General features: G+C 68.5%; 110 protein-coding genes (2 of these 110 running past the window's edge). 28 read left to right on the forward strand and 82 right to left on the reverse strand.

Features of this window, described 5'->3' with window-relative positions; genetic code table 11:
• A protein-coding gene (locus tag ACT535_RS04960; RefSeq protein ID WP_476363541.1) for an aldo/keto reductase crosses the window boundary here: on the forward strand, positions 1-837 show its 3' portion. Its footprint begins 174 nt before the window's first position; the window shows 837 of its 1011 coding nt (coding positions 175-1011); its start codon lies off the left edge, out of view; its stop codon occupies positions 835-837.
• On the opposite strand, the gene ACT535_RS04965 is transcribed toward ACT535_RS04960, so the two are convergent.
• Complete coding sequence (locus ACT535_RS04965; protein WP_476363542.1) at positions 834-2003, reverse strand: MFS transporter; 1170 nt, start codon at positions 2001-2003, stop codon at positions 834-836. The two genes, ACT535_RS04960 and ACT535_RS04965, sit on opposite strands and share 4 nt — an antisense overlap.
• Positions 2004-2343: 340 nt before the next feature.
• Between ACT535_RS04965 and ACT535_RS04970 the strand changes: the two genes are divergently transcribed.
• On the forward strand, positions 2344-3915 hold the full coding sequence (locus tag ACT535_RS04970) for a DEAD/DEAH box helicase (protein ID WP_476363543.1): 1572 nt from the start codon (positions 2344-2346) through the stop codon (positions 3913-3915).
• Between the two features lie 63 nt (positions 3916-3978).
• Here ACT535_RS04970 and ACT535_RS04975 read toward each other — a convergent pair whose 3' ends face one another.
• The 13 genes from ACT535_RS04975 to ACT535_RS05035 all read right to left on the reverse strand — a co-directional run bounded on the left by ACT535_RS04975 (position 3979) and on the right by ACT535_RS05035 (position 15290).
• The gene (locus tag ACT535_RS04975) at positions 3979-4407 is read right to left on the reverse strand and encodes a TfoX/Sxy family protein (protein ID WP_168458229.1); all 429 of its coding nucleotides are present in this window, start codon (positions 4405-4407) and stop codon (positions 3979-3981) included.
• Between the two features lie 25 nt (positions 4408-4432).
• Entirely contained in the window at positions 4433-5206 is a 774-nt protein-coding gene (locus ACT535_RS04980; protein WP_476363544.1) for an ATP12 family chaperone protein, read from the reverse strand.
• 11 nt (positions 5207-5217) lie between these two features.
• Entirely contained in the window at positions 5218-5937 is a 720-nt protein-coding gene (locus tag ACT535_RS04985; protein WP_476363545.1) for an HAD-IA family hydrolase, read from the reverse strand.
• Positions 5934-6593 (reverse strand): hypothetical protein, encoded by a 660-nt coding sequence (locus ACT535_RS04990; protein WP_476363546.1) that lies wholly within the window; start codon positions 6591-6593, stop codon positions 5934-5936. The genes ACT535_RS04985 and ACT535_RS04990 overlap by 4 nt, the downstream gene beginning before the upstream one ends.
• 248 nt (positions 6594-6841) lie before the next feature.
• Complete coding sequence (locus ACT535_RS04995; RefSeq protein ID WP_476363995.1) at positions 6842-8656, reverse strand: TRAP transporter large permease; 1815 nt, start codon at positions 8654-8656, stop codon at positions 6842-6844.
• A 148-nt stretch (positions 8657-8804) separates the two neighbouring features.
• Positions 8805-9431 (reverse strand): TRAP transporter small permease subunit, encoded by a 627-nt coding sequence (locus tag ACT535_RS05000; RefSeq protein ID WP_168458232.1) that lies wholly within the window; start codon positions 9429-9431, stop codon positions 8805-8807.
• A gap of 166 nt (positions 9432-9597) precedes the next feature.
• Entirely contained in the window at positions 9598-10296 is a 699-nt protein-coding gene (locus tag ACT535_RS05005) for a hypothetical protein (protein WP_476363547.1), read from the reverse strand.
• Complete coding sequence (locus ACT535_RS05010; RefSeq protein ID WP_476363548.1) at positions 10293-11384, reverse strand: RluA family pseudouridine synthase; 1092 nt, start codon at positions 11382-11384, stop codon at positions 10293-10295. Before ACT535_RS05010 ends, ACT535_RS05005 begins: the two co-directional genes overlap by 4 nt.
• 131 nt (positions 11385-11515) lie before the next feature.
• Positions 11516-11905, reverse strand: a complete 390-nt coding sequence (gene crcB / locus ACT535_RS05015; protein ID WP_168458236.1) for a fluoride efflux transporter CrcB — start codon at positions 11903-11905, stop codon at positions 11516-11518.
• Positions 11906-11926: 21 nt separating this feature from the next.
• Positions 11927-12205 (reverse strand): type II toxin-antitoxin system RelE/ParE family toxin, encoded by a 279-nt coding sequence (locus ACT535_RS05020; RefSeq protein ID WP_476363549.1) that lies wholly within the window; start codon positions 12203-12205, stop codon positions 11927-11929.
• Positions 12205-12432 carry a hypothetical protein gene (locus ACT535_RS05025; RefSeq protein ID WP_394008356.1) on the reverse strand — a complete coding sequence of 76 codons (228 nt, stop codon included), beginning with the start codon at positions 12430-12432 and terminating at the stop codon, positions 12205-12207. Before ACT535_RS05025 ends, ACT535_RS05020 begins: the two co-directional genes overlap by 1 nt.
• Before the next feature lie 70 nt (positions 12433-12502).
• Positions 12503-13813, reverse strand: a complete 1311-nt coding sequence (locus tag ACT535_RS05030; RefSeq protein WP_476363550.1) for a replication-associated recombination protein A — start codon at positions 13811-13813, stop codon at positions 12503-12505.
• A 19-nt stretch (positions 13814-13832) separates the two neighbouring features.
• Positions 13833-15290, reverse strand: a complete 1458-nt coding sequence (locus ACT535_RS05035) for a DegQ family serine endoprotease (protein WP_476363551.1) — start codon at positions 15288-15290, stop codon at positions 13833-13835.
• 254 nt (positions 15291-15544) lie between these two features.
• Between ACT535_RS05035 and ACT535_RS05040 the strand changes: the two genes are divergently transcribed.
• Positions 15545-17152, forward strand: a complete 1608-nt coding sequence (locus ACT535_RS05040) for a phospholipase effector Tle1 domain-containing protein (RefSeq protein WP_476363552.1) — start codon at positions 15545-15547, stop codon at positions 17150-17152.
• A gap of 132 nt (positions 17153-17284) precedes the next feature.
• Here the strand turns inward: ACT535_RS05040 and rplQ are convergent, their stop codons facing one another.
• From rplQ to fumC, 39 genes are all read right to left on the reverse strand, one after another.
• Entirely contained in the window at positions 17285-17701 is a 417-nt protein-coding gene (gene rplQ / locus ACT535_RS05045; RefSeq protein ID WP_024278465.1) for a 50S ribosomal protein L17, read from the reverse strand.
• A 103-nt stretch (positions 17702-17804) separates the two neighbouring features.
• Entirely contained in the window at positions 17805-18821 is a 1017-nt protein-coding gene (locus ACT535_RS05050; RefSeq protein ID WP_024278464.1) for a DNA-directed RNA polymerase subunit alpha, read from the reverse strand.
• A 142-nt stretch (positions 18822-18963) separates the two neighbouring features.
• On the reverse strand, positions 18964-19353 hold the full coding sequence (rpsK, locus tag ACT535_RS05055) for a 30S ribosomal protein S11 (RefSeq protein WP_024278463.1): 390 nt from the start codon (positions 19351-19353) through the stop codon (positions 18964-18966).
• 122 nt (positions 19354-19475) lie between these two features.
• Positions 19476-19844, reverse strand: coding sequence for a 30S ribosomal protein S13 (gene rpsM / locus ACT535_RS05060; RefSeq protein ID WP_024278462.1), 369 nt, complete (start codon positions 19842-19844; stop codon positions 19476-19478).
• Positions 19845-20044: 200 nt separating this feature from the next.
• A complete protein-coding gene (locus ACT535_RS05065) occupies positions 20045-20350 on the reverse strand; it encodes a hypothetical protein (protein WP_476363553.1) in 306 nt (101 codons plus the stop codon).
• A gap of 115 nt (positions 20351-20465) precedes the next feature.
• Complete coding sequence (locus ACT535_RS05070; RefSeq protein ID WP_476363554.1) at positions 20466-21053, reverse strand: adenylate kinase; 588 nt, start codon at positions 21051-21053, stop codon at positions 20466-20468.
• Between the two features lies 1 nt (position 21054).
• Positions 21055-22389: a preprotein translocase subunit SecY gene (gene secY / locus ACT535_RS05075; RefSeq protein ID WP_476363555.1), complete on the reverse strand. Its 1335-nt coding sequence runs from the start codon at positions 22387-22389 to the stop codon at positions 21055-21057.
• A gap of 503 nt (positions 22390-22892) precedes the next feature.
• Positions 22893-23369, reverse strand: a complete 477-nt coding sequence (gene rplO, locus ACT535_RS05080) for a 50S ribosomal protein L15 (protein ID WP_476363556.1) — start codon at positions 23367-23369, stop codon at positions 22893-22895.
• Between the two features lie 10 nt (positions 23370-23379).
• On the reverse strand, positions 23380-23562 hold the full coding sequence (rpmD, locus tag ACT535_RS05085; protein ID WP_024278458.1) for a 50S ribosomal protein L30: 183 nt from the start codon (positions 23560-23562) through the stop codon (positions 23380-23382).
• A gap of 30 nt (positions 23563-23592) precedes the next feature.
• Positions 23593-24150, reverse strand: coding sequence for a 30S ribosomal protein S5 (gene rpsE, locus ACT535_RS05090; protein WP_024278457.1), 558 nt, complete (start codon positions 24148-24150; stop codon positions 23593-23595).
• Positions 24151-24167: 17 nt separating this feature from the next.
• On the reverse strand, positions 24168-24530 hold the full coding sequence (gene rplR / locus ACT535_RS05095; RefSeq protein WP_168458245.1) for a 50S ribosomal protein L18: 363 nt from the start codon (positions 24528-24530) through the stop codon (positions 24168-24170).
• Positions 24531-24542: 12 nt separating this feature from the next.
• Positions 24543-25076 carry a 50S ribosomal protein L6 gene (rplF, locus tag ACT535_RS05100; RefSeq protein WP_168458246.1) on the reverse strand — a complete coding sequence of 178 codons (534 nt, stop codon included), beginning with the start codon at positions 25074-25076 and terminating at the stop codon, positions 24543-24545.
• Between the two features lie 14 nt (positions 25077-25090).
• Positions 25091-25489, reverse strand: coding sequence for a 30S ribosomal protein S8 (gene rpsH, locus ACT535_RS05105; protein WP_168458247.1), 399 nt, complete (start codon positions 25487-25489; stop codon positions 25091-25093).
• Between the two features lie 10 nt (positions 25490-25499).
• Positions 25500-25805 carry a 30S ribosomal protein S14 gene (gene rpsN, locus ACT535_RS05110; RefSeq protein ID WP_024278453.1) on the reverse strand — a complete coding sequence of 102 codons (306 nt, stop codon included), beginning with the start codon at positions 25803-25805 and terminating at the stop codon, positions 25500-25502.
• A 145-nt stretch (positions 25806-25950) separates the two neighbouring features.
• Entirely contained in the window at positions 25951-26508 is a 558-nt protein-coding gene (gene rplE, locus ACT535_RS05115) for a 50S ribosomal protein L5 (protein ID WP_168458248.1), read from the reverse strand.
• Complete coding sequence (gene rplX / locus ACT535_RS05120) at positions 26501-26818, reverse strand: 50S ribosomal protein L24 (RefSeq protein ID WP_168458249.1); 318 nt, start codon at positions 26816-26818, stop codon at positions 26501-26503. The genes rplE and rplX overlap by 8 nt, the downstream gene beginning before the upstream one ends.
• Entirely contained in the window at positions 26818-27186 is a 369-nt protein-coding gene (rplN, locus tag ACT535_RS05125) for a 50S ribosomal protein L14 (protein ID WP_024278450.1), read from the reverse strand. The genes rplX and rplN overlap by 1 nt, the downstream gene beginning before the upstream one ends.
• Positions 27187-27377: 191 nt before the next feature.
• Entirely contained in the window at positions 27378-27626 is a 249-nt protein-coding gene (gene rpsQ / locus ACT535_RS05130; protein ID WP_024278449.1) for a 30S ribosomal protein S17, read from the reverse strand.
• Positions 27627-27633: 7 nt separating this feature from the next.
• Complete coding sequence (rpmC, locus tag ACT535_RS05135; protein ID WP_024278448.1) at positions 27634-27846, reverse strand: 50S ribosomal protein L29; 213 nt, start codon at positions 27844-27846, stop codon at positions 27634-27636.
• Positions 27847-27856: 10 nt separating this feature from the next.
• Entirely contained in the window at positions 27857-28270 is a 414-nt protein-coding gene (gene rplP, locus ACT535_RS05140; protein WP_024278447.1) for a 50S ribosomal protein L16, read from the reverse strand.
• Positions 28271-28299: 29 nt separating this feature from the next.
• Positions 28300-29061 (reverse strand): 30S ribosomal protein S3, encoded by a 762-nt coding sequence (gene rpsC / locus ACT535_RS05145; RefSeq protein WP_168458250.1) that lies wholly within the window; start codon positions 29059-29061, stop codon positions 28300-28302.
• Positions 29061-29441: a 50S ribosomal protein L22 gene (rplV, locus tag ACT535_RS05150; protein ID WP_038193664.1), complete on the reverse strand. Its 381-nt coding sequence runs from the start codon at positions 29439-29441 to the stop codon at positions 29061-29063. Before rplV ends, rpsC begins: the two co-directional genes overlap by 1 nt.
• Positions 29442-29447: 6 nt before the next feature.
• Entirely contained in the window at positions 29448-29726 is a 279-nt protein-coding gene (gene rpsS / locus ACT535_RS05155) for a 30S ribosomal protein S19 (RefSeq protein ID WP_168458251.1), read from the reverse strand.
• An 11-nt stretch (positions 29727-29737) separates the two neighbouring features.
• Positions 29738-30571: a 50S ribosomal protein L2 gene (gene rplB / locus ACT535_RS05160; protein ID WP_168458252.1), complete on the reverse strand. Its 834-nt coding sequence runs from the start codon at positions 30569-30571 to the stop codon at positions 29738-29740.
• 25 nt (positions 30572-30596) lie between these two features.
• Complete coding sequence (locus ACT535_RS05165) at positions 30597-30902, reverse strand: 50S ribosomal protein L23 (RefSeq protein ID WP_168458253.1); 306 nt, start codon at positions 30900-30902, stop codon at positions 30597-30599.
• Positions 30899-31519: a 50S ribosomal protein L4 gene (gene rplD / locus ACT535_RS05170; protein ID WP_168458254.1), complete on the reverse strand. Its 621-nt coding sequence runs from the start codon at positions 31517-31519 to the stop codon at positions 30899-30901. Before rplD ends, ACT535_RS05165 begins: the two co-directional genes overlap by 4 nt.
• Positions 31519-32247: a 50S ribosomal protein L3 gene (rplC, locus tag ACT535_RS05175; RefSeq protein WP_168458255.1), complete on the reverse strand. Its 729-nt coding sequence runs from the start codon at positions 32245-32247 to the stop codon at positions 31519-31521. Before rplC ends, rplD begins: the two co-directional genes overlap by 1 nt.
• 22 nt (positions 32248-32269) lie before the next feature.
• Positions 32270-32578, reverse strand: coding sequence for a 30S ribosomal protein S10 (rpsJ, locus tag ACT535_RS05180; RefSeq protein WP_012113701.1), 309 nt, complete (start codon positions 32576-32578; stop codon positions 32270-32272).
• Between the two features lie 65 nt (positions 32579-32643).
• Complete coding sequence (tuf, locus tag ACT535_RS05185; protein ID WP_229645841.1) at positions 32644-33834, reverse strand: elongation factor Tu; 1191 nt, start codon at positions 33832-33834, stop codon at positions 32644-32646.
• Positions 33835-33900: 66 nt separating this feature from the next.
• Positions 33901-35976: an elongation factor G gene (gene fusA, locus ACT535_RS05190; RefSeq protein ID WP_168460384.1), complete on the reverse strand. Its 2076-nt coding sequence runs from the start codon at positions 35974-35976 to the stop codon at positions 33901-33903.
• A gap of 18 nt (positions 35977-35994) precedes the next feature.
• Entirely contained in the window at positions 35995-36465 is a 471-nt protein-coding gene (gene rpsG, locus ACT535_RS05195) for a 30S ribosomal protein S7 (RefSeq protein ID WP_024278437.1), read from the reverse strand.
• Between the two features lie 17 nt (positions 36466-36482).
• Entirely contained in the window at positions 36483-36854 is a 372-nt protein-coding gene (gene rpsL, locus ACT535_RS05200) for a 30S ribosomal protein S12 (protein ID WP_012113697.1), read from the reverse strand.
• 538 nt (positions 36855-37392) lie between these two features.
• Positions 37393-38376 carry a malate dehydrogenase gene (locus ACT535_RS05205; protein ID WP_024278436.1) on the reverse strand — a complete coding sequence of 328 codons (984 nt, stop codon included), beginning with the start codon at positions 38374-38376 and terminating at the stop codon, positions 37393-37395.
• A gap of 149 nt (positions 38377-38525) precedes the next feature.
• On the reverse strand, positions 38526-38909 hold the full coding sequence (locus ACT535_RS05210; RefSeq protein ID WP_476363557.1) for a hypothetical protein: 384 nt from the start codon (positions 38907-38909) through the stop codon (positions 38526-38528).
• Between the two features lie 92 nt (positions 38910-39001).
• The gene (locus ACT535_RS05215; RefSeq protein WP_476363558.1) at positions 39002-39664 is read right to left on the reverse strand and encodes a TPM domain-containing protein; all 663 of its coding nucleotides are present in this window, start codon (positions 39662-39664) and stop codon (positions 39002-39004) included.
• A 66-nt stretch (positions 39665-39730) separates the two neighbouring features.
• Positions 39731-40585 (reverse strand): TPM domain-containing protein, encoded by an 855-nt coding sequence (locus ACT535_RS05220; protein WP_476363559.1) that lies wholly within the window; start codon positions 40583-40585, stop codon positions 39731-39733.
• 16 nt (positions 40586-40601) lie between these two features.
• Positions 40602-41213: a LemA family protein gene (locus ACT535_RS05225; RefSeq protein ID WP_476363560.1), complete on the reverse strand. Its 612-nt coding sequence runs from the start codon at positions 41211-41213 to the stop codon at positions 40602-40604.
• A gap of 92 nt (positions 41214-41305) precedes the next feature.
• The gene (locus ACT535_RS05230; protein WP_476363561.1) at positions 41306-41905 is read right to left on the reverse strand and encodes a ParB-like protein; all 600 of its coding nucleotides are present in this window, start codon (positions 41903-41905) and stop codon (positions 41306-41308) included.
• A 111-nt stretch (positions 41906-42016) separates the two neighbouring features.
• Complete coding sequence (gene fumC, locus ACT535_RS05235; RefSeq protein ID WP_476363562.1) at positions 42017-43405, reverse strand: class II fumarate hydratase; 1389 nt, start codon at positions 43403-43405, stop codon at positions 42017-42019.
• A gap of 266 nt (positions 43406-43671) precedes the next feature.
• On the opposite strand from fumC, the gene ACT535_RS05240 reads away from it, so the two are divergent.
• The 6 genes from ACT535_RS05240 (at position 43672) to ACT535_RS05265 (ending at position 48379) form a co-directional block, all read left to right on the forward strand.
• The gene (locus ACT535_RS05240; protein WP_476326342.1) at positions 43672-43866 is read left to right on the forward strand and encodes a DUF4169 family protein; all 195 of its coding nucleotides are present in this window, start codon (positions 43672-43674) and stop codon (positions 43864-43866) included.
• Positions 43847-44125 (forward strand): ribbon-helix-helix domain-containing protein, encoded by a 279-nt coding sequence (locus tag ACT535_RS05245; protein WP_476322862.1) that lies wholly within the window; start codon positions 43847-43849, stop codon positions 44123-44125. The genes ACT535_RS05240 and ACT535_RS05245 overlap by 20 nt, the downstream gene beginning before the upstream one ends.
• A 290-nt stretch (positions 44126-44415) precedes the next feature.
• Entirely contained in the window at positions 44416-45549 is a 1134-nt protein-coding gene (hflK, locus tag ACT535_RS05250) for an FtsH protease activity modulator HflK (RefSeq protein WP_168460420.1), read from the forward strand.
• Entirely contained in the window at positions 45546-46460 is a 915-nt protein-coding gene (gene hflC, locus ACT535_RS05255) for a protease modulator HflC (protein WP_476363563.1), read from the forward strand. The genes hflK and hflC overlap by 4 nt, the downstream gene beginning before the upstream one ends.
• Before the next feature lie 17 nt (positions 46461-46477).
• Positions 46478-46666 carry a DUF2065 domain-containing protein gene (locus ACT535_RS05260; protein WP_168460424.1) on the forward strand — a complete coding sequence of 63 codons (189 nt, stop codon included), beginning with the start codon at positions 46478-46480 and terminating at the stop codon, positions 46664-46666.
• 222 nt (positions 46667-46888) lie between these two features.
• A complete protein-coding gene (locus tag ACT535_RS05265; RefSeq protein WP_476363564.1) occupies positions 46889-48379 on the forward strand; it encodes a DegQ family serine endoprotease in 1491 nt (496 codons plus the stop codon).
• Between the two features lie 190 nt (positions 48380-48569).
• Here ACT535_RS05265 and ACT535_RS05270 read toward each other — a convergent pair whose 3' ends face one another.
• The 3 genes from ACT535_RS05270 to ACT535_RS05280 all read right to left on the reverse strand — a co-directional run bounded on the left by ACT535_RS05270 (position 48570) and on the right by ACT535_RS05280 (position 53326).
• The gene (locus ACT535_RS05270; RefSeq protein WP_476363565.1) at positions 48570-49934 is read right to left on the reverse strand and encodes a glutamate--tRNA ligase; all 1365 of its coding nucleotides are present in this window, start codon (positions 49932-49934) and stop codon (positions 48570-48572) included.
• A gap of 101 nt (positions 49935-50035) precedes the next feature.
• Positions 50036-51787 (reverse strand): SH3 domain-containing protein, encoded by a 1752-nt coding sequence (locus ACT535_RS05275; RefSeq protein ID WP_476363566.1) that lies wholly within the window; start codon positions 51785-51787, stop codon positions 50036-50038.
• Between the two features lie 114 nt (positions 51788-51901).
• The gene (locus ACT535_RS05280) at positions 51902-53326 is read right to left on the reverse strand and encodes a helix-turn-helix domain-containing protein (RefSeq protein WP_476322876.1); all 1425 of its coding nucleotides are present in this window, start codon (positions 53324-53326) and stop codon (positions 51902-51904) included.
• A gap of 260 nt (positions 53327-53586) precedes the next feature.
• Here ACT535_RS05280 and ACT535_RS05285 point away from each other — a divergent pair, with 260 nt between their 5' ends.
• From ACT535_RS05285 to ACT535_RS05310, 6 genes are all read left to right on the forward strand, one after another.
• Positions 53587-55119: an acyl-CoA carboxylase subunit beta gene (locus ACT535_RS05285; protein WP_476363567.1), complete on the forward strand. Its 1533-nt coding sequence runs from the start codon at positions 53587-53589 to the stop codon at positions 55117-55119.
• A 210-nt stretch (positions 55120-55329) separates the two neighbouring features.
• The gene (locus tag ACT535_RS05290; RefSeq protein WP_476363568.1) at positions 55330-57357 is read left to right on the forward strand and encodes an acetyl-CoA carboxylase biotin carboxylase subunit; all 2028 of its coding nucleotides are present in this window, start codon (positions 55330-55332) and stop codon (positions 57355-57357) included.
• A gap of 311 nt (positions 57358-57668) precedes the next feature.
• Complete coding sequence (locus ACT535_RS05295) at positions 57669-58898, forward strand: class I SAM-dependent methyltransferase (protein WP_476363569.1); 1230 nt, start codon at positions 57669-57671, stop codon at positions 58896-58898.
• 240 nt (positions 58899-59138) lie between these two features.
• Positions 59139-60977, forward strand: coding sequence for a methylmalonyl-CoA mutase subunit beta (locus ACT535_RS05300; protein ID WP_476363570.1), 1839 nt, complete (start codon positions 59139-59141; stop codon positions 60975-60977).
• Positions 60978-61216: 239 nt separating this feature from the next.
• The gene (gene scpA / locus ACT535_RS05305) at positions 61217-63373 is read left to right on the forward strand and encodes a methylmalonyl-CoA mutase (RefSeq protein WP_476363571.1); all 2157 of its coding nucleotides are present in this window, start codon (positions 61217-61219) and stop codon (positions 63371-63373) included.
• A complete protein-coding gene (locus tag ACT535_RS05310; RefSeq protein WP_476363572.1) occupies positions 63370-64260 on the forward strand; it encodes an MBL fold metallo-hydrolase in 891 nt (296 codons plus the stop codon). Before scpA ends, ACT535_RS05310 begins: the two co-directional genes overlap by 4 nt.
• A 7-nt stretch (positions 64261-64267) precedes the next feature.
• On the opposite strand, the gene dxs is transcribed toward ACT535_RS05310, so the two are convergent.
• The 3 genes from dxs to ACT535_RS05325 all read right to left on the reverse strand — a co-directional run bounded on the left by dxs (position 64268) and on the right by ACT535_RS05325 (position 68390).
• Positions 64268-66199, reverse strand: a complete 1932-nt coding sequence (dxs, locus tag ACT535_RS05315) for a 1-deoxy-D-xylulose-5-phosphate synthase (RefSeq protein ID WP_476363573.1) — start codon at positions 66197-66199, stop codon at positions 64268-64270.
• 120 nt (positions 66200-66319) lie between these two features.
• Positions 66320-67237 (reverse strand): glycosyltransferase family 2 protein, encoded by a 918-nt coding sequence (locus ACT535_RS05320; protein WP_476363574.1) that lies wholly within the window; start codon positions 67235-67237, stop codon positions 66320-66322.
• Positions 67238-67244: 7 nt separating this feature from the next.
• The gene (locus tag ACT535_RS05325; RefSeq protein ID WP_476363575.1) at positions 67245-68390 is read right to left on the reverse strand and encodes a glycosyltransferase family 9 protein; all 1146 of its coding nucleotides are present in this window, start codon (positions 68388-68390) and stop codon (positions 67245-67247) included.
• 335 nt (positions 68391-68725) lie between these two features.
• Here ACT535_RS05325 and ACT535_RS05330 point away from each other — a divergent pair, with 335 nt between their 5' ends.
• Together ACT535_RS05330 and ACT535_RS05335 are read left to right on the forward strand one after the other, a co-directional pair.
• Positions 68726-70102, forward strand: coding sequence for a hypothetical protein (locus ACT535_RS05330; RefSeq protein WP_476363576.1), 1377 nt, complete (start codon positions 68726-68728; stop codon positions 70100-70102).
• The gene (locus ACT535_RS05335; RefSeq protein ID WP_476363577.1) at positions 70099-70689 is read left to right on the forward strand and encodes a protein-S-isoprenylcysteine O-methyltransferase; all 591 of its coding nucleotides are present in this window, start codon (positions 70099-70101) and stop codon (positions 70687-70689) included. The genes ACT535_RS05330 and ACT535_RS05335 overlap by 4 nt, the downstream gene beginning before the upstream one ends.
• 96 nt (positions 70690-70785) lie before the next feature.
• Here the strand turns inward: ACT535_RS05335 and ACT535_RS05340 are convergent, their stop codons facing one another.
• On the reverse strand, positions 70786-71061 hold the full coding sequence (locus ACT535_RS05340; RefSeq protein ID WP_029559001.1) for an exodeoxyribonuclease VII small subunit: 276 nt from the start codon (positions 71059-71061) through the stop codon (positions 70786-70788).
• A gap of 63 nt (positions 71062-71124) precedes the next feature.
• A complete protein-coding gene (locus ACT535_RS05345) occupies positions 71125-71514 on the reverse strand; it encodes a hypothetical protein (protein ID WP_210254646.1) in 390 nt (129 codons plus the stop codon).
• Positions 71515-71669: 155 nt separating this feature from the next.
• Between ACT535_RS05345 and ACT535_RS05350 the strand changes: the two genes are divergently transcribed.
• Together ACT535_RS05350 and hisG are read left to right on the forward strand one after the other, a co-directional pair.
• Positions 71670-72833, forward strand: coding sequence for an ATP phosphoribosyltransferase regulatory subunit (locus ACT535_RS05350; RefSeq protein ID WP_168460453.1), 1164 nt, complete (start codon positions 71670-71672; stop codon positions 72831-72833).
• Positions 72830-73807 carry an ATP phosphoribosyltransferase gene (gene hisG / locus ACT535_RS05355; protein WP_476363578.1) on the forward strand — a complete coding sequence of 326 codons (978 nt, stop codon included), beginning with the start codon at positions 72830-72832 and terminating at the stop codon, positions 73805-73807. Before ACT535_RS05350 ends, hisG begins: the two co-directional genes overlap by 4 nt.
• Before the next feature lie 46 nt (positions 73808-73853).
• Here the strand turns inward: hisG and ACT535_RS05360 are convergent, their stop codons facing one another.
• Complete coding sequence (locus tag ACT535_RS05360; protein WP_168460457.1) at positions 73854-74126, reverse strand: hypothetical protein; 273 nt, start codon at positions 74124-74126, stop codon at positions 73854-73856.
• A 207-nt stretch (positions 74127-74333) separates the two neighbouring features.
• Between ACT535_RS05360 and ACT535_RS05365 the strand changes: the two genes are divergently transcribed.
• The 4 genes from ACT535_RS05365 to ACT535_RS05380 all read left to right on the forward strand — a co-directional run bounded on the left by ACT535_RS05365 (position 74334) and on the right by ACT535_RS05380 (position 82837).
• Complete coding sequence (locus ACT535_RS05365) at positions 74334-75155, forward strand: sulfite exporter TauE/SafE family protein (protein WP_476363579.1); 822 nt, start codon at positions 74334-74336, stop codon at positions 75153-75155.
• A 192-nt stretch (positions 75156-75347) separates the two neighbouring features.
• Positions 75348-76208: a TSUP family transporter gene (locus ACT535_RS05370; protein WP_476363996.1), complete on the forward strand. Its 861-nt coding sequence runs from the start codon at positions 75348-75350 to the stop codon at positions 76206-76208.
• 42 nt (positions 76209-76250) lie between these two features.
• Complete coding sequence (pepN, locus tag ACT535_RS05375) at positions 76251-78881, forward strand: aminopeptidase N (RefSeq protein ID WP_476363580.1); 2631 nt, start codon at positions 76251-76253, stop codon at positions 78879-78881.
• Between the two features lie 188 nt (positions 78882-79069).
• The gene (locus ACT535_RS05380; RefSeq protein ID WP_476363581.1) at positions 79070-82837 is read left to right on the forward strand and encodes a PIG-L family deacetylase; all 3768 of its coding nucleotides are present in this window, start codon (positions 79070-79072) and stop codon (positions 82835-82837) included.
• A 42-nt stretch (positions 82838-82879) separates the two neighbouring features.
• Here ACT535_RS05380 and ACT535_RS05385 read toward each other — a convergent pair whose 3' ends face one another.
• From ACT535_RS05385 to ACT535_RS05420, 8 genes are all read right to left on the reverse strand, one after another.
• On the reverse strand, positions 82880-85843 hold the full coding sequence (locus ACT535_RS05385; RefSeq protein ID WP_476363582.1) for a bifunctional [glutamine synthetase] adenylyltransferase/[glutamine synthetase]-adenylyl-L-tyrosine phosphorylase: 2964 nt from the start codon (positions 85841-85843) through the stop codon (positions 82880-82882).
• Positions 85844-85999: 156 nt separating this feature from the next.
• Entirely contained in the window at positions 86000-87358 is a 1359-nt protein-coding gene (locus tag ACT535_RS05390; RefSeq protein WP_476363583.1) for an ATP-binding protein, read from the reverse strand.
• A 98-nt stretch (positions 87359-87456) separates the two neighbouring features.
• Positions 87457-88173 (reverse strand): winged helix-turn-helix domain-containing protein, encoded by a 717-nt coding sequence (locus ACT535_RS05395; RefSeq protein WP_476322930.1) that lies wholly within the window; start codon positions 88171-88173, stop codon positions 87457-87459.
• Between the two features lie 237 nt (positions 88174-88410).
• Entirely contained in the window at positions 88411-89994 is a 1584-nt protein-coding gene (locus tag ACT535_RS05400) for a Do family serine endopeptidase (protein ID WP_476363584.1), read from the reverse strand.
• 138 nt (positions 89995-90132) lie between these two features.
• Positions 90133-90798: a HupE/UreJ family protein gene (locus tag ACT535_RS05405; RefSeq protein ID WP_476363585.1), complete on the reverse strand. Its 666-nt coding sequence runs from the start codon at positions 90796-90798 to the stop codon at positions 90133-90135.
• A complete protein-coding gene (locus ACT535_RS05410) occupies positions 90795-91406 on the reverse strand; it encodes a HupE/UreJ family protein (RefSeq protein ID WP_168460487.1) in 612 nt (203 codons plus the stop codon). Before ACT535_RS05410 ends, ACT535_RS05405 begins: the two co-directional genes overlap by 4 nt.
• A gap of 36 nt (positions 91407-91442) precedes the next feature.
• Positions 91443-92432, reverse strand: a complete 990-nt coding sequence (locus ACT535_RS05415) for a HupE/UreJ family protein (protein ID WP_476363586.1) — start codon at positions 92430-92432, stop codon at positions 91443-91445.
• Between the two features lie 11 nt (positions 92433-92443).
• A complete protein-coding gene (locus tag ACT535_RS05420; protein ID WP_168460491.1) occupies positions 92444-93232 on the reverse strand; it encodes a peptidyl-prolyl cis-trans isomerase in 789 nt (262 codons plus the stop codon).
• A 339-nt stretch (positions 93233-93571) separates the two neighbouring features.
• Here ACT535_RS05420 and ACT535_RS05425 point away from each other — a divergent pair, with 339 nt between their 5' ends.
• The gene (locus ACT535_RS05425) at positions 93572-95506 is read left to right on the forward strand and encodes a hypothetical protein (protein WP_476363587.1); all 1935 of its coding nucleotides are present in this window, start codon (positions 93572-93574) and stop codon (positions 95504-95506) included.
• Between the two features lie 123 nt (positions 95507-95629).
• Positions 95630-98272 (forward strand): fused MFS/spermidine synthase, encoded by a 2643-nt coding sequence (locus ACT535_RS05430; protein ID WP_476363588.1) that lies wholly within the window; start codon positions 95630-95632, stop codon positions 98270-98272.
• On the opposite strand, the gene ACT535_RS05435 is transcribed toward ACT535_RS05430, so the two are convergent.
• The 12 genes from ACT535_RS05435 to ACT535_RS05490 form a co-directional block, all read right to left on the reverse strand.
• Positions 98169-98651: a copper resistance CopC family protein gene (locus tag ACT535_RS05435; RefSeq protein WP_476363589.1), complete on the reverse strand. Its 483-nt coding sequence runs from the start codon at positions 98649-98651 to the stop codon at positions 98169-98171. The two genes, ACT535_RS05430 and ACT535_RS05435, sit on opposite strands and share 104 nt — an antisense overlap.
• 26 nt (positions 98652-98677) lie before the next feature.
• A complete protein-coding gene (locus ACT535_RS05440) occupies positions 98678-99298 on the reverse strand; it encodes a TIGR02466 family protein (protein WP_476363590.1) in 621 nt (206 codons plus the stop codon).
• Positions 99299-99411: 113 nt separating this feature from the next.
• The gene (locus ACT535_RS05445) at positions 99412-100098 is read right to left on the reverse strand and encodes a hypothetical protein (RefSeq protein WP_476363591.1); all 687 of its coding nucleotides are present in this window, start codon (positions 100096-100098) and stop codon (positions 99412-99414) included.
• Positions 100095-100706, reverse strand: coding sequence for a type II secretion system protein GspM (gene gspM / locus ACT535_RS05450; RefSeq protein WP_476363592.1), 612 nt, complete (start codon positions 100704-100706; stop codon positions 100095-100097). The genes ACT535_RS05445 and gspM overlap by 4 nt, the downstream gene beginning before the upstream one ends.
• Positions 100703-101782 carry a PilN domain-containing protein gene (locus tag ACT535_RS05455; protein WP_476363593.1) on the reverse strand — a complete coding sequence of 360 codons (1080 nt, stop codon included), beginning with the start codon at positions 101780-101782 and terminating at the stop codon, positions 100703-100705. Before ACT535_RS05455 ends, gspM begins: the two co-directional genes overlap by 4 nt.
• Positions 101779-102744 (reverse strand): type II secretion system minor pseudopilin, encoded by a 966-nt coding sequence (locus tag ACT535_RS05460; protein ID WP_476363594.1) that lies wholly within the window; start codon positions 102742-102744, stop codon positions 101779-101781. The genes ACT535_RS05455 and ACT535_RS05460 overlap by 4 nt, the downstream gene beginning before the upstream one ends.
• Positions 102741-103466 carry a PulJ/GspJ family protein gene (locus ACT535_RS05465; protein ID WP_476363595.1) on the reverse strand — a complete coding sequence of 242 codons (726 nt, stop codon included), beginning with the start codon at positions 103464-103466 and terminating at the stop codon, positions 102741-102743. Before ACT535_RS05465 ends, ACT535_RS05460 begins: the two co-directional genes overlap by 4 nt.
• Positions 103463-103864 carry a prepilin-type N-terminal cleavage/methylation domain-containing protein gene (locus ACT535_RS05470; protein ID WP_476363596.1) on the reverse strand — a complete coding sequence of 134 codons (402 nt, stop codon included), beginning with the start codon at positions 103862-103864 and terminating at the stop codon, positions 103463-103465. The genes ACT535_RS05465 and ACT535_RS05470 overlap by 4 nt, the downstream gene beginning before the upstream one ends.
• Positions 103851-104324, reverse strand: a complete 474-nt coding sequence (locus tag ACT535_RS05475) for a prepilin-type N-terminal cleavage/methylation domain-containing protein (protein WP_476363597.1) — start codon at positions 104322-104324, stop codon at positions 103851-103853. The genes ACT535_RS05470 and ACT535_RS05475 overlap by 14 nt, the downstream gene beginning before the upstream one ends.
• An 18-nt stretch (positions 104325-104342) precedes the next feature.
• Positions 104343-104792, reverse strand: a complete 450-nt coding sequence (gene gspG, locus ACT535_RS05480; RefSeq protein WP_476363598.1) for a type II secretion system major pseudopilin GspG — start codon at positions 104790-104792, stop codon at positions 104343-104345.
• A 27-nt stretch (positions 104793-104819) separates the two neighbouring features.
• The gene (locus ACT535_RS05485; RefSeq protein ID WP_476363599.1) at positions 104820-106028 is read right to left on the reverse strand and encodes a type II secretion system F family protein; all 1209 of its coding nucleotides are present in this window, start codon (positions 106026-106028) and stop codon (positions 104820-104822) included.
• A 4-nt stretch (positions 106029-106032) separates the two neighbouring features.
• A complete protein-coding gene (locus ACT535_RS05490) occupies positions 106033-107706 on the reverse strand; it encodes a GspE/PulE family protein (protein ID WP_476363600.1) in 1674 nt (557 codons plus the stop codon).
• Positions 107707-108278: 572 nt separating this feature from the next.
• On the opposite strand from ACT535_RS05490, the gene gspD reads away from it, so the two are divergent.
• The 3 genes in view from gspD to ACT535_RS05505 are tightly spaced (at most 39 nt apart) and all read left to right on the forward strand, a layout consistent with a single transcriptional unit that may run on beyond the window.
• Positions 108279-110456, forward strand: coding sequence for a type II secretion system secretin GspD (gene gspD / locus ACT535_RS05495; RefSeq protein WP_168461182.1), 2178 nt, complete (start codon positions 108279-108281; stop codon positions 110454-110456).
• 8 nt (positions 110457-110464) lie between these two features.
• Positions 110465-111085 carry a prepilin peptidase gene (locus ACT535_RS05500; RefSeq protein ID WP_476363601.1) on the forward strand — a complete coding sequence of 207 codons (621 nt, stop codon included), beginning with the start codon at positions 110465-110467 and terminating at the stop codon, positions 111083-111085.
• Positions 111086-111124: 39 nt separating this feature from the next.
• Positions 111125-111586 carry the 5' portion of a tetratricopeptide repeat protein gene (locus ACT535_RS05505; RefSeq protein ID WP_476363602.1) on the forward strand. 99 nt of this gene lie beyond the right edge of the window, so the window shows 462 of its 561 coding nt (coding positions 1-462); its start codon is at positions 111125-111127; its stop codon lies off the right edge, out of view.

Raw genomic sequence — 111586 nt, forward strand, 5'->3', positions numbered from 1 at the left:
GATTTCTACGGCATGGGCCACAACGAGATGCTGATCGCCGAAGCGCTGAAGGGCCGCCCCCGCGAGAATGTGGTGCTGAGCGTGAAGTTCGGCGCGCTGCGCGATCCCGCCGGCAACTGGCTCGGCTATGACGCGCGCCCGCAGGCGGTGAAGACCGCGCTCTCCTACACGCTGAAGCGCCTCGGGGTGGATTACATCGACATCTACCGCCCGGCCCGCCTCGATCCGAACGTGCCCATCGAGGAGACGGTGGGGGCCATCGCCGACTTGGTGAAGGCCGGCTATGTGCGCCATGTGGGCCTCTCCGAGGTGGGCGCCGATACCATCCGGCGGGCGGCGGCGGTGCATCCCGTCAGCGATCTCCAGATCGAATATTCGCTGATTTCCCGCGGCATCGAGGACGGCATCCTTCAGACCTGCCGGGATCTCGGCATCGGCATCACCGCCTATGGCGTGCTCTCGCGCGGGCTCATCAGCGGGCACTGGCAGGCGGGCGCGGCCGGCAAGGATTTCCGCGCCCACAGCCCGCGCTTCCAGGGCGAGAACGTCGCCGAAAACCTGAAGCTGGTGGACGCGCTGCGGCAGGTTGCCGAGGCCCGCGGCGCCTCGGTGGCGCAGGTGGCCATCGCCTGGGTGGCGGCACAGGGCGCGGACATCCTGCCCCTCGTCGGCGCCCGCCGCCGCGACCGGCTCGCCGAGGCGCTGGGGTCGCTGAATGTCACGCTCGATGCCGATGCGCTCAACGCCATCGAGGCCGCCGTCCCCAAGGGCGCGGCGAAGGGCGAGCGCTATGCGGCCGCGCAGATGGCCATGCTCGACAGTGAGCGCGCCCGCTAAAGCGCCTCGGGGGGCGAGACATGGCCCCGTCGCGGCTGGAGCAGCCCGGCGGGGCCCGCGAGCACCAGCATGCCGATGCCGGCGGCGATGAACATGGCGACCACGCCAGCCAAGCCCGCCGCCTGCGTCAGCGCCAGGGCGCCCACCGCCTGGCCGATGAAGAAGGAAGACGCGAACAGCGCCAGCGCCGACCCGCGCGCCTCGGGGGCCAGCTCCGTGGCGAGGATCTGCAGCACGTTGTGAATCATATAGAAGGCGAAGCCGGCCGCGCCGAAGATCGCGGCCATCAGCAGCAGCCCATGGGCGCGGGTGGCGAGGATGAGCAGCACGCCCACCCCCACGGCGCCCCAGCGCACCATGCCGCCGAGGCCGAGATAGCGCACCAATAGCGGCACGGCGAAGGTATAGAACGCGCCGCCCACGGCGAAGGCGCCGAGCGCGATGCCGGCCTCCTTGGCGTCGCCGATGCCCTGGTGGACCATCAGCGGCGCCACCAGCGGGAACACGCCGAAGCTCAGCGCCCCTTCGATGGCCACCACCGCGTAGACCTTGATGGACAGCGGATTGCGCAGCACCAGCCCATAGCGGGCGATGGAGGCGGCGAACGACAGCGGCCGGCGCTCGCCCTCCTCCCTGAGGCCGAAGGTGGTGGCGAGCGCGGCCAGCGCCGCGACGCCGAAGGCACACCAGAACACCTCGCGCCACCCGGCCATCTCGGCGATGAAACCGGCCAGCGCCGAGCCGGAAAGCTGGCCCAGCACCAGGGCGAGCAGCACGCGGCTGAGCGCCACCGGCCGCCGCTCGAAGGGCACCCGGTCGCCCACCGTCGCCAGCACCACGGGAATGATGCCGCCGGCGAAGGCGCCGCAGAAGACGCGGGAGGCGAGCAGCATCTCATGGCTGGTGGAGGTGGCCGAGACCGCGAGGCCGATGGAGAGCATGGCGAGGTTCACGCGGATGAGCCGCACCTTGCCCACCGCATCGCCGATGGGGCCGAACACCAGCTGCATCAGCGCATAGGGAAAGGTGAAGGCGCTGGCGAGCATGGCCACCTGCTGCAACGTCACCTGAAGCTCGCTCGCCAGGATGTTCAGCATGGGATCGACGACGCGCATGGAGAACGCGCTCGCGAACGCCGCAAGGCCGAGGACGAGAAGGAAGGGCATGGGATCCGGAGACGGCGACAGGGACGCCATCCGTGCGGCGTCGGCCGGAACGGGTCAACCCGACGAGGCCGCATGGGTGCAGCGCACACTCATTCGCAGGGCGCATGGCGGCTGCCCGCAAAGCGAGCATTTGTGCGCCACCGCCCGCGAAATGGCGCTTTTCACCGGTCGAATCGGGGAGACCGGCCGGAAAACATTGACACGGCGCATCATTTTCTTATGTTGCTATGCGTCGTCCGAGATATGTCGAATCCAAGCGCGCCGACCGACGACCACTCGTCTGACCCCGTACGGCACGGGACGTTCGATCAGCGGCGCGCCGCCGCATCCAAAAGATGCAATGTCATTTTCCGAACTCGGCCTGAGCGACAAGGTCCTCGCGGCGGTCGCCGACACCGGCTATACGACCCCGACCCCGATCCAGTCCCAGGCCATCCCCCATGTTCTCGCGCGCCGGGATGTTCTCGGCCTCGCGCAGACAGGTACCGGCAAGACCGCCGCCTTCACGCTCCCCATGCTGACGCTGCTGGAGCAGGGCCGCGCCCGTGCCCGCATGCCGCGCACTCTCATCCTGGAGCCCACCCGCGAGCTCGCGGCCCAGGTGGAAGAGAACTTCACGCGCTACGGCAAGTACAGCAAGCTCAACGTCGCCCTGCTCATTGGCGGCGTTTCCTTCGGTGACCAGGACTCCAAGCTGCTGCGCGGCGTGGACGTGCTGATCGCCACCCCCGGCCGCCTGCTCGACCATGTGGAGCGCGGCCGCCTGCTCCTCTCCGGCATAGAAGTTCTCGTCATCGACGAGGCCGACCGCATGCTGGACATGGGCTTCATCCCGGACATCGAGCGCATCTGCAAGCTCGTGCCCTTCACCCGCCAGACGCTGTTCTTCTCGGCCACCATGCCGCCGGAGATCCAGCGCCTCGTCTCGCAGTTCCTCTCCAACCCGGTGCGGGTGGAAGTCTCCAAGCCCGCGTCCACCGCCACCACGGTGACGCAGGAACTGGTCGCCTCCGGCCGCGAGGACTACGAGAAGCGCGAGGTTCTGCGCGAACTGATCCGTGGCTGCGAAAACCTGCAGAACGGCATCATCTTCTGCAATCGCAAGCGCGACGTGGCGGTGCTCCACCGCTCGCTGCAGAAGCACGGCTTCAATGCCGTGGCCCTGCACGGCGACATGGACCAGCACGCCCGCATCAAGGCTCTGGACGAGTTCCGCAACGGCGAGGCGACCCTGCTCGTCGCGTCCGACGTGGCGGCCCGTGGCCTCGACATCCCGGCGGTGAGCCACGTCTTCAACTATGACGTGCCGCACCACTCCGAGGATTACGTCCACCGCATCGGCCGCACCGGCCGCGCCGGGCGCTCCGGCACGGCCTACACCATGGTCACGCACCTCGATGCCAAGTCCCTCTCGGCCATCGAGAAGCTGATCGGCAACCCGATCCCCTGGCATGGCGCGCCCCTGGGCGACGCCCCGCCGGCCTCCGAGCGCCGTGGGCGCGAGGATGGCCGTCTGCGCGGCAAGCGCCGCATGGACAAGGAGCCCCGCGAGGGTCGTGGCGACCGCGAAGGTCGCGGCGAGCGTGAGCCGCGCCGCGAGCGCGAGCCCCGGGCCGAAGGCGCGGAGCGTGCCGAGCGGCCCGAGCGTACCGAACGTCAGCCGCGGGCTGAAAGGACAGAGCGTCCCGAGCGGCAGGACCGCCCCGAGCGTCAGGAGCGGGAACGCGCCGCGCGGCCGGAACGGTCCGCCGAGCGTGGCGACCGCCCCGAGCGCAACCGCCGTCCCCTTCGCGAGGATGGCGCCGATCAGCGTCCCCAGCGCCGCGAGCGGGCGCCTGCCAACGAGCCGGCGGACATGTCCCACCTTCCCGCCTTCCTCCTGCGCCCGGTGCGCGTGAAGGCAGGTGCGTGACGGTGCGCGCCGACCTTCGGGCCGGCGCTTCTTCTTGAGTTTCCAGATGGATCGGCGCGCCGCTCAGCCTTGAGCCGGCGCGCTTTTCTTTTTGGCGGGGGGCTTCTTCCCGGACGCCCGGCCTGCCGGTTTCGCCTTGTCCGTGGACGCCCGGCCTGTCGGCCGGGCCTTGGCCTCGCTGGCCGCATGGGCCACGAAGAGGGCGCGGCGGGCGAGGGCGGCGAGATCGTCGGCATCGTCCAGCGCCGCCTCTGGCACGGACCAGTAACCGCCCATGGTGCGCACGACACCCTTGGCCTCATAGCTGAAGGGGACCGAGCCCCGCCCCTTCAGATCCCCGGCGAGCGCCGCATCGGCCTTGAGGTAGAAGGTGTCCCCGGCCCAGAGGGCGAACATCAGCCCGTCCGCATAGAGCCCGGCCCCGCCGAACATGCGCTTCACCACCACCGGACCGAAGGCGGCGAACAGGTCGGCAATCGCGTCCTCGTCCATCAGGCCAGCCCCGGTCAGCGAGAGATCACTCCGCCAGCGCCTGCGCCTGCGCGGCCGCGTCCATCTCGGTGCGGCGGGCGGCACGGCGCTGGCTGGCGAGTTCGTCCTCGCCCCACTGCTCGCGGTTGAAATCCTCGTCCACATGCGCCGCCGTCCAGGCGGCGTCGGCGGAGAGCGCGCCTTCCGCCACCGCCAGCGCCAGCAGCGCCGAGCCGGTGAGCGTCGTCATGGAATGCACCGCCGCGAGGCGCAGCGGATCGGTCGGCACCAGCGCCCGCACCTTCGCCAGCGCCTCCTCGGGCTGCGCCACATGGGTGATGCCCTCGGCGAGATAGAAGCGCGCGCCGTGGGCCTCCCGCATCCAGTCCAGCACGGCGTCCCAGTGCTTTGCCTGCCGGTCCACCAGCTTCTGCGGGCCATCGGCGCGGTAGAACAGCATGTCGGTGCCGGCGTAGTTCACCACCTCGTCCGCCACCGCCTGCGCCTCCGGCGCCACCCGGTCGAGGGCGACGTTGACGAGGCGCGTCAGCGGCATGGTGAAGGGGTCGATCTCGGTCTGCTGCGCCGCCCATTCGGCCGCCATGGCCTCGGCGAGGGCGCGGGTCGGCGCCTTGAGCAGGCCACGGGCGGGCGTACGCACCGGCCGCCCGTCGAGCAGGATGGTGTAGCCGCCCTCCCCCTCACCCACGCTCACATCGGTGTAGAAGCGCTTGGGCAGGGGCGCTTTCTGGGCCGCGCGGGCACGGGCGACGGGATCGCCCGGGTCGCCGTTCTCCACATCTTCCAGGAACTCGCGCATCTCGACTGTCCTCAGATCACGACGCGGCGGCGGGCCAGAAGCTCGGCGATGGCGTCGGGCACCTCGCGGAAATGCCGGACGATGCGGTCGGCGCCCGCCCGCTCCAGTTCCGGCGTCCCATGATAACCCCAGGCGACGCCGAGCGCCGAGGCCCCGGCCTGCAGGGCCATGGAGATGTCATAGGTGGTATCGCCGATCACCACAGTGTCCTCCGGCCGCGCGCCGATCTCCCCCATGGCCTGGAACACCATGGCCGGATGCGGCTTGGAGGGCGCCGTGTCGGCGGTCTGGATGGTGGAGAACCAGCCTTCCATGCCGTGGACGGCGAGGATGCGGTCCACCCCGCGCCGCGACTTGCCGGTGACGATACCGAGCACGACATCGTCCCGGCGATTGAGCTCTTCCAGCACCTCGCGGGCACCGTCGAACATGGGCTCGGGCGCCTCGGCATTGAGTAGGCGGTTGAAGGCGACCCGGTAGGCATCCACCATCGCCTGGATCGGGTAGGACGCATCCCCCTGCGACAGAACCGAGAAGGCCTGCGGCAGCGAGAGGCCCACCACCGAGAGCAGCGTCTCGCGGTCCGGCACCGGAACGCCGTGGGCGGCGTGGACGTCGTTCATGGCGGACACGATCAGGTGCTGGCTGTCCACCAGCGTGCCGTCGCAATCGAACAGCACCAGCTTGAGGCCGGCGGAGGGGGGAGCTTCGGTGTCGCCTGCTGCGCTCATTTCTGCGTCATCTGCTGGGTGGCGATATCATAGATCCATGTGGTGCCGGAGGGATCGACGAACAACACCTGCCGGAAGCCGCGCTGCTCGCACTGCTTAGGGAAGGGCCCGGCGACGATCAGCTCGGCGGCCGTCTTGGCGGGAAAGTTGAACTTGATGGTGAGGAGCGTCGCGTCGTCGCCGCCGGCCGTCACGGTGAGGTCGAGGCCGTTCTGGGCGAAGCTGTCCTGCTTGCTCTTGGCGAAGGCCCGGCGCGCGGCGGCATCTGCCGCAGGGGCAGGAGCGGGGCTGTTCACTGTGGGCAGCGGCAGCGCGGCATCCTGAGCGGGCGCGGCGGGCGCGGCCGCCGGCGGCTCCGGCTGGGGCGGGGCGGCGGCCTGCGCCGGAGGCTGGGCGGGCGCCGGCGAGGCCGGTGCGGCGGGCGGCGGGGCCGTCGCCTGAACCTGCGGCTGCGCGTCCGGCGCCTCGCCGGGCTCGCCCGACATCACCCACCAGACGAGGCCGCCCGAAACCAGCGCCACCACCGTGCCGCCGACGCCCACGAGGAAGGGCATCAGGAGGCTCGTGTGGAGCTTGCGGCCGCAGAAGGGGCAATGGGCCTCCTCGGGATAGACCTGCGCCCCGCAGCCGGGACAGAAGTCGGGCCTCGGGTTCATCGCATTCACCTCCGCACGCTCGGCCGCGCCCGTTTGGGTCACCCGGACTGCGCCACGCTGGCGGTCGCCCCGGCCGGTCCAGCATCTCGATTTGTCGATGGACCCCGGCGTCCGCGGCGCGCCGCGAATCGCAGGGCCTTCCCCGTCACCACGAATGCACGACGGGGCGAAGGAACAGAAGCCCTCCACCCCGTCATGTCCATTCCGAATGCGCCCTTAGCAGGGCAAGGCCAGCCCGCCGGGGGCCGCTATTTCCCGAAGCCGAGATCCAGCGGCGGCGGCGGCGCGGCATCGAGGCCGGGCGAAAGGTTCTCGAACTGCTGCTGGATCTGCTTCTGATCGAGCTGCACGCCGCCGCTCTTGTAGTGGGTCACCATGCCCGGGAAGGCGAGGATGAGCGCCACCATGACGAGCTGGATGCACACGAACGGCACCGCGCCCCAGTAGATCTGCCCGGTGGTCACGGGCTGCATCATCTTGCCCGTCACCCGGTCTACATACGGCACCTTCGCCGCCACCGAGCGCAGGAAGAACAGGGCGAAGCCGAACGGCGGGTGCATGAACGAGGTCTGCATGTTCACCGCCAGCATCACGCCGAACCAGATGAGGTCGATGCCCATCTTGTCCGCCGCCGGCCCGAGCAGCGGGATGATGATGAAGGCCAGCTCGAAGTAGTCGAGGAAGAAGGCCAGCACGAAGACCAGCGCATTCACCGCGATGAGGAAGCCGGTCTGCCCGCCGGGCAGCGACACCAGCAGCTCCTCCACCCACTTGTGCCCGTCCACCCCGTAAAAGGTGAGCGAGAACACGCGGGCGCCGAGCAGGATGAACAGCACGAAGGCGGAAAGCTTGGCAGTGGAATAGGTCGCCTGCCGCATCAAGTCGAACTTCAGCCGGCCGCGGGCGAACGCGAGGATCACCGCGCCGAGCGAGCCCATGGCGCCGCCTTCGGTCGGCGTCGCGACGCCGATGAAGATGGTGCCGAGCACGAGGAAGATGAGCGCCAGCGGCGGCACCATCACGAACACCACCTGCTCGGCGAGCTTGGACAAAAGCCCCAGCCGGAACACACGGTTGATGACGGCCACCACGAAGGCGATGCCCACGGTGGCCGACATGGTGAGCACCACGTAATCGGCGCCGAACTTCACATGGCTGCGCTCCATCAGCACGATGCCGCCGGCTATGGACAAAGCGAGCGCGATGAAGAGCGAGGGCGTCAGCAGCTTCGCCGTCCCCGACATGACGAAGAACAGCAGCACGAACGCCACGAGGCCCCACACCGCCATGTTGGCGACGCCGGGAAGCGCGCCCGCCGTCAGGCCCGGCAGGGAGCCGGTGGCGATGAGGTACGCAAAGCCCGCTGCCGCCACCGCGCCGAGGATGCGCGAAGGCATCGTCTTCTGGTCCGGATCGCGCAGGGTCTGCGCCTCCAGCGGCAGGCCGGGCGCGGCGTTCGGGAAGATCGAGGAGACGATGAAGATGTAGAGCGCGTAGAGGCCGGCGAGCAGCAGGCCGGGCACGAACGCGCCCTCATACATGTCGCCCACCGAGCGGTTGAGCTGGTCGGCCATGACGATGAGCACGAGGGACGGCGGGATGATCTGCGCGAGCGTACCCGACGCCGCGATGACGCCGGAGGCGACACGCCGGTCGTAGCCGTAGCGCAGCATGATAGGCAGCGAGATGAGGCCCATGGAGATCACCGAGGCCGCCACCACGCCGGTGGTGGCCGCCAGCAGCGCGCCCACGAAGATCACCGCATAGGCAAGGCCGCCGCGGATGGAGCCGAACACCTGCCCGATGGTGTCGAGCAGGTCCTCGGCCATGCCGGAACGTTCGAGGATGAGGCCCATGAAGGTGAAGAAGGGCACCGCGAGGAGCACTTCGTTGTTCATGGTGCCGTAGACGCGCTCGGGCAGCGCCTGGAGGAACTTGGGCTCGAACAGGCCCAGCTCGATGCCGATGAGGCCGAAGATCAGGCCGTTGGCCGCCAGCGAGAAGGCCACCGGGTAGCCGAGCAGCAGGAACAGCACCAGCGCGCCGAACATGATCGGCGCCATGTTGTGGATGAACCAGCCGCGGAAGCCCGGCTCTGCCGCCAGCGCCACGTCGGGCAGCGTGATGAGCAGAGCGGCGAGGAACGCGACGGCGAGCGCAGCGAGGGGGCGGCGCTTCAGGAGCGTGCGGACGAAGGACATGAACGCGCTCCTACTTCTTGGCTGCGGCAGCGGCGCCGGGCGCCCCTTCGGGGAGTTCCGCATCGGCGAGCAGGCGCTCCGCCTCGGCGGCGAGCGCCGCATGGCTGCCACCCGCGCCTTCGTGGGGGTCCTCCATCTTTCCGGTGAAGATGGCGATGCGCTTGATGAGTTCGGAGATGCCCTGCAGCGTCAGGAAGAAGAAGCCCAACGGCACCAGCAGCTTCGCCGGCCACTGGGGCAGGCCGCCGGCATTCAGCGACTGCTCGTTGATCTCATAGGAGGCCAGGAAGAAGGGCCAGGAGGTCCACAGCAGGAGGATGGAGAAGGGCAGCAGGAAGAAGACGTGGCCGAAGATGTCGATGCCGTCGCGCCAGCGCTTGGGCAGCCGGGAATTCACGATGTCGATGCGGATATGCTCGTTGTCGATGAGCGTCCACGAGGCGCACAGCAGGAACACCGCGGCGAACAGCACCCACTGCAGCTCCAGCCACGAATTGGAGCTCATGTCGAACAGCTTGCGGATGATCGCGTTGAGCGCCGACACAAGGATGGAGACCAGGATCAGCCAAGCGGCGGCCTTGCCGATGCGGGTGTTGACGGCATCGATCCCTCGGGAGAGGGCGAGAAGGGCTGTCATTGAGATCAATTCCCTCGGGCGCGGCCGGAGATGGCTCCGGACTGCTTCTTCTTTGGCCTTCAGGCCTTGGCGCGCACCATAGGGGAAGACGCCGTGACTTCAAGCCGGAGGCGGTTACCGGACTGCCGAATGCGGCAGGGGTCAGACCAAAGTCGAAGACGAAGCTTCAGCGCGGCGCGGGCGCATCCGGCCAGGGCGGCGGACCGGGGAGACTCTGCCCTGACGTGAAGCGGGCGGCGGCGCGGTCCCATTCCAGCATCCGGCCGGTTCCGGCGACGGGGCTGGGCGCCAGGCACCACACCGCAAGGTCGGTGCCCTGCCGCGGCAGGAGGGTGATGGCCCGTCCCAGGCCCTCGAACGCCGCGGTGGTCTCGTCCACCTCCTGCGGCGCGGTGCGGCAGAGGCTTTCGTCCTGCGGCGGCATCACCGTGTCCGTGACCAGATTCCACCGCCCGGACGCATGGGAATAGAAGCGCACCCGCCCGCCGAACGGCACGCCACCGCGCACCGCGCGTTCGCTGAGGCCGAGGAGCGGGAAGCCCTCCCGATCTAACCACACGGCGGCTTCCGTCACGAATTGCGCCGCCCCGTCCCCATCGCCCCGGTCGTCGATGCGCAGGTAGCCGTGCGGGACATCGAGGGTGAGCGTCACCCGCGCCCGCGGCCCGTAGAGGCGGCCGCCGGAAGCGGTGGCGCCAGCGCCCTCCCCGCGGATCTCATAGTCGGGAAAGCCGTTCGCCTGCGCGATCTGGAGGTCGCGGAAGAGATGGAGCACGTCGTCCCGCCTGGCCCCGGCTCCGCCCGCGGTCGCCGAAGCAACGGCCAGTGCCGCCGCAGCGAGCCACCACAGGGCGGCGCGCCTCATGCCTCCGGCGCTTCCAGGATGGGATCGTACTGGGAGGCGTCGAAGCCGAGCACGGCGAAGGTCTGCGCCATATGCGGCGGCAGCGGCGCGGACACGTCGATCACCCCCTGCCCGCGCGGATGCGGGATGACGAGCCGCCGCGCCAGCAGGTGCAGGCGATTCTGCAGGCCGCCGGGCAATTCCCAGTTCTCGACGTTGAAATACTTCGGATCGCCGAGGATGGGGTGGTGGATGTGGGCGAGGTGGGCGCGCAGCTGATGGGTGCGGCCCGTGACCGGCTTCAGCGACAGCCAGCTCATCTTCTGCGCGGCCTGATCCACCACGGCGTAATAGGTGATGGCGTGGCTCGCCTCGTCCTCGCCATGGCGGGCGACGCGCATCTTCTCCTCGTCCTCGTCGCGGGCGAGATAGGTGGAGATGCGCCCCTGCCGAGGCTTCGGCACGCCCGGCACCACCGCCCAATAGACCTTGCGCGCCTCGCGCGAGCGGAAGCTCTTGGCCAGCACCGAGGCGGCGAGCCGCGACTTGGCGATGAGCAGGCAGCCGGAGGTGTCCTTGTCGATGCGGTGGACGAGGCGCGGCTTCTGCCCGTCCCGGTCCTTCAGCGCCTCCAGGAGCCCGTCCACATGTCGGTAGGTGCCGGAGCCGCCCTGCACCGCGAGGCCGAAGGGCTTGTTCAGCACCATCACGTCCTTGTCCTCGAACAGGGTGATGGATTTGATGAAGGCCCGGTCCTCCTCCAGCTTGCGCACGGCGGGGTCCTTTGCCGCGCGGGGCTTTGCGGGCGGAGTGGCGCCGGGCTCGGAGGTCGCGCGGGTGCCCTCCTTGCCGGCCTCGCCGTTGCGCGCGCCCTTTGCCGGCGCGGCCGCTGCCTCGGGTTCGTCGGTGCCGAGCGGGGGAATGCGCACGCTCTGGCCGGGTTCGACGCGGGAAGAGGTCTTCACCCGGCCGCCGTCCACCCGCACCTGCCCCGTGCGCACCAGCTTCTGCAGGTGCCCGAACGAGAGGTCGGGATAATGCACCTTGAACCAGCGGTCGAGGCGCATGCCCGCCTCGTCCTCGGCCACGGTTCTGGTCACGACAGCCATCTTCGCCCTAGTCCTCGCGCAAACCCTTTATGCCGCAGCAATAGAGCTTTCACCGCGCCATGGCCACCGTCTCGCCGAAAGTCCTGCGCGCGCCTCAGCCCGCGCGGCGCCTGAGCGTGGCAACGCCAAAATCACGTCAGGCTGCGCACCAGCATGATGCCGGCCCACACGCCGCCGAAGCCCAGCAGCACCGAGCCGAAGGCATAGGCCAGCGCCATCCCCAGCTCGCCGCGCTCGGCGAGATAGAGGAAATCCAGCGAGAAGGTGGAGAAGGTGGTGTAGCCGCCGAGCACCCCGGTGGTGAGGAACAGCCGCACCGGCTGCGTCCACCCCTCGCCGTCCTTGAAGGCGAGATAGCCCGCCATCAGCCCCATGATGAGGCTGCCGGAAATGTTGATGAGGAAGGTGGCGAAGGGAAAACCCGTGCCCAGCAGCCGCGGCACGGCCAGATTCACGAAATGCCGGATGGTGCCGCCGAGACCGGCGCCGAGGAAGACGATGAGGGCGGGAGGCAGGGTCATTGGGCAGGTTCCGGAACGGGATCAGGAGCGCAAGCGCCTCGCGGCGTGGAGAACGGCAAGGATGGTGATGCCATCTCCATCCACACGATAGATGACAAGATGGGGCGTATCGGCGATGGCGCGTTGCCGCGTGCCCGGCACGACGCCCACCGGAGCGGATAGCGGGTGGTCCACGAGATTAAGGATCGCGCACTCGATGCGAGCGATAAGGCGGCCCGCAGCCGCAGGGCTGTCGGCGGCAACATGGCGCTCAATCTGCCTGAGATGCCCGAGGGCCCGGGCACGGAAGGTGACCTTCATCACCGATAGCGGGCAAAAAAAGCTTCGACTTCCTCGGGAGAAGCGTTCGGCTCCCCATCCTCCAGCGCCCGGCGGACCTCTTCCTCCTGCTCGGGGGTGAGGACGTAGAGGTCGCCGTCCGCTGCGCCCGCCTCGATCACGTGGAGAAATTCGCGGGCGAGCGCGTCCTGCTCCGCTTCGGGCAGGGCTTCGAGCTTCTCGATGAGTTCGCGCATCAGCCGGGTCATGGTGATCTTCGTCGGTGCCAGCCTGTTGCCAATCATACACGATGGCCCAAGCCCTCGCCATTTGGGCCCGCTATTTCCCGCCCCGCTCGGCCCGCAGGCGCGCCCAATAATCCAGGCGCTTCCTGATCTCGCGCTCGAAGCCGCGCTCCACCGGGTGGTAGAAGCTCTGGCGGCCCAGCGCCTCGGGGAAATAGTTCTGGCCGGAGAAGGCGTCCGGCTCGTCATGGTCGTAGCGATAGCCGGTGCCGTAGCCCTCGGCCTTCATGAGCTTCGTCGGCGCGTTGAGGATGACCTTGGGCGGCACCAGCGAGCCGCCCTCCTTGGCGACGCGCATGGCGGCCTTGAAGGCGGTGTAGACGGCATTCGATTTCGGGGCGGTGGCCACATAGACCACCGCCTGCGCCAATGCCAGCTCCCCCTCCGGGGAGCCGAGGAAGTCGTAGGCCTCCTTCGCCGCATTGGCGACGACGAGGGCCTGCGGGTCGGCATTGCCGATGTCTTCGATGGCCATGCGCACGATGCGCCGGGCGAGGAACAGCGGGCTCTCCCCCGCATCCAGCATGCGCGCGAGATAATAGAGCGCCGCGTCGGGATCGGAGCCGCGCACCGCCTTGTGCAACGCGGAGATGAGATTGTAGTGGCCGTCCTCGCTCTTGTCGTAGATGGGCGCGCGGCGCTGCACCACCTCGCTCAGGCCGGCCACGTCGAACACCTCGCCCGGCCGCGCGGCGCGCCACACCTCTTCCGCCAGCGTCAGGGAGGCGCGGCCGTCGCCATCGGCCATGTTCACCAGCGCGACGCGCGCCTCCTCGGAAAGGGGGAGTTCGCGACCCTCCACCTCTTCGGCGCGGGCAAGCAGCTTGGCGACGGCTTCGGCATCGAGCGAGCGGAACACCAGCACGCGGGCGCGGGAGAGAAGGGCCGCGTTCAGCTCGAAGGAGGGATTTTCCGTGGTGGCGCCCACCAGCGTCACCGTGCCGTCCTCCATGACGGGCAGGAAGCTATCCTGCTGCGCGCGGTTGAAGCGGTGAATCTCGTCCACGAACAGGAGCGTCGCGGTGCCCGAGAGGCGGCGGCCACGGGCCTGCTCGAACACCTTCTTCAGGTCGGCGACGCCGGAGAAGATGGCCGAGATCTGCTCGAAATGCAGGTCGGTCGCCGAGGCCAGCAGGCGCGCCACGGTGGTCTTGCCGGTGCCGGGCGGCCCCCACAGGATGAGCGAGCCGAGGGAGCGCGTCTCCAGCATGCGCGAGAGCACGCCGTCCGGCCCCACCAGATGGTCCTGCCCCACCACCTCCGAGAGGCGCGACGGGCGCAGCCGGTCGGCGAGGGGGCGCGCTACCCCCTCCCCCAGTCCCGCCGCTGCGAACAGATCGCCCATGTGCTTTGTGTTCCGCGCCTCAGCCGCGCAGGACCGCGGTGATGCTGCGGCCGCCGCGCATCACCGTCACCCGCCAGCCGCGCTGGGGCACGGCGGAGAGCTGGCCGAGATCGCCGGTGCGGCCGACCTTTTCGTTGTTCACCTCGACGATCACGTCGCCCGGGCGGAAACCTGCCGCCGCGGCGGGCGAATTCTCCTCCACGTCATAGACCACGACGCCGGTGGCGTTGGTGTCCACCTTCAGCTCCTCGGCGACGGCCGGGGACAGGTTGACGATGGTCGCCCCGGCGAATGGCGAACGACCGCGCAGAAGCAACTCCTCCCGCGGCACCGTCTCGGGCGCGACTTCCAGCACCACCACCAGCGTCTGCTCCTTGCCGGAGCGATTCACCAGCAGCGCGGCCTTGCCGCCGATGGGGCGGGTGGCGAGCCGGTAGTTGAGGGATTCGGGATCGTCGATCCCCTGCCCCTCCACCGACACCACGAGATCGCCCGTCTTGAGCCCGGCCTTGGCGGCGGGGCTGCCGGCGGTGACGCCCTGCACCAGCACGCCGGTGGGGCGCGGCAGGCCGAGGCTCTCGGCGATGTCCGGCGTCACGCGTTGCAGACGGGCGCCCAGCCACGGCCGGCGCACGGACTTCGACCCGCTCTTCGCCTGCTCCACCACCACCCGGCCCATATTGGCGGGAATGGCGAAGCCGATGCCGTGGGAGCCGCCGGAGCGCGAGTAGATGGCGGAATTGATCCCCACCACGCGCCCGGCCATGTCCACCAGCGGCCCGCCCGAGTTGCCGGGATTGATGGCCGCATCGGTCTGGATGAAGAACTGGTAGTCGGAAACGCCCACCTGGGTGCGCGCCAGCGCCGAGACGATGCCCTGCGTCACCGTCTGCCCGACGCCGAAGGGATCACCGATGGCGAGCACGAGATCGCCCACGGCGAGCCCGTCCGAATCGCCCAGCTCCAGGAAGGGGAAGCGCTCCTTCGCCTCGCTCTTGATGCGCAGCACGGCGAGGTCGGTGCGCTGGTCGCGCAGCAGCACCTCGGCCTCGTATTCGCGGCGGTCGTTGAGGGCGATGCGGATTTCGTCCGCGCCCTCGATGACATGGTAGTTGGTGAGCACCAGCCCCGAGGGATCGACGATCACCCCCGAGCCGAGCGAGCGCTGCACCCGCTCCGGCGCGCGCAGGCCCGGACCGTCGCCGGGACCACCCGGACCGCCAGGGCCCGGCATGCCGAAGAAGCGGCGGAAGAAGGGATCATCGAAGATCGGATTCACGCGCTGCTGCGCCGTCTTCAGCGCATAGACGTTCACCACCGCAGGCGCCGTCTTTGCCACCACCGGCGCGAAGGTGAGAGTCACTTCCGCTTGGGACGCCGGAACACGCGGCTGCTGCGCCGCCGGCTGGGCGAAGGCGGGCCCAGATGCTCCGAGCAGGGCGAGACCCGCGAGCGCCGCCGCCACGCATTGGCGCATCAATGTCCCGGTCCTGGAGAGGGAAGAAGCGATCATCCGTTTAATACCATCGATTGCAGCCGGTACCCGTCACGGGACGCAGGCGGGGCACCCCACTAGATAGTCACGGTCTCTATTAGGGCCAGCCTCGCATAACGGCAAAGGCGAGTGGCCGCGCGACCGGGGAGAGTATGGCAACTTGAAGTTGAAGAGACTTCATCCCTCTGTAAACTGAACCGGCGCAGTAGGCGCAGGATCACGCCAGGGGGCAGGCGATGGGCCGCAACATCATCATTTTCTCCGACGGGACCGGCCAGGCCGGGGGCATCCATTTCGACGAGCGCCGATCCAACATCTACAAGATGTACCGGGCCATGCGCTGTGGGCCCGATTCGACCATCGACCCCCAATCGCAGGCTGCATTCTACGACCCTGGCCTCGGCTCGCCGCTGGACGGAAGCGCACTTTACCGTGGTCCCGTGCGCTGGATTTACGACCTTGTGAGCCAAGCGACGGGCTTCGGCATCACCGCCAATATCGTCGACTGCTACGCCGCACTGATCCGCCTCTGGCGGCCGGGCGATCGGATCTTCCTGTTCGGCTTCAGCCGTGGCGCCTATACGATACGCTGCCTTGCCGGCGTGCTCCGCTACTGTGGCGTCCCGACCCATATGCCCGACGGCAGCCCCGTGCCCCTCGACAAGGCGTCCACCCAGGCTCTCGCAAATTATGCGGTGAAGCACGTCTACCAATTCACGACTTCGCGGCTGCCAAAACAGGCGAGTGTGCGGCAAAACTTCCTTCTGGAGACGCGAAAGCGCATCGCACGGCGGTTCCGAGCCGAGCACGGTTCCGAATGGAGCGATGATCCGGACCGACCTAACGCCGCGCCATATTTCATTGGCGCCTTTGATACGGTCGCTTCGCTCTTCGATTGGCGCAAGTTCGTACCCGCGCTCTTCGGTTTCATTGTGGCCTTTGCAATTTTTGCCAGCCTATCTGCCTGGTCTGCCCTCAATATTTGGGGCATCCGGCCCACAACGACCGTTATCGCCGAATTTTCCATTATTTTAATTCTTGCACTATACGTTTTAATAAAATCACACCTCAAATTTGATTTCAATATACCCGGCTACACATGCTCTCAACATTTCCGGACGATCCATTTCACTGAATTGCTTCAGCGTTTCTATGATACGAACCTGTACAAGCACATACCATACGCAAAGCATGCGCTGTCGATTGACGAGAACCGCGAGGCATTCGGAAGGGTGAAATGGGATCCGGATAACGATTCGGCCTTCACCGGCCGGGACAGCGCCGGAAACATCTATTTCGAGCAGGTGTGGTTCAGCGGTGTCCATTCCGACATCGGCGGCAGCTACGCCGAGGACGAATCGCGCCTCTCCGACATCGCGCTCAAATGGATGGTGGATTGCGCCACCGCCATTCCGGACGGATTGCAGCACGACCCGGGCATCCTGCGCGCCTACCCCGACCCCGCGGGCTTTCAGCACGACGCGCGCAAGGACGGCATCGAATGGATCACACGCAACTTCGGCGTGACGTACCCCCTGGGATATCGCGACCCACCGAAAGAAGCCGTGCTGCACCCTACTGTCTATGACCGCTTCGATGCCGCCGAGGTTCCGATCTATGACCGTCTCGGGCCCTACAGGCCGGCGGCCTTGCAAAAGCACGTGGACGTCGCCCACCTCTATCTCGAAACCAAATCCGCCGATCCGCAAAAAGCCGCCCGCACCAAAGTCTGGGGGGCGCCACAGGTGGCTCCTCGGCCGACGCCCCGGAAAATCTATCCGCAACGCCCGAAGGCGCGGAGGGTCAGGCGCGCTCCACAGGGTCAGTGCCGCAAGGGCTTCTGACATCGGGCTTCTGACATCGGGCCTCGCCCGTGCCAGCAAGGCCGGAGGGATCGACAGGTGATGCGCCGACAGAACGAAAAAGGGGCGGTCCGAAGACCGCCCCTTTTTCACATGCTCAATTGAGCCTGACGCTCACGCGGCTTCGGCAGCCGCGGCGGTGCGGGCGTGGTCGGCGGCGCCCTTGGCGTCCACGTCACGATCCACGAACTCGATCACCGCGACGGCGGTGTTGTCGCCATAGCGGAAGCCGGCCTTGACGATGCGGGTGTAGCCACCCGGACGGGCCGCATAGCGGGGCGCCAGCACGTCGAACAGCTTCTTGACCACGGCCTGGTCCTTCAGCTCGGCGATCGCCTGGCGGCGGGCGTGCAGGTCGCCGCGACGGGCGAGGGTCACGAGCTTCTCCACCACCGGGCGAAGATCCTTCGCCTTGGGCAGGGTGGTCACGATCTGCTCGTGGGTGATGAGGGCGCCCGCGAGATTGGAGAACATCGCCTTGCGGTGCTCCCAGGTGCGGTTGAACTTGCGATGAACCTTGCCGTGACGCATGACGGCGAACTCCTGAAGATGGCGACGGGCGAGCCGGTCGAAGGGTTGCGCGGCTCGGGCCGCTCAAAAGGGATCAGGGCAGCGTACCGCCCCGGATTGCGGATCAGTAGTGCTCCTCGAAGCGCTTGGCCAGCTCTTCGATGTTCTCGGGCGGCCAGCCGGGCACTTCCATGCCGAGATGCAGGCCGAGGGAGGCGAGCACCTCCTTGATCTCGTTGAGCGACTTGCGGCCGAAATTCGGCGTGCGGAGCATCTCCGTCTCGCTCTTCTGGATCAGGTCGCCGATGTAGACGATGTTGTCGTTCTTCAGGCAGTTCGCCGAACGGACGGAGAGCTCGAGCTCGTCCACCTTCTTCAGCAGGGCCGGAGAGAACGGCAGCGTCTGGATCGCGGTCGCCTCGCTCTCGCGCTTGGGCTCCTCGAAGTTGACGAAGATCTCCAGCTGGTCCTGCAGGATGCGCGCGGCATAGGCCAGCGCGTCCTCGGCCGTGATCGAGCCGTTGGTCTCGATCTGGAGCGTCAGCTTGTCATAGTCGAGGATCTGGCCCTCACGGGTGTTCTCGACCTTGTAGGAGACCTTGCGCACCGGCGAGTAGAGGCTGTCGATCGGGATCAGGCCGATCGGAGCATCCTCGGGACGGTTGCGGTCAGCGGCGACATAGCCCTTGCCGGTGTCGACCGTGAACTCGATGCGCAGCTCCGCGCCCTCGTCGAGGGTGCAGATCGGCAGATGCGGGTTCAGGATCTGCACGTCGCCGACGGTCTGGATGTCGCCGGCCACCAGCACGCCGGGGCCGGTCTTCTTGGCCACCATGCGCTTCGGGCCGTCGCCCTGCATCTTGATGGCCACATCCTTCACGTTGAGGATGATGTCCGTCACATCCTCACGCACGCCGGGGATCGACGAGAACTCGTGCAGCACGCCGTCGATGTGGATCGAGGTCACCGCCGCGCCCTGGAGCGACGACAGGAGGATGCGGCGCAGGGCGTTGCCGAGGGTCATGCCGAAGCCGCGCTCCAGCGGCTCGGCGACGACGGTCGCGAGGCGCTTGGGATCGTGGCCGGGATTGACCTGCAGCTTCTCGGGCTTGATCAGCTCTTGCCAGTTCTTCTGAATCACTTGCTTCACCTTGCTTTCTCGCCGGGCCACGGCATCTGCCGGGGTGGTGAGCCTCAACCGGAGGCCTGGCCCGTCCCGCTCGGGGGAGGAGAAACCGGGCTTGATCCCCACGGGCCGGGCCCGCGGAGGAACGAAGTGCGGATCAGACGCGGCGGCGCTTGCGCGGACGGCAGCCGTTGTGCGGGATCGGCGTCACGTCGCGGATGGAGGTGACGAGGAAGCCCGCCGCCTGCAGCGCGCGAAGAGCGGACTCACGGCCCGAACCCGGACCGCAGACTTCCACTTCCAGGGTGCGCATGCCGTGCTCGGCCGCCTTGCGGGCCGCGTCCTCGGCCGCGACCTGCGCGGCGTACGGGGTGGACTTGCGCGACCCCTTGAAGCCCATGGCACCGGCCGAGGACCAGGAGATGGTGTTGCCCTGGGCGTCGGTGATGGTGATCATGGTGTTGTTGAACGAGGCGTTCACATGCGCCACGCCGGAGGCGATGTTCTTGCGCTCGCGGCGCTTCACGCGTGTTGCTTCTTTAGCCATCTGTCTCTCAGATCCTTCAGGCGCGCCCGTAGCTCCAGGCGCTCGGGATGGCCCTTGACGGGCCGGTCAACGGGGAAAGGCCGGCTTGGCCGGCCTCCCCAATTCTCAAGCCTTGCGGCCGATCACTTCTTCTTGCCGGCGATCGGCTTCGCCGGACCCTTGCGGGTGCGGGCGTTGGTGTGGGTGCGCTGGCCGCGCACGGGCAGGCCACGGCGATGGCGCAGGCCGCGGTAGCAGCCGAGGTCCATCAGGCGCTTGATGTTCATCGCCACTTCGCGGCGCAGGTCGCCTTCCACGATGTAGTCGCGGTCGATGGTCTCGCGGATCTGCAGCACTTCCTGGTCGGTCAGCTGGTTCACGCGACGCTCGGCGGGAATGCCCACCTTCTCGACGATCTCTTCAGCCTTCTTGGGGCCGATGCCGTGGATGTACTGGAGCGCGATGACGACGCGCTTGTTGGTCGGGATGTTGACGCCTGCAATACGAGCCACTGCGCTCTCCATGTGCGCCGGAGCCCGAGGGCCGCCGGCCGGTGTTGTCCCCGCGTCCGGTGGAGGCCGGCCCATGCGGGATCTTGACGAAATCTGCCCCGGATACGACAAAGCGACCGCCCTGCCCAACCCTTTCGGGTGGACCGAACGGCACCTGTTCCGAAGCGAGGGAGTGCCCATAGCGGAGATTCTGCGAGGGGTCAAGGGCATGAGCCCCTGCCTTCCGGCCAGCCCAGGGCCACGATCCGCTCCGCCGCTCCTTGCGGATTGCCGGAACCGGAGGGAAGGCCGATTTCGCTCACGGCGATATGCTCGAGCAGCGCCTGGATATCCCCGACGCCGGCACCGTCCGCCAGCGCCCGGACCACCCGGCCGGCATAGCCTTCGTATTCGTCTCGCGCCTGGGCAGCCTCCCGCACACCGATCGGATCCCAAACATCGATCAGAACTTGGCGGACGGCGCTGATCGCTGCTTTGACGTCACCCGTGCCGAAGTCTCGCTGCATCGGAGAAGCTTTCCCGGATGTCCGGCCGCGCCCGCAAGGTTCGAATCGAAAAGGCCCTTCCGCCATCCGGCGAAAGGGCCTTGATCTCTTATCGGAAGGCCGAAGCCCCCTGCCCTCACGCCGCCTTGGCGAGCACACCGTCGATGGCGGCGGTGACCTGATCGATGGGCGCCATGCCGTCGATCTGCTTCAGCTGGCCGCGGGCCTTGTAATAGGGCGCCACGACAGCTGTGTCGCGGTTGTAGGCCTCGAGGCGGGTCTTGAAGACCACCGGATCATCGTCCTTGCGCACCGGCTCGCCCTTGGCGGCGGCCTCGGCGGCGCGGTTGAGGATGCGGTTGACCAGCTTTTCCTGGTCCACCACCAGCTCGATCACCGCGTCGAGCTTGAGGCCCTTCTCGGTGAGCAGCCGGTCCAGCGCTTCGGCCTGCGCCACCGTGCGCGGGAAGCCGTCGAGGATGAACCCGTTCTTCGCGTCCGGCTCGCCGATGCGCTCGGCGATGATGCCGATGACGATCTCGTCCGAGACCAGCCCGCCGGCATCCATCACCGCCTTCGCCTTCAGCCCCACCGGCGTGCCCGCGGCAACCGCCGCACGCAGCATGTCTCCGGTGGAAAGCTGGACGATGCCGTGACGGGCCACCAGCCGCTGTGCCTGAGTTCCCTTGCCTGCCCCGGGCGGGCCCAACAGCACCAGCCTCATATTACTTCCTCCTCCCCCCGCGCAGCTTGGCCTTCTTGACCAGTCCTTCGTACTGGTGGGCCAACAGATGTCCCTGGATCTGGGACACGGTGTCCATGGTCACGCTGACCACGATCAGAAGCGACGTTCCTCCGAAATAGAACGGAAGAGAGGCGTAGGAAATCAGCAGTTCGGGGAAGAGGCAAACCGCCGCAATGTAGGCGGCGCCCACGACGGTGATGCGGGTCAGCACATAGTCGATGTACTCGGCCGTCCGCTCGCCGGGGCGGATGCCCGGAATGAAGCCGCCGTGCTTCTTCAGATTGTCCGCCGTCTCCACCGGATTGAACACGATGGCGGTGTAGAAGAAGCAGAAGAACACGATCAGCGCCACATACAGCACCATGTAGAGCGGGCGCCCGTGGCCGATGTGGGTGGTGATGGTCTGCAGCCACTCCGGCCCCGAGCCCTGCATGAAGCTGGCGATGGTGGTGGGGATGAGCAGCAGCGAGGAGGCGAAGATCGGCGGGATGACGCCCGACGTGTTCAGCTTCAGCGGCAGGTGCGAGGACTGGCCCTCATAGATGCGGTTGCCCACCTGGCGCTTGGGATACTGGATCAGCAGCCGGCGCTGGGCGCGCTCCATGAACACGATGAAGGCGATGACCACCACGGCCATCAGGATCATGCCGAGAATCACCACCGTGGAGATGGCGCCCTCACGGCCGAGTTCCAGGGTGCGCACGAAGGCGCCCGGCAACTCGGCGACGATGCCGGCGAAGATGATGAGCGAGGTACCGTTGCCGATGCCGCGCGAGGTGATCTGCTCACCCAGCCACATCAGGAACATGGTGCCGCCGGTCAGGGTGATGACCGTGGAGATGCGGAAGAACCAGCCGGGCTCCGCCACCACGCTGCCCGAGCCCTCGAGGCCGACGGCAATGCCGTAGGCCTGAAACAGGGCCAGCACCACGGTGAGGTAGCGGGTGTACTGGTTGAGCTGCTTGCGGCCCGCCTCGCCTTCCTTCTTCAGCGCCTCCAGCGTCGGCGAGACGCTGGTGAGGAGCTGGATGATGATGGAGGCGGAGATGTACGGCATGATGTTCAGGGCGAAGATGGCCATGCGCTGCACGGCGCCGCCCGAGAACATGTTGAAGAGGCCGATGATTCCCTGCTGGGCGTTCTTGAAGACGTCCGCCAGCGCGTCCGGATTGATGCCGGGCATGGGGATGTAGGTGCCGAGCCGGTAGACGAGAAGCGCGCCGAGGGTGAACCAGATGCGCTTCTTCAGCTCCTCGGCCTTGCCGAGGGCACCGAAATTGAGGTTCGCCGCGAGTTGTTCCGCCGCCGAGACCATGCCTTGCTCCGATGGACGCCACCCTGGTGGGCGGCCCTTATATGAGGGCGCAACGCTCGGGTGCCAAGGCAAAGGGACCAAGGCTCTCCGCCGACGGTCCCGCTACCGGCTCCCTTGCCGAAGCGATGGACCCTGGCGGGAGTGCCATGGGGCCGGTGCCCGGGCGCGTCCCGGACCATGAGTCCCGGACGGAGCGTTGGGGCAAACTGGGCCGGCGCGACGGATGGCCGCAGGCCGGCAGGAGAGCCGATAAACGGCCGATGGTGCGCCGCTGGCGGCACGCGGGGCCGAACCCGACTCGGGTGATGGACCCATGGGACCGTCACACCCGTCACACCTACGGCGGCACCTGAGCGTCACCTAAACGGGGCCAGCGACACGCGCTGCCCGAAACACGAAGACCCGGCCACCGGCCGGGCATCCGCAAGAGGTTGGTCCGAACATGGGTTCGGCGCGGCGGCCAGAAAGCCCCGCGCCGTCCCCTGTTCCGGATCAGCCTCGGCTCACTCGGCCTCGACGGCCGGCGCGAGCACGGTCACCGAGCCACCGGCCTTCTCCACGGCGGCGACGGCGGACTTGGTGGCGTAGGCCACTTCCAGCGTCACCTTGGCGGAGAGCTCACCGGTGCCGAGCACGCGCACGCCATCCTTCGCCCGGCGCAGCACGCCAGCGGTGACGAGGGCGGCCTCGGTCACGGGCTGGCCCGCGTCGAGACGGCCGGCATCGACCGCAGCCTGGATCTTGGCGAGGGAGACCTCGTTGTAGTCCAGGCGGAAGATGTTGTGGAAGCCGCGCTTCGGCAGGCGACGATGCAGCGGCATCTGGCCGCCCTCGAAGCCCTTGATGGCGACGCCGGTCCGGGCCTTCTGACCCTTCACGCCGCGGCCAGCGGTCTTGCCCTTGCCGGAGCCGATGCCCCGACCGACGCGCATCCGCTTCTTGCGGGCGCCGGGATTGTCCCTGATTTCGTCGAGCTTCATGTCCCGCTCCTCACTCGACCACACGGACGAGGTGGGCGACCTTGGCGATCATGCCGCGGACGGCCGGGGTATCCTTGAGAGTGGAGCGGCGGTGCCGCTTGTTCAGCCCGAGGCCGACGAGGGTGGCCTCCTGGTCGAACGGGCGGCGGATCGGCGAGCCGATCTGCTCCACGGTGATGGTCTTGTCGCTCATGGCGCAATCCTATCCTTCGGTCTGCGCCGCTCAGTCGGTCGCTTCCGCGTCTTCGACGCGGCGGCGGGACTGGAGCTGGGAGACCTTGATGCCGCGACGCGCAGCGACGGAGCGCGGCGAGTCCTGGTTCTTCAGGGCGTCGAAGGTGGCGCGCACCATGTTGTAGGGGTTGGAAGACCCGAAGGACTTCGCCACCACATCGTGCATGCCGAGGGTCTCGAACACCGCGCGCATCGGGCCGCCGGCGATGATGCCGGTACCGGCCGGGGCGGCGCGGAGCACCACCTTGCCGGCGCCGTGGTGACCATGCACGTCGTGGTGCAGGGTCCGGCCTTCGCGCAGCGGCACGCGGATGAGTGCGCGCTTGGCGCTCTCGGTAGCCTTGCGGATGGCCTCCGGCACCTCGCGGGCCTTGCCGTGGCCGAAGCCGACGCGGCCCTTCTGGTCACCGACCACCACCAGGGCAGCGAAGCCGAAGCGACGGCCGCCCTTCACAACCTTGGCGACGCGGTTGATGTGGACCAGCTTGTCCACGAACGTATTGTCGCGGTCCTCGCGCTCGTGGCGCTGTTCCCGTTCACGGGCCATGTTCGCTCGTCCTTGCGTCAGAACTGAAGGCCGCCTTCGCGGGCGCCCTCAGCGAGCGCCTTGACGCGCCCATGATAGATGTATGCGCCACGGTCGAAGACGACCGCAGTCACGCCCTTCGCCACCGCCCGCTCGGCAACGAGCTTGCCGATGGTCTTGGCGGCCTCGGTGTCCGCACCGGTCTTCAGCGACCCGCGCAGATCCTTCTCGAGGCTCGATGCTGCGGCGAGAGTCTCGCCCTTCGCATCGTCGATGATCTGCGCATAGATGTGCTGCGAGGTCCGGTGCACCGACAGGCGGGGACGCCCGCTCGCAGCAACGCGGATCGCACGGCGCACCTTGGCCTTGCGGCGCGCCTGCGCCTCCAAATCCTTAGCCATGGTTCGCCTCCGTCACTTCTTCTTGCCTTCCTTGCGGAAGATGAATTCGCCGGCATACTTGACGCCCTTGCCCTTGTAGGGTTCGGGGCCACGGAACTCGCGGATCTCCGCCGCCACCTGGCCGACCTTCTGCCGGTCGATGCCCGAGATCACCACTTCGGTGGGCTTGGGGGTGACGATCTGGATGCCCTCGGGGATCGCGTAGATCACGTCGTGGCTGTAGCCGAGCGAGAGGTTCAGGTTCTTGCCCTGCACCGCCGCCTTGTAGCCGACGCCGGTGATCTCGAGCTTCTTCTCGAAGCCCTTGGTCACGCCTTCGACCAGGTTGGAAACCAGCGTGCGGGACATGCCCCACATGGCCTTGTGCCGGGAGGTCTCGCCGTTCATGGCGAGCTTGATCTCCGAGCCTTCGACCTTGGCGGCAATCTCTTCCACCAGGGTCACTTCGAGGGCGCCCTTGGGCCCCTTCACCTTCACCGTCTGTCCGTCCAGGCTGGCGGTGACACCAGCCGGAATGGCGACGGGCAACTTGCCGATCTTCGACATCTTGTCCTCCGTCGTCAGAACACGGTGAAGAGCACTTCGCCGCCGACGTTCTTGTCGCGGGCTTCGTGGTCGGCCATCACGCCCTGGGGCGTGGAGACGACCGCGATGCCGAGACCGTTGGCGACGCGGGGAAGGTTCTTGACGGCCGCATAGACGCGGCGGCCGGGCTTCGACACGCGGGCGATCTCGCGGATCACCGGCGTTCCGTCGAAATACTTGAGCTCGATCTCGAACTCGGTCCGGCCGTTGCCGTGATCGGTCGAGGTGTAGCCGCGGATATAGCCCTCGTCGCGGAGCACATCGAGCACCGAGGCGCGCAGACGCGAGCCGGGGGTCGAGGTCTTGTCCTTGCGGCGCATCTGGGCGTTGCGGATGCGGGTGATCAGATCGCCGATGGGATCAGTTACAGCCATCGTTCCCTCCTCACCAGCTCGACTTCACGAGGCCGGGCACCATGCCCTGGTTGCCCAGCTCGCGCAGCGCGATACGGCTCATCTTGAGCTTGCGGTAGAAGGCACGCGGACGGCCAGTCACCTCGCAGCGGTTGCGGATCCGGATCTTCGCGCCGTTGCGCGGCATTTCCGCCAGCTTGAGGGTCGCCTGGAAGCGCTCCTCGATCGGCAGGGTCTTGTCATTCACGATCGCCTTCAGACGCGCGCGCTTCGCCGCCTGGCCAGTGGCCAGCTTGCGGCGGCGCTCGTTCGTCTCGATCGCGCTCTTCTTCGCCATCTTAAGCTCCTGTTCTCCGCGTCTGAGCAGCTCGTCCTGAGCCCCTCACGGCCGGAAAATCATGTCTTCACTCGTCTCGTCGTCCGGGTCCGGCGAGAGGCCGGAACCGAAGAGGCGCTTCGAGCGAAGCGCCCCTCATACCCGTTCACTGGCGGAAGGGGAAGTTGAAGGCCTTCAGAAGCGCGCGGGCTTCCTCGTCGGTCTTCGCCGTGGTGCACACGATGATGTCCATGCCCCAGATCTGCTCGACGCGGTCGTAGTTGATCTCGGGGAACACGATGTGCTCCTTCACGCCCATGGCATAGTTGCCACGGCCGTCGAAGCTCTTCGGGTTCAGGCCGCGGAAGTCGCGGACGCGGGGCAGAGCCACGGTCACGAGGCGGTCCATGAACTCGTACATGCGGGTCTTCCGAAGGGTGACCTTCGCGCCGACCGGCTGGTTCTCGCGCAGCTTGAAGTTCGAGATCGCCTTGCGGGCCCGGGTGATGACCGGCTTCTGGCCGGCGATCTGGGCGAGGTCCGCAGCGGCGGTCGTCACCTTCTTGGTGTCGGCGGTGGCTTCGCCCACGCCCATGTTGATGACGATCTTCTCGATGACCGGCACTTCCATGGGGTTCTTGTAGCCGAACTGCTCGATCATCTTCGGCCGCACCACCTCATCATAGAAGGTGCGCAGCCGCGCGTTGTAGGTCGCCTCAGCCATCGATCCTCTCCCCGGAACGCTTGGCCACGCGGACCTTGCGTCCGTCCTCCAGCACATCGAAGCCGACGCGGGTCGGCTTGCCGTCCTTGGGATCGGCAATGGCGACGTTCGACAGGTGGATGGGAGCCTCCTTGGAGATGATCCCGCCTTCCTGGTTCGCCGACTGGCGCTGGTGACGCTTCACGATATTCACGCCGCGCACGAGAGCCTTCTCGTCCTTCGGCATCACCTGGATGACCTCGCCGGTGCGGCCCTTGTCGCGGCCGGCGAGGACGACGACCTTGTCGCCCTTCTTGATCTTCGCGGCCATCACAGCACCTCCGGCGCCAGCGAGATGATCTTCATGTGGTTCTTGGAGCGCAGCTCGCGCGGAACCGGTCCGAAGATGCGGGTGCCCACCGGCTCCTTGTTGTTGTTGATCAGCACGGCCGCGTTCTTGTCGAAGCGGATGACCGAGCCATCGACGCGACGGATGTCCTTGGCGGTGCGAACCACCACGGCCTTCATCACGTCGCCCTTCTTCACGCGGCCGCGCGGAATCGCCTCCTTGACGGACACCACGATGATGTCGCCGACGTGGGCATACTTCCGCTTCGAGCCGCCAAGTACCTTGATGCACATGACGCGACGGGCGCCGGAATTGTCCGCCACGTCGAGATTGGTCTGCATCTGGATCATGACGCACCTGTTCTCGTCATCCAGCGCCGCCGGCGCACCGGCATTGCCTCAACCCTTGTTCGCCGTGCCCGCTCATCGGAACACGGTGTTGCCGCGGTGCGGTCTCCACTCGATCCCCCCGAAGGACGATCGACGGACCCGGCACCGGAGCCCTCCCGGCCGGACGATCCATCCGGACGGGAAACTCTCTATCAGACCTCGGCGCGCTTTTCGCCCTGGATCACGATCCAGTTCTTCAGCTTCGAGATCGGACGGTGCTCCTCGATCCAAACCGTATCGCCCACGTGCCAGTTATTGGCCTCGTCGTGGGCATGATACTTCTTGGACCGGCGCACGGTCTTCTTGAGCAGCGGGTGGGTGAAGCGACGCTCCACCCGGACCACCACGGTCTTGTCGGTCTTGTCGCTCACCACGACGCCCTGGAGCACGCGCTTCGGCATCGCTTCCTCACTTCGCCTTCTGCACCGGCGAACCGGTGCGCTTGTCGGTCTGCACGGTCTTGATCCGCGCGATGTCGCGGCGGATCTGCTTGGACCGGGCGGTATTCTCCAGCTGACCCGTCGCCTTCTGGAAGCGCAGGTTGAACTGTTCCTTCTTCAGCTTCAGCAGCTCATCGGCGAGCTGATCGGGGCTGAGGGCCCGAACGTCCTCGGCTTTCATGAGCCTCTCCTCACTCGGCGATGCGCTGGATGAAGCGCGTCTTGATGGGCAGCTTGGCCGCCGCGAGGGTCAGCGCCTCGCGAGCGAGCTCGACGCTCACCCCGTCGATCTCGAACATGATGCGGCCGGGCTTGACGCGGGCCGCCCAATACTCGGGCGCGCCCTTGCCCTTACCCATACGGACTTCCGTGGGCTTGGCCGACACCGGGACATCGGGGAACACCCGGATCCAGACGCGTCCGGCGCGCTTCATGTGGCGGGTGAGCGCGCGGCGGGCCGCCTCGATCTGGCGGGCAGTCACGCGCTCCGGCTCGACGGCCTTGAGGCCGAATTCGCCGAAGTTCAATTCCGTGCCGCCCTTGGCGACGCCGTGAATGCGTCCCTTGAACTGCTTGCGGAACTTGGTGCGCTTGGGTTGCAGCATGGCTTGATCGCCTTCTCTCTAGCCGGCCATCAAGCCCGGGAGCCGCGGTCGCCGCGATCGCCGCGATCGCCACGCTCACGGTCACCGCGCTCGCGCCGCGGGGGACGCGAGGAGGGACCGGCTTCCTGCTCGGCCTGGCGCTTGTCCTGCGCCATGGGATCGTGCTCGAGGATCTCGCCCTTGAAGATCCACACCTTGACACCGCAGGTGCCGTAGGTGGTGAAGGCGGTGGCGGTGCCGTAGTCCACGTCCGCACGCAGGGTGTGCAGCGGAACGCGGCCCTCGCGGTACCACTCAAGGCGCGCGATCTCAGCGCCGCCGAGACGGCCCGAGCAATTGATACGGATGCCTTCGGCGCCGAGGCGCATGGCGGACTGCACGGCGCGCTTCATGGCGCGACGGAAGGCCACGCGGCGCTCCAGCTGCTGGGCGATGGACTCGGCGACGAGGCGCGCGTCGATTTCCGGCTTCCGGATCTCGACGATGTTGATGAAGACTTCCGAGTTGGTCATCTCGGAGACCTTCTTGCGCAGCTTGTCGATGTCCGCGCCCTTCTTGCCGATGACCACGCCCGGACGACCCGAGTAGATGGTCACGCGGCACTTCTTGTGCGGGCGCTCGATCACCACCTTGGACACCGCCGCCTGCTTGAGCTGCTTCATCAGCATCTCGCGGATCTTGATGTCCTCGTGCAGGAGCTTGCCGTACTCGCCCTTGTTGGCGAACCAGCGGCTGTCCCACGTGCGGTTGATGCCGAGCCGGAGCCCGACCGGATTGACCTTCTGACCCATCAGGCCCGCTCCTCGACTTCCCGCACCACGATGGTGATGTGGGCGAAGGGCTTCTCGATGCGCGAGGCGCGACCGCGCGCCCGCGGCGAGAACCGCTTCATGACCAGACCCTTGCCCACGTGCGCCTCGGCGACGATGAGATCGTCGACATCGAGCTCGTGGTTGTTCTCGGCGTTGGCGATCGCGCTCTCGAGGCACTTCTTCACGTCGCGGGCGATCCGCTTGTGAGAGAACTCGAGATCGGCGAGCGCCGTCGCCACCTTCTTGCCGCGGATCAGGCCCGCGACGAGGTTGAGCTTCTGGGGCGAGACGCGCAGGTTGCGCGCCACCGCCTTGGCTTCGTTGTCCGCGAGCGCGCGGGGCTTTGCCTGCTTACCCATGACCGATCACCGCCGCTTCGACTTCTTGTCGGCCGCGTGCCCGTAGTAAGTCCGCGTCGGAGCGAACTCGCCGAACTTCTGGCCGATCATGTCCTCGGTGACATTCACGGGCACGTGCTTGTGACCGTTGTAGACGCCGAAGGTTAAGCCCACGAACTGGGGCAGAATGGTGGAGCGCCGGCTCCAGATCTTGATCACATCGCGGCGACCCGAACCCGCGGCAGCTTCCGCCTTCTTCAGCAGGTAGCCGTCGACGAACGGGCCTTTCCAGACAGAGCGAGACATAGCTCAGGCCCTCACTTCTTGCGCTTGTGGCGGCTGGACACGATGAACTTGTCCGTCGCCTTGTTGCTGCGGGTCTTCTTGCCCTTGGTGGGGATGCCCCAGGGCGTGACCGGATGACGGCCGCCCGAGGTGCGGCCTTCGCCGCCGCCGTGCGGGTGATCCACCGGGTTCATGACGACGCCGCGGTTATGCGGACGCTGGCCCAGCCACCGGCTGCGGCCGGCCTTGCCCAGCGAGATGTTCATGTGGTCCGGGTTCGAGACCGCACCCACCGTGGCATAGCAGGCGCCATGCACGAGGCGCTGCTCGCCGGAGTTCAGGCGGACGATCACGTAGCCCTCGTCGCGACCCACGATCTGCGCGTAGGTGCCGGCGGAGCGGGCGATCTGGCCACCCTTGCCGATCTTCAGCTCGACGTTGTGCACGATCGTGCCGACCGGGAGCGAGGACAGCGGGCCGGCATTGCCGGGCTTCACGTCCACGCTGTCGCCGGCGATCACCTGGTCGCCCACGGCCAGGCGCTGCGGCGCCAGGATGTAGGCCAGCTCGCCGTCCTCATACTTGATGAGGGCGATGAACGAGGTGCGGTTCGGATCGTATTCAAGCCGCTCCACCGTCGCCGACATGCCGCGCTTGAGGCGCTTGAAGTCGACCAGACGGTAGGTCTGCTTGTGGCCGCCGCCGCGGAAGCGGACGGTGATGCGGCCATTGTTGTTGCGTCCGCCCGAGGAGCTCTTGCCCTCGGTCAGGGTCTTGACCGGCTTGCCCTTGTAGAGGCCGGAGCGGTCCACGATCACGAGCTGGCGAAGGCTCGGCGTGACCGGCTTGAAATGCTTCAGCGCCATGGTCTTATCCCGTTCCCCTCGGCTCTCAGAGGCCCGTGGTGATGTCGATCTTCTGGCCCTCTTCGAGGGTCACGACCGCCTTCTTGACGTCGCTCTGGACGCCCTTGCGGCCCTTGAAGATCTTCGTCTTGCCCTTGCGGACCAGCGTGTTCACGCTCTTGACCTTCACGTCGAAAAGCTTCTCCACGGCTTCCTTGATGGAAGGCTTGGAAGCGGTCTTCGCGACGTTGAAGACAACCTTGTTCTGCTCGCTCGCGGTCGTCGCCTTCTCGGTGATGACGGGCGAGACGATCACGTCGTAATGACGCGGTTCGATGTTGCGCGTGCTCATTTGAAGCGCGCCTCCAGCGCGTCCACGGCGGCCTTGGTCAGGACCAGGGTGTCGCGGCGCAGGATGTCATAGACGTTGATGCCCTGGATGGGCAGCACGTCCACGTAGGGCAGGTTGCGCGCCGCGAGCGCGATGTTCTGCTCCACCTGGGCGCCGTCCACGAAGAGAACGGACGAGATGCCGAGCTTCTCAAGCCGCTCCTTGAGCGCCTTGGTCTTGGGGTCGGCGAGGTTGGCGGTGTCGAGCACGATGATCTGCTCGGCCTTCGCCTTCGACGACAGCGCATGCTTCAGCGCGAGGGCACGCACCTTCTTCGGCAGGTCGATGGCGTGCGAACGCACCACCGGGCCGAAGGCACGACCGCCGCCGCGGAACTGCGGAGCGGACGCGGCGCCGTGACGGGCGTTGCCGGTGCCCTTCTGCTTGTACAGCTTCTTGGACGTGCGGTTGATTTCCGAACGGCCCTTGGTGCGGTGCGTGCCGGCCTGCCGGCGCGCCAGCTGCCAGGTCACGCAGCGGTGCAGGATGTCCGCGCGCGGCTCAAGACCGAAGATCGCGTCGGACAGGGTCACGGAGCCGGCTTCGGAGCCGTCGAGCGTCTTGACGGTGAGTTCCATCACGCGCCCTCCTCATTGGCGGCTTCAGCGGCGGGGGCCGCGTCCGAACCGTTGCCGAGCTTGAACGCGCCGGGCTTGGGGGCCTCGGCGGGCAGCCTCTTCTTCACGGCGTCGCGCACGGTGATCCAGCCACCCGCGTGGCCGGGAACGGCGCCTTCGACGGCGATGAGGCCGCGCTCGACGTCGGTCATCACGACCTTCAGGTTCTGGGTGGTGACGGTGACGTCACCCATGTGGCCGGGCATCTTCTTGTTCTTGAAGGTCTTGCCGGGGTCCTGACGACCGCCGGTCGAACCGATCGAACGATGCGAGATGGAGACGCCGTGCGAGGCGCGAAGACCACCGAAATTGTGGCGCTTCATGCCGCCGGCGAAGCCCTTGCCGATGGTGGTGCCGGTGACGTCCACATACTGGCCCACGACGAAGTGGTCAGCGGTGATCTCGGCACCGACGGGGATGAGCCCGTCTTCCGGCACGCGGAACTCGGCCATCTTCCGCTTGGGCTCGACCTGAGCGACCGCGAAGTGGCCGCGCTCGGCGCGGGTCACGTTCTTCGGCTTGCGACGGCCAGCACCGAGCTGGACTGCGACGTAGCCATTCTTCTCGAGCGTGCGGTGGGCAACCACCTGGCAGCTCTCAACCTTCAGCACAGTGACCGGCAAATGCTCGCCAGCATCAGTGAAGATGCGGGTCATGCCGACCTTCTGGGCGATGACGCCTGACCGCATGGTCGTGTCTCCTCGCACCACGTCAGAGCTTGATTTCGACGTCAACGCCGGCGGCGAGGTCGAGCTTCATCAGCGCGTCCACCGTCTGGGGCGTCGGATCGACGATATCGAGCAGGCGCTTGTGGGTGCGCATCTCGAACTGCTCACGCGACTTCTTGTCGATGTGAGGCGAACGGTTGACGGTGAACTTCTCGATCCGCGTGGGCAGCGGGATCGGGCCGCGCACCTGCGCGCCCGTGCGCTTGGCCGTGGCGACGATCTCGCGCGTCGACGCATCGAGGATGCGGTGATCGAACGCCTTCAGGCGAATTCGAATGTTCTGGCCGTTCATGGCTCAATTGGCTCCAGGAAGAGGAAACGCGCACGCCGGTGCGCAGCGCGTTTCGTTCTTGTTGATCACTCGATGATGGCGGCGACGACGCCGGCGCCGACGGTGCGGCCGCCTTCACGGATGGCGAAGCGCAGCTTCTCCTCCATGGCGATCGGAACGATCAGGTGCACGTCCATCGACACGTTGTCGCCCGGCATCACCATTTCGGTGCCTTCGGGCAGCGTGCACACGCCGGTCACGTCCGTCGTGCGGAAGTAGAACTGCGGGCGGTAGTTGGTGAAGAAGGGAGTGTGACGACCACCCTCTTCCTTCGTCAGGATGTAGGCCTCGGCCTTGAACTTGGTGTGCGGCTTCACCGAACCCGGCTTGCACACGACCTGGCCACGCTCCACGTCCTCGCGCTTGGTGCCGCGCAGCAGGATGCCGACGTTGTCGCCAGCCTGGCCCTGGTCGAGCAGCTTGCGGAACATCTCGACGCCGGTCACGGTCGTCTTGACGGTCGGGCGAATGCCGACGATCTCGACTTCCTCTCCCACCTTGATGATGCCGCGCTCGACACGGCCGGTCACCACGGTGCCGCGGCCGGAGATCGAGAACACGTCCTCGATGGGCATCAGGAACGGCAGGTCGATGGGACGCTCGGGCTGCGGGATGTAGGCATCGACCGCCTCCATCAGCTTCAGCACCGCGTCACGGCCGAGCGCCGGATCGCCGTTCTCGAGCGCAACCAGCGCCGAGCCGCGGATGATCGGGATGTCGTCGCCGGGGAAGTCGTACTTCGAGAGGAGCTCGCGCACCTCCATCTCCACGAGCTCGAGGAGCTCGGGATCGTCGACCATGTCGCACTTGTTCAGGAACACCACCAGCGCCGGCACGCCGACCTGACGGGCGAGCAGGATGTGCTCGCGGGTCTGCGGCATCGGGCCGTCGGCGGCGGACACCACCAGGATCGCGCCGTCCATCTGCGCCGCGCCGGTGATCATGTTCTTCACATAGTCGGCGTGCCCGGGGCAGTCGACGTGCGCGTAGTGGCGGTTGTTGGTCTCGTACTCAACGTGAGCGGTCGAGATCGTGATGCCGCGCGCCTTCTCTTCCGGCGCCTTGTCGATCTGGTCGTACGCCGTGAACGTCGCGCCGCCAGACTCCGCAAGGATCTTCGTGATCGCAGCCGTCAGAGACGTCTTGCCGTGATCAACGTGACCGATCGTGCCGATGTTGCAGTGCGGCTTCGAGCGGTTGAACTTCTCTTTGGCCATGGGACTCTCCGTTGGGTCTCGCTGGCGGGATCCGAAAGGGTGAAAGTGAGGTTCAGGCCGACGCGATCACGCGTACTTGGCCTGGACCTCCTGAGCGACGTTCGACGGCACCTGCTCGTAGTGGTCGAACTGCATGGTGAAGGTGGCGCGGCCCTGGCTGAAGGAGCGCAGGGTGTTCACGTAGCCGAACATGTTGGCCAGCGGCACCATCGCGTTGATGACGTTCGCATTGCCACGCATGTCCTGGCCCTGGATCTGGCCACGACGGGAGTTCAGGTCGCCGATGACCGAGCCGGTGTAGTCTTCCGGGGTCACCACCTCGACCTTCATGATCGGCTCGAGCAGCACCGAGGAGCCCTTCTGAAGGGCCTCGCGGAACGCCGCGCGGGACGCGATCTCGAACGCCAGGGCCGACGAGTCCACTTCGTGGAACGCGCCGTCGGTGAGCGTCACCTTGACGTCCACCACCGGGAAGCCTGCCAGCACACCGGCGCCAAGCACGCTCTCGAGGCCCTTCTGGACGCCCGGGATGTACTCCTTCGGCACCGCGCCGCCGACGATGGCGCTCTCGAAGACGAAGCCCTTGCCGGCCTCGTTCGGCTCCACCGTGAACTTCACCCGCGCGAACTGGCCGGTACCACCGGTCTGCTTCTTATGGGTGTAGTCCACCTCGGTCTTCTTCGTGAGGGTCTCACGATAGGCGACCTGCGGAGCGCCGATGTTGGCGTCCACCTTGTAGGTGCGCTTCAGGATGTCGACCTTGATGTCGAGGTGCAGTTCGCCCATCCCCTTGAGGATGGTCTGGCCGCTCTCGAAGTCGGTCGACACGCGGAAGGACGGATCCTCGGCGGCCAGCTTGGAGAGGGCGATGCCCAGCTTCTCCTGGTCGGCCTTGGACTTCGGCTCGATCGCGATCTCGATGACCGGCTCGGGGAATTCCATCTTCTCCAGGATCACGGCCTTGGCCGGATCGCAGAGGGTATCACCCGTGCGCACATCCTTGAGGCCGGCGAGGGCGACGATGTCGCCCGCATAGGCTTCCTTGATGTCTTCGCGGTTGTTGGCGTGCATCAGCAGCATCCGCCCGACGCGCTCGCGCTTGTCGCGGGTGGAGTTGAGCAGGCCCATGCCGGTTTCCATCTTGCCGGCGTAGACGCGGCAGAAGGTGATGGTGCCGACGAACGGATCGTCCATGATCTTGAACGCGAGCACGGAGGTCGGCTCCTCGTCCGAGGGAAGACGCACGGTGTCTTCCTCGGTCTTGAAGTCGATACCCTTGATCGCGCCGCGATCGATCGGCGACGGCAGATAGTCCACCACCGCGTCGAGCAGGGGCTGCACGCCCTTGTTCTTGAAGGCCGAGCCGCAGAACACGGGGTTGAACTTGCGGCCGATGACGGCGAGGCGGATCAGGCGCTTGAGGGTCGCCTCGTCCGGCTCGGTGCCGTCGAGATAGGCAGCCATGGCGTCGTCGTCGAGCTCGACGGCGGCTTCCACCAGCTTGTTGCGGTACTCGGCAGCCTTGTCGGCGAGATCCGCGGGGATCTCCTCGTCATGATACTTGGCGCCGAGGGCTTCATCTTCCCACACGACCGCCTTCATGCGGACGAGGTCGATGATGCCCTTGAAGTTGTTCTCCGAGCCGATCGGGAGCTGGCAGCACACCGGGTTGCCGGCGACGCGGTCCACGATCATCTCGACGCAGCGGTAGAAGTCGGCGCCGATCTTGTCCATCTTGTTGACGAACACGACGCGCGGCACGTTGTACTTGTCCGCCTGGCGCCACACGGTCTCGGTCTGCGGCTCGACGCCCTGGTTGCCGTCCAGCACGCACACGGCGCCGTCGAGCACGCGGAGCGAACGCTCCACCTCGATGGTGAAGTCCACGTGCCCGGGGGTGTCGATGATGTTCAGGCGCTTGCCCTGCCAGATAGCGGTCGTCGCGGCCGACGTGATGGTGATGCCGCGTTCCTGCTCCTGGGTCATCCAATCCATGGTGGCAGCGCCATCATGGACTTCGCCGATCTTGTGGCTCTTGCCGGTGTAATAGAGGATCCGCTCCGTGGTCGTGGTCTTGCCGGCATCGATGTGGGCCATGATGCCGAAGTTGCGGTAGTCCTCGATCGCGTGAGTACGGGCCATTTGCTCAGTCCTCTCCGATCACCAGCGGTAATGCGAGAACGCGCGGTTGGCTTCGGCCATCCGGTGCGTGTCTTCGCGCTTCTTCACGGCGGAGCCGCGATTGTTGGCCGCGTCGAGCAGTTCGGCGGAGAGACGCTCCACCATGGTCTTCTCGTTGCGGGCGCGGGCCGAGGCGATGAGCCAGCGGATCGCGAGGGTCTGGCGACGCTCGGTGCGCACCTCGACCGGGACCTGGTAGGTCGCGCCACCGACGCGGCGGGAGCGAACCTCCACCGCGGGGGCAACGTTCTCGAGCGCCTGGATGAAGACCTCGACCGGATCGTGCTTGGCCTTGGCCTCGACCACGTCGAGGGCGCCATAGACGATGCCTTCGGCAACCGACTTCTTGCCGTCGCGCATGACGGAATTCATGAAGCGCGACAGGGTGGTCGAGCCATACTTGGCGTCCGGGATGACTTCGCGGCGCTCGGCCTTGTGACGACGGGACATCGTTCAGATCCTCACTATCACTTCGGCCGCTTCGCGCCGTACTTCGAACGGCGCTGCTTGCGGTTCTTCACGCCCTGGGTATCCAGCACGCCACGCAGGATGTGGTAGCGCACGCCGGGAAGATCCTTCACGCGGCCGCCACGGATCATCACCACGGAGTGTTCCTGAAGGTTGTGACCTTCACCGGGGATGTAGCCGATCACTTCGTAGCTGTTGGTGAGCCGCACCTTGGCGACCTTACGAAGAGCCGAGTTCGGCTTCTTCGGGGTCGTCGTGTAAACGCGCGTGCAAACGCCGCGCTTCTGCGGGCTCGCCTGAAGCGCCGGCGCCTTGTCGCGCGCCTTCTGCGCTTCGCGCGGCTTACGGATCAGCTGGTTGATCGTCGGCATGTACGCCTTCGCCTCGTCCTGATCTGCGGCCTGGGCCGCATTCCTTCATTTCGACGATCCTTTGGGGATCGCCACGACCGGCCCCGACGGGGCCCGAATTCCCTTCGCACCAACGAACACGAAAGGCGCCGTCCACCGCCCAAAAGGGGGCAGACACGCCTTTCTCGCGACAGAGGATCACAGCGCGCTATACCGGGGCTTTTTTCCCGGCCGGCGCCGCGATCATGCACCTGAAGTTATCGCAGTGCTGTTCCTGGCAGCGTTTCGGCTTCAAGATCGGCCCTTCAAGCACTTGGGAGCGCTGAAAACGAAGGGGACAATCACTCAGACGCCGACCGCCTGCCGCGAAAGTGGGCTGCTTCTAACCGGAGAGTCGCCGAACGTCAATAAGGATCGCGCCGACTTTCCCGTAAATACGCGGCTTTGAGGCTTACGAAGGCGTGACCGAAGCCACAAATCGCCCCTGCCCCGCCGGTAATTCATTCTTTTTTAACGAATGCCCCCGCCCGCGACGCGGGAGGGGGCGATTTTAAAGGAATCAGGCCAGGAGGGCGGCGACGCCGTCGCGCTCTTCCAGCAGCTCCTTGAGGGTCTTGTCGAACTGGGTCTTGGAGAAGTCGTCCATGGGCAGGCCCTGGACCACTTCATACTCGCCCGCGGTGCAGATGGCAGGCATGCCGAAAACGATGCCCTCTGGCACGCCGTAGGAGCCGTCCGAAGCCACGCCCATGGACACCCACTTGCCGGCGGTGCCGTGGATCCAGTCGTGCATGTGGTCGATGGCGGCGTTGGCCGCAGACGCCGCGGACGACAGGCCGCGGGCCTCGATGATCGCCGCGCCGCGCTTGCCGACGGTCGGCAGCAGGGTCTCGCGATACCAGGTCTCGTCGTTGATGAGCTCCGGCAGCGGCTTGCCCTTCACGGTGGCAAAGCGGTAGTCCGCATACATGGTCGGGGAGTGGTTGCCCCACACCGCTACCTTCTCGATGTCCTTGCTCTCGACACCGGCCTTGGCCGCGAACTGCGACAGCGCGCGGTTGTGGTCGAGGCGGAGCATGGCGGTGATGTTGCGGGCCGGCAGGTCCGGGGCGCTCTTGGCGGTGATGTAGGCGTTGGTATTGGCCGGGTTGCCGACCACCAGCACCTTCACGTCGCGCTTGGCCACCTCGTTCAGCGCCTTGCCCTGGACCTTGAAGATCTCGGCGTTGGCGGAGAGGAGGTCGGCGCGCTCCATGCCCTTCGAGCGGGGACGGGCGCCCACGAGAATCGCGGCGTCGATGTCCTTGAAGGCGACCTTGGGATCATCGGTGATGACCACGCCCGCGAAATTCGGGAAGGCGCAGTCCTCGATCTCCATCACCACGCCCTTCACGGCACCCTGCGCCTGCGGGAGGTCGAGAAGCTGGAGGATGACCGGCTGGTCCTTGCCGAACAGGTCGCCGTTGGCGATGCGGAAAAGGAGAGAATAGCAAATCTGACCGGCGGCGCCCGTGACTGCGACGCGAACGGCGGGTTTGGTCATGAGAAGAAGCCCTTTGCCTTGGATGAGCCCCGAAGGCTCGGGGGCGCAATCTATGCCGCAGCGCGGCCGATGGAAAGGCGCTCGCGCTCCCGACAATCGGCCATGCCGCACGACCTTCGGCTAAGCGCCTTGGGGCCGGGGCGTCCCTTTTAGACGTTGGCCGGGACCGGCGGAAAGGCGGCAGCCTTGAGAAAGGCGAGCGTGCTCTCGAACTCCCCCGGCGTGACCCGGTAGTCGTAGACGCCGTCATACACCCCGAAGAGACTACCGCTGATCTCCACCCGCAGCCGCGGCGGCGTGCCCTCCCCGGCAGGCAGCAGGCGGCACGCGATGTTGACGTCGGGACCCGGCACATCACCACGGCAGAGAATGGCGGCAGGCCCGCCGGCCCGGAGGTCGTAGAGCTTGATGATGGTCACGTCCTTGGGCCCATCGGGATCGATGCGGATGAAGCCCTTGTCGACCGCCGTCTTCTCCAGCGTGATGCTGTAGCGCTGACCGTTGGCATCCACCGGATTGACCGTAACCAGCATGATGTCCTCCCCCACCACCCCAAGGTGGCATGGCCGGACAGTACAACTAAAAAGAGCGGCGCGAAATAGGACGGCTGAAGAGCGCAATGCCGCTACAAGACCACTACGTGATTGGGAATCTCGTTGCGGTCATCGGGCCGGCGCGGCAGGGGGCCGGCGAGGAGTTCACCGGCCTTCTCGACACCGGCGACCAGCCCCTCGGCGAGGCTGCCCTCGCGGGCACGGGCGGCCACCGCATCGCAGATGTCGCGCCACGCCGCGGCTCCCAGCGGGCCGTGGGCGGCATCGTCCGCCACCACCTCCACCAGCCGCTCACGCGCGGCGGCGAAGATGAGGATGCCGGTGCGGCCCTTGGTCTGCGGGATGCCGTAGCTCAGGAAGGTCTCGATGGCCGCATTGCGCGCCGCCGCCTTGAGCGCGAGGCGGGGCACCGCCTTCTCCGCCGCTCCGGGCATCAGCAGCGCCGCGGCGAGGATGACGAACAGCATGGACTGCAGCGCCAGCGCCGAAAGCGCCGGCATGGGATAGGCGAGGACGACGAGCCACGGCAGCACCAATGCCGCAAGGGACGCCCACAGGATGGAGAAGAAGGGATGCTGCACCAGCGGCGCCCGTGTCACCACCACCCGGATTTCGGCGGACGTCCTGGCCTCCGCCTGCGTCACCGCCTCGGCGATACGCTGGAGCGCGTGCTGCGGCAGGCCGTAGCGGCCCGCATCCTGGGTGGTCGTCGTCGTGGCGGTCTGCTCGTTCACGGAAGCTCTCCCCCGCGCCAGCGGGAACCGCAGTTTGCAGGCACACGGTAAAATCGCAAGGGCGGGCTACCAATCGCCCGAAGCGCCGCCACCGCCGGAGGAGCCGCCACCGCCCGACCAGCCTCCGCCGGAGCCGCCGGACCAGCCGGAGCTGCTGCCGGTCCCCCATTCCCACGAAATCGGACCTCCGGCCACCGCGCCCCCGCGCCGCCTGCGGGCCGCAGGGCCGCCCGGACCGCCGCCGCGCATGACGCGCCAGATGATGAAGCCCATGAAGATGACCATCACCGCGAAGAAGATGAGGTTGTCCACTTCCTCCTCGGTCCAGTCGGAGGATTCCAGCTGCTTCGCGCGGGCCTTCGCCTCGTCCGGGTCGAGGTTCAGGATCTCGATGATGGCGTCCGTGCCCTTGACGATGCCGGCTGCCATGTCGCCGGACTTGAAGGCGGGCACGATGGCGTTGCGGATGATGGTGGCCGACACCGCGTCCGTGAGGATGCCTTCCAGCCCGTAGCCCACCTCGATGCGCACCTTGCGCTCACTGGGGGCGACGAGGAGGAGCACGCCATTGTTCTTCTTCGCCTGCCCGATCTGCCAGGTGCGGAACAGGCGGTTGGCGTAATCCTCAATGGAGGTGCCCTGCAGCGAGGGGATGGTGGCCACCACCAATTGGTCGGTGGCCTTCGCCTCCTGCGCCGCGAGCTTGGCGTCCAGCGCCGCGACGGTGCCGGCATCGAGCACATGGGCGGCGTCCACCACCCGCCCGCTGAGGGGCGGGAAGGTCAGCTCCGCCCATGCGGGCGCGACGGCGACGGGCGCGACGGCAAGGCACAGCGCCAGCAGGCCGGCCAGCACGACCGCAAGGCGGCCGGCAGGCCCGCGCCCCCCGAATATGGGCAGATGGCCCATCTGGCGGCCCATCACCGTCACTCCGCGCTCAGTTGAACTTCACCTTCGGCACCTGCATCTGCTGCTCGGAGATGGTGAAGGTCTCCATGGGCTTGTAGGCGCGGTAGAGGGTGGCGGCCCACAGCGCGCCGGGGAAGGTCTTCAGCTCGGTGTTATAGACCCTGACCGCCTCGATATAGTCGCGCCGCGCCACGGCGATGCGGTTCTCCGTGCCCTCGATCTGCGACTGGAGGGCGAGGAAGTTGGCGTTGGACTTCAGGTCCGGATAGGCCTCCGACACCGCGATCAGCCGGCCGAGCGCGGACGACAGCCCCGCCTGCGCGTCCTGGAACTGCTTGAACTGCGCCGGGTCGGTGACGGTGGAGGCATCGACCTTGATGGAGGTGGCCTTGGCCCGCGCCTCGATCACCGAGGTCAGCACGTCCTTCTCCTGGGCGGCATAGCCCTTCACCGTCTCCACCAGATTGGGAATGAGGTCCGAGCGGCGCTGGTACTGGTTCAGCACCTCGCTCCACGCGGCCTTGGCGCGCTCCTCCTCGGTGGGAATCACATTGACGCCGCAGCCCGCCAGCGTCAGCGCGGCAAGCACGGCGAACAGCGGTGCCCGCAGGCGGGCGAACTCACGAAGAACGATGGACATGTGGCCCCTCCCCTGTCGCCGCAACCCGGCAGCGGCGTGCTTATAACACGGCAAAGGTCGAGAAAGGTTCCGGGACAATCCGGATCCCCCGCTCACACCGCGCCGAGATACCCCGGCAGGTCCTGCGCCTCGTCCAGCAGGGATACCTTCACGGCCAGCTTCTCGGCCAGCGCGATGTCCGTCTCCAGCAGCCGCGTGGTCATGAAGGAGCGGTAGTAATTGCCCCACATGAATTCCTGGAAGGGCGTGTCCTCGTTGGCATAGGCCTTCCCGCGCACGCCGCGGGCGAGCGTGCGCCACGGGTTGTCGGTGAGCTCGCTCACGTGGCCGGGGATCTTCAGGCAGGGGCGGCGGTTGCCATCCACGTCGATGGGCCAGCACAGGCCCTCGGTCTCCATGCGGTGCCAGAAGGCCTTGAGGTCGAGGTTAGACCAGTCGGCCCGCGCCTCGCCCAAAAGCACGGTCTCCTCGCCGATGGCGAGGAGCGCCCGGCACAGATGGTGGTGGTCGACGATGTAGAGCCGGCGCTTCGGCCCCACCACATAGGGCACCGGCTTGCTTTCCTTCAGCGTCCTCAGCTCGCGGCGGGAGAGCTTGCGCATCTGTGCCGCGCGCCGCTCGACCTCCTCGAGACCCAGCGTGAGCTGGGTGGGGTTCAGCGCCGCGATGTCGATCTCGGTGAGGTCCGCCATTCTAGTCCCCCTGCCCTGCCCTCTTCCGCGCCGGCGGAGCAGGCCCGAAAACGGAGGCGGCGGCAACCCGGGCCGGGTGCCGCCGCCAAGACTTCAACCGTCGGAAAGCGATCAGCCGGGAGAGATCATCTTCTCCGGGCGCACCACTTCGTCGAACTCCTCGTTGGTCACGTAGCCGCCGCCCACGGCCTCATCGCGCAGGGTGGTGCCCTTCTTGTGCGCGGTCTTGGCGATCTTGGCGGCGTTGTCGTAGCCGATCTTCGGGGCGAGCGCGGTGACCAGCATCAGCGAACGCTCGAGCGCCGCCTTGATGTTGTCCTCGCGCGCCTCGATGCCGACCACGCAATTGTCGGTGAAGCTGATGGCCGCGTCCGCCATCAGGCGCACGGACTGGAGGAAGTTGTAGGCCATCACGGGATTGTAGACGTTGAGCTCGAAATGGCCCTGGCTGCCGGCGAAGGTGAGCGCGGCGTTGTTGCCGAAGATCTGCACGCAGACCTGCGTCAGCGCCTCGCACTGGGTGGGATTCACCTTGCCCGGCATGATGGACGAGCCGGGCTCGTTCTCGGGCAGCGACAATTCGCCGAGGCCGGAGCGCGGGCCGGAGCCAAGCAGCCGGATGTCGTTGGCGATCTTGAACAGCGAGGCCGCCACCGTGTTGATGGCGCTGTGCGAGAACACCATGGCGTCGTGGGCGGCGAGCGCCTCGAACTTGTTGGGCGCCGAGGTGAAGGCGAGGCCGGTGATGCCGGCGATCTTGGCCGCCACCTGCTCGGCGAAGCCGACGGGGGCGTTGAGGCCGGTGCCGACGGCGGTGCCGCCCTGCGCCAGCTCCATGAGCGCCGGCAGGGTCATCTCGATGCGCTTGATGCCGTTCTCGACCTGCTGGGTGTAGCCGGAGAATTCCTGGCCCAGCGTCAGGGGCGTCGCATCCTGGGTGTGGGTGCGGCCGATCTTGATGATGTCCTTCCACTCGGCCGACTTGGCGGCGAGCGCGCCGTGCAGGTGCTTCAGCGCCGGCAGCAGGCGGTGGACGATCTCCTCCGCGCAGGCGATATGCATGGCGGTGGGGTACGTGTCGTTGGACGACTGGCTCATGTTGACGTGATCGTTGGGATGCACGGGCTTCTTGGAGCCCATCTCCCCGCCGAGCATTTCGATGGCCCGGTTCGAGATCACTTCATTGGCATTCATGTTCGACTGGGTGCCGGAGCCGGTCTGCCAGACGGCCAGCGGGAAGTGGGCATCGAGCTTGCCCTCGATCACTTCCTGCGCCGCCGCGACGATGGCGTCGGCGATCTTGGGATCGAGGCGGCCGAGGTCGCGGTTCACTTCCGCAGCGGCACGCTTGACGATGCCGAGGGCGCGCACCACCGGCAGCGGCTGCTTCTCCCAGCCGATCTTGAAGTTGCCGAGCGAGCGCTGCGCCTGCGCGCCCCAATAGCGGTCGGAGTCAACTTCGATGGGACCGAACGTATCGGTCTCTGTGCGGGTGGTCATGGCGAGCCTTTCCTTAAGACGCGGGCGGGCCGGCTCTTAGCACAGCTGGCCGCCCGTGGGGGAGGCGGAGTTCCACCCTAAAATAGTTCCAGAGAGGTAGCCGGGGGATGTTACCTCCGCGGAATTTAGCCATATCTTGACTGTGCTCAATGAGGTAAAATTCTCTGCGGGCTAAGTGGCCTGACGCGTGACGCCGGCCGTACAGAAGATCATCTGCCGTCGGCGCGGAGGAATCCGGCGGCAAGGTGAGGCAAGCGTTGGGCGACGTGGTCAATCTTCACCGGGCGCGCAAAGCGCGGGCCCGTCAGGCGGCTGATGCGGCAGCCAGCCAGAACCGGATCCGATTCGGTCGGACCAAGGCTGAGCGTCAGCAATCTGCGGACGAGCTCGCGCGGCAAGAGCGCCACCTTGAGGGCCACGCCCTGACCGAGAGGGATGAACATGAAAAGCCCCGTGGTTAAAAGATCCATCGTCATCGCCGGGCACAAGACCAGCGTCAGTCTCGAAGATGCCTTCTGGGAGGCTCTGAAGGAGATTGCCAGCGGCCGCCGGCTCACCTTGTCCGATCTCGTGGCGACCATCGATTCCGGCCGTTCGCAGGGGAACCTCTCCTCCGCCATCCGCCTGTTCGTGCTCGACCATTATCGCGGCGCCGCGTCCCAGGCGCGCGCCCAGGCCGCAGGAGAACGCATCCAGGTCTCCAGCCCTCCCGTTGCGTAAGCGCGAGGTCAACCTTATCTGCGGACTGAGCTGACCGCGCATCGCGTTGAAAGGCGGTGCGCGGTTTCCTATAACCACCTGGCCCGGCGGGGCAGGCCTGACGCGGCGCGCCACGTCCCGGTCCTCTCCGCCGAACGGGTTTTCCCGGCATGCGCCTTCCCGAGTGGAGCCGCTTGCCGTGGGCGACCCGCTGCGGGCGGCGTGCTAGCGTGCGGCCTGTCCGCACCCGCGCCGGTGGCAGGAACAGCGACGCGGGTGCCGGTGGCGGCACCGCCCACGGGAGACGACGGATGTCGTGGAAGAATCAGAGTGGCGGCCCATGGGGTAATGGGCCGCGGGGTCCCTGGGGTTCGGGGCCCTCTTCATCGGGACCGACGCCGCCAGACCTTGAAGACCTGATCCGCCGCAGCCAGGACCGCCTGCGCACCATGATGCCGGGCTCGTTTGGAACCAACGGCATCATCCTCGTCATCGCGCTCGTGGTGGCCGGCTGGTTCCTCTCCGGCTTCTACCGCGTGCTGCCCGACGAACAGGGCGTGGTGCTGCGCTTCGGCAAGTTCGTCGGCATCACCCAGCCGGGCCTGAACTATCACTGGCCCTACCCCGTCGAGACCGTACTCACCCCCAAGGTGACGTTCGTCAACCGCATCGACATCGGCATGCGGGTGGGCGAGGACACGCGCCGCAACACCGCCGTGATGCGCGACGTGGCCGAGGAGAGCCTGATGCTCACCGGCGACGAGAACATCGTGGACGTGGACTTCTCGGTGTTCTGGGTCATCAACAACGCCGAGGAATACCTGTTCAACGTGCAGAATCCCGAGGGCACCATCAAGGCGGTGGCCGAGAGCGCCATGCGCGAGGTCATCGGCCGCACCAACATCCAGCCCATCCTCACCGGCGCCCGCCAGGGCATCGAGACCGGCGTCCAGGAGCTGATGCAGCAGGTGCTCAACAGCTACAAGGCCGGCGTGCAGGTGACCCAGGTGCAGTTGCAGAAGGTCGACCCGCCGGAGGCCGTCATCAACGCCTTCCGTGACGTCCAGGCCGCCCGCGCCGACGCCGAGCGCACCCAGAACGAGGCCCAGACCTACGCCAACCGGGTACTGCCCGAGGCCCGCGGCGAAGCCTCCCGCATCGAGAATGCGGCCCAGGCCTATCGCGAGCGGACCGTGGTGGAGGCCCGCGGCCAGGCCGCCCGCTTCCTCAAGGTGTATGACGAGTACCAGAAGGCGAAGGAGGTCACGCGCGAGCGCATGTACCTCGAAACCATGGAGCGCGTGCTCGGCAGCGTGGACAAGGTGCTGGTCGATCCGGCCGCCAGCCGTCAGGGCGGCAGCGGGATCGTGCCCGTGCTTCCGCTTGCCGACCAGTCCCGCCGCACCCCGGCGCCCGCCACGCAGCCCCAGGGAGCCGCCCGATGAGAAATCCGGTCTACGGCGGCGTCCTCGCCGTCCTCGGCGTCATCGCCCTCGTCCTCGTCTACTCGTCGGCCTACGTCGTCAGCCAGACCCAGCAGGCGCTGGTGCTGCGCCTCGGCGAGCCGCTGGCGCCCGTGACCTCGCCCGGACTGCACTGGAAGGTGCCGTTCATCGACAGCGTGGTCTATATCGACAACCGCATCCTCGACCTCGAAAACCCCCAGCAGGAGGTGATCGCGGCGGACCAGAAGCGTCTCGTGGTGGACGCCTTCGCCCGCTACCGCATCACCAACCCGCTGCGCTTCTACCAGTCGGTGGGCACGGTGCAGGGCGCCAATTCCCGCCTCTCCACGGTGCTCAACTCGGCGCTGCGCCGGGTGCTCGGCGAGAACACCTTCATCAGCGTGGTGCGCGACCAGCGCGAAGGGCTGATGCGGCAGATCAACGAGCAGGTGAACCGCGAGGCGGCGAACTTCGGCATCACCGTGGTGGACGTCCGCATCCGCCGCGCCGACCTGCCCGAGGCCAACAGCCAGGCGGTGTTCCAGCGCATGCAGACCGAGCGCCAGCGGGAAGCCGCGGAAATCCGCGCCCAGGGCAACGAGGCCGCCCAGCGCCTGCGCGCCCGGGCCGACCGCGAAGTCACCATCGTGGTGGCGGAGGCGAACTCCAAGGGCGAGCAGCTGCGCGGCGAGGGCGACGCGGAGCGCAACCGCATCTTCGCCGACGCCTTCCAGCGCGATCCGGACTTCTTCGCCTTCTACCGCTCCATGCAGGCCTATGAGGCGAGCATGAAGTCGTCCGACACCCGCATGCTGCTGGCGCCGGATTCGAACTTCTTCCGCTTCTTCCAGAACCCGACGGGAGCCCCCGCCGCGGGCGCGCCCGTCGCCGCGCCGGCGGCCGGCAACTGACCGGCCCGGCGGGCGGCATGAAGGACCTTCTGGCCGCCCTCGGCCTGATGCTGGCCATCGAGGGCCTGTGCCTCGCCGCCTTCCCGGCGGCGTGGCGCAAGGCCATCCGCGCCGTCCTGCACGCGCCGGAAACCCCCATGCGCCTCGTCGGCCTCGGCGTCGGCGCCCTGGGGGTGCTGGTGGTGTTCCTGGTGCGCAGCTTCTGACGACGGGGCCTTCGGGCCCCGTTTTCTTTTCCATCGACGGGCGTCATCGCCCGGCTCGTCCGGGCGATTGCATTCCGGGCCGCGCGGAAGCGACGGCCGGCGCAGGACCGCCGCAATCGTCCCCGAATGTCCCCCTCCCCCGCCCGCTGGATCGTGAGCATTGCGGGGCTTGCGCCCGACGCGCTGGCGTCGCAGCCTCAGGGGATGATTTTGAGGACAGCCATGCCCGCACCGTTCGTGCCTTTCCGTTCCCGTCCCCGCCGGTCCCGGCTGCCCGCGCTGCTGCTGGCGGCGGCGGTGGCTTGCGCCGGCATCGGCAGCGCGCCGCTCCATGCCGCGCCCGGCAAGGGGCCGGACACGGTGGCGGACGTGGCCGAGAAGGTGATGGACGCGGTGGTGAACATCTCCACCTCGCAGAACGTCGCCCCCTCCCGCTCGGTGCCGGCGCCGCAGCTGCCGCCCGGCTCGCCCTATGAGGATTTCTTCGACGAATTCTTCAAGCGCCGCCCGGAGGATGGAAGCGAGCAGCGCTCGCGCCGCGTCTCCTCGCTGGGGTCCGGCTTCGTCATCGATCCGTCGGGCTTCATCGTGACCAACAACCACGTCATCTCGGACGCCGACGAGATCTTCGCCAATTTCAACGACGGCTCGAAGCTGAAGGCCGAGGTGGTCGGCCGCGACACCAAGACCGACCTCGCCCTGCTCAAGGTCAACCCGCCCAAGCCCCTCGTGGCGGTGAAGTTCGGCGACAGCGAGAAGCTGCGCGTGGGCGACTGGGTGATGGCCATCGGCAACCCGTTCGGCCTCGGCGGCACGCTCACGGTGGGCGTCGTCTCCGCCCGCAACCGCGACATCAATTCCGGCCCCTACGACAACTTCATCCAGACGGACGCGGCCATCAACCGGGGTAATTCCGGCGGCCCGCTGTTCAACATGGAGGGCGAGGTGATCGGCATCAACACTGCCATCATCTCCCCCTCGGGCGGCTCCATCGGCATCGGCTTTGCCGTGCCCTCGGCCACCGCCCAGCCGGTGATCGCCCAGATCGAGCAGTTCAAGGAGGTGCGGCGCGGCTGGATCGGCGTGCGCATCCAGCCCGTCACCGAGGACATCGCCGAGAGCCTCGGCCTCGGCAAGCCGCGCGGCGCGCTCATCGGCGTCGTGACGGAGAACAGCCCGGCCGCCCAGGGCGGGGTCAAGGCCGGTGACGTGATCGTCAAGTTCAACGGCCGCGATATCAAGGAAGTGCGTGACCTCACCCGCACGGTGGCCGACACCATGGCCGACAGCGAGGTGGAGGTGGTGGTGATCCGCAAGGGCAAGGAGGAGACCCTGCGCGTCAAGGTCGCCCGCATGCCCGAGGACGACAAGCCGGAAGCCTCCAAGCCCGCCCCCGAGGCGCAGAAGGTGCCGCCCAAGAAGGCGCTCGGCATCGAGCTGTCCGCCATGAGCGACGACCTGCGCAAGCGCTTCAAGATCAAGAGCGAGATTTCGGGCGTCGTCATCACCGACGTGGACCGCTCCTCCCCCGCCTCCGACAAGGGGCTGAAGGCCGGCCAGGTCATCGTGCAGGTGGGCCAGGAGGCGGTGGCGAGCCCCGCCGACGTGGAGAAGCAGATCGACGCCCTGCGCAAGTCCGGCAAGCGCTCGGCTTTGTTCCTCGTCTCCGACGGCGAGGGCAAGCAGGAGTTCGTGACGGTGCCGCTGAACTGAGCAGCGGCACCGCCCTCGCGGCCCGGACGCATGCAGCGCAGCGGAATGCGAGCCGGGGCCAGCGCAAGAGGCCGCCGAAGGCGCTTCATGATCGGCCGTCGTCCTCCGGCTTGACCGGAGGACCCATTGAGACGCTGGTCACGCCCCCGGAGGCTTCCGTGCCGGCGGGATGAGCGGTGGTCCGCGCCCCCTACCCCACCCCGTCCCTCAGCCGCCCTTCCGCCCGTGCCCTTCCCATCAGCGGCAGCAAAGCGGCGAGTTCCGGGCCGGTCTCGCGGCCGGTCAGCGCGAGGCGCAGGGGGTGGAACAGGTTGCGGCCGGATCGCCCAGTCGCGGCCTTTATCGCCCCCGTCCAGGCCTTCCAGGTGGCGCCGTCCCACGGCTCGGCCGGCAGCAGGCCGGCGGCCTCAGTAAGGAAGGCGCGGTCGGCGTCCGCGATCACACCCGCCTGCGGGGTGGCGACGATCTCCCACCAGTCGTGCGCATCCTCGAACCGCCCGAGGTTCGCCCGCACCGCCAGCCAGAACGCTTCCCCTCCACCGATGCCCGCCGCCTGAAGCCGCGCGGCGGCGGCGGCGAAGGGCATGATGTGGAGGGTGCGGGCGGTGAGCGCATCGAGGTCCGCCGGATCGAACCGGGCGGGCGCGCGGGAGATGGCGGAAAGGTCCACCATCCCCGCCAGCGCATCGAGGCTCTCCACCGGCTCCACCGCATGGGAGGTGCCCACCAGAACGGACAGCGCGGCCACCGCCAACGCCTCCTGCCCCGCCTCACGCAGCGCCGACAAAGAGAGGTGGCCGAGCCGCTTGGAAAGGCCCTCTCCGGAGGGCAGCGTCAGCAGGTTGTGGTGCGCGAAGCCCGGCACCGGCCCGCCCAGCGCCGCGAAGATCTCGATCTGCACCGCCGTGTTGGTCACGTGGTCCTCGCCGCGGATGACCTGCGTCACTCCCAGCGCTAGATCGTCCACCACCGAGGGGAGCGTGTAGAGGAAGCTGCCGTCGGCGCGCACCAGCACGGGGTCGGAGAGGGTGCCGGTGTCCACCTGCTGCGGGCCGCGCACGCCGTCGTCCCAGGCAACCACGCGGTGATCGAGCCGAAAGCGCCAGTGCGGGCGGCGACCCTCGGCTTCCAGCTGCGCGCGGTCTTCGGGCGAGAGCGCGAGGGCCGCGCGATCATAGACCGGCGGCAGGCCACGGGCGCGCTGCAGGCCGCGCTTGAGGTCCAACTCCTCCTCGGTCTCATAGGCGGGATAGAGGCGGCCCATGGCCTTCAGCCGCTCCGCCGCACCCTCATAGTCCGCGATCCGGTCCGACTGGCGCACGGTGATGTCCGGCGCGATGCCGAGCCACGCGAGGTCGGCGGCGATGGCGTCCGCATATTCGGTGCGGGAGCGGGCGGCATCCGTATCATCGAAGCGCAGGATGAAGGTGCCGCCGGCGCGGCGGGCGATCAGCGCGTTGAGGAGCGCGGTGCGGGCATTGCCCACATGGATCAGCCCGGTGGGTGACGGGGCGAAGCGCAGCACGGGCGCGGCATTGCGGGGAGGCGCGGACATGGCCAGCCCATAACCCGCCTTGGGCCGCGCGTCGATGGGCGCAGCCCTGAAAGCAGAGAGCCCGGCGTTGCGGCCGGGCTCTCCTCTTCGTTCAGTCTGGGTCAGCGGGGCTGCTGGCAGTCCTGGCCCTGGCAGCGGTTGCCGCCGCCTCCCTGCGGCTGCTGGCGCTGCTGCGGCTGCTGCTGTTGCTGCTGCGGCGGCTGCTGACGCTGCTGCTGGGGTTGCTGCTGCTGGCGCTGCTGTTGCTGCTGCTGAATCAGCTGCTGGCGCTGCTGCTGATACTGCTGGCGCTGCTGCTGCATCTCCTGCTGACGCTGCTGGTTCATCTGCTGGATCTGCTGCTGTTGCTGCTGACGCTGCTGCTGCATCTGCTGCTGACGCTGCTGGATCTGCTCCTGCTGACGCTGCTGGATCTGCTGTTGCTGCTGCTGGCGCTGCTGGATCTGCTCCTGCTGTTGCTGGCGCAGCTGCTGTTGCTGCTGCTGGCGTTGCTGGTTCAGCTCCTGCTGCTGCTGGCGCAACTGCTGCTGGCGTTCGGCCGGCGACGGCTGGCCCGGACGCGCGCCCGGCTGGCCGGGCTGGCCGGGTTGCCCCGGCTGGCCCTGACCCGGAGGCACGCCGGGCTGACCCGGACGACCGCCGGGCTGGCCAGGCTGGCCCTGTCCGGGAGGCACACCCGGCTGGCCCGGACGACCGCCCGGCTGACCGGGCTGGCCCTGTCCGGGAGGCACGCCGGGCTGGCCGGGCTGAACCTGTCCCGGAGGCACACCGGGCTGGCCCGGACGACCACCGGGCTGACCGGGCTGAACCTGTCCGGGAGGCACGCCGGGCTGACCGGGCTGAACCTGTCCCGGAGGCACACCGGGCTGACCCGGACGACCGCCAGGCTGACCGGGCTGGCCCTGACCCGGAGGCACACCGGGCTGACCCGGACGACCGCCGGGCTGACCGGGCTGGCCCTGTCCGGGAGGCATACCCGGCTGGCCGGGCTGAACCTGACCCGGAGGCACGCCGGGCTGGCCCGGACGACCGGGACCGCCAGGACCGCCAGGACCGCCGGGCTGACCGGGACCACCGGGATAACCCGGACCGCCCGGCTGACCGGGCTGGCCGGGACCGCCAGGATAGCCGGGACCACCCGGTCCACCGGGCTGGCCCGGACCGCCGGGATGGCCGGGACCACCGGGATAACCCGGACCGCCGGGCTGGCCAGGTCCGCCCGGATAGCCGGGGCCGCCAGGACCGCCGGGATAGCCGGGACGACCCGGAGGATAGCCGGGGCTGCCGGGATAACCGGGCTGGCCCCAGTTGGGCGGCGGACGCGGAGCATCCGGCGGCGGGCGCATCCCCGGAGGCGGGACGTAATTGGTGCGCCACCAGCCGGGCGGACGCGGGCCGGGAGGCGGCGGGCCCCAGCCGGGACGCGGCCGCGGGTTATAGACCTCCCAGCGGTAGCGATCGGCATACCAGGGCTGGTTCACATAGATCGGGCGATTGACGTAATAGGTGTTCCAGTACTGCGACGCCGCGAAGGCGACCACCGGCACGCCGACCGCGGCGAGACCCCAATCCGGCAGCACCGCGGTGCGGCCCTGCTGCTCGTAGCCGATGTATTCGCTGTACACCCAGCCGCGGAAATCCTGCCAGATGACGTCGCACCAGGACTCGTCCTGGAGACAGCCCTCCACCTCGATGGGCGAGCCGTCGGGAATGACGCCGAGGCTGGGGAATTCGGTATCCGGCCCCGTCCGGATGTTGACGTTTGCCGTGGAGAAGGCCGGCGCAGCCTGCGCCGAAACCATCCCCGCCATGGCCAACCCGGCAACCCAGCCGGCCAGCTTCAGCACCCTCATGGATCACTCCCATGCGACTCGCATCGAGCCGAGGACCATACTTTAAACTGGCCCTCGTGGCGTTTCGTGTGCGTAGGCGCGGCGTTTCGCAAGCGCAGGCACGGCCGAATTGCGTCAGGAGATGGTGAACGGAACGATATCGCGCACGTTTTCGTCGATGCGGATGTCGCGATCGAGGGGCGGAAAGGCGCGCAGGTCGCAATCCCGGCGCGGGCAGATGCGGCAAGAGACGCCGAGCTTGGCCACCGGCGCGGCTTTGAGATCCAGCCCGTCCGCGTAGACGATGTCGTGGGCGAAGGAGACCTCGCAGCCGAGCCCGAAGGCGTAGGCCCGCGCCGGCTGGCCATGACGCAGCGCCGGGCTCGACACCGCGCGGGCAAGGCAGATGTAGCGCGCGCCATCCGGCATCTCGCCCACCTGCACTAAGGTGCGGCCCGCCACCTCGAACGCCTCGTGGACGTTCCACGCCGCGCAGGCCCCGCCGTGGCGGGCGAACTGGAAGCGCGTCGCCGAATGCCGCTTGGTGATGTTGCCGGCCCGGTCCACCTTGGCGAAATAGAAGGGCACGCCCTTCGCCCCCGGCCGCTGGAGGGTGGAGAGGCGGTGGCACACCTGCTCCAGGCTTGCGCCGGTCTCCAGCGCCATGCGGTCCAGATCGTGCCGCAGGCGGCGGGCGAGATCGAGGAAGCGGCGGTAGGGCAGGATCAGCGCGCCGGCGAAATAGTTCTGCAGCGCCAGCCGGCAGATCTCCGCCGCCGTCTGGCTGCGGAAGGCGCCGGAAGAGACCGTGTGCTCCACCAGCGCGCCATGCTCCAGCTGGGCCATGGTGACCGCCATGCGGAACGCCCGCGTCGCGGCCGGCAGCACACCGGAGAGCACGAGGCGCCGCGCCCGCGGATCGTAGCGGGAGAGGGGGGCGTCGGGGTCCGCCGCGCCGATTTCCACCTGAACCTGATGGCGCCGGGCGAGATGTGCGGCGATGGCCGCGCCGGGGTCGCCGCCTTCCATGATGCCAAGTGACGTCGCGGCATTTTCAGCTGCGCGATCAAGGCCATCCACGTAATTGTCAATGTAATGGAAGAAGTCGCGCACTTCCTCGTAGGGGATCAACTTCGCCTCGTCCGCACCCGGCGTGACGCCGGCCGAGATCATGTCATCGAGGGAGGCGCGCCATTCCGCCGTGCGCCGGAGCGCGACGTGCATGCGCAGGAAGGCGTGGGCAAAGGCCGGCGAGAGGTTCGCCACCGCCTTCATGTCCTGAAGGCCGAGGTCGAGGTCCTTGAACAACGGATCGGCCGTCGCCTCGCGCAGGTCGGCCACCAGCCGGTCGAGGTCTTCCGCGCCGAAGGAGGTGATGTCCACCGCGAAGGTGCGCGAGATGGCGATCAGCACCGATGCCGTGAGCGGGCGTTGGTTGCTCTCGATCTGGTTGATGTAGGAGGGCGAGACGGCGAGGCGCTGGGCCAGCTCGCCCTGCTTCAGTCCGAGTTTCTCGCGCAGCCGGCGCACCGCATGGCCGGCGAACACCTTCTGGCGCATGGCCCCTCCAGCACGTGCGACGGTAGCCCGCCGCGACTAACCTAACGTCCTGCGACACCAGAGCTTCGAGTTCCGGAATGTGAACGATTTACAATTCGCATTGTCAATTTTTCACATATTCCACTGCGTCGCAACTCCTGTTAGCCGGATTGCGACGCAAGTGCGGGACGCCTTTGCGAAACCAGCCGGAAAGCTCTGGCTCGGCCGCAGGAACCCGCTAGTCTTGAATCTACCTCTGGCCCTACTGAAAGGCGCCCGGCATGAAGGACATCCTTGAGGAGCTCGAGAGCCGGCGGGGTGTCGCCCGCCTTGGTGGTGGCATCAAGCGCATCGAGGCGCAGCACGCCCGCGGCAAGCTCACCGCCCGCGAGCGCATCAGCCTGCTGCTCGATCGCGGCACCTTCGAGGAATACGACACCTTCGTGCAGCACCGCTGCGTCGACTTCGGCATGGAAGACCAGAAGGTCCCCGGCGACGGCGTGGTGACCGGCTGGGGCACCATCAACGGCCGCAAGGTCTTCGTCTTCGCCAAGGACTTCACGGTGTTCGGCGGCTCCCTCTCCGAGGAGCATGCGCGCAAGATCACCAAGATCCAGGACATGGCGGTGAAGGTGCGGGCGCCGATCATCGGCCTGTTCGATGCCGGCGGCGCACGCATCCAGGAGGGCGTGGCGGCGCTCGGCGGCTACGGCGAGGTGTTCAAGCGGAACGTCCTCTCCTCCGGCGTCATCCCGCAGATCTCGCTCATCATGGGCCCCTGCGCCGGCGGCGACGTCTACTCCCCCGCCATGACCGATTTCATCTTCATGGTGCGCGACACCTCCTACATGTTCGTCACCGGCCCCGACGTGGTGAAGACGGTGACCAACGAGACCGTCACTGCCGAGGAGCTGGGCGGCGCGAAGGTCCACACCTCCAAGTCCTCGGTGGCCGACGGCGCCTTCGAGAACGACGTGGAGATGCTGCTGGAGACCCGGCGCCTCATCGACTTCCTGCCCGCCAACAACATCGAGGGCGTGCCCGAGTGGCCCTCCTTCGACGATCCGGGCCGCACCGACGCCAGCCTCGACACGCTGGTGCCGGACAACCCGAACAAGCCCTACGACATGAAGGAGCTGATCCTGAAGGTCGTGGACGAGGGCGACTTCTTCGAGATCCAGGCGGCCTACGCGAAGAACATCATCACCGGCTTCGGCCGCATCGAAGGGCGCACGGTCGGCTTCGTCGCCAACCAGCCCATGGTGCTCGCGGGCGTGCTCGACAGTGACGCCTCCCGCAAGGCGGCCCGCTTCGTGCGTTTCTGCGACGCCTTCGAGATACCGATCGTCACCTTCGTGGACGTGCCCGGCTTCCTGCCCGGCACCGCGCAGGAATACGGCGGCCTCATCAAGCACGGCGCCAAGCTCCTGTTCGCCTATTCGCAGGCCACCGTGCCGCTGGTCACCGTCATCACCCGCAAGGCCTTCGGCGGCGCCTATGACGTGATGGCCTCCAAGCACGTGGGCGCGGACGTGAACTATGCCTGGCCCACCGCCCAGATCGCGGTGATGGGCGCCAAGGGCGCGGTGGAGATCATCTTCCGCCAGGACATGGGCGACCCGGAGAAGATCGCCGCCCAGACCAAGAATTACGAAGAGCGCTTCCTCTCGCCCTTCGTCGCCGCCGAGCGGGGCTTCATCGACGAGGTGATTACCCCCCGCTCCACCCGCCGCCGCCTCGCCCGCGCGCTCGCCATGCTCCGCACCAAGAAGCTGGAGCAGCCCCCGCGCAAGCACGACAACATGCCGGTGTGAGCGGGCAGAACTGAAGCGCGTTGCCTGTGGCCGCCGCTCCCGTGTGAACCGCCGTCATCCCCCGGCTTGTCCGGGGGATCCACTCCACCACCCGAACCAGCGGATGGGTGGATGCCCCGGACAAGCCGGGGCATGACGGCAGGGACGAGAGCGCGCGCCGAGGACCCGACCCGAGATTATTCGCGCCGCTGGCGCAAAGGAACGAACGCCATGTTCTCGAAGATCCTGATCGCGAACCGGGGTGAGATCGCCTGCCGCGTCATCAAGACGGCGCGCAAGATGGGCATCAAGACCGTCGCCGTCTATTCCGACGCCGACAAGGACGCCCTCCATGTGGAGATGGCGGACGAGGCGGTGCATATCGGCCCGCCGCAGGCCGCCCAGTCCTATCTCATCGCCGAGAAGATCGTGGAGGCCTGCAAGAAGACCGGGGCCGAGGCGGTGCATCCCGGCTACGGCTTCCTCTCCGAGCGTGCCTCCTTCCCCAAGCTCCTCGCCGAGCACGGCATCGTCTTCATCGGCCCGAACCCCCATGCCATCGAGGCCATGGGCGACAAGATCGAGTCCAAGAAGGCGGCCGCCGCGGCCAAGGTCTCCACCGTGCCCGGCTATCTCGGCGAGATCGCCTCGGGCGAGGAGGCGGCCAAGATCGCCGACGAGATCGGCTATCCCGTGATGATCAAGGCCTCCGCCGGCGGCGGCGGCAAGGGCATGCGCATCGCCTACAGCCGTGACGAGGTGCAGGACGGCTTCGACCGCGCCCGCTCGGAGGCCAAGTCCTCCTTCGGCGACGACCGCGTGTTCGTGGAGAAGTTCATCGTCGATCCGCGCCACATCGAGATCCAGGTGCTGGGCGACAAGCACGGCAACGTCATCTATCTCGGCGAGCGCGAGTGCTCCATCCAGCGCCGCAACCAGAAGGTCGTCGAGGAAGCCCCCTCCCCGCTGCTGGACGAAGCCACCCGCAAGAAGATGGGCGAGCAGGCCGTCGCCCTCGCCAAGGCCGTGGGCTACGACAGCGCCGGCACGGTGGAGTTCGTCGCCGGACAGGACAAGAGCTTCTTCTTCCTGGAGATGAACACCCGCCTGCAGGTGGAGCATCCCGTCACCGAGCTCATCACCGGCATCGACCTGGTGGAGCAGATGATCCGCGTCGCCGCCGGCGAGCCGCTGACCATCACCCAGGACGACGTGAAGCTCACCGGCTGGGCGGTGGAAAGCCGCATCTATGCGGAAGACCCCTACCGCAACTTCCTGCCCTCCACCGGCCGCCTCGTGCGCTACCGGCCCCCGGCGGAAGGCAAGGACGGCCCCATCACCGTGCGCAACGACACGGGCGTCTATGAGGGCGGGGAAATCTCCATCTTCTACGATCCCATGATCGCGAAGCTGGTCACCCACGCCCCCACCCGCGCCATCGCCATTGAGGCGCAGGCGGATGCGCTGGATGCCTTCGCCATCGACGGCATCGGCCACAACATCCCCTTCCTCTCGGCGCTGATGGCGCATCCGCGCTGGCAGTCGGGCAACCTCTCCACCGGCTTCATCGCCGAAGAATATCCGGAAGGCTTCGTCGCCCGCGCGCCGGAAGGCGAACTGGTGCACACGCTCTCCGCCGTGGCGGCGGTGATCGACCACATCCAGAACACCCGCAAGCGCCAGATCTCCGGCCAGACCTCGGGCGTCACGTGGCGCTTCGCCAAGCGCCGCATCGTCAACCTTTCGGCCGGCGAGGCGACGCTCTCCACCCCCTGCGAGGTCGAGGCGGTGGACGGCGGCTTCAAGGTGCAGATCTTCGAGGCGGACGGCACGCCCGGCCACATCCATTTGCTGCGCTCCAGCTGGAAGCCCGGCGACGTGGTGTGGTCCGGCACCATCGATGCCGATCAGGTGGCGGTGCAGGTGCGCCCGATCCCCAACGGCTACGTGCTCGCCCACCGCGGCATCTCCACCAAGGCGCAGGTCTACACCGAGCTGTCCGCCTCCCTCGCGGCGCTGATGCCGAAGAAGGAGAATGCCGGCGGCGGCAAGGAACTGCTCTGCCCCATGCCCGGTCTCGTGGTCTCCGTCGCCGTGGTGCCCGGCCAGGAGGTGAAGAACGGCGAGATCCTCGCCATCGTCGAAGCCATGAAGATGGAGAACGTGCTGCGCGCCGAGCGCGACGGGGTGGTCAAGTCCGTCCACGCCAAGGCGGGCGACAGCCTCGCGGTGGATGCGGTGATCCTGGAATTCGCGTGATGCTTGCGGAAGGCCTCTCCCTGCGGGCGTCCAGCGGACGCCCGTTCCCCGGCCAAGCGACGGCACAGCCGGAGCGCGGAGCCGGGGTCCAGGAGAGGAGTCTGCGCAGCAGCCGGTTTCCCGCATCGGCGGGAGAGGAGCCGCCTCCGGCGTACCTTTGCGCTGGGCCCCGGCTCTCCTTCCGCTCGCGCTCCAGTCGGCCGGGGCACGAGGGTGGCCTCGCGCGCCGTCATGTGAAAATGTCCGGCACATTCGCCCCCTCCCCGTCCCTCCCGCATCTGCGGGCGCGGGCGCCTGCCGGAGCCTTCTGAATGCGCCTCCTCTCCCACCTCCTCAGCCGCTTCGTGGAAAAGGGCCAGCTCACGGTCATCACGGCCGATGGCAAGCGCCACGTGTTCGGCTCGGGCAAGGACGGCCCCTCCGTCACGGTGCGGATGCACGACAAGAAGCTGGAGCGCGACCTGTTCTTCAATCCGGAGCTGGTGGCGGCGGAGGCCTATATGGACGGCCGCCTCTCCTTCGAGGATGGGGCCGGCGCGTTCGAGCTGCTCAATCTCTTCTCGGTGAACCGCAAGGGCCTCGGCTCCCACCCCGTGCAGCAGGCCCTGCGCAAGGCGTGGCGCTCGGTGCGCCGGTTCCAGCAGGCGAACCCTGTCTCCAAGGCGAAGGAGAACGTCTCCTCCCACTACGACCACCCGGCGGATTTCTACCGGCTGTGGCTGGACGAGACGATGGCGTATTCCTGCGCCTACTTCACCCATCCCGACGAGCCGCTGGCCGACGCCCAGCGCAACAAGTTCCGCCATATCGCGGCCAAGCTGAACATCTCCCCCGGCATGAGGGTGGCCGAGATCGGCTCCGGCTGGGGCGGTCTCGCCATCTACATGGCGAAGGAATGCGGCGCGCAGGTCACCGCCATCAACGTCTCGCCCGAGCAGCTGGCCGAGAGCCGGCGCCTCGCCGAGGCGGCGGGCGTGATCGACCGCATCGACTTCCGCGAGGTGGACTACCGCAACCTCACCGGCAAGTTCGATCGCGTGGTCTCCATCGGCATGATGGAGCATGTGGGCGTCGCCCATTTCGACGAATATTTCACCACCATCCGCAACCTGCTGGATACGGGCGGCTTCGCGCTGATCCACGCCATCGGCCGCATGTCGCCCCCCGGCACCACGGCGCCCTTCATCCGCAAGTACATCTTCCCCGGCGGCTATGTGCCGGCGCTGTCGGAAGTGTTCGCCTCCACCGAGCGCACGCATCTGTGGGTGGACGACTGCGAGGTGCTGCGGCTGCACTATTACTGGACCATCCGCGCCTGGCGGCGGAACTTCATGGCCCGCCGCGCGGAAGCCGACGCCATGATGGGCGAGCGCTTCGGCCGCATGTGGGAATTCTACCTCGCCGCCGTGGAGCTGGGCTTCCTGCACGGCTCCAACATGGTGTTCCAGCTCCTCCTCTCCGAGAAGCGCGACGACGTGCCGGTGATCCGCGACTACATCGTGGACGCCGAGCGCGCGCTGGCCGCGCGGGAGGGGCGGTGATGGGGAAGGCGGGAGCAGGCGCTGCCCTTTGCCTCCCCTCTCCCCTCGCGGGAGAGGGGCTGGGGGTGAGGGGGCCTAGGCGTCTCCGCCCCGCATTTCAGTCTAACGTCGAACACCCCCTCACCCCGGCCCTCTCCCGCGAGGGGAGAGGGGGCGCAAACGACGATGACTGCGCTCTCCGAATTGTTTGTCCGGCGACACGCCCCACTGGCGCCTCCCCTTCCCTCCCGAGGTCCTGACATGACCGACGCCACCGCCCTCCCCTTCGCAACCGACATCGCTCCCGTCACCCGTGCGGACTGGCTGAAGCTGGTGGAAGGCGTGCTGAAGGGCGCGCCCTATGACAAGCGGCTGGTGACGCGCACCTATGAAGGGCTGGCGCTGGATGCCCTGCCCGAGCGCAAGGCGGATGCGCCCCTCGTCGCCGGACGGCCGGCGGGGGCGCCGTGGGTCATCTCCATGCGGTTGGACCAGACGGACGCCGCCGAAGCCAATGCGCAGGCGCTGGAAGACCTCGACGGCGGCGCCTCGGGCCTGTCCCTCGTCTTCGCCGCCGCTCCCTCGGCCTACGGCTTCGGCCTGCCGGAGGGCGTGGACCTCGCGGTCGTGCTGAAGGACGTGCTGCTCGACCTCATCGACGTGCGCATCGAGAGCGGCAATTTCCAGGGGCGCGAGGATGCCCTCGCCTTCGCCGACCTCGTGGAGGCGCGCGGCTTCAAGCCGGAGGGCGTCTCCGTCTCCTTCGGCCTCGACCCCTTGAGCGATTTCGCCGCCCACGGCACCCTGCCCATGGCGTGGCCGCTGCTCGCCAAGCGCTTCGCCGAGACCTCGGCCATCCTCAAAGCGCGCGGCTTCGCCGGCCCCTTCGCCCGGGCGGACGGCGGCGTCTACCACGCAGCCGGCGCCTCCGATGCGCAGGAACTGGCGGCGGTGCTCGCGACCCTCGTCGCGTATCTGAAGGCCTATGCCGAGGCCGGCATCCCGCTGGAGGAGGCCGCCGGCCGTATCGAGGCGGCCCTCGTCGCGGACGTGAACCAGACGGCCACCATCGCCAAGTTCCGCGCGCTCCGCCTGCTCTGGGCCGCCGTGCTGCGCGAGTGCGGCCTGCCGGAAAAGCCGCTGAAGCTGCACGCGACGACAGCGTGGCGCTCCCTCACCCGCCGCGACCCTTATGTGAACCTTCTGCGCACCACGGTCGCCGCCTTCGCGGCCGGCGTCGGCGGGGCGGACAGCGTCACCGTTCTGCCCTTCACCCAGGCGCTGGGCCTGCCGGATGCCTTCGCCCGCCGCCTCGCCCGCAACACGCAGGTGATGCTGCTGGAGGAGAGCAACGTCCACCGCGTCGCCGACCCCGCCGCCGGCGCCGGCGCCATGGAGGCCTACACGGACGGCCTCGCGGCCAAGGCGTGGGACCTGTTCCGCACCATCGAGAAGCGCGGCGGCATGGCCGATGTGCTGGAAGACCGCTGGTTCAAGGCCGAGATCGCCGAGGTGAAGGCCAAGCGCGACGCGGATGTCGCCACCCGCAAGGCCCCCATCACCGGCACGTCCGAATTCCCCATCCTCGTTCAGGAGGCGCCCGAGGTGCTGGCGCCGCTGCCGCCCGCCGCCCCGGTGGCGGACGGCGCGCTCGCGCCCTCCCGCATTGCCGAATCCTTCGAGGCCTTGCGCGACGCCGCTGAGGCTGCGCCCAAGGCGCCCGTGGTGTTCCTCGCCGCCCTCGGCCCGGTGGCCGCCTTCACCGCCCGCGCCACCTTCGCCAAGAACTTCTTCGAGGCCGGCGGCATCGCCGCTGCGGTGCCGGACGGCTTCGCCGACCATGATGCCCTTCTTGCCGCCTTCAAGGCCTCCGGCACGCCCTTCGCCTGCCTCGTCTCCTCCGATGAGGTGTACGGCGCCGAGGGCGCGGCGGCGGCCGAGGCGCTGAAGGCTGCCGGCGCCACCGCCGTCTGGCTCGCCGGCAAGCCCGCCGCCGAGCTTCAGGCGACGCTTGCTCCGGCCGGCGTCACCGATTTCATCTTCGCCGGCTGCGACGCGCTCGACACGCTGAAGCGCGCTCAGGCGGCGGCGGGAGTGTGAGTTGATATAGCCCCCTCCCTCTCCGCCCGAGCAAATGGGCTCCCTCTCCCCTTGCGGGAGAGGGTTGGGGTGAGGGGTGAGGCTGCTTCGGGCAGAGGGACGCCTACGGGAAACCGCCCGCCCCCTCACCCCCAGCCCCTCTCCCGCAAGGGGAGAGGGGAGAGCTTTTCGGACCAACGCCCCTCCGATGGAGGCGGCACTGCATTTGCGCTAGGATGAAGCGCGACAGGATGGATGCCATGAGCCGGATCCCCAATTTCGCCGAGATCGACTGGCGCGCCGCCGCCCCCGCCGTCCCGTCCGCCGCCGCCGAGGCGTGGACGACGCCCGAGGGCATTCCGGTGAAGCCGCTCTACGGCCCGGCGGACATCGAAGGCCTCGGCTACATCGACACCTACCCTGGCATCGCGCCCTTCCTGCGCGGGCCGTATGCGCCCATGTATGCCACCCAGCCCTGGACGATCCGCCAGTATGCGGGCTTCTCCACGGCCGAGGATTCCAACGCCTTCTACCGGCGCAACCTCGCCGCCGGGCAGAAGGGCCTGTCGGTGGCCTTCGACCTCGCCACCCATCGCGGCTATGACTCGGACCATCCCCGCGTCGCCGGCGACGTGGGCATGGCCGGCGTCGCGATCGATAGCATCTACGACATGCGCACGCTCTTCTCCGGCATCCCGCTGGACCAGATGAGCGTGTCCATGACCATGAACGGCGCAGTGCTGCCGATCCTCGCGCTCTATGTGGTGGCGGCGGAAGAACAGGGGGTGGCGGCCTCCAAGCTTTCGGGCACCATCCAGAACGACATTCTCAAAGAGTTCATGGTGCGGAACACCTATATCTATCCGCCCGCACCCTCCATGCGCATCATCTCGGACATCTTCGCCTTCACCTCGAAGGAGATGCCGCGCTTCAACTCCATCTCCATTTCCGGCTACCACATGCAGGAAGCCGGGGCGACGCAGGACCTCGAACTCGCCTACACGCTGGCGGACGGCGTGGAATACGGCCGCGCGGGTGCCGCCGCCGGCCTGCCCATCGACGTGTTCGCGCCGCGCCTGTCCTTCTTCTGGGCCATCGGCATGAACTTCTACATGGAGGTGGCGAAGCTGCGCGCCGCTCGCCTCCTGTGGACGCGCCTGATGACCGACCTCGGTGCCAAGAACCCCAAGTCCCTGCCGCTCCGCACCCATTCCCAGACTTCCGGCTGGTCGCTGACCGCGCAGGACGTGTTCAACAACGTCATGCGCACGGCCATCGAGGCCATGGCGGCGACGCAGGGCCAGACCCAGTCGCTGCACACCAACGCACTCGACGAGGCGCTGGCGCTGCCCACGGATTTCTCGGCCCGCATCGCCCGCAACACCCAGATCCTGCTCCAGCAGGAGAGCGGCACCACCCGGCAGATCGACCTGTGGGGCGGCTCCTATTTCGTGGAGAAGCTCACCGCCGACCTCGCCGCCAAGGCGTGGGCGCACATCCAGGAAGTCGAGGCGCTGGGCGGCATGGCCAAGGCCATCGAGGCCGGTATCCCGAAGCTGCGCATCGAGGAGGCTGCCGCCACCACCCAGGCCCGCATCGACGGCGGCGCCCAGACCGTGGTGGGCGTGAACAAGTTCAAGCCGCAGAAGGACCGGCTCATCGACGTTCTCAAGGTGGAGAACGCCGCCGTGCGCGCCGCGCAGATCGACAAGCTCAACCGCCTCCGGGCCGAGCGGAACCCGGCCGAGGTGGCCTCCAAGCTCGAAGCCCTCACCAACGGCGCCGCCGGCAACGGCAATCTGCTGGCGCTGGCCATCGAGGCGGCGCGGGCCAAGGCCACGGTGGGCGAGATTTCCGACGCGCTGGAGAAGGTGTTCGGCCGCCACCGCGCCGAAATCCGCGCCATCTCCGGCGTCTACAAGCGCGAGGCTTCCGCCATGACGGACAAGGTGGGCAAGGTGCAGAAGCTGGTGGAAGCCTTCGAGACCGCCGAAGGCCGCCGGCCGCGCATCCTCGTCGCCAAGGTGGGCCAGGACGGCCACGACCGCGGCCAGAAGGTGATCGCCTCCGCCTTCGCCGACCTCGGCTTCGACGTGGACATCGGCCCCCTCTTCGCCACCCCCGAGGAAGCCGCCCGGCAGGCGGTGGAGAACGACGTGCACGTCGTCGGCATCTCGTCCCTCGCCGCCGGCCATCTTACCCTCGTGCCGGCCCTGAAGGCGGCGCTGGAGGCGGAAGGCCGCGGCGACATCATGGTGGTGGTGGGCGGCGTCGTGCCCCCGCAGGACTATGACGCGCTGAAGGCCTTCGGCGCCGAAGCCATCTTCCCCCCCGGCACCGTCATCGCGGATGCGGCCAAGGAGCTGCTGCACACGCTCTCCCACCGTCTGGGGCACAATCTCGAAGCGGCGGAGTGACGGCCGAAGGCGCCACCGCCCCCGGTTCCACCCTGCGCGTGCTGGAGCCGGCGCCCGGCGTGCTCGCCTTCTATGACGGGCGCATTCCCGGTGGGCGGCTGCATGGGCCGCACGAGAACTGGCTGGACGACGGCGCGTTTGCCCTCGGCATCGCCTCCTATGCCGTGATCGATGGCGACGACGCCCTCGTCTACGACACCCACATCACCCTCGCCCACGCCCACATCGTCCGTCGCACGCTGGAAGAGCGGGGCGCGCGGCGCATCCGCGTGGTGCTGAGCCACTGGCACGACGACCATGTGGCGGGCAACGAAGCCTTCGCCGATTGCGAGATCATCGCCAATCGGGAGACGGACACCTTGCTGCGGGAAAACCGCGCCCGGCTGGAGGCGGCCGACCCGCCTATCAACCCGCTCATCCTGCCCAACCGGCTGTTCGAGGCGCGGCTTGCCCTCACCGTGGGGACCATTGCGGTGGAGCTGGTGCACGTGGACATCCACAGCCGCGACGGCACCGTGGCGCTGCTGCCCGGCGGCATCCTTCTGGCCGGGGACACGCTGGAAGACCCCATCACCTATGTGGACGAGCCGGACCGCCTCGCCGCCCACCTCGAAGGGCTGCAGCGCCTCGCAGTGCTGGACGCGACGCGCATCCTGCCCTGCCACGGCGATCCCGACGTGATCGCCAGCGGCGGCTACGGCCCGGCGCTCATCGACGCAACGCGGCTGTATGTGGAAAAGCTCACGCGCCTGAAGGCCGAGCCGGCGCTGGCGGGGCTCGATCTGCGCGCGTTCGCGGCGGAGGCCTTCGCCACCGGGGCGATCTCGTACTTCGAGCCCTATGAGGCCGTGCACCGGCGGAATGTGCAGGCGGTGGCGGGGGTTTAGCCCGACCTCACCCCGCCTTCGACAGTTCCCGCCCGGCCTTCGCCTTGCCCACGAGCCCCTCCACCTTCGCCACGATGGCGTTGGCGTCGAGGCCGGCTTCGGCGAGCTGGCGGGCCTGGGTGTCGTGGTCGATATAGATGTCCGGCAGCACCATGGAGCGCACCTTGACGGTGCCGCGATCCAGAACGCCCTCATCGGTGAGAAGCTGGAGCACCTGGCTGGCGAAGCCGCCGATGGAGCCCTCCTCCACCGTCACCAGCGCGGCATGGCCGGCCGCCAGCTTCAGCGCGAGGTCGCGGTCGATGGGCTTGGCGAAGCGGGCGTCGGCGACTGTCACCGTGAAGCCGGCTGCCTCCAGCCGCTCGGCGGCGTCCAGCGCGGCGGCAAGGCGGGTGCCGAGCGACAGGATGGCGACATCGCCCTCCCCCGTGCCGCGCACGATACGCCCCTTGCCGATGGGCAGCGCCTCGCCCTTGTCCGGCCGCTCCACGCCCACGCCCTCGCCGCGCGGGAAGCGCACGGCGGAGGGGCCGTCGTCATAGGCGACGGCCGTGGCGATCATGTGCATCAGCTCCGCCTCGTCGGCGGGCGACATCAGCACCATGCCGGGCAGGCAGCCGAGATAGGCGAGGTCGTAGGCGCCCGCATGGGTCGCCCCGTCCGCCCCCACGAGGCCGGCCCGGTCCACGATGAAGCGCACGGGCAGGCCCTGCAGCGCCACGTCGTGGATCACCTGGTCATAGGCCCGCTGGAGGAAGGTGGAATAGAGCGCGCAGAAGGGCTTGAAGCCTTCCGCCGCGAGACCGCCGGCGAACGTCACGGCATGCTGCTCGGCGATGCCCACGTCGAAGGTGCGGTCGGGATAGGCCTGCCCGAACAGGTCGATGCCGGTGCCGGACGGCATGGCCGCGGTGATGGCGACGATCTTGGGATCGCGCCGGGCCTCGGAGATCAGGCTCTCGGCGAACACGCGGGTGTAGGACGGGGCGTTGGACTTGGCCTTCACCTGCGCGCCCGTCACCACATCGAACTTCACCACGCCGTGGTACTTGTCCGCGCTCTGCTCGGCCGGGCCGTAGCCCTTGCCCTTCTGGGTGACCACATGGACGAGGATCGGCCCCGTCTTGGCGTCCCGCACGTTCTTCAGAACGGGCAGGAGGTGGTCGAGATTGTGCCCGTCGATGGGGCCCACATAATAGAAGCCCAGTTCCTCGAACAGCGTACCGCCGGTCCAGAAGCCGCGCGCGAACTCCTCGGCCCGCTGGGCGCCGCGCTCCACGAACTTGGGCAGGTGGCCGGCGATCTGCTTGCCGATCTCACGCAGGGAACGATAGGTCTGGCCGGAGATGAGCCGCGCCAGATAGGCCGACATGGCCCCCGTGGGCGGGGCGATGGACATGTCGTTGTCGTTGAGGATGACGATGAGGCGCGAATCCATGGCGCCCGCATTGTTCATGGCCTCATAGGCCATGCCCGCCGACATGGCGCCGTCGCCGATCACCGCCACCACGTTGCGCTCCACCCCGCCGAGGTCGCGCGCTACCGCCATGCCGAGGCCGGCGGAGATGGAGGTGGAGGAATGGCCCGCGCCGAACGGGTCGTATTCGCTCTCGGCCCGGTTGGTGAAGCCGGAGAGGCCGCCGCCGGTGCGCAGCGTGCGGATGCGTTCGCGCCGCCCGGTGAGAATCTTGTGGGGATAGCACTGGTGGCCCACGTCCCAGATCAGCCGGTCGTGGGGGGTGTTGAAGACGTGGTGCAATGCCACCGTCAGCTCGACCACGCCGAGGCCCGCGCCCAGATGCCCGCCCGTGACGGACACCGCATCGATGGTCTCGGCGCGCAGCTCGGCCGCCAACTGGACGAGCTTTTCCTGAGGCAGGCGCCGCACATCGGCAGGGTCACGAATGGTGTCGAGCAACGGGGTCTTCAGCAAGGTCACGGACCACTCCGACCGGAACGAACCGGGAAAAGCGAGCCTTACACACGGGCCCGCTGGTATGCAACGTACAAAGGCTGACGCAGCGGCGGCGTGCGGACGACCTTCGTCTACAGCTGAAACCTATACGTGCGGCGGCACGTTTCGGCGCACTCCATCAAGGCAGCCGGCGAATTTTCCCGCCCGGATGGCGACCCGGTGGAGGTCGAACAGCGCCAGCGCCAGCGCGCAGCCGGCGCCGAGCCACAGGAGCCGCGAGGCCCGCCCGCCGGCGCGGCCGTACTTCTCCCGCACATAGAGTTCCGAGTGCATCTTGGCGCGGTTGATGCGGAAGGTCTGGCCGAAGGACGGCGTGCTGGAGCGCCCGCCCGCATGGGTTACCCGCGCGTCCGTCACCACCACGATGGGGATGCGGCGGGCCAGCACGCGGAGCGAGAGATCGTCGTCCTCATGGTAGAGGAATATGGATTCGTCGAAGCCGCCGAGGTCGAGGAAGGCGGAGCGGGACACCATGAAGGCGGCGCCGTGGACGAAGCGGGTGCAATAGTCCCCCGCGATCTCCTCCGGCGCGAGGCGGGCGCTGCGCGGCACCTTCTCCAGAATGGAGCCTTCCTTGCGCATGAGCCGGCCATTCTCGCCGACGATGGCCGGCATGAGGATGGCTGGCTCGCCATAGAGCCGCGCCGCCGCCAGCAGCCGGGGGATGGTGTCCGGCTCCAGCACGGCGTCGGGATTGAGGAAGAGCACATAAGGCGTTTCCGCCCGCCGCGCGCCGGCATTGCAGGCGGTGCCGAAGCCGGCATTGTCAGGCATGGCGAGGAGATCGGCGGGGCGGGACAGGGCCGCGGCCCAGGCGGTGCCCTCGGGGCTCGCATTGTCGACAACCACCACCGGGCATGCCGGCGGCACGCTCGCCACAGCCCGGCCGATGACGCCGGAGCTGTTGTAGGTGACGAACACGACCGTCACATCGGCGGGACCGGACCTTGGGCCGTCCTCATCGGGCGGGGTCTCCGCCGCGGTCGCAAAAGAGCGCGTCATGGCCGCTCTAGTGCAGCGGAACGCCGGCAAACTCAAGGCCGAGGGCGGCGAGCCCCGCGAGCGCATGGTCCGGCGTCAGCCGCGTCATGCAGCCATGGCCGTGGGGGCATTGGGCGATATCGTTCAGCAGGCACGGCGCGCAACTCGCATGGGCGCTCAGGACCGCGACCTGCGGCCCGGACGGCGCCCAGCTCTGGATATCCGCAAGGCCGGAGAAGAGGCACAGCGTCGGCCGGCCCAGCGCCGCCGCCAAGTGGGCGGGGGCGGAATCGAGCGCCACCACGGCCCGCGCCCCGTCCAGAAGGGCAGCGAGCCCGCCAAGATCCAGCCGGCCGGCGAGGTTCACCACGCGATCCGTCGGGAGGCCGGCGGCGATGGCGGCGCACAGCGGCGCTTCCTCCGCCGTGCCCGCCAGCACGAGGCCAAGACCGCTGCCCGCCAGCATCCGCCCCGCCAGAGCCCGCCAGCTTTCCACCGGCCAGTGCTTGATGGCGAGCCGAGCCCCGGGGGCGAGCACCCCGTAGCCATCGGCGAAATCCGGCAGCGCTGGCGCAGAGCCGAGGGGAATGGATGCCGCAGGGCTGGGCCGGACCGTGCGGAAGGCACTCACCAGCACCTCGGCGAGGGCGGAAAGGCGCACCCCCGCCGGCAGCGGCGCGACGAGGCCACCGGCACGGGCCGACGCCTCCATCTCCGGCAACGCGAGGTCGAGATCATGGCGCGTGCCAAGCCCGGCGAAGCCGACGCGAAACCGCACGGGCAGCGCGGCGAGGAGCGCCCGGGCATCGTCGGCATGGCGCAGGTCGATGGCGATGTCGGCGGCCGGCAGATCCAGCGCCTTCAGTGCCGCCAGCGCCTCGTCCGGCACGGCGGCGGGCGGATGGCCCCGCGCGGGATAGTAATCGAACGCCTGCACCGCATCGAAGAGGCCGGTCGCCACGGCAAAATCGCGCATGAAGGGCGCGCACAGAAGGGTCAGGCGGGAAGCGGGAAAGGCCTCGCGGAGCCGCCGGACCGCCGGCAGCGCGGTCACGAAATCCCCCACATGGTCGAGCTTCACCACCAGCAGCGACGGCGTCGGACCAAGCGCGGCGAGGCGAGACAGGGGGCTGTCCCGGAGGCCGGGCGCGAAGGTCGCTTCCGGTGCAGCCATGGGGGCATGAGGCAAGGGCAGCGAGGGCGTGGCGCTGGAAGGCGTAGGCTCCGCGGGCGCAGGCCGCATGGCCCCAGAAAGCATCGGCGCCGCAGGCGCCGGCCGCATGGCCCCGCGCTTGGGCTGCGTCTGCCGCCAAACGCCCGCCAGAAGATCACGGAACCGCGCCATGCCAGATGTCCCGTGAACCTGCGACCCGCCCCAACGTCACCCCTTTATCCTTGGGCGCTGCCGTTTAGGCAATGCCGACCAGACACAGGCTGAGGCCAGTGCGGCGGGACTGCCATTCCGCCCCGGCCTAGCCATGCCCGGCCATCTTCGCTAGAAGGCGGCCCATGCACGACGCCGAGGGAACGCTCGCAGGCCCCACCGCCGGGACCGGCGCCGAAGCGCGCGGTATCCCGGCCCACGACGCGGACGCGCGCGCCCGGGTCCGTCGCCGGCATGTCTTCTTCATCGCCGGCTTCGACCCCATGGCGGTGGAAGGGCACCACCGCATTTTCGTGCGCGAGCTAAAACGCTTCGGCGACGTGTGGAATGTTCGCACCCACTGCCGCGACACGGCACCCGTGCCGACCCCCACCGGCGGATTCTGGCGAACCGAAGCTGACGGTCCCAACTGGCATACCGAAACCACGTTCGAAAACCTGGGGTGGCATGACCTGACACGCGCCGACATGGGCCGTTCGGTGTGGAGTCACATGAAGGGTTCCGTGCGGGCCATGGCGGACATGGTGACGAGCGGCACCATCGCCAATTATTTCCGCTCCAGCCGGCGCTACGGCCTGTTTTTCCTCTTCACCTACATGCTGCTCGCCCTGTTCTGGGGGCTGGCGTCGACGGCCGGGTTTCTGTCTTTTCAATGGCTTGCGCCATTCGGCATGCTGCCTGCGACCGTGGCGGGGCTTTGCGTCACCCTCGCCGTGGGCCTTTTCCTGATGCGCTGGCCGGGGCGCCGCTTCCGGCTCAAGCAATCGCTGGATCTTGCTGAGTTTTCAGTGGATTTCGTGCGCGGCCGGCATCCCGAGGTGGAAGCCCGCATCCTCGCCTTCGCTGACCGCCTGCGAGCGGTGGAGGGCGCGGCGGCGGCGCAGGGCGTGAACGAAATTATCGTTGCAGGCCATAGCCTTGGTGCCATGCTCGCGGTGAGCGCGGTGGCTGCTGCCGTGGCCGCCGACCCCGCCTTCGGGAGCCGGGCACGCGTGCGCATCCTCACCCTCGGCTCCACCACCGCGAAGTTCGCCCTGCACCCGGCCGGCGAGCGTTTTCGTGAGGCGGCAGAACGGGTTGCGGCGGCTGACGCGATCGGCTGGGTGGAGGTGCAGTCGCGGGACGACATCGTCTCCTTCTACAAGGTGAACCCCGTCACCCTCGGCCCCGTCAGCTTCGCCCCGGTGCTGCTGCCGCCCGGCGACTATTCCCACAAGCCTTTGATCCGGCATGTGGAAATCCGGCAGATGATCTCGCCGGCCATCTACCGCCGCCACTGGTTCGACGTGATGCGCCTGCACTGCCAGTGCTTCCTGGCCGGCGACATCCGGTCGACGCACAACTTCTATGCGTATGTCTGCGGGCCCCTGTCGTTCGACGTTTTGGCCTCACATACCAATAACTTACGGGCCTATCTCCTGGCCGATGGAACCCTGCGCCCGCTCGTTCACGACGCCGCCGGCTGCATCCTCCCCCTCCCCGAACCCGAGACCTCCGCATGAGCCTCCTGACCTTCGCCAAGATCGCCTGGGCGGTGGGCGTCGTATCTTGGTACGTCCTGCGTATCCCCTTTGAACGAAAGGCAAAACTCCAGCGCGTGGCGGATGCGCGGCATCGCAATCTGCGGGAGATGATCCTTCTGTCCATCTCCACGCTGGGGCTCGGCATCATCCCGGCGATCTATGCGGCGACGGGCTTTCCCAAGTTCGCCTCCTACCCGCCGAACGGGCTGCAGGTGGCGGCGGGTGTCGCGGTATTCGCCGGCTCCCTGCTGCTGTTCTGGCGCACGCACCGCCAGCTTGGCAAGTATTGGTCGGTAACGTTGGAAATCAAGGACAAGCACGAGCTCATCACTTCGGGAGTGTATGAGAAGGTACGCCACCCCATGTACTCGGCCTTCTTCATGTGGGCTTTGGCACAGCTTCTGCTACTGCCAAATCTCATCGCTGGACCGGCCGGCCTGATCGGCTTCGGCATCCTCTTTTTCTTCCGCGTCGGTCGCGAGGAGCAGATGATGCGGGAAGCCTTCGGCGCGGAGTACGACGCCTATGCCCGGCGCACCAAGCGCGTCATTCCGGGCCTCTACTGAACAGACCGGGAAAACGGGGGCGGCAGCGATTCGGTCCCGCTGCGTTCTCCCGCCGTCCCATGCAAACCCTGCAACTGTCCCGTTTCGGGACGGTTCTCAGGCGTCCGGATCGAGCGGCTGGGTCCCCGCCGGCCGACCGGCGGCGTCGCGGGTGATGGTCTCCACCCGCGCCTCGGCGGCCTTCAGCAGGGCCTCGCAGCGCTGCTTCAGGGCTTCGCCGCGCTCATAGATGGCGATGGATTCCTCGAGCGGCACATTGCCCCGCTCCAGATTGGCCACGATGGCTTCCAGCTCGGCAAGCGCTTGCTCGAACGAGAGATTTTCGACGCCGGCCACCGCCGTGCCGCCCTTTGCCCCGCTCGCGCCTGCCATGGCCGCCTCCTGATTCGACAGGCGCTCACCATAGACGACACCCGCCGCCACCCGAAGCGCGGGTCAGAAAGGCAGATAGCGCGAGACCCCAGGCAATTCGGCGATGAGCGCTAAAAGAACCCCAGCCGCGGTGAGATAGATGCCGATGGCGAAAATCTTCACCAGCCGGTTGTAGCGTACCCGCCGAAGCGAACTCGTCTCCAGCATGCCCACCAGCGCCCGAAGCTGGAAGGCGATGCCCAGCGCCAATAGCGCGAACGCCACGAACGCCGAGCCGCTCCAACGTCCGGGCATCAGGGTCCAGTTGGAGAGAAAGGCGAGGGAGAAACCGCCGACAACGCCGATGGCGGTGACGGAGCCGTTGCGGAAGGTGGGATCGAGAAGATGGCCCGGCGCGCCGGGAAGGCTGCCCTCGCGCCCTTCGTCGTCGGCGCCTGCCGGTCCGTCCGCCATTCGATCCTTGCCTGTCGCCCAGCCGGTCCCCCGCCGGCAGCAGCAGCTTAACGGCAAAGCCCCGGCTGTTGCCAACCCCGTATGACCGGGCCGGGGTGGTCGCGGGGCGCCGGCTTTGCTAGAAGCCCGCCAGAACTCAAGGAACCCTTGCAGCCATGTCGCCCGCGGCGCCCGCGCCCCTCACCTTCCGCACGTCCCCGAGCCTCGAGGAGGCGCTGGTCGCCACCTTCGCGGCCGCCGGCTTCGCGCGCCTCGATCCGCCCATCCTCCAGCCGGCCGACGTGTTCCTCGACCTGTCGGGGGAATCCATCCGCCGCCGCATGTATCTGACGGCCGACGCCGAAGGCCGCGAGCTGTGCCTGCGGCCCGACCTCACCATTCCCGTCGCCCGCGCGGTCCTGGCGGAGGGCATGGCGATGCCGGCGCGGGTGAGCTACCTCGGCCCCGTCTTCCGCTTCCGCGGCGAAGGCCCCGGCGAGTTCCGGCAGGCCGGCGTCGAATCCTTCGGCCGCACCGACATCGAGGCGGCGGACGCGGAAATCCTGTCCCTGGGCCTCAACGCCTGCGCGCTCTATGGCCTGCCCCAGCCAGACATCCGGCTGGGCGATGTCGGCCTCTTCACGACGCTGCTCGACGCCTTGCCGCTGGCGCCGGCCATGCGCCGCCGGCTGCTGAAGGATTTCGGCCAGGGCCGGGTCAATCTCGACCTCGCCCACCTCGCGGACAAAAACCGCGAGGGCGCCCCCGCCCATGCCGGCGTGCTGGCGGCCCTCGATGGCGCGGACCCGGCAGCGGCGCGCGCGCTCATCACCGATCTTCTCTCCATCGCGGGCATTTCGACGGTGGGCGGACGCAGCGTGTCCGAGATCGCCGAACGGTTCCTGGAGCAGTCCTCCCTCGATGCAGGCGGCGGGCTTTCGGCGGAAACGTCGGAGATCCTCTCGCGCTACCTCGCCATCTCCGGCACGCCGGACGACGCCTCGGCCCGGATGCGGGCGCTGGCGGCGGATGCCGGGATCGACCTCAACGCGGCCCTCGATCTGTTCGACCGGCGCACCGGCTTCTTCACCGCCTATGCCGTGAACCTCTCGTCCGTGCGCTTCTCCACCGCCTTTGGGCGGCCGCTCGATTATTACAGCGGCATGGTGTTCGAGCTGCGCGATCCGGCGCGGCCGGATGCCGGCCCCCTGGTGGCGGGCGGGCGCTACGACCGGCTGCTGTCGCGGCTGGGCGCGGAAGGCACCATCCCCGGCGTGGGCCTCGCCGCCTGGGTGGAGCGCCTCGCCGGGCTCGCCGGTGCCGCGGAGGACGCCCGATGACTACCCCGCTCATCCTCGCCGTGCCGTCCAAGGGGCGGCTTCAGGACAATGTCCACGCCTTCTTCTCCCGCGCCGGCATGCCGCTGACGCAGGCCCGCGGCGCCCGCGACTATCGCGGCGCGCTCGGCGGGGTGGAGGGGGTGGAGGTCGCCTATCTCTCCGCCTCGGAGATCGCCGCCGCGCTGGCCTCCGGCGCCGCCCATCTCGGCGTCACCGGCGAGGATCTGGTGCGCGAGAACATCCACGAGGCCGACAGCCGCGTGGCGCTTCTGGAGAAGCTCGGCTTCGGCCATGCCAATGTGGTGGTCGCGGTGCCGCAGGCCTGGATCGACGTGCGCACCATGGACGACCTCGACGACGTGGCCAGCCACTTCCACGGCCGCACCGGCCGGCGCATCCGCGTCGCCACCAAATATGTGAACCTCACGCGCGGCTTTTTCGCCCGCCACGGCATCATCGACTACCGCATCGTCGAAAGCGCCGGCGCGACCGAGGGCACGCCCGCAGCCGGCACGGCCGAACTGATCGTCGACATCACCACCACGGGTGCGACGCTCGCCGCCAATGCGCTGAAGGTGGTGGACGACGGCATCATCCTGAAATCCGAGGCGAACCTCGTCGCCTCGCTCACCGCCAACTGGAGCGGCGGGGCCCTCGCGGCCGCACGGGCCATGTTCGACCGGCTGGGAGCCGAGAAGCGGGCGCGGACCATGCGGGAGGTGCGCACGCGCTTCGCCGATTGCGATGCCTCGCTGGTGGACGAGGCGGTGGCGGCCTATCGCTGCGTGGCGCCCTTCGGCGGACCGACGTCGTCCGGCATGCTCACGCTGCACTGCCCGCCAGACACCCTGCACGCCCTCGCCACCTTCCTGCGCCAGCGCGGCGCCAGCATGGTGACGGTCGGCCCCATCGAATACGTCTTTGCCGCCGACAACCCGCTCTATGAGGCGCTGGACGCGCGCCTCAACGGCTGAACTTGGAAGGCCCCGGCCGGCGCGCGACGCCGGCCGGGGTTCTTCATCAGTTGGTGCCGAGGCCCCGGTCGCCCTGCTTCAGGAACAAGCGGTCAGCTTCGGAGATCGGGCTCTGCTCCTGGCCGGCAGAGAGCGCCACGAAAGCCGGATGACCGGCGCGGGGCGTTGCATAGCCGAGCGGCTGAACCTGCGAATGGATCGTCGCAGCAGCCTGCGCCTCGGCATCGGCGGCGGCGAGGGACGGTTCGTCACCCGCAAAAGCCGCGCCGGTCGCAAGGAGGGTCGCGAGCGCGACAGCGCCAAAAGTCAGATTACGCATGTTAATCTCCTTAAATACCAACCCCACCACGCCCTTTGATGGTGATGAGCTAGGGTGCGCCGCAAAATTCGATAAGGCGCCCTTAGCGAAACAATCGGTGGGAATTTTTGGACAATCGACCAGACTCCTTTGAATTCAACGGTCCACCCCCTATCCTGAGGGCGGGGTGACGGTGCGAAACGGACCGTTCAAGGGGGCGTGATCGGCATGTCTTTCGAGCGTTCCGCAACGTCCACGCGACGGCGCCTGCTGCACGGCTCCCTCGCGGGGCTGGCCATTGGAACGGTCGGCGGCCTCATCGGCCTCGGCGGCGCGGAAATTCGCCTGCCGGTGCTGATCGCGCTGGGGTTCGAGGCGCTGCCGGCCATCATTATCAACCGGGTGCTGAGCCTCGTGGTGGTGGCCTTCGCCCTGCCGGCCCGGGCGGCCACCATTCCCTTCGCCGAAGTCGCCGAACACTGGCGGGTGATCGCGACCCTGCTGGCGGGCAGCCTCGTCGGCGCCTGGACGGGCGCGACCTACGCGACCCGCTTCGCCTCGCGCACCTTGTTCCGCGTCATCGCGGCCATGCTCGTTTTCACCGCGCTCATGATGCTGCTAAGCGAGGATCCGGACCTGAAGCACATGGCCATCGATGGCACCGTGCGGCTGGTGTCCGGGGTGCTCGCCGGCTTCATCATCGGCCTGGCAGTGGCGCTCATGGGGGTTTCGGGCGGGGAATTGCTGGTGCCGACGCTGGTGCTGCTGTTCAGCCTGCCGGTGAAGCTCGCGGGCAGTGTCGCGCTGGCGGTAAGCCTGCCCACCCTTATCGTCGGCTTCGCCCGCTTCGGCCGCGACAACACCTTGGCCATCGTGCGGGAAAATCTCACATTCCTCGCGGTGATGACCGCCGCGTCCATGCTCGGTGCCTTCCTCGGCGGCCAACTGCTCGGCATCGTCCCGGCTGCGGCGTTGCTGCCGCTGCTCGGGGTGATCCTGCTGATGTCGGCATGGAAAATCTGGCGTCACGGCTCGGCATCGGGCAAATAGCGGCGCACCGGGAACGGAATTGTATTGCCGCAAATACAGCTTATCGACACCTGTATATGAATGAATACAATACATTTAACCCGCGACGAGAATGTAATTTGAAATAGACAGATTGCCGTCTGCAATATTCATGGACGGCATGTTCATTCCGTGCGCACGGTGTCGGCCCATTTCGCAACGGTCGCCCGTTCCATGAAGGCTGCATCGCTCAACTCCTTTGCCTTTTCCGCCGGCGGCGTCATCGGCACGCTCGGCGGACTCATCGGGCTGGGAGGCGCGGAGTTCCGGCTGCCGGTGCTCATTGGCCTGTTCCATTTCCGGGCGCTGGACGCGATCATCGTCAACAAGGCCGTAAGCCTCATCGTGGTGGCGGTCGCCCTACCCTTTCGCGCGAGCGTCGTTCCGTTCGCGCAGATTGCGGACCACTGGCTGGTGGTGGCCAATCTGCTCGCGGGAAGCCTGATCGGGGCTTGGGTCGGCGCCGGGATGGTGCTGCGAATTGCCTCGCCTGCGCTCTACCGGGTGATCGCGCTGCTGCTGGCGCTGATCGCGGTGGTGCTGCTGTTCGGCCATGCCGGCGGCACGGGCCAGCCGCTGTTCGAGGGCGTTCTGCAACAGGTGGCGGGCGTGGCGGCGGGCTTCGCCATCGGCATCTTCGCCTCGGTGCTGGGTGTGGCCGGCGGCGAACTGCTGATCCCGACCCTGATCCTGCTCTTCGGCTGCGACGTGAAGCTCGCGGGCAGCCTCTCCCTTGCGGTGAGCCTGCCGACCATGCTGGTGGGCTTCGCGCGCTACAGCCAGGACAAGAGCTTCGCCGTGCTGGCGCGCAATCGCGGCTTCCTCATCGCCATGGGGCTCGGCTCGGTGGCGGGCGCCTTCCTGGGCAGCCTGCTCCTCGGCATCGTCCGGGCAGAGGTGCTGCTGCCGCTCCTCGCTTTGCTGCTCGCCGGTTCCTCCGTGAAGATCTGGCAGCAGGGACGGAGCGCCGCGCCCGCCGTGCGCTTTCCTCCGCCGCCTTCGCGCTCTACTCTCCCCGCCGACCCGACAGAATAGCGAGACGCCGGCCCTCCCCATGCCGGCGCCAGGAGCGTTGACATGCGTGATGCCGAGCCCAAGGCCATCCACCTTTCCGACTATCGTCCGCCGGACTGGCTGGTGGACAAGGTGGACCTTGATTTCTCCCTGCACCCCTCGCAGACCCGCGTCACGTCGAAGCTGTCCCTGCGCCGCAACCCCGCCGGCGCCCCCGGCGCCCCCGTGGTGCTGGAGGGCGACGGACTGACGCTGGTGCACCTCGCCATCGACGGAAATCCGCTCGCCGGCCCGAGCTTCGAGGCGACACCGGACCGCCTCACCCTCGCGCATCCCCCGGCCGACGCCTTCGTGCTGGAGGTGGAGACGCTGGTGGACCCCACCGCCAACACCCAGTTGATGGGGCTCTACCGCACCTCCAGCAATTACTGCACCCAGTGCGAGCCCGAGGGCTTCCGCCGCATCACCTATTATCCGGACCGTCCGGACGTGCTCTCCGTCTTCACCACCCGCGTCGAGGCGGATGAGGCCGAGGCGCCCGTGCTGCTCGGCAACGGCAATCTGGTGGAATCGGGCAAGGTGGACGGCACCAGCCGCCATTATGCCGTGTGGCATGATCCGTGGCCGAAGCCGTCCTACCTGTTCGCCCTTGTGGGCGGTCGCCTCGCCAAGATCTCGGACAGCTTCCTCACCCGCTCCGGGCGTGAGGTGGAACTGGGCATCTATGTCGAGCACGGCAAGGAAGCCCGCGCCGGCTATGCCATGGACGCGCTGAAGCGCTCCATGCGCTGGGACGAGGAAGCGTTCGGCCGCGAGTACGATCTCGACGTGTTCAACATCGTCGCCGTGTCGGACTTCAACATGGGGGCCATGGAGAACAAGGGCCTCAATGTCTTCAACGACAAGTATGTCCTCGCCACGCCCGAGACCGCGACCGATGCGGATTACTCCGGCATCGAGGGCGTCATCGCCCACGAATATTTCCACAACTGGACCGGCAACCGCATCACCTGCCGCGACTGGTTCCAGCTGTGCCTGAAGGAAGGCCTCACCGTCTTCCGCGACCAGGAGTTCTCCTCCGACGAACGCTCCCGCCCGGTGAAGCGCATCGCCGACGTGCGGGCGCTGAAGGCGGCCCAGTTCACCGAGGACCAGGGCCCCCTCGCGCACCCCGTGCGGCCGGAGACCTATCGCGAGATCAACAACTTCTACACGGCGACCGTCTATGAGAAGGGCGCCGAAGTGGTCCGGATGCTGAAGACCCTGCTCGGCGAAGCCGGGTTCCGGGCGGGCATGGACCTCTATTTCGAGCGCCATGACGGCGAGGCGGCGACGATCGAGGACTTCGTCGCCTCGTTCGCCGATGCCACCGGCCGCGACCTCTCCCAATTTGCCCTCTGGTATGCCCAGTCGGGCACGCCGGTGCTCACGGTCAGCGGCGCGTGGGACGCCGAGGCCGGCACCTATCGCCTCGACGTGGCGCAGGAGGTGCCCCCCACCCCGGGCCAGCCCACCAAGAAGCCCATGCTCATCCCTCTCGCCCTCGGCCTCGTCGGCCCGGACGGGCGCGACCGGCCGCTGGCGCTGGGCAATACGCCGGTGGAGAACGGCGTGGTGGAGGTGAGCGAGGCGCGCCAAAGCTTCCTGTTCACCGGCCTCGATGCGCGGCCCGTGCCCTCGCTCAATCGGGGCTTCTCAGCCCCGGTGAACCTGGTGAGCGACCTCACCGAGGCCGACCGTGTGTTCCTCGCCGCCCATGACGCGGACCCCTTCAACCGCTTCGACGCCATCCAGCGCATCGCGCTGGAAATGCTGAAGACCGGCGCCCGCACCGGCAGCCTGCCGGCGACCGAGGCGCTGGTGACGGCCGCCCGCGCCATCCTCGCCGATACTACGCTCGACGCCGCCTTCAAGGCGCAGGCGCTGGCCCTGCCCGGTGAAGGCGAGGTGGCGCGCGAGCTGGCGAAGGACGTGGACCCGGACGCCGTGTTCGCCGCCCGCAAGGCGCTGCGCATCGCTGTGGGCACGGCGCTGGAAGGCGCGTTCGCCACCACCTATGCGGCCATGGCTGCGACCGGCCCCTTCTCGCCGGATGCGGCCTCCGCCGGGCGTCGCGCGCTGCGCAACCTCTCGCTGGATTTCCTCGCCGTCACCGGCTCGGCTGAGGGCATCGCCCGCGCCAAGGCGCAGTTCGAGGCGGCGGACAACATGACCGACCGCATCACGGCGCTCGCCGTGCTGACCCAGCATGAGGTGCCGGAGCGCGAGGCCGCGCTTCAGGCCTTCTATGACCGCTTCGAGCGGGACGCGCTGGTCATCGACAAATGGTTCACTTTGCAGGCGCAGATCGCCGCGCCGAGCACCCTTGAGCGCATCAAGGACCTGATGCTGCACCCCGCCTTCTCGCTGGGCAATCCCAACCGGGTGCGCTCGCTGGTCGGCGCCTTCGCCGCCACCAACCCCACCCAGTTCAACCGGGCGGACGGCGCGGGGCACGAGTTCGTCACCGACGTGGTGCTGACGCTGGACGGCAAGAACCCGCAGGTGGCTGCCCGCCTCCTCGCCTCGTTCAAGACGTTCCGTCAGCTGGAGCCGGTCCGCCGCGCCAGCGCGGAGCGGGCCCTGCGCAAGGTGGCGGAGACACCCGGCCTCTCGCCTGATGTGGCCGACATCGCCACCCGCGCCCTGGGCTGAGGGCGCGAGACAGGCCGCCCTCACCGTTCACCCTGTGACCAACGCAGGGTGGATCGGGTTTCGCTCGCATATCCCCTTGGCTGTGCTAAAGCCGATCCATGTGTCCCGTACCGCCAGGCGATCCGGGACACATGGTGAGCCCGCTCTTTTCGAAGCGAAGGCGCGCTCCAGCCGGCGGTCGGGGTCCAATGAACGAAGCAAGCATCATCCCCTATAGCTGCGTGCGGCGTCTGATCGAGGGCGCCGCCCTCGTCCTCGCGCCCCATCCCGACGATGAGATTCTCGGCTGCGGCGGCGCGGTTCTACGCCATGTGGGCGCCGGAGAGCCCGTCACGGTGGTGATCTTCACGGACGGCGCGGCGGCCTCCGGCGCGGCCGACCATGCCGGCGACTATGTGGCCATGCGCCAGGCGGAGTCCCGCGCTGCGGCGCAGGTGCTGGGCTATGGCGCGCCCCACTTTCTGGACTATCCCGATCGCGGGCTCGCCTACGATGAAGATCTCGTCGCCCGCGTCGCTTCCCTCATCGCCATCCACCGGCCGGCCATCGTCTATGCGCCCTCCATCTACGAGGTGCATCCCGACCACCGCGCGCTGGCCTTGGCCGCCATAGAGGCGGTGCGCCGGCGCGGCGGCCCGCTCGCCATCGCATGCTACGAAATCGGCAATCCCCAATTGCCCAACCGCCTCCTCGACGTGACCGACCTGACCGACACGCTCAAGGCGGCCATGCGGTGCTTCCCCTCCCAGCTCGCAGAGCGGCCCTATGACAGCTACGTCCTCGACGGCCTGAACCGGTTCCGCGCCTATACGCTCGGGCCGGGCGTGGATGCTGCCGAGGCCTACTGGATGGCGACGGGTGAGGAGTTGCGGGCCCGCACGCCGGGGCTCTACCGCGCGCTCATGGGCGCCTGGGCCGATGCGGGGGTGCCCCCGACCGTGGCCGCACCAGCCGGCACCGTCGCCCCTCTCGTCTCCATCGTCACGCGCACCATCGGCCGGGCCAGCCTTGCGGAGACGCTCGATTCCATCTGCGCCCAGACCTACCCCCATATCGAGATTGTGCTGGTGGAGGCGGATCCCGCACAGGCCGGCCGTTCCGGCGAGGGCTGCTGGCGCTATCCCCTGCGCGCCGTCGGCGGCACGGCGCCGCTCGACCGTCCCGCGGCAGCCAATCTGGGCCTTGCCCATGCGCGCGGCGAAATGATCCTCCTCCTGGATGACGACGACTACATCGACCCGGACCATGTGGCGACGCTCGCCACGCTTCTCCGCGGCGCGGATGATGCTGTCGCGGCCTATTCCGGTGTGCGCGTGGTCGAGAGCCGGGACCTCAGGCAGCCCCCCATCACCGTATTTCACGAACATTTCGACGCCGATCGCCTCGCCTACGACAACTACCTGCCGGTCCACGCGGTGCTGTTCCGCCGCCGCGCGCTCGACGCCGGCTGCCGGTTCGACGAGAGCCTTGTCCTCTACGAGGATTGGGATTTCTGGCTCCAGGTATCGCGCCACGGCCGCTTCCTGAGATCGGATGGCGTGAGCGCGACCTATGTGAGCACGGGCGGCTCGGGCGCGGGCACGGGGGCGTTCGATCCCGCGGTCGCCCACGGTGCCCGCCTTGCCGTCTACCGCAAATGGCTGGGGCTGTGGCAGCCGGAGGACATCAACCGCGTCCTCGGCCTCCATCGCTCCACCGAGCACCATCTGCGTCACGCGCAGGCGGAGAATGGCAAGCTTCGCGGCGAGGCCGCCGCGCTGCAGAACCGGATCGCCGCGCTGGAGGCGGAGCTGGCGAAAGCCGCCGCGGCGCCCGGCGAAGCGGCGGCCGCAACGCCCGAACCGCAGCCGGAGGACGTGCAGACCGCCGAGGTCCAGCCAGTCTGCGATACCCCGGCCCTTCCAGGCCAAGACGAGGGCAATCGCGAGGACGAAGAGCCGGCAGTGGCCGATGCCCCGACCGAGCAGCCGGAGAAGGAAGAGCCAGCCGGAGCCCCCCCAGCCGAGCCCGCGCAGCCGACTGATGGGCCCGGCATCGGCCTCCATGGGGCGGACGACGCTCCGGACCTTGCACACGAGGCGCCCCCCGAGGCCGCCACCCCGGCACCGGATGCCCCGGCGGACACGGGTCTTGACGATGCCGTGGCAACATCCCCCTTCTCCACCGAGGCCGCTGAGCACGCCAGCCATGCCGGGCCAGACGGGCCGCCGGACCTGTCCGCGTTCAAGGCCCTGCCGTTTCCGCTCAATGTCTATGGGGCGTTGCTGCAGATTGAGCTGGGCGAGGTGGCGTGGCTGCACTTCGCCCTGTTCGATCATGCCGGCGAACCGATGGTCACCGCCCAGCGTCGGTCCACGGACCTCCTGCTGGCGCAGCTCCCGCCGCCGCCGGCCCGCATTCTGGAGGTTGGTACCGGGCTCGGCACCTTGCTCGCCGAGCTCGTGGCCAAAGGCTACGACGTGACCGGCATCAATCCGGACCCGGCCCAGGTCGCGGTCGCGCGGGCGCGCTTCGGCGCCGACCTGCCCCTGGTCGAGGCCACCTACGAGGGCTGGACCCCGCCGCCCGATGCCGCGCCCTTCGACGTGATCCTGTTCCAGGAGAGCGCGCAATATGTCGGCTCCCTTGAGATTTTCGACCGCGCGCTCGACCTGCTGAAGCCTGGGGGAGTCGTTGTCATCCTCGACGAGTTCGCCATCCAGCGCACTCTTCTGACGCCGGAACCGCTCCACCTTTACGGCCACATCGTCGCGCTGGCGGAACGGCTTGGCTTCACGAAGGAGGTGGAGCAGGACTTCAGCGCCATGGCGGTGCATACGGTTGACGCCATGCTGGAGATGACCGGGCGCCACCGGGCAACGCTCGAAAGCGAACTCGGCGTGCCGGGGGCCATGCTCGACGCCCTCGATGCCTCGAACCGCGCCTATCAATCGGCCTATGCCGAAGGCCGCTTCGGCTATCGCCTGCTGGTGCTCCGGCGGAGCGTCGAAAAGGGCTGGCGCATGCGCCGCATCACGCCGGACCTGTTTCCCGCGTTCGCCGCGCTGTTCCGCGAGACGTTCGGCCACGACATGTCTCTCGATCACTGGATCTGGAAGTACGGTGACAACAGGGGCCACGGCCTCGGCATCTGGATCGACGGCCAGCTCGCCATCCACTATGGCGGCATCAGCCGCCCCACGCTGGCGTTCGGCCATCCGACGCGCCTGTCGCTCTCGGGCGACCTGATGGCCCGCAAGGGCAGCCAGCGCAGCCTCGGGCGTCAGGGTCCGTTCTTCGCGGCGGCCGCCACCATGCAGGAAATCTACAGCGGGTTCGGAACGGACCATCTCGTGGCCGCCGGCTTCCCCAATGCCAAGGCCATGCGGGGGCCGCGCCTGCTCGGCCTCTACACCGAGGCTACCGACCGGGTGATGGAGCTGCACTGGCCCGCCATCATCGACGGCTCCTCCCCGGCGGCCCGCCTGATCGCCGATCCCGACGATGCCGACGCGCGGCAGCAGGTGGATGCGCTGTGGGGGCAGATGGCGGCTGACCTGAGCGCCGAGGTGGTCGCGATCCGGGACTGGGACAGCCTGGTCCAGCGATACCTGCGCCATCCCGAAAAGGTCTACGAACTGCACCTCGTGACCGGCCCGGAGGAGGGCGACGCGCTAGGCCTCGTCGTCATGCGGCGGACCGCCGAAGACGCCTTGGAACTGCTCGATCTCGTCGGTCCGCTCGCTGCCATGCCGGCTCTGGTGGAGGCGGCAAGGCGCATTGCAGGGGCCGCCGGCGCGCGCGACCTCTGGGGCTGGTTCGCCGAGACCTGCGTCGCGGCGCGGATCGCCGGCCCGGAATGCGAGTTGCGCGACATCCAGGTGGAAACGCCCACCACCGCCTGGCGGCCCGGCATTCCGGCAGAAGAGATGCGCGGGCATGTCTGGCTGACCGGCGGGGATGCCGACTTCCACTGAAGCCCGGTGCCCCGCCCCGCGATCATGCGGCGGGGCACCGCCTTATTCCGCCGCGGTCTCCAGCACACGCTCGAAGATGGCGCGGACTTTCTGCTCGGTCTCGAACAGATCGGCCTCCAGCGTCGCGAAGTCGGGCATCTCACCGGCCCGGGCGAGGAGCGCGCGCAGCGCCGGGCTCGCGTCCTGCGGCACCACGTGGGCATCCACGGACAGGCGCAGCACCTGGGTCAGGTTCTGATAGAGGCGGCAGGCGCGCAGCAGCACGTGCGCATCCTCGGGCTCCAGCAGCGCCAGCCGCTCGGCGGTGGCGAGCACGCGGGCGGTGGCCGTGTCCACGATCTCGGGATGATCGTGGGCGTGGGCCAGGACGAGATACTGGGCAAGGAACTCCACATCCACCTGCCCGCCGGCGGCGTGCTTCAGGTTCCAGCGGTCGTCCTCGCCCTTCTCGGCGGCGATGGCGCGGCGCATGTCGAGGATATCGCCCGCCAGCCGGCGCGGGTCGCGCGGCTGCCCCATGATGCCTCCGATGACATCGCGCACGATGGCGCCGAACTCCGGCGTCGCGGCGATCACGCGGGCGCGGGTGAGCGCCATGTGCTCCCAGGTCCAGGCCTCCGCCCGCTGGTACGCGGCAAAGGAGGAGAGCCGCGTCGCGAGCGGTCCGGAGCGGCCGGAAGGCCGCAGCCGCAGGTCCACGTCATAGAGCTTGCCGGCATTGGTGAGCGAGGTCAGCGCCGTGACGAGCCGCTGGGTGAAGCGGGCGAAATATTGCGCGCCGGTGAGCGGGCGCGCGCCGTCGGAGGTGGGATCTGCCTCGGGGTCGAAATCATAGAGCACGATGAGGTCGAGGTCGGACCCCGCCGTCATCTCCCGACCGCCGAGCTTGCCCATGGCCAGCACCGCCGTCTCGGCCCCCGGAATGCTGCCGTGGGCCTCGCGAAAGCGCTCCCACACGCGCCGGTGCAGGGCGCGGATGATGACCTCCGCCAGCGTCGCATAGGCCTCCCCCGCCCGCGCCGCCGGCAGGGTGCCGGAGGCGATGCGCACGCCGATGAGCACGTGTTGCTCCTGCCGGAAGCGGCGGGCGCGGTCGAACTGCTCCTCGTCCGTCTCCGCCGTGTCGAGCAGGAGTTCGAGGTGCTCGGAGAGGCTCGCCTCGTCGGGCAGGACGTCGAAGAAGGCGGGATCGAGCAGCGCGTCGGTGAGCGAGGGCCGCCGCGCCAACGTTTCGCCGAGGCGGGGGGCGGCGGTGAGGATGGTCGCGAGCAGCCGCACCAGATCCGGATGCCGGTCCAAAGCCGTGAGGAGATGGGGTCCCGGCAGCTCAGTGAGGAAGCGGTCAGCCGCGATCAGCGCGCCATCGGGATCACCACCGCGGGATAGGGCCTCCAGCATCAGCGGAACGATACGGGCAAGATGGGCGCGGGCCGGCTCGGTCTTCAACGCGCGCGGCGCGCCCGCGAGCCATCGCCGGACGATGCCGCTCGCCGCCGCCGGATCCTTGAAGCCGAGACGCGCGAGGGCGGAGAGAGTCGGGCGGTCATTCTCGTCCGGCGGAAAGACCAGGTCGGCGTCGAGAACCGCCGGGGGCGGCGCATCCTCGAACAGATGGGCATAGTGCCCCTGCACGGTGGTGAGGCGCTGCACGAGGGCGGCGGCGAAGGCGTCGCGGTCGGGATAGCCCATGAAGCGGGCGAAACCTTCCATCGCCTCGCGGCTTTCGGGCAGGGAATGGGTCTGCGCATCCGCCACCATCTGGATGCGATGCTCCACCCGGCGCAGGAAGAGATAGGCCTCGGCGAGATCGTCACGGACCTTCGGCTCGATCCAGCGATGGGCGGTGAGCGCATCAAGGGCGTCCAGCGTGCGGCTGGTGCGCAGTAGGGGGTCGCGTCCGCCGGCGATCAATTGCTGGGTCTGGACGAAGAACTCGATCTCGCGGATGCCACCGCGGCCGAGCTTCACATTGTGCCCCTCCACCGCCACCACGTCGTGGCCGCGGAAGGCGTGGATCTCGCGCTTCATGGCGTGGACGTCGGCGATGGCCTGGAAGTCCAGCACGCGGCGCCAGACGAACGGCGAGAGATCGGCGAGGAACTGCCGCCCCACCCCCGCATCGCCCGCCACGGGGCGCGCCTTGATGTAAGCCGCGCGCTCCCAGGTGGCGCCCTCCCGCTCGTAATAGTCGAGGGCGGAGACGGTGGAGAGGGCGACCTGCGTCGAGCCGGGATCGGGGCGCAGGCGCAGGTCCACGCGCAGCACGTAGCCGTCCGCCGAGCGTTCCTGCAGCAGGCGCACCAGCCCCTGCGTGATCTTCACGAAGAAGGGCGAGGCTGAGACGCTATCCGAGAGGTGCGACCTGTCGCGGTCGTACACCACCACGAGGTCGATATCGCTGGAATAGTTGAGCTCCCGCGCGCCGTGCTTGCCCATGGCGATCACCGCGAGGCCTGAGCCGGCCTCGGGATCGGCGGCATCGGGCACCATCAGCCGCCCGGCCTTCACCGCCTCGCCGAGGAGGAAGGAGAGCGCCTTGCGCACCGCGGCATCGGCCACGCCGGTCAGCGCCGCGGTGACCTCCACGAGGCCGAACACGCCTCCCATGTCGGCGACGGCGATGAGCAGCGCAGCCTCGCTGCGCATCCGCCGCAGCGCACGCATCACATGGGCCTCGCTCTCCTCGACGGCCGCGCATTCGGCGATGAGCGCATGAAGATGCGCCTGCGGCGGGCGGCTCAGCACACGCAGCAGCCGCTCCGGCTCGGAGCGGATCACCTCGGTGAGGAAGGGCGAGCTTTCCGCGATCCCGAGACAGACCTGCACGGCGCAGGGCGCATCCTCCAACAGCGCATCGAGCGCGGCGCGCGCCTCCGGCGCCAGCCGTTCGATGGCGTGGGAAAGCTTAATCTTTGCCGCCTCCGGATCCGCCACGACGGGCGTTTCCCGCATCTGCAGGGCAAGGGGCGGCTGGTCCGCCGAATCCGGTTCCGTGGGCCAACGCATGGTCAGGTCTAAAGGCACCAGCGACTCGCCGCGCGCAAGCCTTCTTTCATCGAAGCACCGCAACGGGAGCCGCGGCGCGCATCATGGTTGAGGGAGAATGAAGAGGTCATTACAGCGGTTAACGCCCGCGCCGACGGCTTGGTTCACGCTCGGCCATCATTTCGCCGGCAAACGGAAAGTGGCGACCAGCCCGGGTCCATTTTCGGAGAAGGCGAGCGTGCCGCCGTGCAGCCGCGCCACGGCGCCGACCAGCGAGAGGCCGAGGCCGGAGCCGGGTCGGGTGCGGCTGGCCTCAAGCCGCACGAACCGCTCCACCACCCGCTCGCGGTCGCCCGGCGGAATGCCCGGGCCGGTGTCCGACACCGTCAGCACGGCGTCCGCTCCGTCGCGCTTCAGCGTGACAGTGATGTGTCCCCTGCCCCCGTCGGCCGGACGGCCGTACTTGATCGCGTTGTCGATGAGGTTGGAGAGCGCCTGCGCCAGCAGTTCCTTCACGCCGTGGACGGTCGCCGGTACGGCGCTGACCGTGAGGTCGAGCCCCTGCTCGTCCGCCAGCGGCTCGTAAAGCTCGGACACCGCCTCGGCGATCTCGGCGAGATCCACGTCGCCCATGGTCGCCCGCCCCTGCCCGGCCTCGGCGCGGGCGATCATCAGCAGCGCGTCGAAGGTGCGGATGAGGCCGGCGCTCTCCTCGATGGTGGTCTCCAGCGCGGCGCGCCAGTCCTCCTCGGTGCGGGCGGTGCGCAGGGCCTCCTCGGCGCGGTTGCGCAGGCGGGTGAGCGGGGTCTTCAGGTCGTGGGCGATGTTGTCGGAAACTTCCTTCAGGCCGAGCATCAGCCGCTCGATGCGGTCCAGCATGGCGTTGAGGGAGTGGGCGAGGCGGTCGAATTCGTCCTCTGTCCCCATCAGGGCCAGCCGGCCGGAGAGATTGCCGGCCATGATGGTCTCGGCCGTGGCGGTCATGGAATCGATGCGCTTCAGCACCCGCCGCGTCACGAACACGCCGCCCGCGAGGCCCAGCACCACGATCAGCACCACCGCCCACTGGGCGGGCCGCGCCACGAGATCGCGAAGCGTGTCGCGCTCCTCGATGTCGCGACCGACGAGCAGGCGGTAGCCGCCGGGCAGGATCATGGTCTGCACAAAGGCCACATGGCTCTTGGCGACGGGGTCGTCCGGCCGGTTGTAGGTGGTGAAGCGGGTGCCCTCCTTGTCGAGCAGGCCGATGGGCAGGTCCGTCACGTTGGCGGCCAGCACCTCGCCCTGGAAATTGGAGAGCACGTAGATGGACGAGCCCGGGCGCCGCGTGCGCCGGTCGATGACATAGACCAGCCGCTGGATGCCGCCGATGCGGTACTGGTCGGAAAGCCCGACGACCTCGCGGTCGAGGTCGTCCGCCACCTGTCCCTGGATCAGGGAGCGGGTGTGCCAGGCGGTGTAGACGATGACCGACACCGCGAACAAAGCGAAGACGACGAGATAGGCGGCGAGCAGCTTGAACGCCGTGGTGCGCACGAGACGCGCCGCGTGCGCGAACGGGCTGGTGATGGGACCCTGCCCCCTCCCCCCGTTTCCGGACGCACCCGCGCCGGCCGCCGGGGCGCCCTCCGCTTTCACGCCAGCCCCGCCCGCACCATGTAGCCGGCGCCGCGGACGGTGTGGATGAGGGGCACGTCGAAGCCCTTGTCGATCTTCGAGCGCAGGCGCGAGACGTGGACATCGATGACGTTGGTCTGGGGGTCGAAATGATAGTCCCAGACGTTTTCCAGCAGCATGGTACGTGTGACCACCTGACCGGCGTGGCGCATGAGATATTCCAGCAGCCGGAACTCGCGCGGCTGGAGCTGGATCTCCTTGCCGGAGCGGGTGACGCGGTGGGCGAGGCGGTCGAGTTCGAGGTCCGCAACCTTGTACACCGTCTCGGCACCCTGGCTGACGCCGCGCCGCGACAGCGCCTCCACCCGCGCCAGAAGCTCGGTGAAGGCGTAGGGCTTGGGCAGGTAATCATCGCCGCCGGCGCGCAGGCCCTGCACCCGGTCGTCCACCTGCCCCAGAGCGGAAAGGATAAGCACCGGCGTGGTGTGCCCGCGGCCGCGCAACTCGGTGACGAGGGAGAGGCCGTCGCGGGCGGGGAGCATACGGTCCACCACCATCACGTCGTATTTGCCATCCAGCGCGAGGGCGAGCCCCTCCTCGCCGTCTGCCGCATGGTCCACCACGTGACCGGCCTCGCGGAAGGCCTTGCGCAGATATTCGGCGGCGTCGCGGTCGTCCTCGACCAGGAGAAGGCGCATGGCGGAGAGAGGACCCGGATCGAGATTCGCTGTCATCACTCTAGCTCACCTTTCAGGCAGGTCCATGCGGGCGCGCGCACCGAAAAAAGTGGCGCGGGAAGCCCTCTGGAGCTTCCCGCGCCTGCGGAGCCGAAGCGGCATCAGGGGCGATGGCGATATCCGCCTCGGTCCGGAGGCCCGTCGCCGGGGGATGAGCCCCGGCGTGTCATGCGGGTCGGGCCTTGTCTCAGGCTTGGGCCAGAGGTCAGCCGATTTGGCTCAGCCGATCTTGGCTCAGCCCTTGGCCTTGCCTTCCAGCGAGATGGCGACGAAGCGCACGCCCTCGCCGCTCTTCACCTGGATGAGCACCGCCTTGCGGTTCTCGGCCTTGGCGGCGGCGAGGCCGTCGCGCACGTCCTTGGGGGTGGCGACGGTCTTGTCGCCAACCTTCAGGATCACGTCGCCGGTCTTCAGGCCGCGCTGGGCAGCCGGGCCGTTGGGCTCGACGCCGGTGACCACCACGCCTTCGCCGCCGGCACCCTGCACGCTCTTGGACGGAGCGAGCTGGAGGCCGAGGCGCGGCATGTCCTTGTTGCCGGCGCTGTCGTCCTCACCCTGCGGGGCGTTGGTGCGCGCGGCCACCTGCTCGTTGGGCAGCTGGTCGAGCACCACCTTGACGTCCATCGGCTTGGTGTCGCGGATCACCGAGAGCTGGACTTCGGCGCCCGGCTTCATCATGCCCACCTTGCGGGACAGCTCGCGGGCTTCCTTGATCGGCTCGCCGTTGACCTTGACCACCACGTCGCCGGCCTTCAGGCCCGCCTTGGCACCGGCGGTGTTGGGCTGCACCTGGGCAACCAGCGCGCCCTCGGCGCTCTTGATGCCGAGGCCGGAGGCGAGATCGTCCGTCACCGGCTGGATCTGCACACCGATGTAGCCGCGGGCCACCGAGCCCTTGTCGCGCAGCTGGGTCACCACGGTCTTCACCGTCTCGGAGGGGATGGCGAAGGCGATGCCCACGTTGCCGCCCGAGGGGGAGACGATGGCGGTGTTCATGCCGATCACCTCGCCGTTCAGCGAGAAGGTCGGGCCGCCGGAATTGCCCCGGTTGATGGGGGCGTCGATCTGGATGAAGTCGTCATACGGGCCGGAGCCGATGTCGCGGCCGCGGGCCGAGACGATGCCGGCGGTCACGGTGCCGCCGAGGCCGAACGGGTTGCCGACCGCGATCACCCAGTCGCCGACGCGGGGGGCGCCATCGGCGAGCTTCACCCACGGCATGTTCGTGACGTTCTCGATCTTGAGCAGGGCCACGTCGGTGCGCGGATCGGTGCCGATCACCTTGGCGACGTATTCCTTGCCGTCGGTGGTGGTCACGTCCACCTCGTCGGCGCCATCCACCACATGGTTGTTGGTGACCACATAGCCGTCAGCCGAGATGATGAAGCCGGAGCCCTGGCCCACCACCGGGCGCTCGCCCTTGGGGCCCATGCCGCCGCGCGGGCCCATGCCGGGGCCGCCGGGACCGCCCGGACCCATGCCGGGGCCGCCCTGGCCGAAGCCGAAGCGCTTCAGGAATTCCTCGATCTGGGGCGGGACGTTGCCGCCGAGGCCCTCGCCGCCCATGGCCATCTGCTGGTCGCTGATGTCCTTCTTCACCTTCACCGAGACGACGGCGGGAGAGACCTTCTCGACGATGTCGGCGAAGGAGAAGGTGTTGGCCGGCTGGCTGGTGGTGATCTGCGCGAGGGCGGGGGTATTGGCGGGCGGGATGAACTGGCCGGCGACGACACCGGCGAGGGCCAGACCGAAGACGCTCGCGAGCATGGCACGGCGGTTGCGCTTCGTCACGGACGGGGTGGAGGGGGAGCGGGTCATGCGTCGCGTCTCTCTGTTGCCTGCCATGCCCGGCAGGTTCGAGAGGGAAGCTAAGGCTTGGATCGTTACGGCAATCTGGCGGCTGGATTAAGCTTCCGTAATGTCGTTCGCGACGCCGTGAGCGGGGCTGGCGCGGGATCAGCCGCCCCCACGCGACACCAGATGTAGGCCCAGCACCATGATTCCCACCGCCGCGACCCAGCTTCCCGCTGCCCGGAGCGCGATGGGTCGCCAGCCGCCGACGCCGGAGAGGAAGGCGACGGCGCAGCCCAGCGCGAGGGTGACAAAGGCGTAGCCGATCACCGTCACGCCGGAGAGGAACAGGAAGCGGTCGGTGCTCGCCAGCATGGCGCCGCCGTTCTGGTAGCCATCGAGCAGGCCGAGCCCCACCGCCAGCACCAGCAGGGCCGCGAGCGGCAGCCTGAGCTGTGCGGCGACGGCGAGGCCGGTGAGCGCCACCAGCGTGACGCCCGCCACCGGCGCGAAGGGCGGCGGCAGCAGCATCAGCGACAGCGCCCCGCCGGCGGCCAGCGCCAGCGGGAAGGCGAGCACCACCCAACGCGCCGTGCGCGGGCCCTGGAAGGCGGCGAGCACCGCCAGCGCGAGCCAGGGCAGGATCTGCTCGAAATCGGTCAGCGGGTGCAGCGCGCCGGAATAGAAATCGCCGAGTCGCGTGTCCACGAGGTGGGCATGGGCGAGGCTGGGCGTGAGCGCGAAGAGGCAGGCAAGCACGCCGGCTGTCGCGGCGCGCCGAACCAGGGCAACCACGCCGGCCATCCCGGCGCGCCGGAAAAGACGTGTCATTCGATGATCCCGATGGCACCGAGCAGGAAGTAGACGCCAAGGCAACCAATGGCAGCGCCGCAGGCGCGCACCGCCTTGGCCCCCGCCTCCCAGCGCACCGCGACGCCGATGAGGATGCCGAGCAGGTGGAGCATGCCGGTGGCGACCACGAAGCCGACCGCGAAGGCCACGGCGTCGGCCGCATCCGGCAGTTCCTTGCCGTGGGCATAGCCGTGGAAGATGGCGAACACGCCGACGATGGTCGCGGCCACCCAGAGTGGCGGGCGGATGTTCAGGGCCACCATGGAGCCCAGCGCGATGCCGGACAGCGCGATCATCAGCTCGACGAAGGGCAGGTCGATGCCCATCACGCCGATGAGGCCACCCACCGCCATGACCAGTGGGAAGGTGATGGGCAGCACCCAGATGGCCGGGTTGCCGAGCTGCGCACCCCACAGGCCCACCGCCACCATGGCAATGATGTGGTCCGCCCCGGAGAGCGGATGAAGAAAGCCGCTCTGAAGGCCGATCTGCATGCCCGTGCCCGTATGGGCGAGGGCCGGAGACAGCGGGATCATGGCCAGCAGGCCGGCGAGGACAAGCGCCGGATTCGGGCTTTGGGACTTCATGACGAATGTCCTTCCAAGGTGCGCGCCCGGTAGGGCTCAGATGCGGGTGAGGAACCAGAACGAGGCGACGGAGCCGATGACATAGGCCGGGATGGCCGCGCCCCAGCGGGGCAGCAGCGCCTGGGCCTGCCGGTGCGCCCACATTAGGGCGAGCACCGCCATGACGAACATCAGCTGGCCGATCTCCACGCCCACGTTGAAGAACAGGAGCGCGATGGGCAGCGTCGCCTGCGGGATGCCGAGCGCGGTGAGCGCCGTGGCGAAGCCGAGGCCGTGCAGGAGGCCGAAGGCGAAGGCGACGACCCAGGGATAGCGCGCGGTCAGCCCCGGCTCGCCCCGTTGCATCTTCACGATCTCGACGCCCACGAAAACGATGGACAAAGCGATGGCGGCATTGAGCGGCCGCTCCGGCACGCCGACCCAGCCGAAGGTGGCGGCGGCGAGCGAGATGGAATGGCCGACGGTGAAGGCGGTGATGGTCTTCACCAGCCGCCAGCCGCCCTTCACGATCCAAATCAGGCCCAGTACGAACAGGAGGTGGTCGATGCCGCGCAGGATGTGGTCGATGCCGAGATTCACATAGGTGTCGGCGAGATCGGCCCAGACCGCGAGATTGGTGCCCGGCTCACTCGCCACCATCATGGTGGGCTTGGCGGCGCTCACCGTGTAGGCGACCGTCGGTCCCTCGCGCGGCACCACGCGGATGGTCGCCACCGACTGCTTGCTGCCGAGGCCCATGAAGCTAAGGCGGCCGGTGAGTCCGCGCTCGCCGCAGACCAGCTCGGGCGGGTTCCATTCGCAATGGGCCGGGAAGATGGGCTGCAGGGTCACGTCCACCGGCGGCATGGTCCACTGGCCGATGAAGCGGCCCGGCGCGATCTCGCGCAGGGTGATGACCGCCATGGTCGCCTCATGCGCCCGCGCCGCCAACGACGGCAGGAGGAGCGCGCAGAACAGCGCCAGCACCGCGAGCAGGCCGGACCGGAGGGCGCGGCGCGCGGAAGCTTTCGCGACTTGTGTCGTCATCGTGCGGGCGCTCATGGCTCGCCACGCCGGATGACGTAGGCGTTGCCCAGGTCCTTGGTCGCGGCGATGCCGAGGATGCGGCGGCGCTCGTCCTTCCAGGCCAGGGCGACCTGGGCGGACACCTCGTCGAGATCGGTGGGATGGCCGGGCGCATAGGCATCGAGGCGAACCACGTTCCAGCCATCCTTCGACTGGACCACGCGCCACTCGCCCTGCGGCAGCGTCACGAGCGTCTCGACGAAGGGCGTGCCGAACGACGGCTCCAGCGACTTGCGCGGGCGCTCGCCGAAGATGAGGGCGCGGTTCTGCGTCTCCTCGGATTCCGTGCCGGCCAGAATCTGCTCCAGCGTCGCGCGGGCGTCCGCCTCGGCGTTCGGGCCGGTGAAGGGGACGGAGATGAAGCTGATGGTCTCGGGCACGTCATACTGCGCCCGCCGTTTCTCGTACCAGGCTTCGAGCTCGGCGCGGGTCGGCTCCTTGACCTCCACGCCGTTGAAGATGAGCAGGCGCATCTTGTGGACGATGCGGTCGCGGATCATCTCGTCGCCCTTGTCGAGGCCCTGCGCCAGCGCTTCGCGGAAGGTGATCTCGTTCAGGATCCAGACGTCCACCAGCTTCCGATATTCGTCCGGCCCCGGCTCGCGGCCCTCGTGGGTGGACTTGAAGGCATCGACAATGCTCTGGCGCACCTCGGGGGTGACCTCGATGAGCTTTTCCTTCGGCACGGCCGGCGTCACCGCGGCATGTGCCGCAAAGATCATGGCGCCCAGCACCATGAACTGCAGCAGCGGCTCGCCCACGAGCCTCCGGATGAGGCCCTTGCTCTTGGTTCCGGCCGGCGCACCCGCGCCCGTATTCAAACCCGATGACGTCAAGACTCGTCCCCCGCCCACAGGAATGCGAAAAACACGCATCCCCGCCATCTCGTGCGTCCGCTACCGCTGGCGGCGCTTCCCCTAACGGGGGACCAGTGTCGGCTTGATGACAGCGCCGCGGCCGACGCAGGGTCCGGAAGGTCTCGCAAGGTTGCCCGGCTCATCTTCCCCGGCGTCACAGAACCTTCAGCACGCGGTCACAGAACGCCGCTAGGAGGCCCTTACGGGCGGACTGGCGTCCGTGGGAAAATCAGGGGTTGGAGCATGAAGGGCGGGGTGCTGACACAGCAGCTCATCGCGGGGGCATCGGTCCTCGCTGTTGCCGGCGGAGCGGCGTTTATGCCGTCGCAGGCGTTCGCCGACAGCTACATGGCCGGCGACTTCCACAATCACACGCCGTGCTCGGACGGCCGCTCGTCGGTCGAGACCATGGTGAAGAAGGCGGTCCAGAGCTACGGCCTGGAATGGCTCGGCGCGGCCGATCACGGCGGCTCCAGCCCCCGCGACTGCCGCGTGGACGATCCGGAAGGTGACGGCTCCACAACCGGCAAGGGCCGCTTCTTCGATCAGGTCCAGGGCCTGGTCATCAAGGGCGACACCGCCACCTCGCAGGGCCACCGCTCCATGTGGCGCTGGCAGAGCGCGGAAGAGATCATCTTCCCCGAGCTCGTCCGCCTCGCCAAGGAAACCGGCGTGCCGATGCTCTACGCGGGCATCGAGACCAACGTGCCCGGCCATGAGCACACCTCCATGGCGGTGATCGGCAACCAGAAGCCGCAGAACGCCATCGAGAAGAAGGGCCTGTTCGGCAACAAGAACAAGGACAAGGACACCGGCAACGCGAGCGCCGTGGCCGAGTTCGAATACCGCTTCGACCGCTCGGACACCGATTTCAGCCTCGGTGCGCCCACCCACAACTGGACCGGCAAGGTGGCCAATGCCTCCGGCTCCGGCTCGGGCCAAAAGAACCACGACGCCAAGGCGGTTCCGTCCGTCCAGTGGCTGCAGAAGTACTATCCGCTCGACAGCTACTACGTGCCCGCGCACGTGGAGCGCGCCGGCGTGTTCAATCCGAACGGCAACAACGGCTTCAACATCGAGCACTTCCGCGACTTCAACAACGCGGGTCCGACCGTCGCGGTGGGCTTCGAGAGCCAGCCGGGCCACCAGGCGTCGAACAACCGCGGCGAATACCGCGCCGGCTTCTGCGGCAATGGCTGCGACTCGGTGGGCGTGACCACCTTCGGCGGCACGGGCGTCTATGCCGCCAAGATCGGCGGCGTGTGGGACGCGCTGCTGGGTGAAGGCCGCAACTGGTTCTTCTTCGCCAGCTCCGACTGGCACAACCGCGGCGCCTTCTCCATCTACGAGAAGAGCACCACCAACGACTTCTATCCGGGCGAGTTCCAGAAGCTCTACATCCCGCGCCCCAAGAAGTCCGTCACCCTGCGTCCGCAGGTGGTGGTCGACGGCGTGCGTTCGGGTAACGTCTACTCGGTGCAGGGCGACCTCATCACCGGCGAGCTGACCTACAACGCCAAGGCCGGTCTCGGCGCCAAGGCGGGCATGGGCGACACGCTGGTCGTGAAGCGCGGCAAGTCGGTGACGCTGACCCTCGAGGTCAACGTGCCGACCGGCACGAACTACTCTCCCTACACCTTCAACAACCCGTCGCTGGCCCAGATCGGCATCCAGGAGCCGCTCAACAAGCCGACGCTCCGCCAGGTGCAGTTCATCAAGGGTGACGTGACCGGCGTGGTCGCGCCCGGCAGCGCCAACTACACCGCCGGCACCAACGCCTCGGCGGCGATCATCGCCACCTTCGGCCCCACCACCTGGAAGGCGCGCGGCACCAAGCGCACCATGACCGTCACCATCCCGAACGTGCAGAACAACATGTACGTCCGCGTGCGTGGCTCCAACCTGCCGGCCTCGGTGCCGGCCGAGACGGATGCCCAGGGCAACCCGCTCAACGACTGGGATCCGGAAAACGCCGCCCAGGGCCCGTTCGTGCCCTGCAACGACGCCGCCTGCCCCTCCCACATGGTGGTGCGCGACGGCCAGAAGATCTCCAGCTACGACGTGGCCGCGTGGTCGGACCTGTGGTTCTACACGAACCCCATCTTCATCCGCGTCTCCGACCAGCCGGAACTCCTCGTCGAGACCAACGAGAAGCTCGCGGTCTCCCTCGCCAAGTGACGCTTCGCTAAGTGAGCGGCTGACGACGGAAGAAAAGCGCCGGCCACGGCCGGCGCGAGACCTTCGGATGCCGGGGGCCTTCGGGCCTCCGGCTTCTTTCGCTTTCAGGGATCGGTTTCGTTCATGTCCCAGGTTCAGGCTTCGCAGTTAGGCTCCGCCGCCTCGCAAGAGCTGACGCTCGGCCGAAACGCGCGCACGGGCATCGCCATCGCGCTGGTCGCCACCCTCTCGGGCTTTGCCGGCCTCGGCTATGAGATCGTCTGGACCCGCATGCTCGCGGTCAGCCTCGGCCATGAGCTGGTTGCGGTGCTGGGGGTCATCTCCGCGCTGTTCGGCGGCCTCGCGCTAGGCAGCCTGCTGCTGGGCGGCGCCATCGCCGCAAGCGGACGCCCGGCCGCGTGGTATGCCGGCCTCGAACTGGTGATCGGCGCCTGGGCGCTCGTCCTCATCGTCGCGACGCCGCTGTTCGGCGACCTCGTGCCCGCGCTGGTGCCGGTGGATGCCTCCGCGCTGTGGCAGTGGTCCGTGGCGTTCGCCCTACCCTTCGTGCTGCTGCTGCCAGCGACCCTCGCCATGGGCGCCACCTTGCCGGCGCTGGAAGCGGTGCTCGCGCCGCGCCTCGCCTCTGCGGCGGCGGTCGGGCACGTCTATGCCGCCAACACCTTCGGCGCGGTGGCGGGTACGCTGGCCACGGCCTTCCTCATCATCCCCGCCCTCGGACTCAACGCGACGCTGGTGCTGTGCGCGGTGCTGAACGCGGTGTGCGCGGCGGCCATGCTGGGCGTGGCCCGCGAATCGAAGGCCGCCGTGACCCGTGCGATTCGCGAGCCCGCGATTCGCGCGGCCGCGCTCCCCGTGCTGGCACCCCTGTTCATCACCGGCCTCCTCGGCATCGGCTACGAGGTGCTGACGGTGCGGGTGCTGAGCCAGATTCTGGAAAACACCATCTACACCTTCGCCGTCCTGCTGGCCTGCTACCTTGCCGGCACGGCCCTCGGCGCAGCGCTTTACGCCCGCTGGCGGTCCCGTGGCGGCGAACCCAGCGAAGGCGGGGTCAGCCTCCTCGTGACGATCACCGCCCTCGCCTGCCTTGCCGGCGCGGCGCTGCTCGGAGCCTCGGGGCAGATTCTCGCCGCCCTCAAGATGGCCCTGCCGGTGACGGTCCCGGGCCGCCTCTCGGCCGAAGTCGGCATCGCCGCTTTGGCCTTTCTGCCGCCCACCCTCGCCATGGGCGCGCTGTTCACCGCGCTCGCCCAGCGCGCGTCGGACCGGCTCGGCGGCGTCGGACCGGGGCTTGCGGCCAATACGCTGGGCGCGGCGCTGGCGCCCATGCTGTTTGGCCCGGTTTTGCTGCCGCTGATGGGCGCCAAATATGCCTTCGCGCTGCTCGCCGCCGCCTATGTGCTGGCGCTTCCGCTCCGCAGCCGCCCTGCGCTGGCCGGCGCCGGGCTCATGCTGGCGGCGACGCTGGCGCTGGTGCTCGCGCCCGTCTCCCTGCGATTCGTGCAGGTGCCGGAGGGCGGCGCCCTGGAGTGGCACCGTGACGGCGTGATGGCGGCAGTGAGCGTGGTGCGCAATGCCGCCGGCGACCGGCATTTGCAGGTGAACAACCATTTCCGCATGGGCGGCAGCGCCTCCATGCGCTCGGACCACCGGCAGGCGCACATCCCGCTTCTGCTGCACCCGAACCCGCGCACCGCCCTGTTCCTCGGCCTCGGCACCGGCGCGACGCTCTCCGCCGCCGGCGACCATCCGGGCCTCAAGGTGGAAGGCGTGGAGTTGGTGCCCGAGGTGGTGGAAAGCTTCCCCTATTTCGAGCGCACGCCGCCCCGCCTCGCGGGCAATCCGGACATCCGCATCCATGTGGCCGATGCCCGCCGATTCGTGCGCGCCGGCACCGCGCCCTATGACGTGATCGTCGCCGACCTCTACCACCCCTCCGTGGACGGCTCCGGCGCGCTCTATGCCCGCGAGCATTTCGCCGCCATCCGCGACCGACTCGCGCCGGACGGCCTGTTCTGCCAGTGGCTCCCGCTGCACCAGCTCGACATCGCGACGCTGAAAGTGATCGTGCGCACCTTCCTCGACGTCTTTCCGGACTCAACGGCGTGGCTGGCGCAGTTCAGCGTGGAGACGCCCCTCGTGGCGCTGGTGGGCCGCCGGACCCCGGCCAACTACCCGTCCGACTGGGTGGAGCGCCGGGTGCGCGACCGTGCGCTCGCGGAACGGCTCACTGCCGTGGGCCTCGATGGCAGCATGGCCCTGTTCGGCCTCCACCTCGCCGGCCCGGCGGAGTTGGACCGCTTCGCGGGTGACGCGCCCGCCAACACCGACGACCGTCCGGTCGTGACAGCCTCCGCCCCCAGCACCGCCTATGCGGCGAGCGAGCGGCCGGCGGACCGGCTGGTGGCACTTCTCGCAGCCCTTCATCCGGCGCCGCAGACGCTGCTGGCGGGCGTTGATCCCACCACGCAGGGGCGCCTTGCCGCCTACTGGACCGCGCGCGACGGCTATATCGGAATGGGCGCCCGGGCGCTGTCAGCGAAGGGACCGCGCGACGTCATCGGCACGCTGGCGCCCCAGCTCATCGAGCTGGTGCGCATCAGTCCGGATTTCGATGCCGCCTACGCGCCCGTGCTCGCCATGGCGCGCCAGCTCGCCGTCACTGATCCTTCGGGCGCCCGGCGGCTCCTAGAAGCATTGGATAGGGCGAACCCGAGCCGGCCCGACGCGCGGCGGCTTTTGGCTCAACTGCCGCCGGCGTAGCGGGCGGTATCTCGCCGGGCTTCGCCACGGTGAAGGCAATGGAGCCGCCGTCCGCATGGTGGTGGCGGCGCAGATAGCCGTTCCATTCCACCAGATACTTGCCGGGCGGCAGGGGCCTGGTCATGCGGAACGCGGTCTGCCGCACTTCCTCGGAGGGGCGGGCCCAGTCGGTCGGCCACTCCGCCTTGTCGTCGAGGCTCACCACGCGCACGTCGTCGAGGCGGAACTCGTCGGTGAAGTCGATGGTGACTTCCGGCTGCGTCTCGATGAGAACATCGTTGGCGTTGGGTACCGACTGGTCGAACGCGCACTGCGCCTGCGCCCCGGTCGCCGCAAGGCTTGCGAAGAAGAGCAGCGCGATTGCCGCGTGAAGGCGCATGGGCCTCTCCCTGAAAAAGCTTGCGTTCACGAGAAGTGGATGGCGTAGCCAAAATTATCGAGCCGGTCGGGGATGGCATTGAACGCCACCGAGATGCGCCGCCCGCCCTTGTTCACCGGCACTTCGTGCAGCAGGTAGCTCGGGAACATCACGAGGTCGCCCGCGCCGGTCTGCGGCATGGCGAACTTGCCGCCGTTGAAGGCGTTGATGCGCGCATTGGGATTGGTATTGCCGAAGATGAAGCCGCTGCCGCCGATGGCCTTGTGGAAGACGATGTTGGCGGAGGCGTGGGCGTCCGTCAGGTAGACGACGCCGGATATGAAGCTGTTGGCATGGGTGTGGATGGCCTGGTGCCCGCCCGGCTCCAGCACGTTCACCCAGATTTCCTTGATCTGCCAGCTCAGCGCCTCGCCGAACAGCACCTCGCCGAACTCCGCCACCTTGGGCAGCACCAGCGCGCCCAGCCGCGACAGAAGCGTGTCGGATTGGTCGCCCGCCACCGGGGTGTGGGAGAGAAGGTCCGAATAGGCGTTGGTAAGGGAGGTGCGGTCCGCCACCTCAGCTGCGAGCGCCTCAACGTCGGCGGGGCCGATGAGGCCCTCGACACGCATCACGGGGGTGGGAAAAAGTCCGATAAGCTGGGTCACGACAGGCTGGCCGATGTGCGCGAGACGGGAAGACGGCGCACTTTCCCCATGGGCCGTGACCTGACGATGACGACCCCACGATCACGTCCTGACGATGAACGCCGGCGTCACACTCAGTGGCTGGAATCCAGATCCGCCGGCGAGGGCTTGGTGCGGCGCGGCACCACCACCTGCCCGGCCACGGGCTTGGCATTGCCCACCTGCGCGGCGGCGAACGGGCCTTCGGAGCCGCGCGGCGGCTGGGGGCCGCCCTTGCCGGGCGTGGGCAGGGCGAGCGTCACGGTATCGGCGCCGCCGTGCATCACCACGTCGCGCGGGCCGACGCTGCGCAGGGTCCAGCCGCCATGGGCATCGCCGACCTTGAGACGCACGATCTGGCCGCTCGCCTGATCGGTGAAGATGCCGATGCTGCCGGCCGTGCTCACCACCGTTCCCATCAGCACCAGAACCGGCCGGGCCGCGACAGCCGCCGGCGGCGCGGCGGGTGGCGGCGGGGGTGCGAGCGCCACCGGCTGTTCGGGCGGGCGGCGGGAGGGTGTGAACAGGGGGCGATCCCGCGTCGCCGACAGGCTTTCGATGGGGATGGCCCACAGGGGATTTCCCCGCTCGCGGTCGGCCGGAGCGGTCGCCGCGCGGGTGGAAGGCTGGCTGGGGACAAGGAAGTCCACCTGCGGCGCGGGGGCCTCCACCTCGGCCGAGGCCGCCGCAACGCCGGCGATCAGGCCCGCCACGACGAGGGGAAGACGACGGAAACGGCGCGCGGGCAGACGGAGCGCGGGAGTCTGAGTGAGGACGATCATCGTGCCCCCCGCCAGCGGCCATGGACGGTCAGCACCACCTGGATGCGGCCTTCCTGCCCCCGTGCTTCCGCGCCATCCCCCTGCATCCGTCCCTCGGCACCTTCTGCGTCCGGTTGCCCCAAAGCGGCGGCCTGTCCCTGCGCCTGGACCACGAGCGGGTCGATGAACAGGAAGGGCTGGCCGCTTTCAAGATCATATAGCAGGTTCTGCAGATCTTCCTGCCCGATATCGATGGTGGCCGCCACCGCCACGAAGCCCGGCCCGAGCGGCGACGCCCCCAGTTCCACGCTGGAGGAGACGAGATGCCCGCCCGCCGCATCGGCCGCCGCAGCGACACGCTCGGCCAGCGCCGCTCCGGCCACCGTCACCGTCGCGCCTTCGAGGAAGGGCGAGCCGCGCTCCTCTGCGCCGGCGGCGCCGGGCCTCGGGGGCCTTCGGCCCTCCAGCCGGTCGAGCAGGTCCTGCGCCTCCGCCACCGCTGCGCGCTTGGCGAGCAGGTCCGCCACCTCGCCGAACGCAACGGCCAGCAGCACCGCGACCAGCGCGCCATAGCCCAGCGCGGCGAGCGCCAGCGTGCGCCGGGAACGGGCGGGAGCAGCGGCGGTCACTGGGTCACCTCGAACGGCAGGGTGATGTCGGCCTGGATCTGGAAGCGCTCGCCCGCATCCCCCGGCTGGCGGGTGGTGGGGGCGACGAAGGTTGCGGCGGAGAAGTGTTTCGACTCCTCCAGCAGCCGCACGAGGGAGGGCGCCTCCCGCGAGACGCCGCTCAGTTCCACCTTGCCGTTCTGGATGGTCAGGGCGGTCAGATAGGTGTGGTCGGGCAGCACCTGGGAGAGCGCCTCCAGCACAAGAACCGGAGAGGCCCGCTCGCGCTTCGCCTGCTCCAGACCGCGCAGGGCGGCGCCCTCGGCGCCCAGCCCGTCGCGGGCGGCGGCGATGGCACGGCGGCGGGTGGCGATGGCCTGGTCCAGCGTCTGCTGCTCCTCGTCGAGGCTGCCGCCGAGAAAGCCGGACACGCCGGAGGCCAGCGTCGCCGCAAGCGCCGCAGCCGCGAGCACACCGAGCAGCACCTGCTTCAGGCGCGCCGTGCCGGCATCTTCCCCGGCGGCTCCGGTGTGGACGGTGATGGGCGCTCCCGCGCCCTGCCGCGTGGTCAGCAGCAGATGGCCCACGCCCAGCGCCTTGAGCGCATCGAAGGCGGGGGCGAGACGCGCGCGCGGAGTGGCGGCGACCATAACGCGGATGCGGCCGTCGCCGAGGGGCTCGGGCGCCGTCCAGCCGAAGGCCGCCTCCGCCGCGCTCCAGGGCGTGAGGCGGTCGATCTGCGCCCGGACGATGCCGTCGAGATAGGGCCTCGCCCCCTCCGGCAGGTCGAGCGGGCGGAACAGGAAGCGGGCGGGGTCGAGCGCCAGCTCCACCTCCCGCCCCTTCAGCATGGCCACGACCTCGGGCGGCACGAAGGGCGATTCCGCACCGGGGGCGGAGAAAGGAGGGGCGCCGGGCAGGTGGAAGGCCCCATCCTCCCCTTCCTCGATGCGCACGGCGCGCATCCGGCCGAGCCGCGCCCGGCCGGCGGCCAAAGCGGTGGTCAGGGCCGTCGCCGTCAGATCGATGAAGGCCGAGAAGCCGTCGATGAAGCGCGTCACCAGCGAGGCGTCGGGCGCGCCCGGAACCAGGCTCATGGCCGTCCTCCCGTTGTCTTTCGCCGCGGAGCCGGAGCCGCATCGAGGTCGGCAAGCTCCCGCCAAGACAGGTCGCGCCAGAGGAGCACGCGATAGGGATCGACGCCGAAGTCACGCATCAGGATCACCGCTTCCGCCCCCTGCCTGCGGCCGTTGTCGAAGGTGATGCGGACCGTCACGCGTGCCGTGTCACCGGCCACCGTGCTGAGGCCGGAGGCGCCCGCGATGGCGGTCCCTTCCCCGCCGGTCTTCTCGTCTCCGGCGGTCGCAAACGTGGCGGTGTCGATATCGTCCATCCCCTGCCCCGCCTTCGCCAGCGCCGCGCGCACCACCGGCCCGGCTGCCTCCGGATTGATCTCCCGCCGACCCGCATAGACCGTGAGATAGGGCAGCGCCGCGGCGACCACATCGGCCGGCAGGCCGGGTACCCGGGCCAGTTCCGCCGCATGGGCGAAGGCGCCTTGCCCTTTCGTCGTCTCGTCGTCGCCCAAAGCGGACGTCTTGCCGCCCGTAGCCGCGCCGCCCGAGCCCCGGGCCGGGGTGCGCCAGGCGGCGATGCTAGCGGCGTAGGTCTTGGCCGGCTGTTCCGGCACGCCGAGCACCTGGAACAGGCCGGCCAGCACGGCGGGCGCGGCGGCGTTGAGATCGATGCGGGCGGCCTCGTCGGCGAAGCGGGCGGAGACGTTCGCCTCGCCCATGCGGAACCGCACCTCGCCGCTGCTGGGCCGCTCGGACGCCGGCACGGAAAGAAGGCGCAAGGCCGCCAGTTCAACCGCCGCGACCACGAGACCGTCCGCGCGCAGCGTGTCCGTCCGCACCGCTGAGGCGGAGGCCGTGTCGGACACATAGACCGCATAGACCGCCGTGAAAGCGGCGAGCGCGGCGAGAATCCACAGCACGGTCACGAGGATGAAGCCGCGGTCCCCCGCGCTCGGGAGGCGCGTGCGGCGGGCGCCCGTCATTGCGCGGCCCCCCCGCCATTCGCCCCGGCACCCGAGACGGCTTTGGCGCGCGATCCGCCGAAACCGACGGACGATCCGCAGATTGGCCTGGTGACATCGGCGGCGCAGAAGGCCGGCACGTCGGAGCGAATGGTGACGGCCGTGGACGCGGCGGTGGCGCGCCCGCCCTCGCGCACCACCATGCGCACCGCACGCGGCAGTTCCTCCTCGCCACGCCATGCGTCGTGCCACACGCCGTCGCGTCCGGCATAGGAGAAGGAGACGCTGACCGGCGGGCGCAGCAGGCGCACCGGGGCGCCGAAGGGCGGCAGCGCCCCGTCCGCCTGCGGCGCATAAGGCGCGGTGCGGCGGACCATGGCCGAGCCGCGCCCGTCCGGCACCGGCACCAGCTCGACGATCTCCAGTCCCCGCGACGCCCCGGGCGCCAGCACCTCTCGCACGAAGATCACACGATCCGCCGACCCGTCGAACAGCGGCTTGGCGCCGCCCCGCACGGCGGGCAGGAAGGCGGCGGCGGCAAGGTCCGCCGCCATGCGGTCGAGGGCGAGGGCGACGAGTTCGCTCTGCTGCACCCGCCCGAGCCCGCGCTGCCAGGCGGGCAGCCATTTCGCCGTGACCATGGCGATGGCGGCAAGCACCAGCCCGGTGAGCGTCATCGCCACCAGGATCTCGATGAGGCTGAAGCCGGCGCTGCGGCGGCGCGACGACGCGAGGGCGCTCATTGCGGCCGGCTCCGCACGAGGCGCACCGTCTCCAGCGCCACCATCTCGCCGCCGGGGCCGCGCACGCGGATGCGGATGTCGAACGGCGTCCAGGGGGCGTTGTCCGGCAGGCCGGCGAGTTGGAGCGGCTGTATGTCCATCTGCCAGCGGTGGCCGGCGATCTCGCCTTCAGTGCGGCCGGGCTGGAGAAGATCGCGGCTGGGGATGCCGGTTTCCACCGCACGGGCGGTTTCCAGAAGCGCCACCCGCCGCTCCAGCGCCCGAGTGCCGCGCAGGCTGGTGCCCGCCACCATGGCGATGGCCCCGAGGGAGGCGGCGACCACCGCCAGCGCCACCAGCACCTCGATGAGGGTGAAGCCGGCCGTGCCGCGCCGGGCGCGCGGATCAGGAACGGCCACGGGGGACAATCTCGACGCCGCCGGTGAGCCAGTTCACCCGCACCTCATAGCCAGCCCCGCCCTTGAGCATGGCCACCACGCCGCCGCAGGAGAGGCCGGAGGGGAAGAACGCCACCGAGGCGCGCGCCGGCCGGCCGTCGCAGGTTGCGGGCAGCACCGCGTCCATCTGCACGTCGCCCGGCACCCGCACCACCCGGCCGGCCGAGCCGGAAGTGATGCGCCGGCCGGCCGTATCCACCGCCGTCGCCACCGGAACGCCCCGGCGGATGGCGGCGGCGCGGTCGGCCTTCAGCAGTGCGGCGGCCTCCACCGCGAGGGACTCGAGCTTCGCCCGCGAGGTGCCCGGGGCGAGACGCGGCAGCGCGAGGGTGGCCAGCGCGGCGACAATGGCGAGGGCGCAGACGATCTCGAGCAGGGTGAACCCCGCCTCGCCATCATTCCTTTGCGCCCTGAGTGCCATCGCCCCGGTCCCGCCGCCTCAGCGCGCCCAGCTCGTGATGTCGGCGGCATTGCCGGTGCCGCCCTCCTGCCCGTCGGAGCCGAGGGAGACGATATCGAACGGCCCGTGCTGGCCGGGCGCGCGATAGATGTAGGCCTTGCCCCAGGGGTCGACCGGCACGGTGCCGCCTTTCAGGTACGGCCCGTTCCAGGTGGAGACGTTGCCCGGCCGCTGCACCAGCGCGTTCAGCCCTTCCGACGAGGAGGGATAGCGGCCGGCGTCGAGATAGAAGAGGTCGAGGGCGCTAGAGAAGCCCTGGATCTGGATCTTCGCCGTCTTCACCTTGCTGTCGCCGAGATAGCCGAGCACCCGCGGCCCCACCAGGGCGACGATGAGGCCGATGATGGTGATGACCACCAGCAGTTCCACCAGCGTGTAGCCGCCCTCGCTCTTCCGGCGGCGGGAGCGGGACGGGGCATTGGCCATCATGGGGGCTGGACCTTGATTCACGTTTCGTCACCCGATGCTTTGGCTGACCGACAGCAACGCGGTCATGACCGAGACGATGAGCCCGCCCACCACCACCGAAATGGTGACGATCGCGGCCGGGCCGATGACCGCGACCATCCTGGCGAGGGCGCGCTGGAGCTTTTCCTCGTAGAAATCGGCGATGCGGCCGGAGAGCAGGGCCAGTTGGCCGGTTTCCTCGCCGAGGCGCAGCATGCGGATGGCCATGGGCGGGAGCACGTCGCCCTCGGCGAAGGCGTCGGACAATCGCCCGCCATGGCGCACCCGGTCCGCCGCCTTGGCCCAGACGGAGGCTTCCTCCCCCGCCGCCATCACGTCCACGATGATGCGCAGCGCGGCGGTCAGCGTCACGCCGTTGCCGAGCAGGATGGAGAGGTTGCGGCAGAACACGGCCGAGCGGCGGAACAGGAGCACCGTGCGCACCAGCGGCAGCTTGGACAGCGTGCCCGTCACCGCACCGCGCACCTCCTTGCGTCGCAGCGCGAGGAACGCGAGGGCCGGCAGCACCACCGCCGCGATGCCCACGGCGGCGGCGTGGGCCTGCAATCCGTCCGACAGGTCCAGCAGCACCTGCACCATGGGATCGAGCTTCGCCCCCATGTCGCGCAGCACGGAGGAGAATTGCGGCATCACGAACATGAGGAAGAAGACGAGCACGCCACCTGCCGCCACCAGCACGAAGGCGGGATATTGCAGCGCCGACACCACCTTGCGGCGCAGCTCCTCGGCCCTTTGGCGCTCGGCGGCCACCAGTTCCAGCATCCGGTCCACGGTGCCCGAGGCTTCGCCCACCTTCACCAGCGCCACATACACCGGCGGGAACAGCCTGGGATGGGATGCCAGCGCCTCCGCCAGGCTCTCGCCGGCCAGCACATCCGCGCGGATCTTGCGGGCGACGGCGCGCATGCGGCCGAGGTCCGTGTCGCCGGTGAGCAGCTCCAGCGCCTCGTCGAGCCGCGCGCCCGCACGCAGCAGCAAGGCGAGGTCGCGGGTGAAGAGGGTCACATCCTCGGCCTTGGGCGCGCCGAAGGTGAATCCGAAGGCGCTTTCCTTCTTCTCCTTCAGCGGCGTCGTCTCCACCGGCACGAGGCCGAGGAATTCGATGCGGCGGCGCACCTCGGCCTCGGTGGGGGCGGAGATCTCGCCGCTCACCATCTGCCCGGCCTGGGTGAGGGCCCGATAGGAGAAGGTGGCCATCAGCTCAGCGCACCGTGGTCACGCGCAGCACCTCGGCGGCCGAGGTGAGGCCGGCGCGGCATTTGGCGACGCCATCGTCGAGCATGGTGGTCATGCCGCCGGCGATGGCGGCACGGTCGAGGGCGGCGGCGCCGGCGTGCCGATCGATCATCTCGCGGATCTCGTCCGAGAGGGTGAGCACCTCGAACACGCCGATACGCCCGCGATAGCCCGCCCCGCCGCAGCGCTCGCAGCCCACCGGCTCGTAAACCGTCTCGCCCGCCTTGAGGCCGAGGGCGGCATAACGCGGGTCGTCCCGCACATCGCTAGCCGAAAGGGTATGCGGCCGCTTGCAGCGTTCGCACAGCTGGCGAACGAGGCGCTGGGCGATGACCGCGCGCAATGTGGACTTCAGCAGGAAGCCCTCCACGCCGAGGTCCAGCAGGCGCGGCACGGAAGCGGCGGCGGTGTCGGTGTGGAGGGTGGTGAGCACCAGATGGCCGGTGAGCGCGGCGTGGACGGCGATGTGCGCCGTCTCCGGGTCGCGCACCTCGCCCACCATGATGACGTCCGGGTCCTGGCGCAGGAAGGAGCGCAGCGCCGCCGCGAAGGTGAGCCCGATCTGCGGGCGCACCTGCGACTGGAACACGCCGCGGATCTCGTACTCCACCGGGTCCTCGATGGTGAGGATCTTGCGCGTGGGCTCGTTCAGCACCGAGAGGATGGTGGCGAGCGTGGTCGTCTTGCCCGAGCCGGTGGGGCCGGTGACGACCACCATGCCGTGTGGCAGCGCGAGCAGCTTCATCAGCGTCTCGCGGTCGTGGGGGGCGAGACCCAATTTGTCCACGGTGAGCACGCCCCGGTCGCGCGCCAGAAGGCGGATGACGGCGCTTTCCCCATGCTGGGTGGGCATGATGGCGACGCGCACGTCGATCTCGTCCCGCCCGAGCTTCAGGCGCGCCGCGCCATCCTGCGGCAGGCGGCGCTCGGCGATGTCGAGGCCGGCGAGGATCTTGATGCGCGAGATGACCGCCTGCGGCAGCACGTCGGCCAGCGCATGGATGGGGCGCAGCATGCCGTCGATGCGCAGGCGCACCTCAAGTCCGGTGCGGAAGGGGCCGATATGGATGTCGCTGGCGCGCAGTTCCATGGCCTTGTCGAACAGGTCGTTCACCGCCCGCACCACCGGCGCGCCGGAGGCGAGGTCGCGCAGGCTGTCGATGTCGTCCTCGGCCCGCGCCGTGGCGGGGCCTGCGGCCTCGCGGGCGGCCGCTTCGTCGGCGCCGAGCCGTTCGGCCAAGGCGGTGGCGATGTCCTCGAAGGAGGCGACGGCCAGCGTCACCTTGCTCCCCAGCACGATCTCCGCCGCCCGCACCACCGTCTCGTCCGTGGGATCGCCCACGGCAAGGCAGGCCGTGCCGTCCGCCGCCCGGAAGGGCAGCACCGTCATCTCGCGCAGGAAGCGCGGGGTGAAGTGGGAAACGAGGGATGGCGCCGCCATCAGCTCCGGCAGGGCGATGCGGGGCAGACGGTAGAAGCCGGCGACGGCGTCGGCGAAATCGCCGGCGGTCAGCTCGCTCGCCTCCCAGACCTGGCGCAGCGGACGGGCGAGCGTTCCCGCCGGCCCGTCACCGGCCGGATGTACGTGCCCGTTCGCGGCGAGGAAGCTCAGGAAATCGCCGCCCCCCTCCCCGCTCATGCCCGCGCCCCCGAAAGCCAGCATTCAAATCCAGCAGTGCAATCCAGCGACGCTATTCTGCAGCTGGACCTTTGCTGCTATTAACATGGGCCGCATCACCGACGAAGGTTGCCCCCGGAAAGCAATTTGCGGGTCCATCGTAGGCCCAGAGCAGGCTGCCCAGACGGGGCCGCCCGGCCGCCGGCTGGTATTCCCGGCTCCCGTGACGCTCGCGCGTCACCGTGATGACAATGTCACGACATCGGCACGGGACGCCGAACCGGCCATAGCCAACTAACTGAAGCTTGGCAGCGCGCCCCGTCAACCCTTATATATCCGTCACATGCAGTCGCTAAAGGATGCGCGCCGAGGGTCGTCTGGCGCGCGCCCGCGACCAGCGGCCCTTGTATGCGGCTATCGGATTCCGCGGCTTCTTGGCCGCGCGGTTCTTGGGCCGCGCGGTTCCTGCGTTCGGAAGTATCAGGTGATGCGTGACTGAGGATTGGCGCGGCCGGTCGAGCCCACGACCGGGCACTCTCGTATTGACGTGCGCGATCCTCTTCGCCGCGGTCCTGTCCGGCTGCTCGGGCATCATGGACGACACCAAGCCCCAGAGCACATTCGACCAGGTCCGCAACATCGACCTGTCGCCGAAACCCATGCAGCCTGTGGCTCAGCCGCAACAGCCGTCCGACAATCGTCAGCCGATCGAATATTTCGCAACCCCCGGCGCGCAGCCGGTGGCCGACCCGGCGTCGGTCGGCGCGGCCGGCACCGCACAACGCGGAGCTGATGGCGGATACGATCTCAACTTCGAGAACACGCCGGTGACCACCGTCGCCAAGGTGGTGCTCACCGACATCCTCGGCGCCAACGTCATCATCGATCCGAGGGTCCAGGGCACCATCAGCTTGTCCTCGGCGCGGCCCGTTGCCCGCACCGATCTCGCCTACGTGCTGGAGAGTGCCCTGCGCGCCAATGGCATCGCCCTCGTCAAGGATTCCTCCGGCTACCAGCTGATGCCGCTCACCGAGGCCGCCGGCTCCGGCGCCACCGATGTCGGCACATCGCGGCCGGAGCCCGGCTACGGCGTCTCGGTGGTGCCGCTGCGCTACGTCTCGGCCGAGACGCTGATGCCGGTCATCGACAGCTTCGCCACCCGGGCCGGCATGGTGCGGGTCGATCCGGGCCGCAACGTCCTGCTCATCCAGGGCACCGCGCAGGAGCGGCAGGCGGCCATCAACACCGCCCTCTCCTTCGACGCCGACTGGATGCGTGGCCAGTCCGTGGGCATCTACCCGCTGCGCAACAGCGCGCCGGAACCGCTCATCACCGAGCTGGAGACGCTGCTGGATTCCGGCGAGGGCGGGCTCAGCCACAAGCTGGTGAAGTTCCAGGCCATCAACCGGATGAACTCGGTGATGGTGGTGGCCAAGAAGCCGGAGCTGCTGCGCACCGCCGCCACCTGGATCGAGCGGCTCGACCGTTCCGACAGCTCGGTGGGCGTGCGCGTCTACCGCCTGCGCTACGGCGATGCCCGCCAGACCGCGCGCGTGCTGAACGAATTGTTCAACGGTACCTCCTCGCAGGGGCTGGACCAGGCCTCCAACCAGATCGCGCCAGGCTCCGGCGCCTCGGCGTCATCCAACGGCGGCGGCTCGAACGGGCCCATGTCGGTGCAGCAGCGCCTCGGCCAGACGCCGCAGCAGAACCAGGGCCAGAACGGCCAGAATGCCCAGCCGGTGAACCGGGGCGAGACCGACAACGAGCTGCAGGGGGGCTCCGGCCCCTCGGGTGCCGGCGGCGCCATCCTCTCCGGCATCCGGATCACCGCCGATCAGGTGAACAACTCCCTGCTCATCTATGCGAGCCAGGAGAACTACAAGATTATCGAGCGCACCCTGCTCCAGCTCGACCAGCCGCAGCTGCAGGTGGCCATCGAGGCGACGGTGGCGGAGGTCACGCTCAACGACCAGCTCGCCTATGGCGTGCAGTTCTTCCTGACCAGCAAGGACCTGGGCCTCGGGCGCAACAACGGCTCGGCGGTGAACACGCTCTCCAGCGAGATCACCAACCAGGCCATCAACCGCGTGCTGCCGGGCTTCAACCTTTTGATCGGCCGCGAGAACCAGCCCAAGGCCATCCTCGACGCCCTGCACACCGTCACCGACGTGAAGGTGCTGTCCAATCCCTCCGTGGTGGTGGTGGACAACCAGAAGGCGACCCTTCAGGTGGGCGACGAGGTGCCGGTCTCCACCGGCAGCGCCACCGTGCTCACCTCCTCCAACACGGTGGTGAACACCATTGAATACAAGAACACCGGCATCATCCTGCATGTGACGCCGCGGGTGAACGTGAACGGGCAGGTCCGGCTCGACGTGGAGCAGGAGATCAGCAACGTCACCAAGCAGCCGACCACCAACGGCTCGTCCTCCGACAGCTCGACCCTCACCCCCACGGTCTCCCAGCGCCGGGTGAAGAGCACCATCGCGGTGACCAGCGGGCAGACCGTGCTGCTCGCCGGCCTCATCAGCGAGCGCAGCGACGGCGTGCGCCAGGGCGTGCCGGTGCTGGACCAGATCCCGGGCGTGGGCGATGCCTTCGCCCACAAGGACACCACGGTGAAGCGCACTGAGCTGATCATCTTCATCCGCCCGCAGATCATCCGCGACAACATGGATGCCCACACGGTGGCTGAGGAATTGCGCGCCAAGCTGAAGGGATCGGTTGGCGTGTTGCCGGGCGGCCCGCAGCCGCTCATCAACCGGTGAGGCCCGCCATGGCCGACGCCGCAGATGCGATGGGGGAGCGCCTGACGGGTCTCGGCGCCCCTCCGCGTGCCGCCAGCCGGGCCGAGGCGACCGCCCTCGCGGCCGTCTGCCTCGCCGCCATGGGCGCGAGCCTCACAGTGGCCGGCCTTCCCGCCGGCCTGCCCCTCGCCGCTCTGGTGCCGGTGCTCGCGGCCGTCGCCGTCATCGATGCGCGGCACTTCCTCATTCCCGATGCCCTGAACGCCGCCGGCATCGCCCTCGGCCTCGCCTATGCGGCGCTCGTCGCTGACGACGTTACGGAATGTCTGGTCGCCGCCGGCGCGCGCGGCCTCCTCCTCGGCCTGCTCTTCTTCGGCCTGCGCACGGGATATCGCGCGCTGCGCGGACGCGACGGGCTGGGCCTCGGCGACGTGAAGCTGGCGGTGCTGGCGGGCGTGTGGCTGGAGGTGACGGCCATCCCCCTCGCCATCGAGATCGCGGCCCTCTCCGCGCTCCTCGCCTATGCCCTGCGCCGCCGCGCGAGCGGCCGGGCGCTGCGGTTCGACGGGCGGCTGCCGTTCGGCCTGTTCCTCGCGCCGGCGGTGTGGATCGCCTTCATGATCGACGCCCTCCTCCTCAAGGCGAGCTGAGCCATGCCTCTGGAAGAGACCTTGCGCCCGGAACGGACCGTGTTTCGGAAAGCCTTTCGCCACGCGGCCGTCGCGCTGGCGCTGGTGTTCGCGCTCTGCGGGCCAGCGATGGCCGGCAGCAAGGACGGCACCCAGTCCCGCGCCTACGCGGCCTACGCGAAGGGCGACTACGTGACCGCCGCCGCGCTGCTCATCCCCCTCGCCTGGCAGGGGGATGCGAAGGCGCAGGGGATGGTCGGCTACCTCTATGAGACGGGAAAGGGCGTGCCGCAGGACTTTGTGGTCGCCGCCCAGTGGTACGGCTGCGCCGCCGAGCAGGGCGATCCCACCGCGCAATATCTGTTCGGTCTCGCCTACGACAAGGGCCGCGGCGTGCCCGTGGACGTGGTGCTCTCGCAGAAATGGCTGATCCTCGCCGCCGCCCGGGCCGGAAAGCAGGAACGCGACACCTTCACCCGCATCCGCGATGCGGTCGCCTCCAAGATGAGCCGGGCGCAGATC

It is taken from the genome of Xanthobacter sp. DMC12 (genome assembly GCF_056314105.1).

Bases quoted from the DNA above. Each gene is read 5' to 3' on its own strand.
- ACT535_RS05295 (WP_476363569.1), top strand. From the start codon at position 57,669: ATGCGCCTCCTCTCCCACCTCCTCAGCCGCTTCGTGGAAAAGGGCCAG.
- rpsN (WP_024278453.1), bottom strand. From the start codon at position 25,805: ATGGCGAAGAAGAGCGCGATCGAGACGAACGAGCGCCGCCGCAAGCTG.
- rplP (WP_024278447.1), bottom strand. From the start codon at position 28,270: ATGCTGCAACCCAAGCGCACCAAGTTCCGCAAGCAGTTCAAGGGACGC.
- ACT535_RS05035 (WP_476363551.1), bottom strand. From the start codon at position 15,290: ATGCGCCAATGCGTGGCGGCGGCGCTCGCGGGTCTCGCCCTGCTCGGA.
- ACT535_RS04965 (WP_476363542.1), bottom strand. From the start codon at position 2,003: ATGCCCTTCCTTCTCGTCCTCGGCCTTGCGGCGTTCGCGAGCGCGTTC.
- rplX (WP_168458249.1), bottom strand. From the start codon at position 26,818: ATGGCCGCGAAGATCAAGAAGGGCGACAAGGTCGTCGTCCTCGCCGGC.
- ACT535_RS05210 (WP_476363557.1), bottom strand. From the start codon at position 38,909: ATGCTGGTTACGGTCAATCCGGTGGATGCCAACGGTCAGCGCTACAGC.
- ACT535_RS05320 (WP_476363574.1), bottom strand. From the start codon at position 67,237: ATGACGCGCTCTTTTGCGACCGCGGCGGAGACCCCGCCCGATGAGGAC.
- ACT535_RS04985 (WP_476363545.1), bottom strand. From the start codon at position 5,937: ATGAGCGCAGCAGGCGACACCGAAGCTCCCCCCTCCGCCGGCCTCAAG.
- ACT535_RS05400 (WP_476363584.1), bottom strand. From the start codon at position 89,994: ATGACCCGCTCCCCCTCCACCCCGTCCGTGACGAAGCGCAACCGCCGT.
- ACT535_RS05010 (WP_476363548.1), bottom strand. From the start codon at position 11,384: ATGGCTGTCGTGACCAGAACCGTGGCCGAGGACGAGGCGGGCATGCGC.
- ACT535_RS05005 (WP_476363547.1), bottom strand. From the start codon at position 10,296: ATGAGGCGCGCCGCCCTGTGGTGGCTCGCTGCGGCGGCACTGGCCGTT.
- ACT535_RS05465 (WP_476363595.1), bottom strand. From the start codon at position 103,466: ATGAGCGCCCTCGCGTCGTCGCGCCGCCGCAGCGCCGGCTTCAGCCTC.
- ACT535_RS05325 (WP_476363575.1), bottom strand. From the start codon at position 68,390: ATGGCTGCACCGGAAGCGACCTTCGCGCCCGGCCTCCGGGACAGCCCC.
- rpsL (WP_012113697.1), bottom strand. From the start codon at position 36,854: ATGCCGACGATCAACCAGCTGATCCGTAAGCCGCGCGAAGCGCAGAAG.
- ACT535_RS05330 (WP_476363576.1), top strand. From the start codon at position 68,726: ATGCACGACGCCGAGGGAACGCTCGCAGGCCCCACCGCCGGGACCGGC.
- ACT535_RS05065 (WP_476363553.1), bottom strand. From the start codon at position 20,350: ATGCAGCGAGACTTCGGCACGGGTGACGTCAAAGCAGCGATCAGCGCC.
- ACT535_RS05485 (WP_476363599.1), bottom strand. From the start codon at position 106,028: ATGGCCACCTTCTCCTATCGGGCCCTCACCCAGGCCGGGCAGATGGTG.
- ACT535_RS04975 (WP_168458229.1), bottom strand. From the start codon at position 4,407: ATGGACGAGGACGCGATTGCCGACCTGTTCGCCGCCTTCGGTCCGGTG.
- ACT535_RS05445 (WP_476363591.1), bottom strand. From the start codon at position 100,098: ATGATCGTCCTCACTCAGACTCCCGCGCTCCGTCTGCCCGCGCGCCGT.
- ACT535_RS05460 (WP_476363594.1), bottom strand. From the start codon at position 102,744: ATGACGGGCGCCCGCCGCACGCGCCTCCCGAGCGCGGGGGACCGCGGC.
- hflK (WP_168460420.1), top strand. From the start codon at position 44,416: ATGTCGTGGAAGAATCAGAGTGGCGGCCCATGGGGTAATGGGCCGCGG.
- rpsH (WP_168458247.1), bottom strand. From the start codon at position 25,489: ATGGCTGTAACTGATCCCATCGGCGATCTGATCACCCGCATCCGCAAC.
- ACT535_RS05345 (WP_210254646.1), bottom strand. From the start codon at position 71,514: ATGGCGGACGGACCGGCAGGCGCCGACGACGAAGGGCGCGAGGGCAGC.
- rplR (WP_168458245.1), bottom strand. From the start codon at position 24,530: ATGGCTAAGGATTTGGAGGCGCAGGCGCGCCGCAAGGCCAAGGTGCGC.
- ACT535_RS05385 (WP_476363582.1), bottom strand. From the start codon at position 85,843: ATGCGTTGGCCCACGGAACCGGATTCGGCGGACCAGCCGCCCCTTGCC.
- hflC (WP_476363563.1), top strand. From the start codon at position 45,546: ATGAGAAATCCGGTCTACGGCGGCGTCCTCGCCGTCCTCGGCGTCATC.
- rplN (WP_024278450.1), bottom strand. From the start codon at position 27,186: ATGATCCAGATGCAGACCAATCTCGACGTGGCGGACAATTCCGGCGCC.
- ACT535_RS05230 (WP_476363561.1), bottom strand. From the start codon at position 41,905: ATGGCGGACCTCACCGAGATCGACATCGCGGCGCTGAACCCCACCCAG.
- rplQ (WP_024278465.1), bottom strand. From the start codon at position 17,701: ATGCGTCACGGCAAGGTTCATCGCAAGTTCAACCGCACCTGGGAGCAC.
- ACT535_RS05490 (WP_476363600.1), bottom strand. From the start codon at position 107,706: ATGAGCGGGGAGGGGGGCGGCGATTTCCTGAGCTTCCTCGCCGCGAAC.
- rpsC (WP_168458250.1), bottom strand. From the start codon at position 29,061: ATGGGTCAGAAGGTCAATCCGGTCGGGCTCCGGCTCGGCATCAACCGC.
- ACT535_RS05285 (WP_476363567.1), top strand. From the start codon at position 53,587: ATGAAGGACATCCTTGAGGAGCTCGAGAGCCGGCGGGGTGTCGCCCGC.
- rplO (WP_476363556.1), bottom strand. From the start codon at position 23,369: ATGAAGCTCGACGAAATCAGGGACAATCCCGGCGCCCGCAAGAAGCGG.
- ACT535_RS05040 (WP_476363552.1), top strand. From the start codon at position 15,545: ATGGGCCGCAACATCATCATTTTCTCCGACGGGACCGGCCAGGCCGGG.
- ACT535_RS05340 (WP_029559001.1), bottom strand. From the start codon at position 71,061: ATGGCAGGCGCGAGCGGGGCAAAGGGCGGCACGGCGGTGGCCGGCGTC.
- ACT535_RS05290 (WP_476363568.1), top strand. From the start codon at position 55,330: ATGTTCTCGAAGATCCTGATCGCGAACCGGGGTGAGATCGCCTGCCGC.
- rpsE (WP_024278457.1), bottom strand. From the start codon at position 24,150: ATGGCCCGTGAACGGGAACAGCGCCACGAGCGCGAGGACCGCGACAAT.
- pepN (WP_476363580.1), top strand. From the start codon at position 76,251: ATGCGTGATGCCGAGCCCAAGGCCATCCACCTTTCCGACTATCGTCCG.
- rpsG (WP_024278437.1), bottom strand. From the start codon at position 36,465: ATGTCCCGTCGTCACAAGGCCGAGCGCCGCGAAGTCATCCCGGACGCC.
- hisG (WP_476363578.1), top strand. From the start codon at position 72,830: ATGACTACCCCGCTCATCCTCGCCGTGCCGTCCAAGGGGCGGCTTCAG.
- scpA (WP_476363571.1), top strand. From the start codon at position 61,217: ATGAGCCGGATCCCCAATTTCGCCGAGATCGACTGGCGCGCCGCCGCC.
- ACT535_RS05360 (WP_168460457.1), bottom strand. From the start codon at position 74,126: ATGCGTAATCTGACTTTTGGCGCTGTCGCGCTCGCGACCCTCCTTGCG.
- rpsQ (WP_024278449.1), bottom strand. From the start codon at position 27,626: ATGCCGAAGCGCGTGCTCCAGGGCGTCGTGGTGAGCGACAAGACCGAC.
- ACT535_RS05475 (WP_476363597.1), bottom strand. From the start codon at position 104,324: ATGGCACTCAGGGCGCAAAGGAATGATGGCGAGGCGGGGTTCACCCTG.
- rpmC (WP_024278448.1), bottom strand. From the start codon at position 27,846: ATGAAAGCCGAGGACGTTCGGGCCCTCAGCCCCGATCAGCTCGCCGAT.
- ACT535_RS05430 (WP_476363588.1), top strand. From the start codon at position 95,630: ATGTCCCAGGTTCAGGCTTCGCAGTTAGGCTCCGCCGCCTCGCAAGAG.
- ACT535_RS05500 (WP_476363601.1), top strand. From the start codon at position 110,465: ATGGCCGACGCCGCAGATGCGATGGGGGAGCGCCTGACGGGTCTCGGC.
- rpsK (WP_024278463.1), bottom strand. From the start codon at position 19,353: ATGGCTAAAGAAGCAACACGCGTGAAGCGCCGCGAGCGCAAGAACATC.
- gspD (WP_168461182.1), top strand. From the start codon at position 108,279: ATGGACGACACCAAGCCCCAGAGCACATTCGACCAGGTCCGCAACATC.
- ACT535_RS05275 (WP_476363566.1), bottom strand. From the start codon at position 51,787: ATGAGGGTGCTGAAGCTGGCCGGCTGGGTTGCCGGGTTGGCCATGGCG.
- secY (WP_476363555.1), bottom strand. From the start codon at position 22,389: ATGGTCTCGGCGGCGGAACAACTCGCGGCGAACCTCAATTTCGGTGCC.
- ACT535_RS05220 (WP_476363559.1), bottom strand. From the start codon at position 40,585: ATGGGCCGCCAGATGGGCCATCTGCCCATATTCGGGGGGCGCGGGCCT.
- rplC (WP_168458255.1), bottom strand. From the start codon at position 32,247: ATGCGGTCAGGCGTCATCGCCCAGAAGGTCGGCATGACCCGCATCTTC.
- ACT535_RS05265 (WP_476363564.1), top strand. From the start codon at position 46,889: ATGCCCGCACCGTTCGTGCCTTTCCGTTCCCGTCCCCGCCGGTCCCGG.
- ACT535_RS05395 (WP_476322930.1), bottom strand. From the start codon at position 88,173: ATGACAGCGAATCTCGATCCGGGTCCTCTCTCCGCCATGCGCCTTCTC.
- ACT535_RS05070 (WP_476363554.1), bottom strand. From the start codon at position 21,053: ATGAGGCTGGTGCTGTTGGGCCCGCCCGGGGCAGGCAAGGGAACTCAG.
- rpsS (WP_168458251.1), bottom strand. From the start codon at position 29,726: ATGTCTCGCTCTGTCTGGAAAGGCCCGTTCGTCGACGGCTACCTGCTG.
- ACT535_RS05020 (WP_476363549.1), bottom strand. From the start codon at position 12,205: ATGAAGGTCACCTTCCGTGCCCGGGCCCTCGGGCATCTCAGGCAGATT.
- ACT535_RS04995 (WP_476363995.1), bottom strand. From the start codon at position 8,656: ATGGCGCCGATCATGTTCGGCGCGCTGGTGCTGTTCCTGCTGCTCGGC.
- crcB (WP_168458236.1), bottom strand. From the start codon at position 11,905: ATGACCCTGCCTCCCGCCCTCATCGTCTTCCTCGGCGCCGGTCTCGGC.
- ACT535_RS05365 (WP_476363579.1), top strand. From the start codon at position 74,334: ATGTCTTTCGAGCGTTCCGCAACGTCCACGCGACGGCGCCTGCTGCAC.
- ACT535_RS05280 (WP_476322876.1), bottom strand. From the start codon at position 53,326: ATGCGCCAGAAGGTGTTCGCCGGCCATGCGGTGCGCCGGCTGCGCGAG.
- ACT535_RS05245 (WP_476322862.1), top strand. From the start codon at position 43,847: ATGAAAAGCCCCGTGGTTAAAAGATCCATCGTCATCGCCGGGCACAAG.
- ACT535_RS05300 (WP_476363570.1), top strand. From the start codon at position 59,139: ATGACCGACGCCACCGCCCTCCCCTTCGCAACCGACATCGCTCCCGTC.
- ACT535_RS05025 (WP_394008356.1), bottom strand. From the start codon at position 12,432: ATGACCCGGCTGATGCGCGAACTCATCGAGAAGCTCGAAGCCCTGCCC.
- ACT535_RS05455 (WP_476363593.1), bottom strand. From the start codon at position 101,782: ATGAGCCTGGTTCCGGGCGCGCCCGACGCCTCGCTGGTGACGCGCTTC.
- ACT535_RS04980 (WP_476363544.1), bottom strand. From the start codon at position 5,206: ATGCGCGAGTTCCTGGAAGATGTGGAGAACGGCGACCCGGGCGATCCC.
- ACT535_RS05335 (WP_476363577.1), top strand. From the start codon at position 70,099: ATGAGCCTCCTGACCTTCGCCAAGATCGCCTGGGCGGTGGGCGTCGTA.
- rplF (WP_168458246.1), bottom strand. From the start codon at position 25,076: ATGTCGAAGATCGGCAAGTTGCCCGTCGCCATTCCGGCTGGTGTCACC.
- rpsJ (WP_012113701.1), bottom strand. From the start codon at position 32,578: ATGAACGGCCAGAACATTCGAATTCGCCTGAAGGCGTTCGATCACCGC.
- tuf (WP_229645841.1), bottom strand. From the start codon at position 33,834: ATGGCCAAAGAGAAGTTCAACCGCTCGAAGCCGCACTGCAACATCGGC.
- ACT535_RS05405 (WP_476363585.1), bottom strand. From the start codon at position 90,798: ATGACACGTCTTTTCCGGCGCGCCGGGATGGCCGGCGTGGTTGCCCTG.
- ACT535_RS05030 (WP_476363550.1), bottom strand. From the start codon at position 13,813: ATGGGCGATCTGTTCGCAGCGGCGGGACTGGGGGAGGGGGTAGCGCGC.
- ACT535_RS05435 (WP_476363589.1), bottom strand. From the start codon at position 98,651: ATGCGCCTTCACGCGGCAATCGCGCTGCTCTTCTTCGCAAGCCTTGCG.
- fusA (WP_168460384.1), bottom strand. From the start codon at position 35,976: ATGGCCCGTACTCACGCGATCGAGGACTACCGCAACTTCGGCATCATG.
- ACT535_RS05260 (WP_168460424.1), top strand. From the start codon at position 46,478: ATGAAGGACCTTCTGGCCGCCCTCGGCCTGATGCTGGCCATCGAGGGC.
- rplD (WP_168458254.1), bottom strand. From the start codon at position 31,519: ATGGAACTCACCGTCAAGACGCTCGACGGCTCCGAAGCCGGCTCCGTG.
- ACT535_RS05225 (WP_476363560.1), bottom strand. From the start codon at position 41,213: ATGTCCATCGTTCTTCGTGAGTTCGCCCGCCTGCGGGCACCGCTGTTC.
- rplE (WP_168458248.1), bottom strand. From the start codon at position 26,508: ATGGCTGAGGCGACCTACAACGCGCGGCTGCGCACCTTCTATGATGAG.
- ACT535_RS05270 (WP_476363565.1), bottom strand. From the start codon at position 49,934: ATGTCCGCGCCTCCCCGCAATGCCGCGCCCGTGCTGCGCTTCGCCCCG.
- gspG (WP_476363598.1), bottom strand. From the start codon at position 104,792: ATGATGGCCAATGCCCCGTCCCGCTCCCGCCGCCGGAAGAGCGAGGGC.
- ACT535_RS05410 (WP_168460487.1), bottom strand. From the start codon at position 91,406: ATGAAGTCCCAAAGCCCGAATCCGGCGCTTGTCCTCGCCGGCCTGCTG.
- ACT535_RS05415 (WP_476363586.1), bottom strand. From the start codon at position 92,432: ATGACGACACAAGTCGCGAAAGCTTCCGCGCGCCGCGCCCTCCGGTCC.
- fumC (WP_476363562.1), bottom strand. From the start codon at position 43,405: ATGACCACCCGCACAGAGACCGATACGTTCGGTCCCATCGAAGTTGAC.
- ACT535_RS05205 (WP_024278436.1), bottom strand. From the start codon at position 38,376: ATGACCAAACCCGCCGTTCGCGTCGCAGTCACGGGCGCCGCCGGTCAG.
- ACT535_RS05380 (WP_476363581.1), top strand. From the start codon at position 79,070: ATGAACGAAGCAAGCATCATCCCCTATAGCTGCGTGCGGCGTCTGATC.
- ACT535_RS04970 (WP_476363543.1), top strand. From the start codon at position 2,344: ATGTCATTTTCCGAACTCGGCCTGAGCGACAAGGTCCTCGCGGCGGTC.
- rplV (WP_038193664.1), bottom strand. From the start codon at position 29,441: ATGGGTAAGCAGGCAAAGCCCCGCGCGCTCGCGGACAACGAAGCCAAG.
- ACT535_RS05000 (WP_168458232.1), bottom strand. From the start codon at position 9,431: ATGACAGCCCTTCTCGCCCTCTCCCGAGGGATCGATGCCGTCAACACC.
- ACT535_RS05165 (WP_168458253.1), bottom strand. From the start codon at position 30,902: ATGAGCACGCGCAACATCGAACCGCGTCATTACGACGTGATCGTCTCG.
- ACT535_RS05370 (WP_476363996.1), top strand. From the start codon at position 75,348: ATGAAGGCTGCATCGCTCAACTCCTTTGCCTTTTCCGCCGGCGGCGTC.
- ACT535_RS05425 (WP_476363587.1), top strand. From the start codon at position 93,572: ATGAAGGGCGGGGTGCTGACACAGCAGCTCATCGCGGGGGCATCGGTC.
- ACT535_RS05350 (WP_168460453.1), top strand. From the start codon at position 71,670: ATGTCGCCCGCGGCGCCCGCGCCCCTCACCTTCCGCACGTCCCCGAGC.
- rplB (WP_168458252.1), bottom strand. From the start codon at position 30,571: ATGGCGCTGAAGCATTTCAAGCCGGTCACGCCGAGCCTTCGCCAGCTC.
- rpmD (WP_024278458.1), bottom strand. From the start codon at position 23,562: ATGAGCGACAAGACCATCACCGTGGAGCAGATCGGCTCGCCGATCCGC.
- ACT535_RS04990 (WP_476363546.1), bottom strand. From the start codon at position 6,593: ATGAACCCGAGGCCCGACTTCTGTCCCGGCTGCGGGGCGCAGGTCTAT.